The 111,777-nt window shown below is 71.5% G+C and carries 116 protein-coding genes and 1 tRNA gene (2 of these 117 running past the window's edge); 70 read left to right on the forward strand and 47 right to left on the reverse strand.

Annotation, left to right across the window (positions count from 1 at the left end):
- From EDF33_RS04690 to EDF33_RS04710, 5 genes are all read right to left on the reverse strand, one after another.
- On the reverse strand, window positions 1–438 hold the start of the coding sequence (locus EDF33_RS04690; RefSeq protein ID WP_132099410.1) for an FAD-dependent oxidoreductase. The gene continues 756 nt to the left of window position 1, outside the view; the window shows 438 of its 1,194 coding nt (coding positions 1–438); its start codon is at window positions 436–438; the stop codon falls past the left edge of the window.
- A gap of 14 nt (window positions 439–452) precedes the next feature.
- Window positions 453–1,253, reverse strand: a complete 801-nt coding sequence (locus tag EDF33_RS04695; RefSeq protein WP_132099411.1) for an SDR family oxidoreductase — start codon at window positions 1,251–1,253, stop codon at window positions 453–455.
- A gap of 7 nt (window positions 1,254–1,260) precedes the next feature.
- Window positions 1,261–1,767 carry a DNA starvation/stationary phase protection protein gene (locus EDF33_RS04700; RefSeq protein WP_132099412.1) on the reverse strand — a complete coding sequence of 169 codons (507 nt, stop codon included), beginning with the start codon at window positions 1,765–1,767 and terminating at the stop codon, window positions 1,261–1,263.
- Window positions 1,768–1,878: 111 nt separating this feature from the next.
- On the reverse strand, window positions 1,879–2,391 hold the full coding sequence (locus EDF33_RS04705) for a MarR family transcriptional regulator (RefSeq protein WP_123293435.1): 513 nt from the start codon (window positions 2,389–2,391) through the stop codon (window positions 1,879–1,881).
- 152 nt (window positions 2,392–2,543) lie between these two features.
- Complete coding sequence (locus tag EDF33_RS04710) at window positions 2,544–3,101, reverse strand: NAD(P)H-dependent oxidoreductase (protein WP_111086916.1); 558 nt, start codon at window positions 3,099–3,101, stop codon at window positions 2,544–2,546.
- Window positions 3,102–3,222: 121 nt separating this feature from the next.
- Between EDF33_RS04710 and EDF33_RS04715 the strand changes: the two genes are divergently transcribed.
- The 6 genes from EDF33_RS04715 (at window position 3,223) to EDF33_RS04740 (ending at window position 9,450) form a co-directional block, all read left to right on the forward strand.
- Window positions 3,223–4,878, forward strand: a complete 1,656-nt coding sequence (locus EDF33_RS04715) for an alpha-amylase family glycosyl hydrolase (RefSeq protein WP_243692354.1) — start codon at window positions 3,223–3,225, stop codon at window positions 4,876–4,878.
- Between the two features lie 109 nt (window positions 4,879–4,987).
- The gene (locus EDF33_RS04720; RefSeq protein ID WP_132099414.1) at window positions 4,988–6,964 is read left to right on the forward strand and encodes a DUF11 domain-containing protein; all 1,977 of its coding nucleotides are present in this window, start codon (window positions 4,988–4,990) and stop codon (window positions 6,962–6,964) included.
- Between the two features lie 146 nt (window positions 6,965–7,110).
- Complete coding sequence (locus tag EDF33_RS04725) at window positions 7,111–7,770, forward strand: DUF308 domain-containing protein (RefSeq protein WP_123293438.1); 660 nt, start codon at window positions 7,111–7,113, stop codon at window positions 7,768–7,770.
- Window positions 7,767–8,030: a hypothetical protein gene (locus tag EDF33_RS04730; protein ID WP_131881922.1), complete on the forward strand. Its 264-nt coding sequence runs from the start codon at window positions 7,767–7,769 to the stop codon at window positions 8,028–8,030. Before EDF33_RS04725 ends, EDF33_RS04730 begins: the two co-directional genes overlap by 4 nt.
- A 123-nt stretch (window positions 8,031–8,153) precedes the next feature.
- Complete coding sequence (locus EDF33_RS04735) at window positions 8,154–8,693, forward strand: sigma-70 family RNA polymerase sigma factor (RefSeq protein ID WP_131881924.1); 540 nt, start codon at window positions 8,154–8,156, stop codon at window positions 8,691–8,693.
- The gene (locus EDF33_RS04740; RefSeq protein WP_131881926.1) at window positions 8,683–9,450 is read left to right on the forward strand and encodes a hypothetical protein; all 768 of its coding nucleotides are present in this window, start codon (window positions 8,683–8,685) and stop codon (window positions 9,448–9,450) included. Before EDF33_RS04735 ends, EDF33_RS04740 begins: the two co-directional genes overlap by 11 nt.
- 72 nt (window positions 9,451–9,522) lie before the next feature.
- Here EDF33_RS04740 and EDF33_RS04745 read toward each other — a convergent pair whose 3' ends face one another.
- Entirely contained in the window at window positions 9,523–10,401 is an 879-nt protein-coding gene (locus EDF33_RS04745; RefSeq protein ID WP_165918713.1) for a LysR family transcriptional regulator, read from the reverse strand.
- An 81-nt stretch (window positions 10,402–10,482) separates the two neighbouring features.
- Between EDF33_RS04745 and EDF33_RS04750 the strand changes: the two genes are divergently transcribed.
- Together EDF33_RS04750 and EDF33_RS04755 are read left to right on the forward strand one after the other, a co-directional pair.
- Entirely contained in the window at window positions 10,483–11,766 is a 1,284-nt protein-coding gene (locus tag EDF33_RS04750; protein ID WP_131881930.1) for an MFS transporter, read from the forward strand.
- A gap of 131 nt (window positions 11,767–11,897) precedes the next feature.
- Window positions 11,898–12,503, forward strand: coding sequence for a hypothetical protein (locus tag EDF33_RS04755; RefSeq protein WP_131881932.1), 606 nt, complete (start codon window positions 11,898–11,900; stop codon window positions 12,501–12,503).
- 140 nt (window positions 12,504–12,643) lie between these two features.
- Here the strand turns inward: EDF33_RS04755 and EDF33_RS04760 are convergent, their stop codons facing one another.
- Entirely contained in the window at window positions 12,644–13,564 is a 921-nt protein-coding gene (locus EDF33_RS04760; RefSeq protein WP_111086907.1) for a cation diffusion facilitator family transporter, read from the reverse strand.
- Between the two features lie 47 nt (window positions 13,565–13,611).
- On the opposite strand from EDF33_RS04760, the gene EDF33_RS04765 reads away from it, so the two are divergent.
- Together EDF33_RS04765 and EDF33_RS04770 are read left to right on the forward strand one after the other, a co-directional pair.
- Window positions 13,612–14,277: a DUF4166 domain-containing protein gene (locus tag EDF33_RS04765; RefSeq protein ID WP_132099415.1), complete on the forward strand. Its 666-nt coding sequence runs from the start codon at window positions 13,612–13,614 to the stop codon at window positions 14,275–14,277.
- Between the two features lies 1 nt (window position 14,278).
- Window positions 14,279–15,256, forward strand: coding sequence for a DUF1731 domain-containing protein (locus tag EDF33_RS04770; protein ID WP_123937353.1), 978 nt, complete (start codon window positions 14,279–14,281; stop codon window positions 15,254–15,256).
- On the opposite strand, the gene EDF33_RS04775 is transcribed toward EDF33_RS04770, so the two are convergent.
- Window positions 15,225–16,214 carry an EamA family transporter gene (locus tag EDF33_RS04775; RefSeq protein ID WP_132099416.1) on the reverse strand — a complete coding sequence of 330 codons (990 nt, stop codon included), beginning with the start codon at window positions 16,212–16,214 and terminating at the stop codon, window positions 15,225–15,227. The genes EDF33_RS04770 and EDF33_RS04775 overlap by 32 nt on opposite strands.
- 71 nt (window positions 16,215–16,285) lie before the next feature.
- On the opposite strand from EDF33_RS04775, the gene EDF33_RS04780 reads away from it, so the two are divergent.
- A complete protein-coding gene (locus tag EDF33_RS04780) occupies window positions 16,286–17,200 on the forward strand; it encodes a LysR family transcriptional regulator (protein ID WP_123937355.1) in 915 nt (304 codons plus the stop codon).
- A gap of 86 nt (window positions 17,201–17,286) precedes the next feature.
- Here EDF33_RS04780 and EDF33_RS04785 read toward each other — a convergent pair whose 3' ends face one another.
- The 5 genes from EDF33_RS04785 to EDF33_RS04805 all read right to left on the reverse strand — a co-directional run bounded on the left by EDF33_RS04785 (window position 17,287) and on the right by EDF33_RS04805 (window position 21,839).
- Window positions 17,287–18,096, reverse strand: a complete 810-nt coding sequence (locus EDF33_RS04785) for a L,D-transpeptidase family protein (RefSeq protein ID WP_243692355.1) — start codon at window positions 18,094–18,096, stop codon at window positions 17,287–17,289.
- Window positions 18,097–18,098: 2 nt separating this feature from the next.
- A complete protein-coding gene (locus tag EDF33_RS04790) occupies window positions 18,099–19,364 on the reverse strand; it encodes a hypothetical protein (protein ID WP_123937356.1) in 1,266 nt (421 codons plus the stop codon).
- 134 nt (window positions 19,365–19,498) lie between these two features.
- A complete protein-coding gene (gene purB / locus EDF33_RS04795) occupies window positions 19,499–20,884 on the reverse strand; it encodes an adenylosuccinate lyase (RefSeq protein WP_123672158.1) in 1,386 nt (461 codons plus the stop codon).
- Window positions 20,881–21,393, reverse strand: a complete 513-nt coding sequence (locus tag EDF33_RS04800; RefSeq protein WP_123293449.1) for a low molecular weight protein-tyrosine-phosphatase — start codon at window positions 21,391–21,393, stop codon at window positions 20,881–20,883. The genes purB and EDF33_RS04800 overlap by 4 nt, the downstream gene beginning before the upstream one ends.
- Window positions 21,394–21,440: 47 nt before the next feature.
- Complete coding sequence (locus EDF33_RS04805; RefSeq protein ID WP_123293450.1) at window positions 21,441–21,839, reverse strand: phage holin family protein; 399 nt, start codon at window positions 21,837–21,839, stop codon at window positions 21,441–21,443.
- 50 nt (window positions 21,840–21,889) lie between these two features.
- On the opposite strand from EDF33_RS04805, the gene EDF33_RS04810 reads away from it, so the two are divergent.
- The 6 genes from EDF33_RS04810 (at window position 21,890) to EDF33_RS04835 (ending at window position 28,437) form a co-directional block, all read left to right on the forward strand.
- The gene (locus tag EDF33_RS04810) at window positions 21,890–22,969 is read left to right on the forward strand and encodes a histidinol-phosphate transaminase (protein WP_132099417.1); all 1,080 of its coding nucleotides are present in this window, start codon (window positions 21,890–21,892) and stop codon (window positions 22,967–22,969) included.
- Between the two features lie 23 nt (window positions 22,970–22,992).
- Window positions 22,993–24,129, forward strand: coding sequence for a thiamine pyrophosphate-dependent dehydrogenase E1 component subunit alpha (locus EDF33_RS04815; RefSeq protein WP_111087051.1), 1,137 nt, complete (start codon window positions 22,993–22,995; stop codon window positions 24,127–24,129).
- Between the two features lie 86 nt (window positions 24,130–24,215).
- Window positions 24,216–25,175, forward strand: a complete 960-nt coding sequence (locus tag EDF33_RS04820; RefSeq protein WP_111087054.1) for an alpha-ketoacid dehydrogenase subunit beta — start codon at window positions 24,216–24,218, stop codon at window positions 25,173–25,175.
- A gap of 46 nt (window positions 25,176–25,221) precedes the next feature.
- Window positions 25,222–26,832, forward strand: coding sequence for a dihydrolipoamide acetyltransferase family protein (locus tag EDF33_RS04825; protein ID WP_132099418.1), 1,611 nt, complete (start codon window positions 25,222–25,224; stop codon window positions 26,830–26,832).
- Between the two features lie 159 nt (window positions 26,833–26,991).
- Complete coding sequence (locus EDF33_RS04830) at window positions 26,992–27,573, forward strand: GNAT family N-acetyltransferase (RefSeq protein WP_165901144.1); 582 nt, start codon at window positions 26,992–26,994, stop codon at window positions 27,571–27,573.
- Window positions 27,574–27,702: 129 nt separating this feature from the next.
- The gene (locus EDF33_RS04835; RefSeq protein WP_123293453.1) at window positions 27,703–28,437 is read left to right on the forward strand and encodes a GntR family transcriptional regulator; all 735 of its coding nucleotides are present in this window, start codon (window positions 27,703–27,705) and stop codon (window positions 28,435–28,437) included.
- A 98-nt stretch (window positions 28,438–28,535) separates the two neighbouring features.
- Here the strand turns inward: EDF33_RS04835 and EDF33_RS04840 are convergent, their stop codons facing one another.
- Window positions 28,536–28,988: a glucose PTS transporter subunit IIA gene (locus EDF33_RS04840; protein WP_132099419.1), complete on the reverse strand. Its 453-nt coding sequence runs from the start codon at window positions 28,986–28,988 to the stop codon at window positions 28,536–28,538.
- A complete protein-coding gene (locus tag EDF33_RS04845; protein ID WP_071293232.1) occupies window positions 28,985–29,221 on the reverse strand; it encodes a PTS transporter subunit EIIB in 237 nt (78 codons plus the stop codon). Before EDF33_RS04845 ends, EDF33_RS04840 begins: the two co-directional genes overlap by 4 nt.
- 178 nt (window positions 29,222–29,399) lie before the next feature.
- Between EDF33_RS04845 and EDF33_RS04850 the strand changes: the two genes are divergently transcribed.
- The 12 genes from EDF33_RS04850 to EDF33_RS04905 all read left to right on the forward strand — a co-directional run bounded on the left by EDF33_RS04850 (window position 29,400) and on the right by EDF33_RS04905 (window position 39,697).
- Entirely contained in the window at window positions 29,400–30,665 is a 1,266-nt protein-coding gene (locus tag EDF33_RS04850) for a PTS transporter subunit EIIC (RefSeq protein ID WP_123672150.1), read from the forward strand.
- A 127-nt stretch (window positions 30,666–30,792) separates the two neighbouring features.
- Window positions 30,793–31,704, forward strand: coding sequence for a zinc ABC transporter substrate-binding protein (locus EDF33_RS04855; RefSeq protein ID WP_132099420.1), 912 nt, complete (start codon window positions 30,793–30,795; stop codon window positions 31,702–31,704).
- Window positions 31,705–31,751: 47 nt separating this feature from the next.
- Window positions 31,752–32,597 carry an ATP-binding cassette domain-containing protein gene (locus tag EDF33_RS04860; RefSeq protein ID WP_123293829.1) on the forward strand — a complete coding sequence of 282 codons (846 nt, stop codon included), beginning with the start codon at window positions 31,752–31,754 and terminating at the stop codon, window positions 32,595–32,597.
- A complete protein-coding gene (locus EDF33_RS04865; RefSeq protein ID WP_243649777.1) occupies window positions 32,597–33,568 on the forward strand; it encodes a metal ABC transporter permease in 972 nt (323 codons plus the stop codon). Before EDF33_RS04860 ends, EDF33_RS04865 begins: the two co-directional genes overlap by 1 nt.
- Entirely contained in the window at window positions 33,565–34,008 is a 444-nt protein-coding gene (locus tag EDF33_RS04870) for a transcriptional repressor (RefSeq protein WP_132099421.1), read from the forward strand. Before EDF33_RS04865 ends, EDF33_RS04870 begins: the two co-directional genes overlap by 4 nt.
- Before the next feature lie 10 nt (window positions 34,009–34,018).
- Complete coding sequence (locus EDF33_RS04875; RefSeq protein ID WP_132099422.1) at window positions 34,019–34,711, forward strand: alpha/beta hydrolase; 693 nt, start codon at window positions 34,019–34,021, stop codon at window positions 34,709–34,711.
- A 230-nt stretch (window positions 34,712–34,941) separates the two neighbouring features.
- Window positions 34,942–35,178 (forward strand): 50S ribosomal protein L28, encoded by a 237-nt coding sequence (gene rpmB / locus EDF33_RS04880; RefSeq protein ID WP_111085377.1) that lies wholly within the window; start codon window positions 34,942–34,944, stop codon window positions 35,176–35,178.
- The gene (gene rpmG / locus EDF33_RS04885; RefSeq protein WP_017886456.1) at window positions 35,178–35,348 is read left to right on the forward strand and encodes a 50S ribosomal protein L33; all 171 of its coding nucleotides are present in this window, start codon (window positions 35,178–35,180) and stop codon (window positions 35,346–35,348) included. Before rpmB ends, rpmG begins: the two co-directional genes overlap by 1 nt.
- A 2-nt stretch (window positions 35,349–35,350) precedes the next feature.
- Window positions 35,351–35,656: a 30S ribosomal protein S14 gene (gene rpsN, locus EDF33_RS04890; protein ID WP_111085378.1), complete on the forward strand. Its 306-nt coding sequence runs from the start codon at window positions 35,351–35,353 to the stop codon at window positions 35,654–35,656.
- A 278-nt stretch (window positions 35,657–35,934) separates the two neighbouring features.
- Complete coding sequence (locus EDF33_RS04895) at window positions 35,935–36,222, forward strand: HU family DNA-binding protein (RefSeq protein ID WP_111085379.1); 288 nt, start codon at window positions 35,935–35,937, stop codon at window positions 36,220–36,222.
- A 209-nt stretch (window positions 36,223–36,431) separates the two neighbouring features.
- Window positions 36,432–38,369, forward strand: a complete 1,938-nt coding sequence (locus EDF33_RS04900) for a cytochrome c oxidase assembly protein (RefSeq protein WP_132099423.1) — start codon at window positions 36,432–36,434, stop codon at window positions 38,367–38,369.
- Window positions 38,366–39,697, forward strand: coding sequence for an AAA family ATPase (locus EDF33_RS04905; RefSeq protein ID WP_132099424.1), 1,332 nt, complete (start codon window positions 38,366–38,368; stop codon window positions 39,695–39,697). The genes EDF33_RS04900 and EDF33_RS04905 overlap by 4 nt, the downstream gene beginning before the upstream one ends.
- Window positions 39,698–39,760: 63 nt before the next feature.
- Here EDF33_RS04905 and EDF33_RS20065 read toward each other — a convergent pair whose 3' ends face one another.
- Window positions 39,761–40,210, reverse strand: a complete 450-nt coding sequence (locus EDF33_RS20065; RefSeq protein WP_165901145.1) for a DUF4383 domain-containing protein — start codon at window positions 40,208–40,210, stop codon at window positions 39,761–39,763.
- A 238-nt stretch (window positions 40,211–40,448) separates the two neighbouring features.
- Here EDF33_RS20065 and EDF33_RS04915 point away from each other — a divergent pair, with 238 nt between their 5' ends.
- Window positions 40,449–41,348: a phosphatase PAP2 family protein gene (locus EDF33_RS04915; protein WP_131844768.1), complete on the forward strand. Its 900-nt coding sequence runs from the start codon at window positions 40,449–40,451 to the stop codon at window positions 41,346–41,348.
- Between the two features lie 85 nt (window positions 41,349–41,433).
- The gene (locus tag EDF33_RS04920) at window positions 41,434–42,573 is read left to right on the forward strand and encodes a CE1758 family FMN-dependent luciferase-like monooxygenase (protein ID WP_123339972.1); all 1,140 of its coding nucleotides are present in this window, start codon (window positions 41,434–41,436) and stop codon (window positions 42,571–42,573) included.
- A gap of 231 nt (window positions 42,574–42,804) precedes the next feature.
- Here EDF33_RS04920 and EDF33_RS04925 read toward each other — a convergent pair whose 3' ends face one another.
- Entirely contained in the window at window positions 42,805–43,176 is a 372-nt protein-coding gene (locus EDF33_RS04925) for a multidrug efflux SMR transporter (protein ID WP_132099425.1), read from the reverse strand.
- A 1-nt stretch (window position 43,177) separates the two neighbouring features.
- Complete coding sequence (locus EDF33_RS04930; protein WP_123293830.1) at window positions 43,178–43,492, reverse strand: multidrug efflux SMR transporter; 315 nt, start codon at window positions 43,490–43,492, stop codon at window positions 43,178–43,180.
- A gap of 96 nt (window positions 43,493–43,588) precedes the next feature.
- Between EDF33_RS04930 and EDF33_RS04935 the strand changes: the two genes are divergently transcribed.
- The 4 genes from EDF33_RS04935 (at window position 43,589) to EDF33_RS04950 (ending at window position 47,663) form a co-directional block, all read left to right on the forward strand.
- Window positions 43,589–44,167 carry a TetR family transcriptional regulator C-terminal domain-containing protein gene (locus EDF33_RS04935; protein WP_165918714.1) on the forward strand — a complete coding sequence of 193 codons (579 nt, stop codon included), beginning with the start codon at window positions 43,589–43,591 and terminating at the stop codon, window positions 44,165–44,167.
- Window positions 44,168–44,388: 221 nt separating this feature from the next.
- Entirely contained in the window at window positions 44,389–45,408 is a 1,020-nt protein-coding gene (locus EDF33_RS04940) for a permease (protein ID WP_132099426.1), read from the forward strand.
- On the forward strand, window positions 45,395–46,231 hold the full coding sequence (locus tag EDF33_RS04945) for a TIGR03943 family protein (protein ID WP_132099427.1): 837 nt from the start codon (window positions 45,395–45,397) through the stop codon (window positions 46,229–46,231). Before EDF33_RS04940 ends, EDF33_RS04945 begins: the two co-directional genes overlap by 14 nt.
- Window positions 46,221–47,663, forward strand: coding sequence for a hypothetical protein (locus tag EDF33_RS04950; RefSeq protein WP_132099428.1), 1,443 nt, complete (start codon window positions 46,221–46,223; stop codon window positions 47,661–47,663). The genes EDF33_RS04945 and EDF33_RS04950 overlap by 11 nt, the downstream gene beginning before the upstream one ends.
- 88 nt (window positions 47,664–47,751) lie before the next feature.
- Here EDF33_RS04950 and EDF33_RS04955 read toward each other — a convergent pair whose 3' ends face one another.
- Entirely contained in the window at window positions 47,752–48,798 is a 1,047-nt protein-coding gene (locus tag EDF33_RS04955; protein ID WP_111085390.1) for an NAD(P)-dependent alcohol dehydrogenase, read from the reverse strand.
- A gap of 114 nt (window positions 48,799–48,912) precedes the next feature.
- Window positions 48,913–49,950 carry a glycerate kinase gene (locus tag EDF33_RS04960; RefSeq protein WP_132099429.1) on the reverse strand — a complete coding sequence of 346 codons (1,038 nt, stop codon included), beginning with the start codon at window positions 49,948–49,950 and terminating at the stop codon, window positions 48,913–48,915.
- A 118-nt stretch (window positions 49,951–50,068) separates the two neighbouring features.
- Here EDF33_RS04960 and EDF33_RS04965 point away from each other — a divergent pair, with 118 nt between their 5' ends.
- From EDF33_RS04965 to EDF33_RS04990, 6 genes are all read left to right on the forward strand, one after another.
- Window positions 50,069–51,196 (forward strand): ABC transporter substrate-binding protein, encoded by a 1,128-nt coding sequence (locus EDF33_RS04965; protein ID WP_132099430.1) that lies wholly within the window; start codon window positions 50,069–50,071, stop codon window positions 51,194–51,196.
- 80 nt (window positions 51,197–51,276) lie between these two features.
- Entirely contained in the window at window positions 51,277–52,296 is a 1,020-nt protein-coding gene (locus EDF33_RS04970) for an iron ABC transporter permease (protein WP_243692400.1), read from the forward strand.
- A complete protein-coding gene (locus tag EDF33_RS04975) occupies window positions 52,293–53,096 on the forward strand; it encodes a heme ABC transporter ATP-binding protein (protein WP_131844759.1) in 804 nt (267 codons plus the stop codon). Before EDF33_RS04970 ends, EDF33_RS04975 begins: the two co-directional genes overlap by 4 nt.
- On the forward strand, window positions 53,093–54,088 hold the full coding sequence (locus tag EDF33_RS04980) for a hypothetical protein (protein ID WP_132099431.1): 996 nt from the start codon (window positions 53,093–53,095) through the stop codon (window positions 54,086–54,088). The genes EDF33_RS04975 and EDF33_RS04980 overlap by 4 nt, the downstream gene beginning before the upstream one ends.
- Before the next feature lie 56 nt (window positions 54,089–54,144).
- Window positions 54,145–54,720, forward strand: coding sequence for a hypothetical protein (locus tag EDF33_RS04985; protein WP_111085395.1), 576 nt, complete (start codon window positions 54,145–54,147; stop codon window positions 54,718–54,720).
- 70 nt (window positions 54,721–54,790) lie between these two features.
- Window positions 54,791–58,372, forward strand: coding sequence for an HtaA domain-containing protein (locus tag EDF33_RS04990; RefSeq protein ID WP_132099432.1), 3,582 nt, complete (start codon window positions 54,791–54,793; stop codon window positions 58,370–58,372).
- Window positions 58,373–58,390: 18 nt separating this feature from the next.
- On the opposite strand, the gene EDF33_RS04995 is transcribed toward EDF33_RS04990, so the two are convergent.
- The 10 genes from EDF33_RS04995 to EDF33_RS05040 form a co-directional block, all read right to left on the reverse strand.
- Window positions 58,391–59,785 carry a M20/M25/M40 family metallo-hydrolase gene (locus EDF33_RS04995; protein ID WP_243692356.1) on the reverse strand — a complete coding sequence of 465 codons (1,395 nt, stop codon included), beginning with the start codon at window positions 59,783–59,785 and terminating at the stop codon, window positions 58,391–58,393.
- Window positions 59,782–61,341: an ABC transporter substrate-binding protein gene (locus EDF33_RS05000; RefSeq protein ID WP_165918715.1), complete on the reverse strand. Its 1,560-nt coding sequence runs from the start codon at window positions 61,339–61,341 to the stop codon at window positions 59,782–59,784. Before EDF33_RS05000 ends, EDF33_RS04995 begins: the two co-directional genes overlap by 4 nt.
- Window positions 61,338–62,474 carry an FAD-dependent oxidoreductase gene (locus tag EDF33_RS05005; protein WP_243692357.1) on the reverse strand — a complete coding sequence of 379 codons (1,137 nt, stop codon included), beginning with the start codon at window positions 62,472–62,474 and terminating at the stop codon, window positions 61,338–61,340. The genes EDF33_RS05000 and EDF33_RS05005 overlap by 4 nt, the downstream gene beginning before the upstream one ends.
- A complete protein-coding gene (locus tag EDF33_RS05010; RefSeq protein ID WP_132099434.1) occupies window positions 62,471–63,739 on the reverse strand; it encodes an FAD-dependent oxidoreductase in 1,269 nt (422 codons plus the stop codon). The genes EDF33_RS05005 and EDF33_RS05010 overlap by 4 nt, the downstream gene beginning before the upstream one ends.
- A 101-nt stretch (window positions 63,740–63,840) precedes the next feature.
- Window positions 63,841–64,809 carry a class A beta-lactamase gene (gene bla / locus EDF33_RS05015; RefSeq protein WP_132099435.1) on the reverse strand — a complete coding sequence of 323 codons (969 nt, stop codon included), beginning with the start codon at window positions 64,807–64,809 and terminating at the stop codon, window positions 63,841–63,843.
- Between the two features lie 26 nt (window positions 64,810–64,835).
- Complete coding sequence (locus EDF33_RS05020; RefSeq protein WP_131881313.1) at window positions 64,836–65,846, reverse strand: ornithine cyclodeaminase family protein; 1,011 nt, start codon at window positions 65,844–65,846, stop codon at window positions 64,836–64,838.
- Window positions 65,843–66,745 carry an ABC transporter substrate-binding protein gene (locus tag EDF33_RS05025; protein WP_132099436.1) on the reverse strand — a complete coding sequence of 301 codons (903 nt, stop codon included), beginning with the start codon at window positions 66,743–66,745 and terminating at the stop codon, window positions 65,843–65,845. The genes EDF33_RS05020 and EDF33_RS05025 overlap by 4 nt, the downstream gene beginning before the upstream one ends.
- Window positions 66,746–66,825: 80 nt before the next feature.
- Window positions 66,826–68,274, reverse strand: a complete 1,449-nt coding sequence (locus EDF33_RS05030) for an MFS transporter (RefSeq protein WP_243692358.1) — start codon at window positions 68,272–68,274, stop codon at window positions 66,826–66,828.
- 181 nt (window positions 68,275–68,455) lie between these two features.
- Entirely contained in the window at window positions 68,456–69,073 is a 618-nt protein-coding gene (locus EDF33_RS05035) for a GntR family transcriptional regulator (RefSeq protein WP_131881309.1), read from the reverse strand.
- Window positions 69,074–69,087: 14 nt separating this feature from the next.
- Window positions 69,088–69,161: transfer RNA gene (locus EDF33_RS05040), tRNA-Gly, on the reverse strand.
- Between the two features lie 198 nt (window positions 69,162–69,359).
- Between EDF33_RS05040 and EDF33_RS05045 the strand changes: the two genes are divergently transcribed.
- Together EDF33_RS05045 and EDF33_RS05050 are read left to right on the forward strand one after the other, a co-directional pair.
- Window positions 69,360–70,526 (forward strand): DUF6177 family protein, encoded by a 1,167-nt coding sequence (locus EDF33_RS05045; protein WP_132099437.1) that lies wholly within the window; start codon window positions 69,360–69,362, stop codon window positions 70,524–70,526.
- Window positions 70,516–70,863, forward strand: coding sequence for a hypothetical protein (locus EDF33_RS05050; RefSeq protein ID WP_123293483.1), 348 nt, complete (start codon window positions 70,516–70,518; stop codon window positions 70,861–70,863). The genes EDF33_RS05045 and EDF33_RS05050 overlap by 11 nt, the downstream gene beginning before the upstream one ends.
- Before the next feature lie 30 nt (window positions 70,864–70,893).
- Here EDF33_RS05050 and EDF33_RS05055 read toward each other — a convergent pair whose 3' ends face one another.
- The 3 genes from EDF33_RS05055 to EDF33_RS05065 all read right to left on the reverse strand — a co-directional run bounded on the left by EDF33_RS05055 (window position 70,894) and on the right by EDF33_RS05065 (window position 74,864).
- Window positions 70,894–72,954: a cytochrome c oxidase assembly protein gene (locus EDF33_RS05055; RefSeq protein ID WP_131922143.1), complete on the reverse strand. Its 2,061-nt coding sequence runs from the start codon at window positions 72,952–72,954 to the stop codon at window positions 70,894–70,896.
- A 107-nt stretch (window positions 72,955–73,061) separates the two neighbouring features.
- A complete protein-coding gene (locus tag EDF33_RS05060) occupies window positions 73,062–73,760 on the reverse strand; it encodes a DUF6882 domain-containing protein (RefSeq protein WP_132099438.1) in 699 nt (232 codons plus the stop codon).
- A gap of 9 nt (window positions 73,761–73,769) precedes the next feature.
- Complete coding sequence (locus EDF33_RS05065; RefSeq protein WP_165901149.1) at window positions 73,770–74,864, reverse strand: GNAT family N-acetyltransferase; 1,095 nt, start codon at window positions 74,862–74,864, stop codon at window positions 73,770–73,772.
- An 89-nt stretch (window positions 74,865–74,953) separates the two neighbouring features.
- Here EDF33_RS05065 and dcd point away from each other — a divergent pair, with 89 nt between their 5' ends.
- The 3 genes from dcd to EDF33_RS05080 all read left to right on the forward strand — a co-directional run bounded on the left by dcd (window position 74,954) and on the right by EDF33_RS05080 (window position 76,523).
- The gene (gene dcd, locus EDF33_RS05070; RefSeq protein WP_132099439.1) at window positions 74,954–75,541 is read left to right on the forward strand and encodes a dCTP deaminase; all 588 of its coding nucleotides are present in this window, start codon (window positions 74,954–74,956) and stop codon (window positions 75,539–75,541) included.
- Between the two features lie 122 nt (window positions 75,542–75,663).
- Window positions 75,664–76,179 carry a helix-turn-helix domain-containing protein gene (locus tag EDF33_RS05075; protein WP_165918716.1) on the forward strand — a complete coding sequence of 172 codons (516 nt, stop codon included), beginning with the start codon at window positions 75,664–75,666 and terminating at the stop codon, window positions 76,177–76,179.
- Window positions 76,176–76,523: a HepT-like ribonuclease domain-containing protein gene (locus tag EDF33_RS05080; RefSeq protein WP_123293489.1), complete on the forward strand. Its 348-nt coding sequence runs from the start codon at window positions 76,176–76,178 to the stop codon at window positions 76,521–76,523. Before EDF33_RS05075 ends, EDF33_RS05080 begins: the two co-directional genes overlap by 4 nt.
- Window positions 76,524–76,686: 163 nt before the next feature.
- On the opposite strand, the gene EDF33_RS05085 is transcribed toward EDF33_RS05080, so the two are convergent.
- From EDF33_RS05085 to idi, 6 genes are all read right to left on the reverse strand, one after another.
- Window positions 76,687–77,790 (reverse strand): sugar-binding protein, encoded by a 1,104-nt coding sequence (locus EDF33_RS05085; protein ID WP_123937388.1) that lies wholly within the window; start codon window positions 77,788–77,790, stop codon window positions 76,687–76,689.
- A 52-nt stretch (window positions 77,791–77,842) separates the two neighbouring features.
- Window positions 77,843–79,135: a multiple monosaccharide ABC transporter permease gene (mmsB, locus tag EDF33_RS05090; protein ID WP_123293491.1), complete on the reverse strand. Its 1,293-nt coding sequence runs from the start codon at window positions 79,133–79,135 to the stop codon at window positions 77,843–77,845.
- A complete protein-coding gene (gene mmsA, locus EDF33_RS05095; RefSeq protein ID WP_132099750.1) occupies window positions 79,132–80,655 on the reverse strand; it encodes a multiple monosaccharide ABC transporter ATP-binding protein in 1,524 nt (507 codons plus the stop codon). Before mmsA ends, mmsB begins: the two co-directional genes overlap by 4 nt.
- A gap of 367 nt (window positions 80,656–81,022) precedes the next feature.
- Window positions 81,023–82,042 (reverse strand): LacI family DNA-binding transcriptional regulator, encoded by a 1,020-nt coding sequence (locus EDF33_RS05100; protein WP_123293492.1) that lies wholly within the window; start codon window positions 82,040–82,042, stop codon window positions 81,023–81,025.
- A gap of 161 nt (window positions 82,043–82,203) precedes the next feature.
- Window positions 82,204–83,268, reverse strand: coding sequence for a magnesium and cobalt transport protein CorA (locus tag EDF33_RS05105; protein ID WP_132099441.1), 1,065 nt, complete (start codon window positions 83,266–83,268; stop codon window positions 82,204–82,206).
- A gap of 348 nt (window positions 83,269–83,616) precedes the next feature.
- Window positions 83,617–84,159 carry an isopentenyl-diphosphate Delta-isomerase gene (idi, locus tag EDF33_RS05110; protein ID WP_111085474.1) on the reverse strand — a complete coding sequence of 181 codons (543 nt, stop codon included), beginning with the start codon at window positions 84,157–84,159 and terminating at the stop codon, window positions 83,617–83,619.
- A gap of 21 nt (window positions 84,160–84,180) precedes the next feature.
- Here idi and EDF33_RS05115 point away from each other — a divergent pair, with 21 nt between their 5' ends.
- The 11 genes from EDF33_RS05115 to EDF33_RS05160 all read left to right on the forward strand — a co-directional run bounded on the left by EDF33_RS05115 (window position 84,181) and on the right by EDF33_RS05160 (window position 93,731).
- Window positions 84,181–85,239 (forward strand): polyprenyl synthetase family protein, encoded by a 1,059-nt coding sequence (locus EDF33_RS05115; RefSeq protein WP_132099442.1) that lies wholly within the window; start codon window positions 84,181–84,183, stop codon window positions 85,237–85,239.
- Window positions 85,236–86,174, forward strand: a complete 939-nt coding sequence (locus EDF33_RS20070; protein ID WP_243692359.1) for a squalene/phytoene synthase family protein — start codon at window positions 85,236–85,238, stop codon at window positions 86,172–86,174. Before EDF33_RS05115 ends, EDF33_RS20070 begins: the two co-directional genes overlap by 4 nt.
- Window positions 86,171–87,811 (forward strand): phytoene desaturase family protein, encoded by a 1,641-nt coding sequence (gene crtI / locus EDF33_RS20075; protein WP_243692360.1) that lies wholly within the window; start codon window positions 86,171–86,173, stop codon window positions 87,809–87,811. Before EDF33_RS20070 ends, crtI begins: the two co-directional genes overlap by 4 nt.
- Window positions 87,811–88,143 carry a lycopene cyclase domain-containing protein gene (locus tag EDF33_RS05125; RefSeq protein ID WP_111085416.1) on the forward strand — a complete coding sequence of 111 codons (333 nt, stop codon included), beginning with the start codon at window positions 87,811–87,813 and terminating at the stop codon, window positions 88,141–88,143. The genes crtI and EDF33_RS05125 overlap by 1 nt, the downstream gene beginning before the upstream one ends.
- The gene (locus tag EDF33_RS05130) at window positions 88,140–88,556 is read left to right on the forward strand and encodes a lycopene cyclase domain-containing protein (RefSeq protein ID WP_165918718.1); all 417 of its coding nucleotides are present in this window, start codon (window positions 88,140–88,142) and stop codon (window positions 88,554–88,556) included. Before EDF33_RS05125 ends, EDF33_RS05130 begins: the two co-directional genes overlap by 4 nt.
- Entirely contained in the window at window positions 88,553–89,494 is a 942-nt protein-coding gene (locus EDF33_RS05135) for a prenyltransferase (protein ID WP_132099444.1), read from the forward strand. Before EDF33_RS05130 ends, EDF33_RS05135 begins: the two co-directional genes overlap by 4 nt.
- A gap of 232 nt (window positions 89,495–89,726) precedes the next feature.
- The gene (locus EDF33_RS05140) at window positions 89,727–90,770 is read left to right on the forward strand and encodes a Gfo/Idh/MocA family oxidoreductase (protein ID WP_111085419.1); all 1,044 of its coding nucleotides are present in this window, start codon (window positions 89,727–89,729) and stop codon (window positions 90,768–90,770) included.
- A 157-nt stretch (window positions 90,771–90,927) separates the two neighbouring features.
- Complete coding sequence (locus EDF33_RS05145; RefSeq protein ID WP_132099445.1) at window positions 90,928–91,443, forward strand: hypothetical protein; 516 nt, start codon at window positions 90,928–90,930, stop codon at window positions 91,441–91,443.
- A gap of 4 nt (window positions 91,444–91,447) precedes the next feature.
- On the forward strand, window positions 91,448–92,479 hold the full coding sequence (locus tag EDF33_RS05150) for a YihY/virulence factor BrkB family protein (RefSeq protein ID WP_132099446.1): 1,032 nt from the start codon (window positions 91,448–91,450) through the stop codon (window positions 92,477–92,479).
- Window positions 92,480–92,521: 42 nt separating this feature from the next.
- On the forward strand, window positions 92,522–93,025 hold the full coding sequence (locus EDF33_RS05155) for a VTT domain-containing protein (RefSeq protein ID WP_132099447.1): 504 nt from the start codon (window positions 92,522–92,524) through the stop codon (window positions 93,023–93,025).
- A 10-nt stretch (window positions 93,026–93,035) separates the two neighbouring features.
- Window positions 93,036–93,731 (forward strand): SDR family oxidoreductase, encoded by a 696-nt coding sequence (locus tag EDF33_RS05160; RefSeq protein WP_207906628.1) that lies wholly within the window; start codon window positions 93,036–93,038, stop codon window positions 93,729–93,731.
- A 7-nt stretch (window positions 93,732–93,738) separates the two neighbouring features.
- Here the strand turns inward: EDF33_RS05160 and EDF33_RS05165 are convergent, their stop codons facing one another.
- Window positions 93,739–95,310, reverse strand: a complete 1,572-nt coding sequence (locus tag EDF33_RS05165; protein WP_132099449.1) for an ABC-F family ATP-binding cassette domain-containing protein — start codon at window positions 95,308–95,310, stop codon at window positions 93,739–93,741.
- A gap of 272 nt (window positions 95,311–95,582) precedes the next feature.
- Here EDF33_RS05165 and EDF33_RS05170 point away from each other — a divergent pair, with 272 nt between their 5' ends.
- The 8 genes from EDF33_RS05170 (at window position 95,583) to EDF33_RS05205 (ending at window position 102,887) form a co-directional block, all read left to right on the forward strand.
- Window positions 95,583–96,008: a DUF3151 domain-containing protein gene (locus EDF33_RS05170; protein ID WP_132099450.1), complete on the forward strand. Its 426-nt coding sequence runs from the start codon at window positions 95,583–95,585 to the stop codon at window positions 96,006–96,008.
- A 279-nt stretch (window positions 96,009–96,287) separates the two neighbouring features.
- Entirely contained in the window at window positions 96,288–96,533 is a 246-nt protein-coding gene (locus EDF33_RS05175; protein ID WP_132099451.1) for a hypothetical protein, read from the forward strand.
- Between the two features lie 269 nt (window positions 96,534–96,802).
- The gene (locus tag EDF33_RS05180; protein ID WP_131880766.1) at window positions 96,803–97,921 is read left to right on the forward strand and encodes a CPBP family intramembrane glutamic endopeptidase; all 1,119 of its coding nucleotides are present in this window, start codon (window positions 96,803–96,805) and stop codon (window positions 97,919–97,921) included.
- A 9-nt stretch (window positions 97,922–97,930) separates the two neighbouring features.
- Window positions 97,931–99,784, forward strand: coding sequence for a DNA helicase RecQ (gene recQ / locus EDF33_RS05185; RefSeq protein ID WP_131880768.1), 1,854 nt, complete (start codon window positions 97,931–97,933; stop codon window positions 99,782–99,784).
- Window positions 99,785–99,875: 91 nt separating this feature from the next.
- On the forward strand, window positions 99,876–100,622 hold the full coding sequence (locus EDF33_RS05190) for a lysophospholipid acyltransferase family protein (protein ID WP_123340164.1): 747 nt from the start codon (window positions 99,876–99,878) through the stop codon (window positions 100,620–100,622).
- Between the two features lie 133 nt (window positions 100,623–100,755).
- Window positions 100,756–101,112 (forward strand): hypothetical protein, encoded by a 357-nt coding sequence (locus tag EDF33_RS05195; protein WP_123293681.1) that lies wholly within the window; start codon window positions 100,756–100,758, stop codon window positions 101,110–101,112.
- Between the two features lie 256 nt (window positions 101,113–101,368).
- Window positions 101,369–101,968: a M23 family metallopeptidase gene (locus tag EDF33_RS05200; RefSeq protein ID WP_165918719.1), complete on the forward strand. Its 600-nt coding sequence runs from the start codon at window positions 101,369–101,371 to the stop codon at window positions 101,966–101,968.
- An 82-nt stretch (window positions 101,969–102,050) separates the two neighbouring features.
- Window positions 102,051–102,887, forward strand: coding sequence for an NAD(P)-dependent oxidoreductase (locus EDF33_RS05205; protein WP_132099751.1), 837 nt, complete (start codon window positions 102,051–102,053; stop codon window positions 102,885–102,887).
- Between the two features lie 45 nt (window positions 102,888–102,932).
- Here the strand turns inward: EDF33_RS05205 and EDF33_RS05210 are convergent, their stop codons facing one another.
- Both EDF33_RS05210 and EDF33_RS05215 read right to left on the reverse strand, forming a co-directional pair.
- On the reverse strand, window positions 102,933–103,136 hold the full coding sequence (locus tag EDF33_RS05210) for a hypothetical protein (protein ID WP_131846957.1): 204 nt from the start codon (window positions 103,134–103,136) through the stop codon (window positions 102,933–102,935).
- A 10-nt stretch (window positions 103,137–103,146) separates the two neighbouring features.
- Complete coding sequence (locus tag EDF33_RS05215; protein WP_132099453.1) at window positions 103,147–103,665, reverse strand: MarR family transcriptional regulator; 519 nt, start codon at window positions 103,663–103,665, stop codon at window positions 103,147–103,149.
- A gap of 163 nt (window positions 103,666–103,828) precedes the next feature.
- Here EDF33_RS05215 and EDF33_RS05220 point away from each other — a divergent pair, with 163 nt between their 5' ends.
- Window positions 103,829–104,722: an alpha-E domain-containing protein gene (locus tag EDF33_RS05220; RefSeq protein WP_165901043.1), complete on the forward strand. Its 894-nt coding sequence runs from the start codon at window positions 103,829–103,831 to the stop codon at window positions 104,720–104,722.
- 177 nt (window positions 104,723–104,899) lie between these two features.
- Here EDF33_RS05220 and EDF33_RS05225 read toward each other — a convergent pair whose 3' ends face one another.
- Window positions 104,900–106,246, reverse strand: a complete 1,347-nt coding sequence (locus EDF33_RS05225) for an MFS transporter (RefSeq protein WP_347812762.1) — start codon at window positions 106,244–106,246, stop codon at window positions 104,900–104,902.
- On the reverse strand, window positions 106,243–106,653 hold the full coding sequence (locus EDF33_RS05230) for a MarR family transcriptional regulator (RefSeq protein WP_111085532.1): 411 nt from the start codon (window positions 106,651–106,653) through the stop codon (window positions 106,243–106,245). Before EDF33_RS05230 ends, EDF33_RS05225 begins: the two co-directional genes overlap by 4 nt.
- A 94-nt stretch (window positions 106,654–106,747) precedes the next feature.
- Between EDF33_RS05230 and EDF33_RS05235 the strand changes: the two genes are divergently transcribed.
- Window positions 106,748–107,500, forward strand: coding sequence for a glucose 1-dehydrogenase (locus EDF33_RS05235; protein WP_123310199.1), 753 nt, complete (start codon window positions 106,748–106,750; stop codon window positions 107,498–107,500).
- 100 nt (window positions 107,501–107,600) lie between these two features.
- Here EDF33_RS05235 and EDF33_RS05240 read toward each other — a convergent pair whose 3' ends face one another.
- Both EDF33_RS05240 and EDF33_RS05245 read right to left on the reverse strand, forming a co-directional pair.
- A complete protein-coding gene (locus tag EDF33_RS05240; RefSeq protein WP_111085530.1) occupies window positions 107,601–107,870 on the reverse strand; it encodes a hypothetical protein in 270 nt (89 codons plus the stop codon).
- Between the two features lie 11 nt (window positions 107,871–107,881).
- Window positions 107,882–109,042: an inorganic phosphate transporter gene (locus EDF33_RS05245; RefSeq protein ID WP_132099455.1), complete on the reverse strand. Its 1,161-nt coding sequence runs from the start codon at window positions 109,040–109,042 to the stop codon at window positions 107,882–107,884.
- A gap of 105 nt (window positions 109,043–109,147) precedes the next feature.
- On the opposite strand from EDF33_RS05245, the gene EDF33_RS05250 reads away from it, so the two are divergent.
- From EDF33_RS05250 to EDF33_RS05260, 3 genes are all read left to right on the forward strand, one after another.
- Entirely contained in the window at window positions 109,148–110,026 is an 879-nt protein-coding gene (locus EDF33_RS05250; RefSeq protein ID WP_132099456.1) for an alpha/beta hydrolase, read from the forward strand.
- Window positions 110,027–110,111: 85 nt separating this feature from the next.
- Window positions 110,112–111,161 carry a biotin/lipoate A/B protein ligase family protein gene (locus tag EDF33_RS05255; protein ID WP_132099457.1) on the forward strand — a complete coding sequence of 350 codons (1,050 nt, stop codon included), beginning with the start codon at window positions 110,112–110,114 and terminating at the stop codon, window positions 111,159–111,161.
- Window positions 111,162–111,314: 153 nt separating this feature from the next.
- The gene (locus EDF33_RS05260) at window positions 111,315–111,644 is read left to right on the forward strand and encodes a hypothetical protein (RefSeq protein ID WP_123340175.1); all 330 of its coding nucleotides are present in this window, start codon (window positions 111,315–111,317) and stop codon (window positions 111,642–111,644) included.
- A 34-nt stretch (window positions 111,645–111,678) separates the two neighbouring features.
- On the opposite strand, the gene EDF33_RS05265 is transcribed toward EDF33_RS05260, so the two are convergent.
- On the reverse strand, window positions 111,679–111,777 hold the 3' portion of the coding sequence (locus tag EDF33_RS05265) for a GNAT family N-acetyltransferase (protein ID WP_131846964.1). Its footprint extends 186 nt past the window's final position; the window shows 99 of its 285 coding nt (coding positions 187–285); the start codon falls outside the window, past its right edge; the stop codon is at window positions 111,679–111,681.

The raw sequence follows: 111,777 nt of genomic DNA on the forward strand, positions 1-111,777 counted from the left end.
GACCACGTGCGCCCCGGCGTCGGCGAGCTCGCGGAGCTTCCGGTAGTCGTCGGCGCTGCGGTAGTCGAGCACGCGGTCCGAGGGCTCCAGGCCCGGCAACCCGCGGGGCTTGCCGCCGGTCGCGATGAGCAGCCGCTCGTAGCCGTGGGTCTGGCCGTCGGCCGTGGTCACGGTCTTCGATGCACGGTCGATCCCCGTCACCGCGGTGCCGAGGACGAACGACGCCCCGGTCTCCTCGGTGTGCAGGTCGACCTTCTCGTCCCAGCTGAAGTCCGGGTCGGTCCACAGCTTCTTCGACAGGGCCGGGCGGGCGTAGGGGCGGTCGACGTCCTCGCTGAGGATGCCGATCGTGCCGTCGGCGTCGAGCTCGCGGACACCGCGGGCGGCGGCGTCGGCGACCATCCCGCCGCCGATGATGAGGTATCGGTAGTCGGTCACGGTGCCTCCCGGCGTCAGATCGTGGCGACCGAGCCGGAGTCGACCCGGTAGTTGGAGCCGTTGACGAAGCTCGCGAGGTCGGAGCAGAGGAACGCGATGACGTTCGCGACCTCTTCCGGCTCACCGCGGCGCTTCAGCTCCATGTACGGACGTTCCTCGTCGAGGAAGCTCGTGATCGCGTCGTCGAAGCTCTGGTTCGTCTCCTTCGCCCGCTTGTTCATCATCGCGTCCGTCATGGGCGTGTGGATGAACGCGGGGCTGACGGTGTTCACGAGCACGCCCTCCTGCGCGTAGGTGCGCGACAGGCCCTTCGCGAACGACAGGACCCCGGCCTTCGCGGCGCAGTAGGGCAGTTCGTCGTCGTAGGGCTGCGAGGCGTCCTCGGACACGAGGTACACGATCCGGCCCCAACCGCCCTGCCGCAGGTCGCCGATGAACTCGCGCGTGATGCGGACCGGACCCATCAGGTCCACGTCGATGGTGTCGGCCCAACCCTGCTCGTCGATCTCGTGGAACAGTCCCTGGGCGCCGGTGACGCCCGAGGACTGCACCAGGATGTCGATCGCGCCGACGGCGTCCCGCACCTTGCCGTGCAGGTCCGCCAGGCTCGCCGCGCTCGTCACGTCCGCGGCGAACGCGTGCAGTCTGCCGAGCGGCGCCTCGAGCTGGTCGGCGCTGTTGTCGAGCTGCGCCTGGTCGAGGTCACTCACGACCACGGTCGCACCCTCCGCCAGGAGGATGCGAGCCGTGTTCCAGCCGATGCCGGAGTCGGCACCGAAGACGAGCGCGGTCTTGCCCTGGATGCCGAGGTCCACGGGACCCCTAGGCGTGCGCCGAAGCGTCGGCGACCGCGGGCGTCGTGGTGGAGGCCAGCGGCGTGCTCGGTGCGCGGTTCTCGGCCGAGACCATCCACGCGAGCTGCTCGAGGCGCTCGATGAAGCCGTGGAGCAGGTCCGCGGTCGTCGGGTCCTCGTCGTCGACCTCGTCGTGCACGTCGCGCATGGTGCCGGTCGCCTGGTAGAGGCGGAGCGTCACCTGGTCGATGGCATCGTGGGTCGTGATCTCGCCGTCGGGGAACTGGTCGAGGTGGCTCGACGCCGCGACCGTGCTCGAGCGTCCGTCCGGCACGACGTACAGGGCGCGCATGCGCTCTGCCGTGTCGTCGGCGAACTCGCGTGCGGCATCGACGATCTCGTCGAGCTGCAGGTGCAGGTCGCGGAAGTTCGTGCCGAGGATGTTCCAGTGGGCCTGCTTGCCCTGGAGGTGCAGGTCGATGAGGTCCACGAGGACCGCCTGGAGGTTCTTGGCCATCTTGTCCGAAGCGTGCATGGTGGTGGCTCCTTTCGCGTCGGTGACCCTTCCGGTCTACGCGGTGCGGCCGTGACCACTCTCAGTGCGCACGGAACCGCACTGTCCCCCGGGGTGGTGGCGGGGCGGAGCTCAGTGCGCGGGGGCCGGGTCGACCTGGTCGACGGCGCCGCGCATCTGCTCGAGGAACGACGCGACGATGCGTGCCTCGTCCGCTGGCAGTCCCTCGGCGATCGACATCATCCGGCGGTGCATGATGCCGAGGGTCGCGCGGACCTCGTCATCGGTCTCGGTCGTCGGGGTGATCACGAGCGCTCGACGGTCGGTGGGGTGCGGGTCGCGGCGCACGTGGTTCGACTTCACCAGGCGGTCGATCAGGATCGTGGTCGACGCCGACGAGATCTTCAGGTAGGCGGCGAGGTCCTTCGGGCTGACGCTGCGGCCCGAGCGCTGCGACTGCAGCAGGAAGCGCACGGCGAGCAGGTCGGTCTCGCCCATGCCCATCGAGTCGCGGGTGCGGCGGCGCATCGCGGTCTCGGCGGCCCGGTAGCGACGCAGGGCGTTGAGCACGGCGACCCCGCGCTGGGTCGCGTCGTCGTCGGGGAACCAGTACCCGGACGCCTCGGTGATCTCCTGCGTTGCCATTGCCACAGGCTAGTCCGTCTCGTATGGAGGCCGTCTAGCGACTTCCTGTGGGTGTGCCTGCTCCGTTCCCGCATGCAGGACGGGAGGCCCGTGGCGGGGTCGCCACGGGCCTCCCGTCCGTCCTGTGGTGCGGTCGACCGCACCCGGTCGCTCTACGCGGCGGCCTGCTCGGTCGAGGCGTCGGCGAGTGCGTTCAGCGCGCCCTGGACGAGCGAGGTGACCTCGGCGTCCTCGCGCGGGTGGGTCTCCGCGAAGCGGACGACCGACTGCGGGATCGCGACCTTGACGTCCTCGAGGACCTTCGCACCGGCGATGCCGGCGACCTTGCGGGCGTCGTCGTGGGCCCACACGCCGCCGTACTGCCCGAACGCGGAACCGATGGCGGCGAGCGGCTTGCCGGACAGCGGCGAGGCGCCGAACGGACGCGATGCCCAGTCGAGGGCGTTCTTCAGCACGGCCGGGATCGTGCCGTTGTACTCGGGGGTGACGAGCAGGACGGCGTCCGCGGCGGCGATCGCGTCGCGGAAGGCGACGGCGGCGGCCGGCGGGGTGTCGCCGTCGATGTCCTCGTTGTAGAACGGCAGGTCGACGATGCCGTCGAACGTGGTGACCTCGATGCCCTCCGGCGCGTGGTGCGCCGCGGCCTCGGCGAGCTTGCGGTTGATGGAGTCGGCGCGGAGGCTGCCGACGAGTGCGAGGACGTTCGTCATGGTGATCCTTCTGGTTCGAGACGTTGTTCTGGGACGGAAAGGTGTCTGCGACAACCAATCCGAGCCTACGGCGTGCTATTCCCAGACCGCTGGGTACGGTGGCGATGGGTACGGTGGCGACGTGAGCACGCTTCGGACGCCGGCCAGCACGCCCCGCACGACGAACCCGGACTGGTGGCGCGATGCCGTCGTCTACCAGGTCTACCCACGCAGCTTCGCGGACTCGAACGCCGACGGCCTGGGCGACGTCGCGGGCATCACCAGCCGCGTGCCCTACCTGGCCGCGCTCGGCGTCGACGCGATCTGGCTCTCGCCGTTCTTCCCGTCGCCCCTCGCCGACGGCGGGTACGACGTGGCCGACTACCGGGCGGTCGATCCGCGACTCGGCTCGCTCGAGGACCTGGACGCCCTGCTCCGGGCCGCGCACGAGCACGAGCTGCGGGTGATCGTGGACATCGTGCCGAACCACACCTCGGACGAGCACGAGTGGTTCCGGGCGGCGCTCGCATCCGCGCCGGGCTCGCCGGAACGGGCGCGGTACGTGTTCCGCGACGGAAGCGGTCCCGCCGGGGAACTGCCGCCGAGCGACTGGGTCTCGAACTTCGGCGGGAGCGCCTGGACCAGGGTCGCGGACGGTCAGTGGTACCTGCACCTCTTCGCACCCGAGCAGCCCGACCTGGACTGGTCCAACCCTGAGGTCCGTGCGGACTTCGAGGACACGCTGCGCTTCTGGTCGGACCGCGGGGTCGACGGCTTCCGGGTGGACGTCGCACACGGCCTGGCGAAGGACCTGTCGACGCCGTACCGCGCATCGAACGAGCACGCGCTGCCGCTCGACGGCTCCGACCCGCTGTACGACCGCGACGAGGTGCACGAGGTCTTCGCGTCCTGGCGCACCGTGCTCGACGAGTACGACCCGCCCCGGGCCGCCGTCGCCGAGGCCTGGGCACCGGCCCCGCGACGCGTCCTGTACGCCCGGCCCACCGAACTCGGGCAGGCGTTCAACTTCGACCTGCTCGAGGCGCCGTTCGAGGCCGCTGCGTTCCGGAGCATCATCGAGCGGAACCTGGCGGCGTCCGAGCAGTCCGGTGCGTCGAGCACCTGGGTGCTCTCGAACCACGACGTCGTGCGGCACGCCAGCCGGTACGGTCTGCCGGACGACACCGACACCGACGCGTGGTTGCTGACGGACGGGACCACCCCCGAGCTCGACCGCGAGCGGGGCCTGCGCCGAGCCCGCGCCGCGACCCTGCTGATGCTCGCGCTGCCCGGGTCGTCGTACGTCTACCAGGGCGAGGAACTCGGCCTGCACGAAGCCGCCGCGATCCCGCGTGACCAGTTGCAGGACCCGAAGTGGCTCCGCTCCGGACACACCGTCAAGGGCCGTGACGGGTGCCGTGTGCCGATCCCGTGGACGACCTCCGGGCCGTCGTTCGGCTTCGGTGACGTCGCGCCGCTGCTGCCGCAGCCCGCTGACTTCGGGGCGTCGTCGGTGCAGGCGGAGGACGGCGATCCCACGTCCACCCTGACGCTGTACCGGGCAGCGCTCGACGCGCGTCGCCGGTTGCAGCAGGGGGAGGAGCTCACCTGGTTGGACTCCGACGACCGCGTCGTGGCCTTCGCCCGGCACGACGGGTGGCGGTCGGTCACGAACTTCGGCACGACGCCCGTGCCGCTGCCGTCGGGTGACGTCGTGGTCGCGTCCGGGCCGCTCGGTGACGCGGCCGGCGTGCTGCCGGGTGTCCTCCCCGGCGAGACGACGGTCTGGTTGGCCTGAGCGGACCAGCTCCGTCCGTTCTCCTCCACAGCCAGGAGGCCCGTGGCCGCGTTCCACAGATCGGTTCCGGCCCGCCGTCCGGTGACGCCCGGATCGCGACGATCGGGGCATGACAGAACCCACTGCTCCAGCATCCGTCCCACGTCCGGTCCGGTCGCGGGTGGCCCGTCGCCTCGCAGCGGCGTGCACCGCGCTGACCGCGCTCGCCGTGCTCGCGGCACCGACGATCCTGCCCACGGGGTCGAGTGCGGCGACGCTCGACTTCCCCTACGTCAACCAGTTCTCCAGTGCGTCCGGCGGCGCCCTGCACGGTGACGCCGCGGTCTCCGGCGGACGACTCCGGCTGACCGCGGACGTCCGCAACCAGGCCGGCGCCTGGTCGACGAACGACACGTTCCCCTCGGACACCGGGCTCGAGATCGAGTTCACCTACGCGATGCACACCGCGAAGGACGACCCCGGGGCCGACGGCCTGCTGCTGTACCTCGCCGACGGTGCAGCGGCACAGGGCGTGGGATCGTTCGGTGCCGGGCTCGGGTACGCCTGCCGCAAGGAGGCCACCGAGGGCGGCGGGCGGCTGTGCGACCTGCCGGGGGTGCCCGGTGGCTTCGCCGGGATCGCGATCGACCACTACGGCAACTTCTCGTCGCGCATCAACGCCTCCGGGCCGGGAGCCCAGCCGGACCACGTCGTCGTCCGCGGCTCCGGCAACGGGCTCGAGGGCTACCGGTACGTCGCCGGGGCTCCCGCTCCCGGCGGCACGGTGACGAACGGGTCGACGCCGCGGACGGTGCGCATCACCCTGCTGCCCGGGGACGCCGGCGAGCTCTCGATGACCGTCCGGCTGCAGGTCGGCTCGACGATGCGCACCGTGCTCGACGCGGTCCCCCTGCACGGGGACGACCAGGCACCGCTGCCGAGCACCCTCCGCCTCGGGTTCGCCGGCGCCACCGGCAGCCACGTGAACAACCACGAGGTGGACGCCCTCAGGGTGTGGAAGCCCGCCGACCTGTCCGTCGAGCACGACCTGCCCGCCACCGCCGTCGCCGGGGAACCCGTCCGGTACACCGTCACGGCGCGCAACCCCGGACCGAACGCCGCCGACCCCAGCCCGCTGCAGGTGGACGTCCCGGACACGATCGAGGGCGCTTCCTGGACGTGCGAGGCGGCGGAGGGCTCTGGCTGCGCCACCCCGTCCGGGCAGGGCGACGTGGCGACCGACCTCGACCTGCCCCGCGGTGGTTCGGCGGTGGTGACGGTCGAGGGGCGGATCGCCGACGGCGTCGAGGGGCCGGTCGAGAGCGTCGCCACCATCGCACCACCGACGTCGTTGTCCGACACGAACGAGTCCGACAACACCTCGCGGGCGAGCACGACCGTCACCACGCCGCCGGTCGTCGCCCACGTCGAGACGGACAAGACGGTGTCGCCGTCCACCGTCGAACCCGGCGACGAGGTGGAGTACACCGTGACCGCACGGAACCGCGGACCGTCGGTCGCCCAGCAGGTCGGCGCGGTGGACGACCTGCCCGAGGCGATGCGCTTCGTCGGGTCCGACGACGGCTGCACGGCCGAGGGGCAGCGGGTGACCTGCCGGTCGGACGTGGCGCTCGCCGTGGGGGAGACCCACGACTTCCGGCTCCGTGCCGTCCTCGACCCGGAGTACCAGGGGGACGGGTCCGACGTGGTGAACGTGGCCACAGCGACCTCCCCGACGGACCCGGACGGCGGCGACCCGTCGACCGAGGTCGCGATCGTCGTCGAGCAGGACGACGACGGGCCCGCGCCGTCCCCGTCCCCGTCCCCGTCCCCGGCGCCCGGACCCGACGACGACGACGAGGCATCGGTGCCGGATGCTCCCCGCGGTGACGACGGCAACGACGACGGCGACCGGGATCCCCGTGGCCCGGTCGCCGACGCGGGACCGCAGGTCGCACGCGGCGCCCTCGCGTACACCGGCGTCGACGACCTCGGACTGCTCGCCGCGCTCGCAGCGGTGGTGGTCGCGGCCGGTTCGACGTGCTGGTGGCTCGCTCGTCGGCGTGCACGGCGGTCGGTGGTGACGGACGACCAGCCGCGGTCCTGATCCAGCGAACGGGGTGGCGTCGTTCGGGCGACGCCACCCCACCGGGTATTCGAGCATCCTCAGTGCTGCGGGACCCCCGGCGGTCGGTCGGCTGCCACCGCGGCGGTAGGATCGATCTCACGATCCGCATGCCTGAAAGAGGTCCCGTGTCCGACACCGTGGACGACGCCACCACCGTGAACGAGGCGACCCAACGCGCGCGGTACTGGCCGATCCCGATCCTCCGGGCCGTGCCCGCCGCGGTCGTCGCGCTCGTCATCACCTTCTCGACGAACCACGCCGCCGGCTACGGCCTGCTGCTGTTCGCCGGCTTCGCGTTGGTCGAAGGACTCGTGCTCCTGTGGGCGGGCGTCGCGCGGCTCCCGCTCGACGGTCGGTCCCGCCGCACCACGTTGCTGCAGGCCGTCATCACCCTGCTCGCCGCGGTCGCCGGGTTCGCCGGCAACGGTCTCGGGCTGCCGGCGTTCATCTCGGTCATCGTCGCCTTCGCGGTGCTCACCGGGGCCCTCGAGCTGGCACAAGGGCTGCGGGCTCGTCGTCGTTCCCCCTTCGCGCGGGACTGGACCACGATCGGCGCACTCACCCTGCTGCTCGCGATCGCGTTCCTCATCACCCCGCCGGACTACTCGCAGCAGCTCGGTGGGGTGGAGCAGGTCACCGGCACGCTGGACGCCTCGATCGTCCTGGTCGGCCTGCTCGGCGCCTACCTCGCCATCACGGCGGTCTTCCACGTGATCGCCGGCCTCTCGCACAAGTGGGGCACGGCCACGCCGGCCGTCGCCCCGGACGGAGCACCACACGCATGACCACCCCCAGCCGTCGTGACCGTCTGCGCCCGGTCGAGCTCCTCGGGATCTCCGCGATCATCGCGGTGTTCACCGGGCTCGTCGTGCTGTTCTCGACGCGGGAACTGCAGCTGGCCGTGATCTTCCTCGGCGTCGCGTTCATCGTGGTGGTCGTCGTGCTCGCGATGCTCCAGCTCGCGTCGACCAGCGACCAGGACGACAACGACATGCTCGGCGGGCACAAAGCGCCCGGCGACGGCGAGGGCGACGACTTCCACTGATCCGCATCGGGCGCGGTCGATCGCACCGCGGTCCGGACACGCCCGGGATCACGTTTCCGCCACGGTCCTGTCAGGATCGTGGGTCCTGCCGACACCTCTGGGTGAAGGAGGTGGGATGTGGACGTGACGACCGGCACCGACACGGACGAAGGACTCGTCCGTGCGATCGCGCAGGGGGACACCGGTGCGCTCGCACGGGTGTTCGACCGCTACGCCGCCACGCTCACCCGGTACGCCTGGGCACTCGTCGACGACCGGTCCGACGTCGAGGAGATCGTGCAGGACACGTTCCTGACGCTCTGGCAGCGGGCGGCGACGCTCGAGCTCCCGGCGGACACCGTGCTGCCGTGGCTGCTCGTCGTCTGCCGGAACCACGCCTTCAACACCGGCCGGAAGCAGGCGCGTCGGCGCGCTGACGAGCTGCCCGAGCACCTGGCCGCTCCCGCCGACCAGGACGAGGCCCGTGACCTCCTGCGCTGGGTCCGCGACGAGATCGCCGAACTCCCAGCCACCGACCGCCGCATCTGCGAGCTCTGCCTGCTCGAGGGGTACTCGTACGCCGAGGCCGCCGAGATGCTCGGACTCAGTGTCGGAGCGGTCACGCAGCGGGTCTCCCGCAGCCGACGCCGACTCAAGAAGGTGGTGACGCACGATGAACACTGAACCTCCCGAGGGAGACGACCTGCAGCGCATGCTCGTCTCGATGAAGCAGAACGTCCTCGAGCGCGCCACCCCGCGGTCCGCACGGCGGCGGGGCCGATCCGGCATCGTCATCGGTGTCGTGGCGCTCCTGGCCGTGGGCACCGCGACCGGAGCCGTCGCCCTGACGCTCTCCCAGCAGGACACCCCGGTCGCCGCGCCCACCCAGACGCAGGTGCCCGAGCCCTCGCCCACCGCGACGACCCCGTCCTCCGCGCCGATCACCGGTGCACCGACCCCGACGTCCACACCGAGCGCCCCGGTGGACGTGGCGACGATACCGACGGACTGTCGCGCGCTCGTCTCGGCAGCGGACTACGACCGCTTCTTCGGGGACACTCCGTTGACGCAGGCCGATCCGCCGTCGGGAACCGATCGGGTCCCCGACGGCCAGGACCCGGCAGGCGTCGAGTCGAAGGTCTCCTGCACGTGGCGTGACCCGCGCGCGGACGTCTCGGGGATCGAGGTCCGGGTCGGGACCGCCACCGAGGCCGCCATCCAGCAGGAGATCGACGAGTTCCCGGCGCACGACGGCGGGGGGACGTGCACCGAGCGCGACGGCGGGACGTTCTGCCAGTCCCGCGGGATCGTGGAGCCCTACGGCGTGGAAAAGGCGTACACGTACTTCGCCCGAGGTGACACCTGGATCACCATCGAGCAGACCAACGTCCCGACCGACGGGCTCCTGCCCGCTCTCATCGCGACGATCTGGGGGGACTGACGGCCGGGAGGCCCGTGGCGGACCCGCCCCGCGCCTCCCGTCCGTCGGTGGGACCCACCAACCGGCGCCGCGTCACACGACGCGCGCCGCGACGAGGTCGCGTGCGAGCGTCCGGACGGCACGGTTCGGCTCCGGACTCGTGCGGATCGCCAGGCCGATTCGGAGTGGTTCGATCGCGTCCTCGAGCTCGAGGACCGCGCCGTCGTGCCGCACCCCGGAGTCCGGCACGACCCCGACCCCCAGCCCCGCCGAAGCGAACCGGATCACCGCGGGCATGTCGTTCATCTCGGCGACGATCCGCCGCCGGATCCCGAGCCGCTCGAGTGCGCCGTCCAGGATGATCCGGTTGCCGAACCCGTGCGCGGTATCGACGAAGGGCTCGTCCGCGAGCTCGGCGAGCGACACCGAGGCGCGCCCCGCCAACGGGTGGTCCGACGCCGTGAAGACTCGGAACGGCATCTCGCGCAACGGTTCGACCACCACTCCCGCCGGCACCGTCGGCAGCCCCGTGTACGCGAGGTCGAGGCGCCCGGCGACGAGGTCCTGCACGAGCCCGGTCGTGCCGGACGGCGAGGTCATCAGCTCCACGGTGACGAGCGGGTGCCGCCGCCGGAACCGCTGCAGCACGCCGGTCAGGTCGACGATGTCCATGCTCGTGAAGATGCCGAGCCGCACCCGTCCGCGCAGGTCGGCGTCGTCCACGGTCGCCAGGTCGCGCATCCGGTCGAGCGACTCCAGCACGGCGCGGGCGTGGGGGAGCAGGTCCTCGCCGGCGGTCGTGAGCACGAGGTGCCGTCCGGTGCGGTCGAACAGCCGCACGCCGAAGGTCCGCTCGAGCGAGGCGATCCCGGCCGACACCGTGGACTGCGCCGCCCAGAGCCGTTCGGCCGCGCGGGTCACGCTGCCCTCGGCGGCGACGGTCACGAACTGTTCGAGCAGGCGGGTCTCCATCTCCCCATCATCGATCCGATCGATGGGCGGCATCAAGAGCATCCGTTGGACTCGATGCTCGGCGCGCGCGATCATCGGAGCATGTCAACCGTGACCGACACCCCGACGGGCGCTCTCCCCGCCACCCCAAGCGCTCCCGCGAGCGACCGCGTCCCGGCCCCGCGCGGTCGTCGTTCGCACACCCGTCGGCGCCACGGCTTCGGCTTCTGGGCCGTCGCCTTCGCGTTCCTGTCGGTGATGGCCTTCGCGACCGTCCCCGCACCGCTCTACGTCATCTACCAGGCACGGGACGGCTTCCCGACGTTCACCACCACGATCATCTTCGCCGCGTACGGCGTCGGGGTCGTCGGGTCCCTGTACCTGGCCGGGCACCTCAGCGACGTGCACGGGCGGAAGCCGCTCATCCTCGTGTCGATCGCGCTCGAGCTCGTCGCTGCCGTGCTGTTCCTGGTCTGGAACGACGTCACCGGCCTGATCGTCGCTCGCCTGGTGACCGGCCTCGGCGTCGGCACGCTCACCGCCACGGCGACCGCCCACCTCGGTGAGCTGCGGGTCCGTGCGACCGGTTCGTCCGACTCGGCGAAGGGCGCGAGCGTCGCCGCCGGTGCCGTGAACCTCGGCGGGCTGTCGCTCGGCGCCCTCGTCGGCGGGGCGCTCGCCGAGTTCGTCGGAGCGCCGCTCATGGTGCCGTACGTCGTCTTCGTCGTCGCGCTGACCGTGGCCTTCGTGCTCGTCCTCGTGGTGCCGGAGACCGTCGCCCGCCCCGAGACCCGCGTGCCCTACCGCCCGCAGCGCATGCAGGCGCCGGAGGGCAAGGCCGCCGCGTTCTGGGCAGCCGGTGCCGCAGCGTTCGCGGCCCTCGCGGTCCAGGGGCTCTTCACCTCGGTCGCCCCGACGTTCCTCGGCACCACCTTCCACGTCACCGACCGGCTGGCGGCCGGTGCGACGACCTTCGGGGTGTTCGCCGCGAGTGCGGTCTCGCAGATCGTGTTCGCCCGGCTGACGCAGCGCACCCAGATCCGACTCGGCATGGTGCTCCTGGTCGGCGGTCTGGCGGTGCTCGCCGTCGCCGCGGTCCTGCTGCAGGTCGCCGGCTTCATCGGCGGTGGCGTCGTGGCGGGCGCCGGGGTCGGGCTGCTCTTCCGGGCCAGCATCGCGAGTGCCGGAGCCCTGGTCGGTCCCGAGCGTCGGGGCGGGGTGCTCGCGGCCACGTTCCTCATCGCGTACGCCGGGCTGACGGTGCCGGTCGTGGCCGTCGGGGCGGCGCTCCTGGTGATCCCGACCCTGCCCGTCCTGATCGGGTACGTGGTGCTCGTCGCCGTCCTGGCCGTCGTCGCCGGCACCCGACTGGCCGCGCGCGCCTGACGCGGGGCGGGCCTCCCGTCCGCCCGTCGCATCCCGGAACCAGGTTCCGGACACCGCACCACGCGATCGCGCGGTGTCGTGTCCGGAACCTGGTTCCGTCGTCAGGGGCGCACTCCCGGCATACTGGGCGCGTGCCCCAGAACCGCAACCGTCCCGTGATCACGGGGATCGCGGCCGTGGTGGCCGCCGGTCTCCTCGCCGGCGGGCTGTTCCTGACGGCGCGGCAGGGCGCGGACGACCCGACCATCGGCGCCGGATCGAGCTCCGGGGCGCCGAGCGACGCTGCGACCGCCTCCGGCGACGGCACCGTCACGATCACCCGCACCGGGCCGGACCTGCCCGGCGACACCACCCTGGCGCGGTGCGACTCCACGACCCAGGCGGCCGTCGCCCAGTACGACACCGCGGCGCTCGGCCGGGTCACCCTGCAGTGCGGCACCTCGGCACAGGGCTACGAGCACATCCGGCAGCGGCACACCGCCGACTGGCAGGGAGTCGTCGCGGGCCACGGTTCCCGCGACTGGGACGACGCGATGCTCACTGCCGTGCAGACGGCGCTGGTGTCGCCGCGAGCAGGGTTCCCGGTCGACGCCGGCGACGGCAAGGTCTGCTACGCGGCGCCGGTGCGGTTCGACGACGGGTCGCGCCCGGAGGCGGACCCGTTCGTGAAGGTCATCGTCTCCGCCACCACCGACCGCGTCATCACGGCGTACCCGACGCGCACCGACGACTGCTGACGCGGGCGGGGGCGCGGTCGAGGTCGCGGGCGTGAGTGCTTGCGTGCGCATCTTCCGACAGAACATGCGTCGATCGACTCGAGCACCGTCGCAGAACGGGTGTGGCCCGCCGCACCAGCGACGGACCCGCGCCAGCACCCCTACGCGTGCACCTCGTGCTCGTGCCGCCGGTGCGACGCGGGCTCCAGCTGGAAGGTCGAGTGCTCCACGGGCACGTCGAAGTGCTCCGCCACGCACTGCTGCAGCTCGTCGAGGATCCGCGGAGCGTGCGCCGTCGAGAAGCACTCGTCGTCCACCACCACGTGGGCGGTCAGGTTCGGGACCCCCGTCGCCACCAGGGTCGCGTGCAGGTCGTGCACGGCGATGACGTGCTCGAGCTCGAGGATGTGGCCCCGCACGTCGTCGAGGTCGAGCCCCGGCGGCGTGGACTCGAGCAGCACGTTCGCGGTCTCACGCAACAGCCGGATCGCCCGCGGCAGGATGAGCAGGCCGATGAGGATCGCAGCGACCGAGTCGGCACGCTCCCACCCGGTGAGCATGAGCACGACCGCGGCGGCGATGACGGCGACCGAGCCGAGGGTGTCGTTGAGGACCTCGAGCCGGGCGGCGCGCGAGGTGAAGCCCTCGCCCGAGGCCCGCAGCAGCACGCCGTAGGCCACCAGGTTGCCGACGAGTCCGATGATGCCGAACACGAGGAGCGGTCCGGAGTGGATCTCGGCGGGCACGAACAGCCGTTGGATCGCGGAGATGATCACGAAGACGCCGACCGCGAGCAGGATCGCCGCCTGGGCGGTGGCACCGAGCACCTCGGCACGTTGGAAGCCCCACGTGCGCTGCGTCGTCGGGCTGCGGCGGGCGAGCCGCGTCGCGACGAGGCCGATGCCGAGCCCACCGGTGTCGACGACCATGTGCCCGGCATCGACCAGCAGCGCGAGGGAGCCCGTGACGACGGCGCCGACGACCTCGGCCAGCAGGATCGTCGCCGAGATGCAGAACGCGATGAGCAGTGCGCGCTCGGACGCGTGCCCGTGCGAGTGCCCTGCTCCGTGGTCGTGACCCATGTGCCACATCGTAGGGATCGGCACCGACGACATGCCAGGATCGGGACGTGACCCGGTCGCCCTACGAGCTGTCCACACCATCCGACGTGCTGGCCCGGTTGCACCCGCGGCTGTCGGCGTACTTCGGCGCGATCCCGCCCGGTCACGTCGGCTGTGGTGAAGGGGTGTTCGACGTCGTCGGCACACCGCGCCGGTGGCTCTGGCCCCTCCTCGCCTGGTTCGCCCGCGATTCCGTCATGTTCCCGGTCTGGGAACGGGACGTCCCCTTCACGGTCGAGAACCGGCCGGCTCACGTCCGTCGTGGTCGTGCCGGACGGGAGGCCCACCCCGCGGTCCGCGCGCACCGCACCTTCCGGTTCCGCTCCGGCAGCCGCACGATGGTGGACGCCATCACCGCCGAACCGGACGGCCTGGTCGACCACCTCGGTCGCCACGGGCGCGTCAGCGCCCGGCTCCGGGCGGAGGTCGACGCGCACGGGCCGGACGCGGGCGCCCTGCGCCTGGTCTCCACGCGCGTGACGTTCCGTGCGCTGGGACGCGAGGTGCGCCTCCCGGCCGCCCTGTCACCACGTGTGACGCTCACAGAACGATTCGATGACGAAGCGGACCTGCAGCGCGTGTCCCTGGTGCTCTCGGCACCGGTGCTCGGCACGCTGTACCGGTACGAGGGGGCGTTCCGGTACGAGATCGCGCCGGACACAGGACGGGGATGAGATGAGCGACCAGAAGGGCCGCGTCGTGATCGCGGGCGCGAGCGGGTTCGTGGGGCAGTACCTGCGGGACGCCTTCACCGAAGAGGGCTACCAGGTCGTCACGGTCGGCCGGACCGGTGACGCGGTGTGGGGCAACACCCTGCGCATCCGCGAGCTCGTCGACGGTGCGGCCCTCGTCGTGAACATGGCGGGCAAGAGCGTCAACTGCCGGTACGGCCGCCGGAACCGCGCCGAGATCACGCGCTCGCGGGTGGACACCACGCTCGAGCTCGCCGAGGCCATCCGCACCGCCGAGCAGCCGCCACCGCTGTGGCTGAACGCCTCGACCGCGACGATCTACCGGCACGCCGACGACCGCCCACAGGACGAACTGACCGGCGAGCTCGGCGAGGGCTTCTCGGTCTCGGTGGCACGCGCGTGGGAGGACGCCTTCTTCGGCGCGGACCTGCCGTCGACCCGCCGGGTGGCACTCCGGATGGCGATCGTGTTCGGCGACGGCAGCGCACTCGTGCCGCTCCTCCGGCTGGCGCAGACGGGCCTCGGCGGGCCACAGTACGACGGCGCCTGGGTGCCGACCCGGTCCCGGCTGCGGGCGGGGACGTACCACCACCACCGACCGACCCGCGGCCGACAGCGGTTCAGCTGGGTGCACATCGCCGACGTCCTCGGCTCGATCCGGTTCGTCCGCGACCACCCGGAGCTCGAGGGGCCGGTGAACGTGTCGAGCCCGAACCCGTCCGACAACCGGACCGTGATGGCGACGATCCGCGACGCCGTGGGCCGCCGGTTCGGACTGCCGACGCCGCGGTGGATGCTCGAGGTCGGCTCCTTCGCGATCCGCACCGAGACCGAACTGGTGCTCAAGAGCCGGTGGGTGGTGCCGACGCGGTTGACCCAGGCGGGTTACGAGTTCCGCTACCCGCACCTGCGCGGTGCGCTCGCCGGGATCATCGCGGAGCGTCGCCAGCACCGGGGCTGAGCACCGGCACCGGGACTCCGTCGACCGGCGTCGGCACCGGGACCTCGGAAGGCGACGAGTGCGACGGACCCGACGCGCGTGCCGGTCGCGACGCGCGCGCCGGTCGCGACGACCACAGCACCGCCCCGACCACGACGGCACCGGCGAGCACCTCGACCAGGTCGGGCACCTCGCCGAAGGCCGCCCACGACGCGAGCACACCGACGACCGGCACGAGCATCGAGAACGGCGCGACCGTGCTCGACGGGTAGGTCGCCATCAGCCGCGACCAGATCCCGTAGCCGACCAGGGTCGCGACCAGCACGATGTAGAGCAGGCCGAGGTCGGCCGGCAGCGCCTCGGCGGTGAAGGCCGTGCCGAGTGCGGCGCCGATGCGGTCCGGCCCCTCGACCACGAGCGACAGCACGGCCATCGGGATCGGCGGCACGACCGACCACCAGAGCGTCAGGTGCAGCGGGTTCGCGGCTCCTGCTCGTCGGGTCGCCACGTTGCCGATCGCCCACCCGAGCGCGCCGCAGAGCGCCAGCACCACCGGGAGCAACGCCGCCGTCTGCGACCGGTGCAGGGCGATCAGGCCGAGGGCGGCGACCGCGATCGTCACGCCGATGACCTGTCGCCCGGTGAGCCGTTCGTGCAGGAACACCCCGGCGAGCACCACGGTGAACGGCGCCGAGGCCTGCAGCACGAGCGAGGCGAGCCCGGACGGCATCCCCGACGCCATGCTCAGGTACAGGAACGAGAACTGCAGCACCCCGAGCCCGAACCCGACGAGCAGCAGCCGTCCGAACGGGATCTTCGGCCGCGGGACGAACAGCAGCGTGGGGACCGCCAGGATCGTGAACCGCAGGGCCGCGAGCAGGAACGGCGGGAAGTGCTCGAGGGCGAGCGCGGTCGCGGGGAAGTTCAGGCCCCAGACGACGGCGACGACCAGGGCGAGGAGGCGGTCACGGGTGGTCATGCTCCGATCGTCGTGGCTCGGAACGTGTAGGACCAGCGAATTGTTCGCAACCGACGTTGTAGCCTCCCTGCATGGTCGACTTCGACGTGCAGCTGCTCGCCGTCCTCCGCGAACTCGCCGAGCGCGGCAGCGTCACCGCCGTCGCCGAGGCCACCCACCGCACGCCCAGCGCGGTGTCGCAGCAACTGCAGACGCTGCAGCGGCAGGTGGGCGTCCCGCTTGTCGAGCGCATCGGACGCGGCGTCCGGCTCACCGCCCACGGCGAGGTGCTGGCCGGCCTGTCCGCCGGCGTCGCCACGGCGATCGCCCGGGTCGACGCCGCGTGGCAGGAGCACCTGGGCGGTGCGACGGGCCGCGTCGACCTCGCGATCTTCCCGTCGGCGGCTGAACTGCTGCTACCCGGAGTCCTCACCCGGATGCGCGCGCACCCCGGCATCGAGCTGGCCCTCGTCGACGTGGACGTCAGCGAGGGGGAGTTCGCACCCCTGGCCGCCGACCACGACATCGTCGTCGGACACCGGTCGGACGGGGTGCGGCCGGCGGACCAGGGATCGGTCGAGACCGTGCCGCTCCTGCGCGAACCGCTCGACGTCGCGGTGCCACCGGGACACCGGCTCGCCGGTCGTGAGCGGGTCGGGATCGACGAGGTGGTCGGCGAGACCTGGATCGGCGTGCCCGAGGGCTACCCGATCGACCGGGTCCTGCAGGCGATGGCGGCGGCGTCGGACGCCCCGCCGAGCGTCGCCTTCCGGACGATCCACCTGCCCGTCATCGAGAACCTGGTCGCAGCGGGCCACGGGGTCGCGCTCGTGCCGCGGTACACCTCGGGCACCCGGGCGTCCGGCCGGTTCCACCTGGCCGAGCTGGCCGACGTGCGTGCGGGGCGCCGGATCGAGGCGCTGGTCCGCCCCGACCGTGCGGTCCGCCCCGTGGTGCGCACCGTCCTGGAGGCGCTGGTCGCCGAGGCCCTGGACGTCACCACCTGAGACGGCCGCGCCCACTGCCGGGCGCACGCCGTGCCTCCAGTCCGGGTGTGCGCCACGGCAGACCCGTTTCGTGCGCGGAAACGCGCTCAGCGCACCTGGAACGGTGTGCCGAGCGGCAGGAGCTCGGCCAGGGCGCTGATGTCGGCGTTGTGCATGCGGATGCAGCCGTGCGAGGCAGCGGTCCCGATGCTCGAGCTGTCGTCGGTGCCGTGCAGGCCGATCTGGCCCGGGCCGCCGCCGAACGAGTTGAGCACGTCCGAGAACGCCGTCGTGCCGTACGCGTACGGGCCGTAGCCGCTGTTCGTCGGGGCGAGCAGCTCGGTCAGGGCGAAGCGGCCGGTCGGCGACGGGGTGCCGCCGGTGCCGGTCGCGACGGGGTAGCTGTCGACGACCTTGCCGTCCTTGTACAGGTCGAGCGTGTTCTCCGCGCGGGTGACCACGATGGCGTACGGGTCCTCGGTGAGGGTGACCGCGCTCGTCGGGACCCACCCGGTGCTGCCGTTCGGACGCTGTGCGAGCTGTACCTGCGCCCAGCCGTCCCGCTGGTCGACCACACGGAAGACGAGTGGTGCGCCGGACTGCTGCGGGTTCGACAGGGTGGTCGTGGCCGCGCCGCCGGGCGTACGGCTGACCGGCACGCTGTCACCGCGGACGGCCGCGACGGTCGTGCTCGCGGGCGCGTCGACCGCATCGGTGGGGCCTGCGGAGCGCGTCGGGCCCGGTGTCGCCGTGGGGGTCGGCGTCGCGCTCGCGGCGACGGACCGTGTCGGGGTCGGCGCGGGGGCCGCCGACAGGGGGCCGAAGGCGACGAACGCCACCGCCCCGGCGCAGACGACGGCCACGGCGGCGGCGATCAGTGTCGCGCGCCGCCGTGGCTCGGTCGGGAGGATCGGCAAGATCAGCCCGTGAAGGTCGCCGTTCCGGGCACCGGCACGGCGACCGGCGCCGTGGCGGCGTCAGCCGTCACGGTGAGCGTCGTCGCGGCCGTCTGCCCCGACGACAGGCCGACGAGACCGAGCACGTAGGTGCCGGCCGAGTCGACGAGGTCGGCGGGCAGGACGATGGTCCCGGAGACGTTGCCGTCAGCGTCGGCGCGGAACTGGACGCCGGGGATCGCGACGGCGTCGGCTGCGTCGCCGACGGCAGCGGTGACGACCTCGTTCGGGGCGAAGCCCGAGCCCTGCACGCGGACACCGGTGGTGGTGGCCTCGGTCAGCGTGGCGGAGGTGGTGAGCAGACGTGCTGCCGCGGTGGGCTGCGGCGTGAAGTACGTCGTGGTGTCGTCGATGCGCAGGGCCGAGATCGAACCGCTGGCGTCGGCGGCGAGGGCCTGGGCGTCGGACTCGAGCGGCGAGGCGAGGCTCTTCAGCTCGCCGCCGGGGGCGGTGGTCGCGTCAGGAGCCTCGGTGGTCGGCGGCGTCGGGGCGGTCGTCGGCGTCTCGGTGGGTGCGGGCGTCTCGGTCGGGGCCGGCGTCTCGGTCGGGGCGGGCGTCTCGGTCGGGGCGGGCGTCTCGGTCGGCTCGTCGGTCGCGGGCGGTGCGGGGACCTCGGCGGTGATGTCGATGCCGACGTAGACGACGTAGCCGACGACCTCGGCGTCTGCTGCCTTCAGGTCGGTGGCGAGCTTCGAGGTCGACTCGACCTCGCCGGTGGCGGGGTCGATCCACCGGGTGAGGCCGTCGCTGACACCGTCGGTGTTGCGGGCGTCGGTGGCGAAGACGACGGTCTGCGCGCTGGTGTCGCCGCCCTCCTGGATCGCGAGGCCGAAGCTCGTCGCCCCGGTCGTGGTGGTGCTGAGGCCGGAGGCGAGCGCCCCGACCTCGCCGCCGGGCACCGGCTTCGTCAGGCCGCGGACCAGGCCGACGGCCTCGCCGTCGGAGACCGACAGGCCGTCCTCGTCGAGCGTCGCGAAGTCGGTGATCTTCCCGCCGGCGGTCGGGTCGGACAGTGCCGCCCAGTACCACTTGTCGTTCAGCGGGACGGTGCCCTCGGGTGCCGCAGTGAAGTCGGCGGCCGAGTCGGTCCAGGTCACGATCGCCGACGCGGCGGTGGTCGTCTGGTTCGCGGTGGAGACGGTGGGGACGAGCGCAGCGGTGACGCCGAGCACGGTGGCGCCGACGGCGGCCGCGGTGATGCGGGAACGAAGCACGGTGTGGAGATCCATCCGGTCAGAGGACAGGGGTCGTCCTCTGTGACGCCCCCGTGCTGAGACGATGCTCAGCGGAACGAACCTATCGACTTCATGAGGATTCCGCACCCCTTTGGGGCACAGGGTTCACATCGTGCAGGTGAACAGCGTCAGACGTCGAGGTGGTCGACCAGCTCGTCCGCCAGGCCCGTGTACGTCGCCGGCGTCAGGTTCGTCAGCCGGGCCTTCGCGCCGTCCGAGATGTCCAGGCCGTTCACGAACACGATGAGGTCCTGCTGGGTCACCCGCTTGCCGCGGGTGAGGTCCTTGAGCATCGCGTAGGGGTCCTCGATGTTCGACTGCCCGGCGGTGACCTCGGCACGGATGACCGTCTGGATCGCCTCGGCGAGGACCTCCCAGTTGTGGTCGAGGTCGTCGGCGAGCTTGGCCTCGTTCACCGAGATCTCGCCCAGGCCGCGGCGCAGGTTGTCGAGCGCGAGCAGCGAGTGCCCGAACGCGACGCCGATGTTCCGCTGCGTGGTCGAGTCGGTCAGGTCGCGCTGCAGACGGCTCGTCACCAGGGTCTCGGACAGGGTGGAGAACAGCGCCGACGAGATCTCGAGGTTCGCCTCGGCGTTCTCGAACTTGATCGGGTTGATCTTGTGCGGCATCGTCGACGAGCCGGTGGCACCGGCGACCGGGATCTGCGTGAAGTACCCCATCGAGATGTAGGTCCACACGTCGGTCGCCAGGTTGTGCAGGATGCGGTTGGCGTGCCGGATCCGGTCGTACAGCTCGGCCTGCCAGTCGTGCGACTCGATCTGCGTGGTGAGCGGGTTCCAGGTCAGCCCGAGGCCCTCGACGAACTCGCGCGACAGCGTCGGCCAGTCGGCCTCGGGGTCGGCGGCGAGGTGGGCCGAGAAGGTGCCGGTCGCGCCGGAGAACTTGCCGAGGTACTCGCCGCCCTCGATCTGGGCCAGGACGCGCTCGAGCCGGTAGACGACGACCGCGAGCTCCTTGCCGAGCGTCGACGGCGTCGCGGGCTGCCCGTGGGTGTGGGAGAGCATCGGGACGGCGCGCAGCTCGACCGCGAGGGTCCGCAGCTTCTCGAGCACGGCACGGTACGCCGGCAGCCAGACCTGGTCGACGGTGTCGCGCACGGTCAGGGCGTACGACAGGTTGTTGACGTCCTCGCTCGTGGCGGCGAAGTGGGTCAGCTCGGCGATCGCGTCCAGCCCGAGCTCCGAGAGCCGGCGGCGGACGAAGTACTCGACGGCCTTGACGTCGTGGCGGGTCGTCGCCTCGATCTCGGCGAGTTCGGCGATCTGGTCGTGGCCGAAGGTCTCCACGATGCGCCGGAGTGCGGCCTTGTCGTCGACGCTGAGCGGCGAGGTGGTGAACATCGCGTGGTCGGTCAGGAAGACCAGCCACTCGACCTCGACCACGATGCGCGCACGGTTGAGCCCGGCCTCGGAGAGGTGCTCGCCCACCGTGTGCACGATCGGGTAGTAGCGCCCGTCGAGCGGGCTGATCGGCTGCGGGGGAAGGGGGGTCATGGGGCTCCCTGACGGACGGCCGGCTCGAGCTGGTGGAAGAGCGCCCGGCAGGCCCGTTCGACGGTCGAGAGCACTCGGTCGAACTCGTGCCGGTCCGCGTAGTACGGGTCCGGCACGTCGGTCTGCTGGGGCCAGGCGTCGTCGTACCGCAGCAGGAGCGTCACCTTGGCGGAGTCGTCCATGGTCGGTGCCCACGATCGCAGGACGCGTTCGTGGGAGCGGTCGAGTGCGACCACCAGATCGAGGTCCGGGAACCGGTCCGGGTCGAACTGACGGGCGCGATGCCTGCTGCCATCGTATCCGCGTGCCGCGAGGGCTGCGATCGTGCGCTCGTCGGCCGGTTCGCCGACGTGCCAGTCACCGGTGCCGGCCGACTCGACGTGGAAGCGCTCGGCGAGCCCGGCGTCCGCGGCGATCTGCGCGAAGACGACGCCGGCCATCGGGGACCGGCAGATGTTGCCACTGCAGACGAACGAGACGCGGAACGGGGCGTCGACGTCCGGGGCCATGGTCACATCATGACGCAGGGAGGTGTCCTCCGCGAGGTCCGTCCGCGTCACGCCCGCTGGCGGTTCAGCACCGGACGGACGAACAGCCCGATCAGCCAGGCGAAGACGGCGAGCACGAAGGCCCCGACGATGCCCCAGCCGAACGACTCGACCTCGAGCCCGAAGCCGAACGCGTCCGAGATGCCCGCGACGATGAGCAGCAGGACCGCGTTCACGATGAAGGAGATCAGCCCGAGGGTCAGGATGTAGATCGGGAACGCCACGATCCGGATCAGCGTGCCGATCACGGCGTTGACGAGCCCGAACACGAAGGCCACGAGCAGGTAGGTGAGCACGGTCGCCGTGGTCCCGCCGTCGCCGAACGCGGTGACGGAGACGCCGCTGACGATGAGCGTGGTGAGCCAGAGGGCCACGGCGTTGACGACGAGGCGGACGAGGAATCGCATGCACCCATGATGCCCTCCGGTCCCCGCGCACGTGCCGGTAGCCTGAACCGGTGACTGACGAGCGTGTGCACATCCGGCCCGAGATCGCCGTCCTCCCCGCCTACAAGCAGGGACGCCAGGCCGCCGACGACGCCTTCAAGCTGTCCAGCAACGAGAACCCGTTCCCACCGCTCCCCGGGGTGGTCCAGGCCGTGCAGGCGCAGACCGCGTTCAACCGCTACCCGGACGCCACCGCCCTGGCCGTCCGTGCCGCGCTCGCGAACCGCTTCGGACTGACCGCCGACGAGGTGCACGTCGCACCCGGCAGCGTCGCGATCCTGCACGAGCTCGCCCGCGCGACCTCCGGCCCGGGCGACGAGATCGTCTACGCCTGGCGGTCGTTCGAGGCCTACCCCGGCGTCGTCACCGTCGCGGGTGCCACGAGCGTGCAGGTGCCGAACCGGCCGGACGGCGGCCACGACCTCGACGCGATGGCCGCCGCCGTCACCGACCGCACCCGCATGGTGATCGTGTGCACGCCGAACAACCCGACCGGCCCGATCGTGACCGAGTCCGAGTTCGCGTCCTTCATGGCCGCGGTGCCGCAGTCCGTGCTGGTCGTGCTCGACGAGGCATACGCCGAGTTCGCCACCGACGAGGCCGCCGTGCACGGACACCCGTTGCTGGCCCGCTACCCGAACCTGGTCGTCCTCCGGACATTCTCGAAGGCGTACGGTCTCGCCGGGCTGCGCGTCGGCTACGCCCTCGGCCCGGTGTACGTGCTCGAGGCGGTCCGCGCGTGCGCGATCCCCCTCTCCGTCACGGCCCAGGGGCAGGCGGCCGCACTGGCCAGCCTGGAACGCGAGGGCGAACTGCTCGAGCGGGTCTCCGAGATCGCCGCGCTGCGGGACCGCATCGTCACCGAGCTCCGCGAGCAGGGGTGGGCCGTGCCGGACGCCCAGGGCAACTTCGTCTGGCTGCCGACGGGGGACCGCACGGTCGCTGCGGTCGCCGCCTTCGAGGATGCCGGCATCATCGTGCGGGCCTTCCCGCCGGAGGGCATCCGCATCTCGATCGGCGAGCACGAGGCTGTGGAAACGCTCCTCGAAACGGCCCGCTCGCTTGTGGGGGACCTCCAGGTGGCCGACTGATGCCTGCCGCTACGCTGGCCCGCATGTCATTCCGCGCCGCGGCTCCCGCGACGACCACCGTCCGGCTCCTCGACCCCGAGGGTCGGTTCGTGGAGTCCGACGAGAACGCCGAGTTCGCCGCCGCCGCGCGGGCGATCCCCGACGAGACCCTGCTGGCGATGCACCGCCGCATGGTCCTCACCCGACGGTTCGACCACGCCGGCCACAACCTGCAGCGCACCGGCCAGCTCGGCCTCTGGGTGCCGAGTCACGGGCAGGAAGCGGCGCAGACCGGTTCCGCGTTCGCCCTGCGCGCCCAGGACCACGTCTTCCCCTCGTACCGCGAGCACGCCGTCACGATGCAGCGCGGTGTCGAGCCGATGGAGATCATCGCGATGTACCGCGGGCAGACCCACGGTGGATGGGACCCGGACCAGCGCGGCAACACGCACATCTCCACCCTGGTGATCGGCTCGCAGACCCTGCACGCCACGGGCTACGCGCTCGGCCAGAAGCTCGACGGCGACGTCGGCACGGGCGACCCCGACCGTGACGCCTGCTCCATCGTCTACTTCGGCGACGGCGCGACGAGCCAGGGCGACGTGAACGAGGCGTACGTGTTCTCGGCGTCCACCAAGGCCCCCGTCGTCTTCTTCCTGCAGAACAACCACTGGGCGATCTCGGTGCCGGTGTCGGTACAGTCCCCGACGCCGCTCGTCGACCGTCCCCGCGGCTTCGGGATCCCGAGCGTGCTGATCGACGGCAACGACATCCTCGCCTCGTACACGGCCTCCGTCGTCGCCACCGACCACGCCCGCAGCGGTCAGGGTCCGGCCTTCATCGAGGCCGACACCTACCGCATCGGTGCGCACACCAGCTCGGACGACCCGAGCCGGTACCGTGCCGACGGCGAACTCGAGGACTGGGTCCGCCGCGACCCGATCGTCCGCTCCGAGGCGTACCTGCGCTCGAAGGGCGCGACGGACGAGCAGTTCGCCGCGTTCGACGAAGAGGGCGAGGACATCGCCGCCGACGTCCGCCGCCGCACCGTGGCGCTGACCCCGCCGTCCGTCGACGTCATGTTCGACAACGTCTACCGCGAGCCGCACCCGCTGGTCGCCGAGCAGAAGGCCTGGCTCGAACAGTACGAGGCCGGCTTCGAAGGGGGCGCCCACGCATGAGCACCACCGAGCAGCTCTTCGACTACACGCTGCGCTCCCACCCGGGCGCCGGCGAGGTCCCGAGCGACCCCACCCCGACCCTGCCGATGGCGAAGGCCCTCAACGCCGGGCTCGCTGCGGCGATGCAGGCCGACGACAAGGTCCTGCTGATGGGCGAGGACATCGGCCAGCTCGGCGGCGTCTTCCGCATCACCGAGGGCCTGCAGGACCGGTTCGGCCCCGAGCGCGTGCGGGACACCCCGCTCGCCGAGGCCGGCATCATCGGCACCGCGATCGGCCTCGCCCTGCGCGGCTACCGCCCGGTCGTCGAGATCCAGTTCGACGGCTTCGTGTGGCCCGGCTTCGACCAGATCACCTCGCAGCTCGCGAAGATGGCGAACCGGCTGCCGGCGCACATGTCGCTGCCCGTCGTCATCCGCATCCCCTACGGCGGCCACATCGGCGCCGTGGAGCACCACCAGGAGTCGCCCGAGGCGTACTTCGCGCACACCCCCGGTCTGCGCGTGGTCAGCCCGAGCACCCCGAACGACGCCTACTGGATGATCCAAGAGGCCATCGCCTCGAAGGACCCGGTCGTCTTCCTCGAGCCGAAGTCGCGCTACTGGCCCAAGGGCCAGGTCGACCTCGTCGACGGGCACGTCCCGATGCACACCACGCGTGTGGCACGCACCGGCACTGAGGTCACCCTCGTCGGCCACGGTGCGATGGTCGCGACCCTCATGCAGGCCGCCGAGCTCGCCGAGTCCGAGGGCACGAGCTGCGAGGTCATCGACCTCCGCTCGATCTCGCCCATCGACTGGGACCCGATCCTCACCTCGGTCCGCAAGACCGGTCGCCTCGTCATCGCGCAAGAGGCGTCCGGCTTCGTCAGTGTCGGCAGCGAGATCGCCGCCACCGTCGCCGAGAAGGCGTTCTACACGATGCAGGCGCCGCCGCTGCGGGTGTCCGGGTTCGACATCCCGTTCCCGGTCTCGAAGCTGGAGCACCTGCACCTGCCGGACGCCGACCGCGTCCTCGAGGCCGTCGACCGCGCCCTCGCGTACTGATCCAGCTCGACTGACCCAACTCGTCCGAACGCCGAAGGAGCCGTAAGTGGCCGTCGCCGAATTCCCCCTGCCCGACGTGGGCGAAGGCCTCACCGAGGCCGAGATCGTGCAGTGGCGCGTCGCGATCGGGGACGAGATCACCGTCGACCAGGTCCTGGTCGAGATCGAGACCGCGAAGTCGCTCGTCGAGCTGCCGTCGCCGTTCGCCGGCACCGTCACGGGGCTGCTCGTGTCCGAGGGCGACACGGTCGAGGTCGGCAAGCCGATCATCCGTGTCGAGTCCGACGCGTCGGTCGCGTCCGGTGCGCCGGTCGCGGCTCCGGCAGCCCCGGCCGTCCAGTCGGGAGGCCCGGCACCGGTCGCCGACAGCGTCCCGACCTCGCCCGTGGTCGCCCCGACCCCGCCGGCAGCGCCCGCCCCGGTGGCTCCGGTCGCGCAGACCCAGCCCGCCCCCGCGGCGGCCCCGGCACCTGCTGCTGCACCTGCTCCCGTCGTCGCTGCCGCGCCCACAGCTCCACCGGCAGCACCGGTGCAGCCCGTCGCCGACAGCGCCTCCGTCGTCGGGACGGACGAGTCCTCCGGCGCCGTCCTCGTCGGCTACGGCTCGGCGACCTCGTCGCCGTCGCGTCGCAAGCCGGGCGCCCGCCGGGCCGCAGCCCTCGCGGCCGAGGCGAGCCGTGCCTCCAGTGTGGATGCGCAAGCAGCGGCCGAAGCGGCCAGCGATCCCGGTGAGGACACCACCGCCGAGGCGATCGCCGGTCTGGCCTCCGCGCCCGCGCGCAAGCAGACCCTCGCGACCAACGTGCTCGCGAAGCCGCCGATCCGGAAGCTCGCGAAGGACCTCGGTGTCGAGCTGACCGAGATCGTCGCGACCGGGTTCGCCGGCGAGGTCACCCGCGACGACGTCATCCGGCACGCGAAGCAGGCCAGCGTCTTCCGCAACATCGAGACGCCCGAGTGGGGCGAGGTGCGCAGCGAGACGATCCCGGTCAAGGGCGTCCGCAAGGCCATCGCGACCGCGATGACCACCTCGGCGTTCACCGCACCGCACGTGTCGCTGTTCGTCGACGTCGACGCGACCCACACGATGGAGTTCGTCAAGCGGCTCAAGGCGTCGCCGACGTTCGCCGGCGTCAAGGTCTCGCCACTGCTCATCGTGGCGAAGGCCGTCATCTGGGCCGTCCGCCGCAACCGTTCGGTGAACTCCACCTGGACCGATCGCGAGATCATCGTCCACCACTTCGTGAACCTCGGCATCGCCGCAGCGACCCCGCGCGGGCTCATCGTGCCGAACATCAAGGACGCGCAGGACATGTCGTTGCTCGAGCTGGCGCAGGCGCTCGAGGAACTCACCCTCACCGCCCGTGACGGCAAGACGACGCCGAAGCAGATGGCGAACGGCACGGTCTCGATCACGAACATCGGCGTGTTCGGCATGGACACCGGCACCCCGATCCTCAACCCGGGCGAGGTCGCGATCGTCGCCATGGGCACGATCAAGCCGAAACCGTGGGTCGTCGACGGCGAGGTCCGCTTGCGCATGGTGACGACCATCGGCGCCTCGTTCGACCACCGGGTCGTCGACGGTGACGTGGCGTCGCGCTTCGTGCACGACGTGGCCTCGGTGCTCGAGGAGCCGGCGCTCCTGCTCGACTGAGCGGCGTTCAGGGGCCGGCGCGTCGGTCGTTCCGCTTCGTGAGCAGAAATGGTCGGGTGGCTTCGAGCCACTCGACCATTTCTGCTCACCATCTGCGGCCTTCCGCAAACGTCGCGTGGTGTTCACACGGATGTCGGTGGTGCGGGGGATGATCGGGGCATGGTCCACCAGCTCCTGACCCCCTCGCAGGAGATCCGAACGGATCGCCTCCTGCTCACCCCGCTCACGCCGGCCGACATCGACGACGTGCACGCGGTGTTCGCCGACGCCCGCACCTGGCAGCACCTGCCGAGCGGACGGCACGTCGCCCGGAGCTCGAGCGTGGACCTGGTGCAGCGGAAGATCGGTGGTCGGGCCCGACACGGACTCGGTTCGTGGGCCGTCCGCACGGCTGCAGACCACGCGTTCGTCGGGGTCGGCGGGGTCGACATGACCGCCGGTGGGGTGTGGAACCTCGGCTACCGGCTGGCTCCCGCCGCCTGGGGGCAGGGCTTCGCGTCCGAGATCGCCCTCGCTGCCGTGCGCGCTGCTGCCGAGACCGCGCCGGACGTCCCCGTGACGGGTCGCGTGCTCACGAACAACCCGGCGTCGGCTGCGGTGCTCCGTCGGGCCGGGCTGTCACTCGTGTGGCAGGGGGCTCCCGGGGTGCAGACGTCCTCCGCCGCGGGGGTCGAGGGGCAGGTCTGGACCGACCGGCTGCTCTCCGACGAACAGTTCGCCTGGCTCGTCCGCAACGCCTGAACCCTCCCGCCGGTCCACGCGGAACGTCACGCACGTTGGCGTTCCGAGGTCGACTCGCTACTGTGATGGGAACTGGTCATGTCCGCGCATGACCACCACCCAGGACCAGCAACGGAGCACGAGGGACGCATGACGAGCCGCATCACCGAGGGTGCCGAACCGAAGCACCAGCAGTTGCGGCGCATCCTGCTCGACCTCGCCACCGCGCGCCTGGCCCCCGGCGCCGCGATCCCGTCCGAACGCCAGCTCATCGCCGAGTACGGCGTCTCACGGATCACCGTGCGCGAAGCCCTCGGGCAGCTCGTCAACGAGGGCTACCTGGAGCGTGTGCGCGGCAAGGGCACCTTCGTGGCGCACCGCCCCGTGCAGTCGACGCTGCACCTCGCGTCGTTCACCGAGGAGATGCGCGCGATGGGCCACGTCCCGACGACGGTGGTCCTGGTGCGCGAGGAACGTGTGCCGCCGAGTGACACCGTGGCGGCGCTGCGGCTCGACGCCGAGGTGTCGGCCTTCCACGTGAAGCGACTCCGGATGGCGGACGGCGCTCCGGTGTCGATCGACGACGCTTGGCTCGTGGCCGATGCGTTCCCGGGGCTGCTCGACCACGACCTGTCCGGGTCGGTGTACTCGATCATCGCGAACGAGTACGGCACGCCGATCGACCGGGCACAGCAGACGGTGGCCGCGAACCCGGCCGCCGACGACGTCGCGACCCTGCTCGGCACGAAGACCGGGGCCCCGGTGCTCGAGTTCGACCGGGTGTCGTACGCGGGGGAGCGCCCCGTGGAGCACACCCGCAGCTGGTACCGCTCGGACCGCTACCGGGTGCAGATGGAGGTCACCGCGACCCCGGCGGTCGCGTAGTCCGGCACGAACGCGAAAGCGACTGTGTGCCGCGAGCAGTTCGCGGTACACAGTCGCTTCGGCGGGAAGGACCGGGGAAGAACCGGGGTGCGCCCGGGTCAGACCTCGAACAGGGTGTCACCGTCGAGCACCGAGGTGCCCACCGTGCCCTGGTCGACGGTGTCCGGCGCCCAGCCGAGCACCACGACCGGGCAGATCGGCGAGTAGCCGGCGGCCGAGATCACCGAGGGGGTGAACCGGACGACGGGGTCGCCGGCCGTGACCGTCGAGCCCTCGGTGGCGAGGAGCTCGAAGCCCTCGCCCGACAGCTTCACGGTGTCGATGCCGACGTGCACGAGGACGTCCGTGCCCGCCGAGCCCTGCAGGGCGAACGCGTGCGGGTGCAGCTTCACGATGGTGCCGTCGACCGGGGCCACCGCGGTGACCGCGCCCTCGACGCCCGTCGGGTCGACGGCCACACCGGCGCCGACGAGCTGGCCGGCGAACACCGGGTCCGGCACGTCAGCGAGGGCGACGACCGGGCCGGCGAACGGCGTGCGGACCGCCGTCACAGTTCGTCCTGGATGTCCTGCGCGAGGTTGTCGGCGATGGTGCCGACGATGACCTGCCAGCCGGTGCCGCCGCCGACGACGGCCTGGGCGCCCGCAGCCTGCAGCGCGGCCTTGTCGACGAGGTCGCCGTCCTCCACCTCGACACGGAGGCGCGTGATGCAGCCCTCGACCTCTTCGATGTTGTCGGCACCGCCGAGCGCGGCGATGATGTCGGCTGCCTTGATGTCGGCCATCGTTTCCTCCTCGTTAAGGGTTTTCGTACCAGGTTGACACGGGACCGGTCTCGGTTCAGACTACGGAACTGGTCATGACCGGACAGGACCGGACCTGGCGACACCGCCGAGGTTACCTGCGCTGGCTGCACGACTCAACTCACCCCGACAGCTCCACCCAATGACGAGAGGACCTCCGATGAGCGCCACCACTGCCACGGACGTGCCGGAGAAGAAGAAGCCGAAGAAGCAGTCCCGGCTGTTCGCGCAAGCCCAGCGCCTCGGACGGAGCCTGCTCCTGCCGATCGCGGTCATGCCCGCCGCGGGCATCCTGCTGCGCCTCGGCCAGTCCGACATGCTCGGCGCGATCCCCGGCTTCGAGCAGGGCGCGACGATCATCGCCGCCGCGGGCAACGGTGTGTTCACCTGGCTGCCGCTGCTCTTCGCGGTCGGCATCGCGATCGGGTGGGCGAAGAAGTCGGACGGCACGACCGCGCTCGCGGCCGTCGTCGGCTACATGGTCATGTACCAGGTGTTCGCGGCGATGTCGCCGATCGTCCTGGCCGGGGTGAAGGACGCCAACGGCGACCAGGCCACCATCAACTTCGGTGTCCTCGGCGGCATCGTGATGGGCCTCGTCTCGGCGGTCATGTGGGAGAAGTTCCACCGCACGAAGATGCCCGACTTCCTCGGGTTCTTCTCCGGCCGTCGCCTCGTCCCGATCCTGACCGCGGTCGCTGGTCTGGTCATCGCCGTCCTGATGTCCTTCGTGTACCGCTACTTCGACATCGCGCTGACCGCCGCCGGCCAGGCCGTGGCCGACAACGCCGTCATCGGTGGCGGCATCTTCGGGTTCGTCAACCGCATGCTCATCCCGATCGGGCTGCACCAGCTGCTCAACTTCTTCCCGTGGTTCCAGCTCGGCAGTTTCACTTCGGGCGGGGTCACCTACCACGGCGACATCGCGCGCTTCCTCGCCGGTGACCCGACCGCCGGCATCTTCCAGGCCGGCTTCTTCCCGATCATGATGTTCGCGCTGCCGGCCGGTGCGCTCGCCATCTGGCGCAACGCCAAGCCGCAGAACCGCAAGCTCGTCGGCGGCATCATGCTCTCGGCCGCCCTCACCTCGTTCGTGACCGGTATCACCGAGCCGCTCGAGTACTCGTTCATGTTCGTGGCGTTCCCGCTGTACATCATCCACGCGGTGCTCACCGGGACGTCGCTGGCGCTGGTCAACGCACTCGGGATCCACGACGGGTTCTCGTTCTCGGCCGGTGCGATCGACTACGTGCTGAACTTCGGCAAGGCGGACGGAGCGATCTGGCTCATCCCGATCGGCCTCGGCTACGCGGTCGTGTACTACTTCCTGTTCAGTTTCGTGATCAAGAAGTGGAACCTCCGCACGCCCGGGCGTGAAGAGGACACGATCGCCGAGAACACGATCGACGCGGCCACCAAGCCGTAGACGTCACCACGTGACGGACAGGAGGCGCGGTGCCAGCTGGCTCCGCGCCTCCTGTCCGTCTGTCGTCACCACCAGAGCGCTGATACCGGTTTTGACAATCGTTATCAGCAAGCGCTACCGTCGGAGCATGCACAACCGCCTCCTCGCCCTCCCGCTCGTCGCCGGCGCCGCCGCGCTCGCCCTGACGGGCTGCGCGACCTCCTCGGCCTCGGGCAACGCCAGCAGCGACGGGAAGATCGCCGTCGTCGCCTCGACCAACGTCTACGGCTCGATCGTCCAGTCGATCGGCGGCGACCAGGTGTCGGTCACGAGCATCCTGAACGACCCCTCGCAGGACCCGCACTCGTTCGAGTCGAGCGCCCGCACCCAGCTCGCGGTGTCGAAGGCCGACCTGCTCATCGAGAACGGCGGCGGGTACGACGACTTCATGACCACGCTCGCCGACGCCTCGGACACCAAGGCCGACACCATCAACGTCGTGAAGCTCTCGGGCTTGGACAAGGGTGGCGACGCCGAGTTCAACGAGCACGTGTTCTACAGCTACCCGACGATGGTGAAGCTGGTCGACGACGTCACGAAGCGCCTGTCCGCGCTCGACGCGGGCGACAAGACCACGTTCGAGAAGAACGCCGACGCGCTCACGACGAAACTCGAGGGCCTCGAGTCCCAGACCGCCGACTTGAAGAAGACGTACGACGGCGAGGAGGTGGCGTACACCGAGCCGGTGCCGGGCTACCTCTTCGACGCGATCGGTCTCGACAACGTCACCCCCGAAGCGTTCTCCGAGGCGATCGAGGAGGGCGACGACGTCCCGCCGGCAGCCCTCAAGGACACCCTCGCGCTGTTCAGTGGCAAGAGCGTGGAGCTGCTCGCCTACAACGACCAGACCTCGAGTGCCGAGACCGAACAGGTCAAGAAGGCCGCCGACCAGAACGACGTCCCGGTGGTCGGTGTCACGGAGACGCTCCCCAAGGGGCAGGATTACGTCTCGTGGCAGCAGGCGAACATCGACGCGGTGCAGGCGGCGCTCCAGAAGTGACGACCTCGACCGCAGCAGCGACGACCGACAGCCCGGCGACCACCTCGGTGGACGACCGGGCTGCGGCCCGTCCGGTCCTGGCCCTGCGCGACGCCGGGCTGTCCTTCGGCGAACGGAAGCTCTGGGGACACCTGGACCTGGACATCGCGCCGGGGGAGTTCGTCGCGGTCCTCGGCCCGAACGGCGCCGGGAAGACCTCGCTCCTGCGCACGGTGCTCGGGCAGCAGCGCCTGACGAGCGGCACGATGTCGTTCCTCGGCCAGCCCGTCCGTCGTGGGCACCGGAAGATCGGCTACATCCCGCAGCAGCGACTCATGGAGGCCGGCACCCCCCTGCGCGCGCGGGACATGATCGCGCAGGGTGTGACGGGCCACCGGTGGGGCGTCCTGCCGACGTCGAAGGCCGACCGCGCCCGCATCGACCGCATCCTCGACGAGGTCGGCGCCACCGCGTTCGCGGACGCCCCGGTGGCCGAGCTGTCCGGCGGCGAGCAGCAGCGCACCCGCGTCGGTCAGGCCATCGCCGCCGACCCGGCACTGCTGCTGTGCGACGAACCCCTCATCTCACTCGATCTGCGGCACCAGCGGGGCGTCACCGAGCTCATCGACCGGCAGCGTCGGCAGCAGGGTGCCGCGGTGCTCTTCGTGACGCACGACGTGAACCCGATCCTCGACGTCGTCGACCGGGTTCTCTACATTGCCGGCGGCCGGTTCCGGATCGGTTCCCCCGACGAGGTCCTGCGCGCCGACGTGCTGAGCGACCTGTACGGCACCCCCGTCGACGTCGTCCGCACGATGGGCCGCATCGTCATCGTCGGCGCGAACGACGCGCACGACCACCACCACGGCGAGGTCGACCCGCACGCCCCGGCGTCGGACGAAGGGCGGATCTGATGGACGTCCTGTCGACGGTCTTCTCGTTCCAGGACTACGGCGAGCTCGTGGCCCTGGTGCAGAACTCGATCTGGGCCGGCGCGGTGCTCGGCATCGTCGGCGGGCTCATCGGCCCGTTCGTCGTCGCCCGGAACATGCCCTTCGCGGTGCACGGCATCTCGGAGCTGTCCTTCGCCGGCGCGAGCGCGTCCCTGCTGCTCGGTGTCAACGTCGTCACGGGCTCGCTCGTCGGGTCGGTGATCGCGGCGCTGCTCATCGGGGTGCTCGGCTCGAGGGCGCGTGACCGCAACTCGATCATCGCCGTGCTCATGCCGTTCGGTCTCGGGCTCGGCATTCTCTGCCTGGCGCTCTACAAGGGACGTGCGGCCAACAAGTTCGGGCTGCTCACCGGCCAGATCGTGTCGGTGGACAACCCGCAGCTGACGTTCCTCATCGTCATCGCCGCCATCGTGGTCGCGACCCTGCTCGTCATCTGGCGGCCGCTGATGTTCGCGTCCGTCGACCCCGACGTCGCCGCGGCCGCCGGTGTCCCGGTGCGGACGCTCGCGATCGTGTTCATGCTCGTCCTCGGCCTGGCCACCGCGGTGTCGGTGCAGATCGTCGGCGCCCTGCTCGTGCTGTCGCTGCTCGTCACCCCGGCCGCTGCGGCACTGCGGCTCAGCTCGCACCCGGTCGTGGTGCCGGTGCTGTCCACGGTGTTCGCCGTGGTGTCGGTCGTCGGTGGCATCCTGCTGGCACTCGGCGGCGGACTGCCGATCAGCCCCTACGTGACGACCATCTCGTTCGCGATCTGGGTGGTCTGTCGGATCGTCGGGGCCCGGCGCGACCGCCGTGGACGCGACCGGGTCGTCCGCCGCGACCAGCGTGGCGGGGGCACACCGGGCCTCCCGTCCGGAACGAACGGAACCGGAACCGGAGCCGGAACCGGTTCCGGAACGTCAGCCGAAACGAAGGTGGGTGCACCAGCATGAACGCCGTGCAGAAGGTCAAGCGGAACACGTGGCAGCGCGAAGCGGTGCGCGGTGCCCTCGACTCCACCGAGGGGTTCGTCAGCGCGCAGGCGCTGCACCAGCACCTGCGGGACGAGGGCACGACCATCGGCCTCGCCACCGTCTACCGGGCGCTCGCCGACCTGGCGACCGAGGGTGACGCCGACTCGTTGCAGCAGGACGGCGAATCGCTGTACCGGGCGTGCACGACGGACGCGCACCACCACCACCTGATCTGCCGGAACTGCGGCCGGACCGTCGAGATCGAGGCGGACCCCGTCGAGCAGTGGGCGCAGGACGTCGCCGCCGCCAACGGGTTCACGAACGCCAGCCACGTCGTCGACATCTTCGGCGAGTGCGCGGTGTGCACGGCATCTGCCGCTGCAGCCGGACCGCGGACCGGCGACGCCGACGGCGAGTAGCGTCCGCGCCATGCACGTCATCCTGGTCCCCGGGTTCTGGCTCGATGCGAGCGCGTGGGACGACGTCGCCCCGGTGCTGCTGCAGGCGGGCCACACGGTCGAGGCGATCACCCGCGACGGCGACACGCTCGACGAGCAGGTCGCGGCGCTCGTGGAGCGCCTGGACGACGTCGCCAGCCCGGACGAGCCCGTCGTGCTCGCCGGACACTCGGGCGCCGGACCGATCGCGTACATGGCCGCCGACCAGCGGCCCTCGCTCGTCGCACACCTGCTCTACGTCGACACGTTCCCCGGTCCCGCCGGCGGCTGCGTGAACGACGAGCTGCCCGTGGTCGACGGTGTGGTGCCGCTGCCGTCGTGGGACGTCTGGGAGCCGGCCACGGTGCGCGGGATGACGCCGGCGTTGCGGGAGTCCTTCGAGCACCGCGCGATCCCGGAGCCGGCCGCCGTGCCGTCCGACCGGTTCCACTACGCCGACGCCGCCCGGCACACGATCCCCGCGACGGTGATCACCTGCGAGATCCCGGCGACCGAGCTCGCGACGATGGTGGCCGACCACCAGACCTGGGCCGCGGAACTCGTCGCGACCGAGGAACTCAGCATCGTCGGACTCGAGACCGGACACTGGCCGATGTTCACGGCGCCGCTCGAACTCGGGGAGCTCATGGTGCGTGCGCTTGCGACACGCCCGGAGCTCGCGTAAGCTCTTCCCTTGGTCCTCCACGTCCGCGTGGTGGACCCGTTGTTCCAAGCCCTCCGACCGTCGCGAACGCCGCGGTCGCGTGGTGTCCGTTCCCCCTTCGACAGGGGCTGCGGGCCTGGGCGGTGTGCACAACCCCCTCGCATGCACCACTCCGGTGGTCCTGCGCGTGCGCACCAGGCAAGTGAACTTGGGTGCGGCCGTCCGGTCGCACGGTACCTCAGGAGGAAACCATGGCAGCAGTGTGCCAGGTGACCGGCGCCGTTCCCGGCTTCGGTCACAACATCTCGCACTCGCACCGCCGGACGAAGCGCCGCTTCGACCCGAACGTGCAGAAGAAGACGTACTACGTGCCGTCGCTGCGTCGCAACGTGACGCTCAACGTCAGCGCTAAGGGCATCAAGGTCATCGACGCGCGGGGCATCGAGTCCGTCGTCAAGGACGTCCTCGCCCGTGGGGAGAAGATCTGATGGCGAAAAAGGGTCAGGACATCCGTCCGATCATCAAGCTCCGCTCGACGGCGGGCACCGGGTTCACGTACGTGACCAAGAAGAACCGTCGGAACAACCCCGACCGTCTCGTGCTGAAGAAGTACGACCCGGTGATCCGCAAGCACGTCGACTTCCGTGAGGAGCGCTAAGCATGGCGAAGAAGAGCAAGATCGCGAAGAACAACCAGCGTGCCGTCATCATCGCGCGCTACGCCGAGCGTCGTCTCGAGCTGAAGAAGGCCCTCGTGGACCCGAACGGCTCCGACGAGTCGCGTGAGGCCGCTCGCGTGGGCCTGCAGAAGCTGCCCCGCGACGCATCCCCGATCCGCTACCGCAACCGCGACGCGATCGACGGCCGCCCCCGTGGCCACCTGGGTGAGTTCGGCATCAGCCGTGTCCGCTTCCGCGACATGGCCCACCGTGGAGAGCTCCCCGGCATCACGAAGAGCTCCTGGTAAGCACTCGCAGTACCCGACGCCCCGTCACCTCCTGGTGGCGGGGCGTTCGCTGTGTCCGGGGTACAAGGGCGCCTCAGGGGTCACATCTGCCCCGTTGGACCCGCGACAAGCCCGGAAATCCGGGCGAGTCGGCTGAAAACGTCCGATGTGGCTGGTAGGTTCAACTCCGGTTCCGCCGGGCCCTCGGCCCACTGGCACCGTGGCACGGGGCAACCGCTCCGGGCGCCGGACGGCACGTCCGTCCGACCGATACTGCAAGAAGTCCGAGGAGGACATCCATGGCTGACAAGTCACTGAACCGCACCGAGCTCGTCGCTGCCGTCGCCGCCGAGTCCGGCCAGAGCCAGGCCACCGTCAACGGCGTCGTCGACGCGCTCTTCAGCGTCGTCTCGTCGTCCGTCGCGGACGGCACGAAGGTCACGATCCCCGGTTGGATCGCCTTCGAGAAGACGCACCGCGCCGCCCGCACCGGCCGCAACCCGCAGACGGGTGAGGCCATCGAGATCGCCGCGAGCGACTCGGTCAAGGTCAGCGCCGGCTCGAAGCTCAAGGCTGCGGTCAAGTAAGACTGTTCCGCGCATCGGGAGGGACGGCTTCGGCCGTCCCTTTCGTCGTTTCCAGGGTGCGTTCGGTGCGTCGGGTCGCGTTCGTCGGGTCGCGTCGCGTCGTGTCGGGTCGCGTTCGTCGCGCTGCGTCGACCGGGAGGCCCGTGCCGGTTCCCACAGGTCGGCCCGGCCGGTTCGGTGGCCGGGTGGGCACCGCCTAGGCTTGACGGGTGAATCGGATCGCGCGCATCGCCGGTCCCGCCGTGCTCCTGCTCGTCGGGTTCGTGGCGCTGCTCACGGCACTCGTCATCGGCGGTGGTGCGAACGCAGCGCTGATCGCCGACCCCGGTGCCCTGGTCCGTTTCGGTCTGCCGATCTCCCGGTTGGTCGTGGACCTGTCCGCCGCCGCGACGATCGGCGGCCTCGCGCTGGCCACCGTCGGACTCTCGCGCTCCGGGCCGGAGTGGAACCGCGCCATCGACGTCGCGGCCGCCGCCAGCGGGCTCTGGACGGTGTCGTCCGCGGTCACCACCTTCTTCACGTTCCTGAGCGTCGCCGGCTCGAAGATCAGCATCGATGAGCAGTTCGGCCAGTCGATGGGCGTGTTCCTCACCGGCACGGACCTCGGGCTCGCCTGGCTCGTGACGGTGCTCGTCGCCGCCGCCGTCACGGTGCTCTGCTTCGCCGTCCGTTCCCGGGGCATGGTCGCCCTGACCGCCGGTGTCTCGATGATCGGCCTCATCCCGCTCGCACAGCAGGGCCACGCCGCCGGCACCGCGAGCCACGACGCCGCCGTGACCGCGCTCGGGCTGCACCTGGTCGGCGCCGCGCTCTGGGTCGGTGGCCTGACCATGCTCGTGCTCCTGCGCGGCGTGCTGCCCGGTGACCGCCTGGCCGTGGTCGTCGCGCGGTACTCGAGCATCGCGCTCGGGTGCTTCGTGCTCGTGGCGGTGTCGGGTGTCGCCTCGGCGCAGATCCGCGTGGGCGCCCTCTCGAACCTGTTCACGCCGTACGGAACCCTGGTGCTGGTCAAGATCGGCGCGATCGTCGCCATCGGGCTCCTGGGTGTCGTGCAGCGTCGGCGTGCGATCCGCTCCCTGACCGAGGCGCCGGCACGGCACCGCCCGTTCTGGACCCTGATCGTGGTCGAGCTCGCCGTGATGGGCGTCGCATCGGGCTTCGCCGCGGCGCTCGGACGCACGGCCACCCCGGTCGACCAGATCGCGCTGAGCAAGACGACCGACCCGAGCCCCGCCGAGCTGCTCACCGACGACCTGCTGCCGCACGCGCCCGGGGCCTGGGGCTGGCTGACGCAGTGGAACATCGACCTGTTCTGGCTGATGGCCGCCGTGCTGCTCGCTGCGACCTACGCGGCCGGTGTCGTGCGCCTGCGCCGCGCCGGGGTCCACTGGCCGGTGCGCCGTTCGGTGGCGGCGGCCCTCGCGATCATCTCGCTCGTGGTCGCGACGTCCGGTTCGCTGCACCAGTACGACCGGTTCCTGGTGTCGGCGAACGTCGGCGCGCACGTGCTGCTCGGCCTGGTGGTGCCGGCGCTGGTGTGGGCGGCGGCTCCCGTCGTGCTCATCCGGGCCGCGGTGCACCCGCGCGACGACGACAGCACCGGGGTGCGCGAGTGGACCGGTGTGCTGGTCGACAACGCCGCGGTCCGCTACCTGGTGCAGCCCTTCCCGGCGTTCCTGCTCGCCGCAGCGGTGTGGTGGGCGTACTTCGCCACCGATGCCGTCCGGTGGTCGGTGAGCGACTCCACGGGGCGCACGGTCATCGACGTGGGCTTCCTGCTCGTCGGGCTCCTGGCGATGCCGACGCTCTTCACACCGGTCGCGGCCGGCCAGCAGTACCCGACCCGCGCAGCAGCGATCGTCCGGATCGTCGGGGCCGCGGTCGTCGCCGCCGGAGCGGTGTCGCTCGGCGTCGCGATGCGCGGGCCGCTCGGACTGCTGCAGGCGTCGTGGTTCGGGGCGATGGGGCGGACGTGGGGCCCCGATCCGCTCGTCGACCAGGCCCGTGGCGGGCTCGTGCTCGTGGTCGCCGGGGTGCTGCTCCTGGTGGCCGTCGTCGTGGTGGTGCTCGTGCAGCTGCGGCGCGCTGGATCGGCGGCGCGCACGCTCGGAGTGGACGCGCAGACCCTCGAGCAGGACGCACGATGAGCGTCGAGCTCAGCGACGAGCAGCGGGCCGTCTTCGAGTACATCGAGCACACCCGCGACCACGTCTTCATCACCGGTCGTGCCGGCACGGGCAAGTCGACCCTGCTCAACCACCTGTCGTGGAACACCGAGAAGCAGGTCGTGATCTGCGCACCGACCGGGGTTGCAGCCCTGAACGTCGGTGGCCAGACGATCCACTCGTTGTTCCGCCTGCCGATCGGCCTCATCGCCGATGCCGAGCTGCGCCAGGGACCGGACACCCGCAAGCTCCTGAACACCATCGACACCCTGGTCATCGACGAGGTCTCGATGGTGAACGCCGACCTGCTCGACGGGATGGACCGCTCGCTCCGCAAGGCCCGCGGGCGGCAGTTCGAGGCGTTCGGCGGTGTCCAGGTGGTCATGTTCGGCGACCCGTACCAGTTGCCGCCGGTCCCGGGTGGTGCCGACGAACGCGCCTACTTCACCGACCACTACCGGTCGATGTGGTTCTTCGATGCCAAGGTCTGGCTCGAGGCGGAGCTGAACATCATCGAGCTCGCCACCGTGCACCGCCAGCGCGACGACGCCTTCGCCGCCATGCTCACGGCGGTGCGGCACGGCCGGGTGACCGCCGAGATCGCCGACCAGCTGAACACCGCGGGCGCACGGCCCTCGCCCGACGACGCCATCACCCTCGCCACCCGGAACGACACGGTCGCGCGCATCAACAAGGCGGCGCTCGAACGGTTGCCCGGCAAGGTGAAGACCGCGAAGGCCGACGTCAACGGCGACTTCGGCGGGCGGAACTTCCCGGCCGACGAAGCCCTCGAGCTCAAGCCCGGCGCGCACGTGATGTTCCTGCGCAACGACGCCGACCAGCGGTGGGTGAACGGGACGCTCGGCATCGTCACGGCGATCCGCGACACGGTGTGGGTCGACGTCGACGGAGAGTCGTTCGAGGTCCAGCCGTCGGTGTGGGAGAAGTTCAAGTACTCCTACGACGCCGACAAGAAGGAACTCAAGAAGGACACCGTCGGTGAGTTCCAGCAGTTCCCGTTGCGGCTCGCCTGGGCGGTGACGATCCACAAGTCCCAGGGCAGCACCTACGACCGCGCGGTGGTCGACCTGGGCAACCGGGTGTTCAGCGCCGGACAGACGTACGTCGCGCTGTCACGCCTGACGTCGCTCGAGGGGCTGTACCTGACCCGGCCGCTGCGGCCGCAGGACATCATCGTCGACACGGACGTCCGGCGCTTCATGTCCGAGGCGCCACGCATCGTCGCGACGGCACTCGAGGCCCGGAAGTCGGAGCCTGCGCCGGACCCCGACTCCGACGACGACGCCTGACGCACACACGACGACGCCCGCCTGCCGGAGCGGCAGACGGGCGTCGGGGAGCGTGTCGGTGAGTCAGGCGCGAGCCGCCGCACGCAGCGCGCGGAGGTTCTCCTTGTCGGCACCGAGCGCCGTCAGCAGCAAGATGACCCCGACGATCGCGTGGAACACGTTGTCGGTGGTGTTCAGCGCGAAGATGTTCGCCGAGGTGTTGACGAAGACGAAGCCGTAGACCGCCAGCACCACGAGCACGGCGCCGACGACCAGGTTGCCGTTCCGCGAACCGATGGTGGTGCCGAGCCCGGTGATGAGCAGGACCGCGGCGAGCAGCACCCAGATGAGGGCGAGCGGCGGGTTGACCCCGAAGGCGTTCCAGAGCATCCCGCCCTGGCGGCTGAAGAAGCCGGGGTCGCCGTCCGCGGCGAAGAAGAAGCCCAGGATGCCCCAGAGTGCGAGGACGCCACCGACCGTGAGCGCGAGCCCGCGGTTCGGTGAGGCGGTGATGCCCGGTTCCTTGATGGCCACTTCGGTCTCCTCCTCGTACACTGCCGACGCGACGTGCGTCAGTCCGGCGGTGCCCGCCGGACTGAGCGGCGCGGCACTGAGCGGCACAGCGCGGGATCCGCGGGTGACGGCCGCGCGGTTCCCAGCCTCCGGCCGGTGAGCCAACGGTATCGTGTCCGACCCCGACCGTCCGAATCGCAGCGCCGTCACCAGGCGTGCGACGAGACCGACGACGACCACTCCGAGGAGGACCAGCCCGGTGACCTTGACACCCGAGCGCAATGCACCGGAGTCGCGTGGACCGAGCGTCTCGCGGCGGTTGCGGTGGGGTGTGCTGGCGGCTCTGGGGTTCGTGATCGTGCCTTCCGTCTACGCGGCCGCGGTGCTGACGCCGGTGGGGCAGCGCATGGAGGACGCCGCGCTCGGCGGGGTCCGTGAGTCCGACCTGTTCAGCTCGGACACTGCGCTCAACGTCATCTCGGTGCCGGTGATCCTGTTGCTCGTTGTCGTGATCGTCGCGGTGGCGTTCGCCAGGCGACGGCTCTCGGTGGGGCTCGGCGCGGGTGCAGTGGTGCTCGCGTCGGCGGCCACCTCGACGCTCGTCAAGCGTATCGCCGAGCGCCCGGAGATCGCCCAGTCGACGACGCCGAACTCGTTCCCCTCGGGCCACGCGACCATCGCTCTGGCCGCACTGTTCGCCGTCCTGATGGTCACGCCCCGTCGCTTCCGGCCGATCGTCACGCTGCTCGGTGCCGCCTACGCGGTCTTCGTCGCCAACCAGACGGTCGTCTACGGCTGGCACCGGGTGAGCGACATCATCGGGGCGTGCGCGATCGCGATGTTCTGGCTCGGCGTCGTCCGGGCGTTCGGTCCGAGGGTCGACCGGGGCCTCCGAGGTGACCGGGACGGCCGACGGGGACCGCGCCGGGTGGTCAGCGTCGTCCTGCTCGTCGCCACCGGGGTCACGCTTGCCGTCGGCGTCGCCGCGCTCGTCGTCGGCTTGACGGGGGACGGCGCTCACGACCACGCCGCGATACTGATGGCCGGACGACTGGCCTCGAGCGCGAGCGTCCTGGCGGTGGTGACCGCGGTGTGGTTCCTCGACGGCATGCACCACGCGGCCCGGACCGACCCCGCAGCACTGCCCGCAGCGCGCTGACGCCTGGTGGGAATGCACCGGCGTACGCTACGTTGTACCCAGCAAGTCGATGCAAACGCATCGATATCGCGAAAGGCGGCGCATCATGCAGTTCGGCATCTTCACGGTCAGTGACGTCACGACCGACCCCACGACCGGCACCACGCCGGACGACACGCAGCGCGTCCGTGACATCCTCACGATCGCGCAGCACGCCGACCAGGCCGGACTCGACGTCTTCGCCACCGGCGAGCACCACAACCCGCCGTTCGTCGCCTCGTCGCCGACCACGTTGCTGGCCTACCTCGCGGCGAAGACGAAGGACATCACGCTCTCGACGAGCACCACGCTCATCACCACGAACGACCCGGTGCGCATCGCCGAGGAGTACGCGATGCTCCAGGTGATCTCCGACGGCCGCATGGACCTCATGATGGGTCGCGGCAACACCGGCCCGGTCTACCCGTGGTTCGGGCAGGACATCCGCCAGGGCGTCAACCTGGCGATCGAGAACTACGCGCTCGTCCGCCAGCTCTGGGAGAACGACGTCGTCAACTGGCAGGGCAAGTTCCGCACGCCGCTGCAGGGCTTCACCTCGACGCCGCGCCCCCTCGACGGCGTGCCCCCGTTCGTCTGGCACGGCTCGATCCGCACGCCCGAGATCGCGGAACAGGCCGCGTACTACGGCGACGGCTTCTTCCACAACAACATCTTCTGGCCGATCCAGCACACCGAGCAGATGGTCGGGCTGTACCGCCAGCGCTTCGAGCACTACGGTCACGGCCGTGCGGACCAGGCGATCGTCGGTCTGGGCGGGCAGTTCTTCGCCCGCAAGAACTCGCAGGACGCGGTCAACGAGTTCCGGCCCTACTTCGACAACGCCCCGGTCTACGGGCACGGCCCCTCGATGGAGGACTTCGCTGCCCAGACCCCGCTCACGGTCGGTTCGCCGCAGCAGGTCATCGACCGGTACGCGGCCATGAAGGACCACGTCGGCCACTACCAGCGCCAGCTGTTCCTGGTCGACCACGCCGGGCTGCCGCTCAAGACCGTGCTCGAGCAGATCGACATCCTGGCCACGGACATCGTCCCCGAGCTGCGCAAGCTGAACGACGAGGGCCGTCCGTCCGACGTGCCGTCGAACCCGCCGAGTCACACGGAGCGCGCCGCCGCGGCGCTCGCCGCCGGCACGGTCGGCAGCGACCACGTCGCCGCCGAGGACGAGTGGACGGGCGCCTCCGTCTGACGCTCCCAGCGCTCGGTTCGTGAGCAGGAATGGTCGGGTCCCGCGAGGTGACCCGACCTTTTCTGCTCACCATGCGGGGTGGGCGCGACCACAGGCGGACGGGAGGCACGGCGCCGGCTGGCACCGCGCCTCCCGTCCGCCCCGGCGCACGTCCACGGCGCGAGTCGCGAAAGCGACAGTCCTGCGGATGGCACTGCCGTCACCTTCGCGAAAGCGACAGTTGCCCGCCGATCATCGGCGGAGATCTGTCGCTTTCGCGAGAGGGGCGGCGGGCTCGGTGACCGGACGGGCCGGCACGAGCTTCAGGCCGACGACGCAGCCGACGATCCCGGCGATGAACAGCACGCGCAGCACGGTGACGGGCTCGGCGCCGGTGGCCATGCCCCACAGCACCGTCAGGGCTGCACCCGTGCCGGTCCACACGGCGTACGCGGTGCTGATCGGGATGTGCTCGAGGACGTAGCCGAAGGCGACGAGGCTGATCACGATCGTGATCGCGAACACGACGGTCGGGCCGGGTCGGGTGAAGCCGTCGCTCTCGCCGAGGGCGGTCGCCCACACGGTCTCGAGCGTGGCGCTGAGGAACAGGACGATCCAGGCCACCTCAGCTCACCACCTTGAGGCCGACGACGCAGGCGACCAGGCCGAACACGAGGCCGAGGCGTGCGAGCGACGCGGCTTCCTGCCGGCGCAGGATCGACACGACGACCGTCAGCGAGGCGCCGATGCCGACCCAGACGGCGTAGGCGGTGCCCACCGGGATCGACTTCATCGCGAACGCGAGCCCGACCATGCTCAGCGCCATCCCGGCGATGAACACGATCGTCGGCACGACCTTCTTGAAGCCGTTCGAGGCGCTCAGGGCGGTGGCCCAGACGGCCTCGAGCACGCCGCTCAGCACGAGGATGACCCAGGCCATGACGATGTTCCCTTCCTTCGGTGGCATAGTCGCACGACTGTGCGACAACGACCTCGACGGTAGCACGAGTTCGTACGACTGTGCGAGTATGGCGTCGTGGCCAGGAGCATGGACGTCGAGCAGCGGCGCCGCACCGTGTCCGAGGCGGCGTGCCGGGTGCTCGCCCGCGACGGACTCGGGGCGCTCAGCGTCCGGAACGTCGCGGCGGAGGCCGGACTGCCGCCGAGCACCGTCCGCTACACCTTCCCGACCCAGGCGAGCGTCCGGTCGCACGCGCTCGAGCTCGTGTTCGACGCGACCGCGGCCCGGATCGACGCCGTGCCCGCGGACCTGCGGGGCACGGCGTACGCGCACGCGGTCCTGCTCGAGCTCCTGCCCCTCGACGAGGAGCGACGCATCGAGCTCGACGTCTACCTGGGCCTCGGCACGGCGGCGCTGACCGACACCGAGCTGCGGCCGTTCCACGACCGGGTCGTCGACGAGATGCGGGAGTGGTGCGGGCGGATCCTGCGGGCGCTCGGGGTGCCGGACGCCGACGTGCCCTACGAGACCCGGCGGCTGCACGCCCTGGTGGACGGGCTCGCGATGCACATCGTGCGGGTCGATCCCGGGGGTGACGCCTCGTGGGCGATCGACACGCTCGACCGGCACGTGGCGGGCATCGCCCGGGTCTGACTGCGGCACGGTGCCGGGTTCGCGGGCCGGTGCGGCGTTGTGGCTGGCGGTGGAGCACGTGCACGGTGCTGGGTTCGCGAACCCGTGCGTCGTTGGTGGCTCCGTGCGGCGCTCCAGGCCTGCACCGAGCGAGCAACCCTGCACGGGGTGAACGAACTCGCACGGTGCGCAGGCGGCCGCGCGCGGACCGCCACGCAGCACGCGTCGCCTATCCTTTCCGGGTGACGACGACCACGCCGCCGCAGCAGCGCTCCCGCTCCCGTTCCCTGACGGGCCCGGGCCTCGTGCTGCTCACCGTCGTCGTGCTCCTGGGGATCCGGCTGCTTTCCCCGAGCATCGGGACCGCCGGCCTGCCGGACGTCGTGCAGGACTTCCTGACGCTGGCGATCAGCGTGGTGGTCGAGTCGCTGCCGTTCGTGGTGCTCGGCATCGTGCTGTCGATCGTCGTCGAGGTGTGGGTGCCCGTCGGTGCGCTCGAGAAGGTCCTGCCGCAGAACGCCTTCGGCCGCCGCGCCGTGATCTCGCTGATCGGCATGCTGTTCCCGGTGTGCGAGTGCGGGAACGTGCCCCTCGCCCGCGGCCTGATGATGCGCGGGTTCACCCCTGCCGAGGCCGTCACGTTCCTGGTCGCCGCGCCGATCCTCAACCCGCTCGTCATCATCAGCACCGCGCAGGCGTTCGGCTGGTCCGGCTGGATCCTGCCGGTCCGGATCGTCGGCGGCTTCGTGATCGCGAACCTCGTCGGCTGGATCGTCGCCGCGCACCGCCGCCCGGCCGACCTGCTGCTGCCCGCGTTCGAGGCCCGGTGCCGAGCCGCGATCGGCGCACCACGGAGCCGGAACCGTTGGCGGGAGAGCGCCGCGCAGTTCGGCGGCGAGACCGCGACGATGATGCCGGCCCTGTTCGTCGGCGCCGGCCTGGCTGCGGCGATCCAGGTCGCCGTGCCCCGTTCCACGCTCGTCGCGATCGGCTCGAACCCGGTGCTGTCCGTCGCGGCGATGATGCTGCTCGCCATGACGGTGTCGCTCTGCTCGAACGTCGACGCGTTCTTCGCGCTGTCGTTCGCCTCGACGTTCCTGCCCGGGTCGATCACGGCCTTCCTGATCATCGGGCCGATCATCGACGTGAAGATGATCGCCCTGCTCCGCACGACGTTCCGGGTCCGGTTCCTGGTGCTGCTCGCCGTCGTGTGCGTGCTGTTCGCCGGCACCGTGGGATTGGTGATGAATGTCCTCGTCTGACGCACGCAGCAGCAATGCTCCGGCCTACCTCGGGCTCGGGTCCGTGCTGGCGGTCGCCCTGTGCACGCTCTGGCTCGCGCTGGTGGGCCACCTCGACCTGTACATCAACCCGCGGTACTCGGTGTTCACGATCGTGCTCGCCGCCGTCGCGGTACCCGCCTCGATCGCGGGCCTGGTGGTCATCGCACGCGGCCACGGCCACACGCACGGTGACGACGCGGACGAGCACGAGCACGAGCCGGACCACGACCACGGGCGGCGCGGGCCCGGCCGTGGTCGCGCCGTCCGCCTTGCCCTCGGCGGAGCGGCCGCGATCGTCACGGTCGGGGTCACCGTGTCGATGCTGGTCCTGCCCCCGACGACGCTGTCCGCCCGCACCGCGCAGCAGCGGAGCGTGGACTCGGCGACCCTGTCGAACGCGACGGGCTCCGAGGCGGCGGTCTCCCTGCTCGGCAGCGAGGGCGTCGACACCTCGGAGTACGGCGTCAAGGACTGGGCGGCGCTGATCCGGCAGACCACCGACACCACGGCCCTGGTCGGCAAGCAGGTACGGCTGTCCGGCTTCGTCGTGCCCGGCCAGGACGGCTCGTTCACCCTGACCCGGTTCGTGATCAGCTGCTGCGCCGTGGACGCCCAGCCAGTCGGCCTCGGCGTGGTGACCGAGGGCGGCGACCGTACCGAGGCGGAGCCCGACGAGGGGCAGTGGGTCACGGTGACCGGCGCACTCGCGGCGAACCCGGACCAGTCCGGCGACGCCCGCATCGTCATCAAGGCCGCGAAGGTCACCGAGATCGCGCAGCCGAAGGACCCGTATGAGTACTGAGACGGGCACGAGTACTGAGACGGGCACGAGTACTGAGCGCACCGACCGCCGCCCGGTCACGCGCCGGTTCCACCGCCGGTACCTCGCCGTCGTGCTCGTCCTGGCGGTCGTCGCCGCGCTCGCCGCCGTCGTCGGGTCGCAGCAGGGCCCACGCCTGCGCGACGTGTCGTACGACGCCACCGGTCTGGTGTCGCGCCCGGCGCAGCGGGTGATCCTGACGGCGAACCAGGCGCTGCAGCAGGTGTCCGCCGCCGACGTCCGGGTCAGCCCCGCGGCCGCGCACACCGTGACCTCGAGCGGCAACACGATCGCGGTCGAGTTCGCCGGACCCCTGGCCTACGACCGCGACTACACGGTGACGGTCGCGAACGTCCGGGCTCCGGGGCAGCGTGCCACCGCGGACCTGACCGCCGCGATCCGCACCGGCAGTACCGACGTCCTCGCCCTCGTGCCGGGAGCCGACGGTGCGAAGGACCGCATCGTGCGCCGCTCCCTCGACGCCGGCGGTGCGACGACGGTGTACCAGGGCACGGACATCTCGGAGTACGCCCGGCTCGGACGGTCCCTGGTGGTGGTCAGCGGCAGCGACGCGAGCTCCTCGGTCGACGTGGTCGCGTTGTCCGGCGGGGTGCAGGACCCGGACGCCCCCGTCGAGCACCTCACCCTGCCGTCCTCGCAGGGGCGGGTCACCGCGCTGCACGTCGCCGACGACGCGGCCTCGTTCGGGTTCGAGTACGCCGACACGTCCACCGGGCAGTCGCGGAACACTGGTCTGTACGTGGTCGACATGACGGGCACGCACCTGCCCACCGCGATCGCCGAGGACGGGAAGCCGCAGACGGGCGCCGTACCGATGACGGTCGGGCAGTGGGCCTACGTGCCCCGGACCGAGAGCGCCCTGGTGCGGACGGGCAGCGACGACCTGGTGCTCGTCGACATGAGCGGCCGTGCCGACCCCGTCCGGCTCGGCAGCGCCACGTACCTGCACGGGTTCGTCGGCTCGGGCACCACGGCCGTCGTCGAGACCGGCACGGGCATCGAGCGCCTCGACCTGACCGACGGCGCGAAGACGGCGCTGCGGGCGCCGGCCGCGAGCACCGACGCGGCGGTGCTCGGCAGGATCGCCCCGCTGACGGACGACACGTACCTGCGCGTGCTGGGGGACGTGCGGTCGGACGGGACCGTCTCGGCACGGATCGTGCGCGTGGACGGTGGGCGGGCCTCCCGGCTGCCGGTGACCATCCCGGACGACGCGAGCGTCACGGCGGTCTGCCCGTCCCCGAACGGACAGTTCGTGGCGGTCGCGACGAAGTCGGCGACCGACGAGCTGGTGAGCATCGTCGACGCGACCTCCGGTGCGCTCGAGGCGAGCATCGACGCGGGTTCCGTCGACTGGTGCGGCGCGCTGCCGTCCGGCGACGAGGTCGGCTGACGGCCCGACGGACAGGGCGGACAGGGCGGACAGACGGGAGGCCCGTTGCCGGCTGGCAACGGGCCTCCCGTCTCGCAAGTGGTGACGACTACGCCAGCGTGGCCGCGTCGATCACGAAGCGGTAGCGGACGTCCGAGGACAGGACGCGCTCGTAGGCCTCGTTGATCTGGTCGGCGCTGATGAGCTCGGTCTCCGGCAGGATGTCGTGCTCGGCGCAGAAGTCCAGCATCTCCTGGGTCTCCCGGATGCCGCCGATGGCGGACCCGGCCCAGCTGAGCCGGCGCGGGATCAGGGCGAACGCCGGGACCTCGAGCGGCTCGGACGGAGCGCCGACGTTGACGAGCGTGCCGTCGACCTTGAGCAGGCCGAGGTACGAGCCCATCGGGATCTTCGCCGACACGGTGTTGATGATGAGCTCGAAGGAGTTCGCGAGCTTCTCGAACGTCTCCGGGTCCTTCGTCGCGTAGTGGGCCTTCGCGCCGTAGCGGAGCGAGTCGGCTTCCTTCGACGTGGTCTGCGACAGGACGGTGACCTCGGCGCCCAGGGCGACGGCGATCTTGACGGCCATGTGGCCGAGGCCGCCCATGCCGATGACAGCGACCTTCGTGCCGGGGCCGGCCTTCCAGTGGTGCAGCGGCGAGTAGGTGGTGATGCCGGCGCAGAGCAGCGGCGCGACCTTCTCGATGTCGAGCGACTCGGGGACGCGGAGGACGAAGTCCTCGTTCACGACGATCGCCTGCGAGTAGCCGCCCTGGGTGATCGAGCCGTCGGCCGGGTCGACGCTCGTGTACGTGCCGATGTTGCCCTTGAGGCAGTACTGCTCCTCGCCGGCGACGCAGTTCTCGCACTCGCCGCACGAGTTCACCATGCAGCCGACGCCGACGCGGTCGCCGACCTGGTGCTTGGTGACGTTCTCGCCGACGGCGGAGACGTGGCCGACGATCTCGTGGCCGACGACCTGCGGGTACTGGATCTGGCCCCACTCACCGCGGACGGTGTGGATGTCCGAGTGGCAGATGCCGGCGTAGGCGATGTCGATCTCGACGTCGTTCGCTCCGACGTCACGACGGGTGATGGTGGTCTTGACGAGCGGCTCGGTCGCTGACGGTGCCGCGTACGCGTTGACGGTGCGCAATGATCTCCTCGTGGGGGTGCGTTGCGGGCCGGTTCCGGCCCGGAACCAGTCTGATGGAGCGCGCCACAGCGTGGGAGGTTCCAATGGGGCTCCCCAGTGCGGGAATCGGAGTGGTCAGGCCAGCCGTGCGAGGCGCTGGCCCGCGATCGTGGCGAAGCGCAGCGGGTCGGCCAGGGCGTCGTCCGGTTCCCCGGTGGTCTGCGTGGCGAGGACGGTGAGCGAGGCAGCGGCGGCGTAGTCGTCGAGCGAGGCCTCGATCGCGCCGGCGACGAGCATCGACCGGGCGCCGGGGGCGTGCGTCGCTGTGAGCGACCGCACCACCGAGGGGACCTTGCCGGCGGCGGACTGCCCGTCGTACCGGCCCTCGCCGCTGATCACGACGTCGGCGCCGTCGAGGCGATCGGCCAGCCCGAGCACCTCGGCGACACCGTCCGCGCCGCGGGCCAGGGTCGCACCCCAGGCGAGCAGGCCGAAGCCGACGCCACCCGCGGCGCCGGCGCCGGGGGTCACGGGGTCCACCGAAGGGAAGCGGGCGGCCCAGGCGGCCAGCAGCTCGTCGAAGAATGCGACCCGCGAGGGCTCGATCCCCTTCTGCAGCCCGAAGACCGCGGCGGCGCCGGTCGGGCCGAGCAGGGGAGAGGTCACGTCGGTCAGGACGGTGACGCCGAGCGACGGCAGAGCACGCAGCGTGCCGCGGTCACCGTAGTAGCCGAGCGCCTCGAGCACGGGACGGCCGCCGTCGGTCGAGGCGCTGCCGCCGATGCCGAGCACGAGCCCCGTGGCGCCGGAGTCGAGCGCGGCGGCGATCGCCTCGCCGAACCCCCGGCTCGTCGCGGTGTCCGGCAGGAGTTCGTCGAGCAGTGGCAGGCCGCTCGTCGCCGCGAGCTCCACCACCGCACGGCCGTCGGGCAGCATGAGCCAGAACGTCTCGACGGGGGTGCCGGCGGGCCCGGTCACGGTGACGGGGACCCGGACTGCGCCGGGGACCGCGGTCTCGAACGCCTCGAGGGTGCCCTCGCCGCCGTCGGCCATCGGCACGAGCACCACGTCGTCGTGGGGGCGTTCGGTCAGCCAGCCGTCGCGGACCGCCTGGGCGACGGACGCCGCGGTCGCGGTGCCCTTGAACGAGTCCGGAGCCACCACGATGCGCACGGGACCACCGTAGTGGGGAGACGGCGACACGTGCTGGACAAGGTAGGCAAGGCTCACCTAAGTTAACGGTTAGGTGAGGCTCACCTAACTTCACGAACCAGCACTCGGGATCATCTCCATGTCGTCACTCCGTCGCGCCCTCACGGCCGCAGCGTCCGCCCTCGTCGTCCTCGCCGTGGCGACCGGCTGCACCGGCGGCGGCACCGGCACCGCGGGTGCGACGCACGCGGCGGGTCGCGGGACGAGCGCGACGGACCCGGCCGCGAGCCTCCAGGCCATCGCCCCGGTGACCGACGCGAAGGACGTGACCGGCGAGCGCACCGCGACCCTGGCGACGGACCTGCCGCCGACAGCGAGCACGGTGGACGAGCCCGAGCTGCCCGTCACCGTCACCGACAACCAGGACACCGAGGTGACCGTCACGAGCGCGGACCGGATCCTCGCGCTCGACATCTCCGGCACGCTGTCCTCCACCGTGTACGGCCTCGGCCTGGGGGACCACCTGGTCGGACGGGACGTCTCGACCGGCTTCGCGGGCACCGAGGACCTGCCGCTCGTCACCCAGAACGGCCACGAACTCTCCGCCGAGGCGATCCTCGCGCTCCGCCCGACCGTGCTGCTGACCGACACCTCACTCGGACCGTGGGACGTCGTCCTGCAGATCCGGAAGGCCGGCGTCCCCGTCGTCGTCCTGGACCCGCACCGGGACACCACGAACACCGACGCGATCATCGAGCAGGTCGCGACCGCGCTCGGCGTCCCGGCGACCGGCGACCGCCTGGCCGCCGAGGTGCACGCGCAGGAGCAGGCCGTCGCCGCGCAGGTCGCCCGGATCGCGCCGTCGGCTCGGGCCGACAAGCTGAAGATGGTGTTCCTGTACGTGCGGGGGAACGCCGGGATCTACTACCTGTTCGGCAGCGAGTCCGGCGCCGACTCGCTCATCGACGCCGTCGGCGGGCGGGACGTCGCGACGGAACAGGACTGGACGGGCATGCGCCCCGTCAACGCCGAGGCGCTCGTCGCGATGCAGCCGGACCTGGTCATCATGATGACCAAGGGGCTCGAGTCCGTCGACGGTGTCGACGGACTGCTCCAGCGGGTCCCCGCGATCGCGAAGACGCCCGCGGGCGAGCACCGCCGCATCGTGGACATGGCCGACACGACGGTGATGAGCTTCGGGCCGCGCACGCCCGAGATCGTGGCCGCGTTGGCCGCGGCGATCTACGGTCCGGCGGACGCCTCGTGACCGTCCGGGAGGAACGGATCGCGCCCGCCACGCACGTCCCCGCCGCACCGGCGGTCACGTCCAGGTCGCGGGTCGGCCGCATCGCGCTCCTCACCATCGGGCTCGTGGTGGCGCTCGTCGTCGCGACGCTGGTGTCGGCGAGCGTCGGGCAGCTCGGGATCTCGCCCGCCGAGGTGCTCCGGACCGTCGGCCGGTCGCTCGGGCTGCCCGTGGACGGTCCCGCCGACGACCTCGTCACCCAGGCGCTGTGGACGATCCGGTTCCCGCGGGTGGTGATGGCGCTGCTGATCGGTGCCGCGCTCGCCGCAGCCGGTGTGCTCATGCAGGCCGTGTTCGCGAACCCCCTGGCTGACCCCGGCGTCGTCGGGGTGTCCGGCGGCGCGGCGTTCGGGGCCTGCGCCTCGATCGTGTTCGGGCTGCAGTTCGCCGGGTACTGGACGACGCCGCTGATGGCCTTCGCCGCTGGGCTGGTCGCGACGCTGCTCGTCTACGGGCTGTCCCGTGCCGGCGGCCGGACCGAGGTCGTCACGCTCCTGCTCACCGGCATCGCGGTGAACGCGTTCACCGGCGCGGGGCTCGCCTTCCTGACGTTCCTCGGCGACCAGCAGGCGCGCGAGCAGATCGTGTTCTGGCAGCTCGGGTCCCTGAACGGCTCGATGTGGGACCAGGCAGCAGCGATCGCTCCCGTCATCGGTGCGGGCCTCGTCGGCGCCGTCGTGCTGACGCGCTCGCTCGACCTGCTCGCCCTCGGTGACCGGGCCGCGCGGCACGTCGGGGTGCGGGTCGAGGTCGTCCGGGTCGTCGCGATCGTGGTGGTCGCCCTGCTCGTCGGCGCAGCGGTCGCGTTCGCCGGCATCATCGCGTTCGTCGGGCTCGTCGTCCCGCACCTGATGCGGATGGTCATCGGCCCGGCGCACGGCCCGCTGCTGCTCGTCTCGACGCTCGGCGGCGCCCTGCTCCTGACGATCGCCGACCTGCTCGCGCGCACCCTGGTGCCGTACGCGGACCTGCCGATCGGCATGCTGACCTCGCTCGTCGGCGGACCCTTCTTCTTCTGGCTCCTGCGCCGTGCCCGCCGACGGTCGGGAGGCTGGGCATGATCGAGACGAGCGCTGTCGGCGCCGTGGTCGCCTCCGGGATCGGCGTCGTCATCGACGGACGACCGCTGCTCGCCGACGTCGACCTGACCGTGCGCGCGGGCGAGGTCCTGGCGCTCGTCGGTCCGAACGGCGCCGGCAAGTCGACCCTGCTCCGGGCGATCGCCGGTGACCTCGCGCACAGCGGCACGGTCGCGATCGACGGCGTGCGCACCGGCGGCGAAGCACCGCTCGCGACCGCTCGTCGGCGTGCCGTGCTCGAGCAGGACACCGCCGTGGCCTTCGGGTTCCGGGTCGGTGAGGTCGTCCGGATGGGCCGTGCTCCGTGGCGGGGGACCCCGCGAGCGGTCGACGACGACACCGTGGTCGCGCGGGTGCTCGACCAGGTCGAACTCGCCGACCGGATCGACCAGGCGTTCCCCTCGTTGTCGGGCGGGGAACGCGCCCGGGCCTCGTTCGCCCGGGTCCTGGCGCAGTCGACCCCGGTGCTCTTGCTCGACGAACCGACCGCCGCCCTCGACCTGCGGCACCAGGAGGCCGTGCTGGCCGTCGCCCGCGCACACGCCCGGGCCGGTGGCGCCGTCGTCGTGGTGCTCCACGACCTGAGCCTCGCCGGGGCGTACGCCGATCGCGTCGCCATGCTCGCCGGCGGCCGGATCGTCGCCGACGGCACCCCGACCGACGTCCTGACCGCCGACCGCATCGGCACCGTCTACCGGCACCCGGTCACCGTCGTGCCCGACCCGAACACCGGCACGCCCGTCGTCGTGCCGTCCCGAACTCTCCAGGAGGCCTCCTCGTGACCACCCGCACCCGCCCGCTGCGGCTCGCGCTCGCCGGACTGCTCGTCGCGCTCAGTGCCGGGGGAGCCGCCCTGGTGGGCGTCGCCCCCGCATCGGCAGCCGGCCGTGTCAGCGTCGCGATCGATGGGCACCCCGAGGTCACGAACCAGGTCGACTCGACGTACCTGACGACGCTGCGCCTGAGCGGTTCCGGGTTCCAGGGCATCAAGAACGGGTACGGCGGCATCTACGTGGCGTTCGGCACCGTGAACGGCACCTGGCAGCCGAGCAAGGGCGGGGCGACGGGCGCGGACTACAGCTACGTGCCCGACGACGAGTCGAACCCCACCGGGTACCTCGACTTCGTGGCCTTCGAGGGCAGCACCACCGCGTCGGCGGCGAACGGCGGCACGGTCGACTCCGCCACGGGCACCTGGTCCGCGACCCTCAAGGTCCCCGGTTCGACGTTCCAGGCGCTCGACCGGAACGGTGCCGCGAAGACCGTCGACTGCACGGTCGTGCAGTGCGGGATCATCACGATCGGTGCGCACGGCGTCGCGAACGCGAACAACGAGTCGTTCACACCCGTCTCCGTGCAGAACCTGTACGGCAGCGGCGGCACGCTGGCCGGTGGCGGCACCAGGGCGACCACCGGGCAGGCGCCGGCCGACACGACGGACGCGGGCAGTGCCTCCCGTCCGTCCGCCGAGCCGACGTCCGAGGCGAGCGCCGACACCCGCGCGACCACGAAGCCGTCCGCGCGATCGGCGAAGCCGACTGCCACCGCGGAGCCGACCGCGTCGGCGACCCCCACCACGCCGACCGGGGCGACCCCCTCGGCGGTGGCGGCCGCGGCTGCCGACGGCTCCTCGGGCGGGATCGACCCGGGCGTGCTGCGGATCGTCCTCGGCGGCCTGTCCGCGCTCGTCGTGGCCGTCGCGGCGCTCGTCGTCTTCGCGATCGTGCACTCCCGTCGCACCGCACGACGCACCGCGACCGACGTCGCGCCGTAGGACCACCGGACCCGGGTGCTCACAGGGGGCGCCCACATCGAGAGGGAAACACGAACATGACACGAATCGCACGCTCGTTCGGGATCACGCTGGCGGCAGGGGTCGCCGCGGTCGGGATCGCCGTCCTGCCCGCGGTCAGCGCGTCCGCGGCCACCGCGGTCACGAACGACTACGGTGCCAGCCTGTCCGTCAGCGGTCCGGCCTCGGTCGTCACCGACGGCCCGGGGGCGCTCCACGGCGTCTCGGACGGCAGCGTCACGGTCACCGGCAGCGGCTTCGACGGAGACGCGCAGGGGCGCGGCTTCGGCGTCTACGTCGTCTACGGGCCCAAGCAGGCGGACTACGCCACCAACTCCGGCTGGTTCGGCTCCGCCCAGTGGGTGTCGAAGAGCGCGTTCACGGCCGGCGGCGGCTTCACCACGACGATCGACGTCGCGAAGTCCTACACCGCGGACCCGCACCACACCGGCGACGCGGCCGCGACCGTCAGCTGCGACTACGACGCCACGAAGACCGCGACCGCCAACGCTGCCCTCGGGCAGTACGAGTGCTTCGTCCAGACGTTCTCGGCGCACGGCGTCGCGAACGACCCGGTCGACCTCGACGAGGTCCAGGTCCCCGTCACCTGGTGACCCACGCGGTGCCCCGGGTCCGCCCGGGGCACCGCCTCCCCACACGCGCACCACCCGACCCGAGGAACCGATGCACACCCAGACCAGACCGGCCCGTCGCCTCCGCGCGCTCAGCGCCACCGTCGCCGCGATCATCGGCCTGACCGCGGCCGTCGCCGGCACCGTGCCCACCGCGGCGACCGCCGCCACCGCGGCCTCGGGTCCGAGCACGTCCGTCACGGGCGGCACGCTCGACTGGGGGTTCAAGCAGTCGTTCCGGAACTACGTGCCGGCCGCAGGGCAGTCGGTGTCCGGCGGTGCGTCGAAGAACGCCGACGGCACGTTCCGGTTCGCCGCGTCGGGCGGCAGCTACGACCCCGGCACGCGGAAGCTCACCGTCACGGGTTCCGGCGCCGCGGTGTTCGACTACCGGGCGCACACGTTCGTCATCTCGCTGCGCGACCCTGCGATCGAGCTCACGCCGACCACCGGCACCCTGACCGCCGGGGTCGACGTGCGGCTGGTGGACCCGACGACCGGTGCCACGACGTCCGACCCGGGGACGAAGCGCATCGCGTTCGCGACGATCGACGTCACCAAGGGCACCCGATCGGTCACCGACGGGGAGTACTCGTGGACCGGTCTGCCCACCACGATCACCGCGGCGGGTGCAGCGGCCTTCGCAGCCGACGTCACCGGCGGCGGCAACCCGACCCAGTTCTACGCCGCGGGCACCGCGCTGGACCCGCTCTCGGTCGCCGTGACGGGCGACTGGGCCGCCGAGGGCACGGACGGTGACGGCGGCGCCGACGGTGACCAGGGGTTCAGCGACCCCGGCGTCCAGGGACTCGTGAGCACCGGTGTGCAGACCACGGTCGGTGACAGCACGATCGGCCGGGTCACCACGGTGGTGCGGGACGCCGCGCGCGCCCTGAACGTCGTGCAGGTACCGGCTGCCGGAACCGCCAAGGCGAGTTACTTGGTCGTGGACGACGACGGCAAGCGCGTCGCCGGGCCGATCGACCCCGGTGTCGCGACCTCGAAGCCGAGCGTCGACCCGTCCACCGGGAACATCGTCGCGACCGCGTCGTTGCCCGCCGCGGAGTTCGGCGGCACCGGCGCGAACGTCCAGGGCTGGGTCGTCGTCGTGCGCGGCACGGACGCCGCCTACCGGGACGTCGTGCACGTGAAGCCGTCCGTCGCGGTGCCCGCCGCGAAGGCGTTCACGATCGACCCCGCCGACGGCTCGATCGTCGCGCAGGTCGCCCCGGCCGCGAACGGCGGATCCGCGGGGCTGCTGCGGGTGGCCGCGGTCGGTGCGGGAGCCCGATCCGGGTCGGGTGCGGTGACCGAGGTCGGCACCAGCCCCGCTGGCGGGACCGTCCGCGCCGTCACCCGCACGGCAACCCTGATCGGCTCGGTCACCGGGACGATCTCGTCGGTCGGCGTCGACTGGACCGGCGAGCGCGCCGTCGTCTTCGACCAGGCCGCCGCCCTCGCCCGCGTCGTCGCCCTCGACACCGGAGCCTTGGTCGCCGACGTGTCGATCGGCGCCACCGCGACGTCCGGGGCCACCGGCGGGACCGTCGTCGACTCCCGAGGCCGGGCGTGGTGGAGCAACGACGGCGACGCCACGCTCCGAGCCGTCTCGTTGCGCGGGACCCCGGCCGTGACGATCTCGATCGACCGGGTCGGCGGTGCCGCGTACCTGGCCGTCGACGAGTCCGCGAAGCGCCTCTGGGTGTCGGCCGCCGGCAGCACCGACACCGGCAACGTCGTCCGCGCCTACGCGATCGACGGCAGCACCGCGCCCACGCTCGGTGCCGAGTACCAGCCCGGCACCACCTACACCGGCGACCCGATCGTGGTCGCCGCCGACGGCCGCGCGGTGGTCGGCGTCGTGAACGCCGCGACCGACGCCGCCGACCAGGGGCTCCGCACGTTCACGGTCGTGACCACCCCGACCATCACGGCGCAGCCGGCCGACGTCGCCGTGACGCTGACCGGCGCGACCACCGGAACCGACGGCAGCACGACCCCTGCCACGCCGCAGCAGGTGTCCTTCGCGGTCACCACGACCGGGACCCCGACGCCCACCGTGCAGTGGCAGCAGCACACCCCGTCCGGTTGGGCCGACTTGCAGGACGGCCCCTCGGTCGCCGGCGCGACGACCAGCACACTCCGCATCACGGCCACCGAGGGGCTGGACGGCGACCGGTACCGCGCGGTCGCCACGAACGTCCTCGGTGCGACCGTCGTCGGTCGGGTCGCCTCGGACACCGCGACCCTGCGCGTCACCGTGCAGGCGCCGACGAACCCGGGCGGCGGGAACGGCGGCGGGGGAACGGGCGGCGGCGGCACCGGCGGCGGGTCGACCGTGGTCGGTGCGGACGGGTCGATCACCGGGGCGGAGAACGCCCGGGGTGCCTCGACGAACGTGCGGCCGGCCACCGGCCTCTCGACCGCCGCGGCGGGCACGAAGCTCACCGTGACCGGCTCCGGCTTCACGAAGAACACCAACGGCTCAGGGTTGTACGTGCTGTTCGGGTACGTCACGAAGCACCCGAGCGCCGGGGGAGCGGCCGGCGCGGGCTACGACTACGTCCCCGGGTCCGGCGGCACCGGGCAGGACGGCCAGGGCTTCGTCGCCTGGCCCGACAACACCGGCACCGGCGCCGCAGCGACCGCGAAGCTCAGCGGCACGAAGAACGCCGGCTTCACGCAGGGCGGCGTCATCGCGCGCTCGACGTTCACCGGCCAGTCGACGAAGCGTGTCGACTGCCTGTCCGGGGCCGTGCAGTGCGGGGTCCTGACCATCGGTGCGCACGGCGCCGCCGACGCCGCGCTCGAGACCTTCACGCCGGTGTACTTCGCCGGACAGACGGTCCCCGGCACCCTGCCGACCGGTCCGACCACGGGTGGTGGTACCGGCGGCAACGGCGGCACGGTGATCCAGCCGCCCGTCGTGCAGCTACCGCCGGCCGCCACAGCACCGACCATCACGAACGCCTCGGACACGGCGCCGACGGCCGCGCCGACCGCTGCGCCGACCGCAGCGCCGCGGAACACCGCCGCCCAGCCCCGGAACAGCGCGAAGGCCCCCTCGGCCGCCGAGCCACCCACGGCCCCCGCCGCGGACTCCGACGAGCTGGCACGCAAGATCGACGCCGGCGACATCACGACCGTCGCGGCCGCCGACGCCGGGATCCCCGACGAGGTCACCGCCGGTGACCAGCTCGAGCTCCGCCTGCCGTGGACGGGCGACGACGAGGGCGGGAGCGTGTGGACCTACTCCGAACCGGTGCAGGGCGACGATTTCACCGTCGAGGACCGCACGGCCACCGCCACGGTCGACACCACGGGCCTGGAGGTCGGCGACCACCACGTCGTGCTCGTCGGTGACCAGGGAACGGTCGTCGCGGTGCCGTTCTTGGTGACCGACGGGGTCGAGGCGGTCACGCAGCCGGCCGATGGGTCGGCCGCCGCCGCGGCCGCGTCCGACGGGAGCAGCGGCGGGGGGATGTCCACCGAGACGCTGCTGCTCGTCGTGATCGGGTTCCTCGCCGGGCTCGTCGTGCTGGCGATCGGGCTCGTGGTGCTGCTGCTGACCGGGGTGCTGCAGGTGCGGACCCGTCGCACGCCGCGGGTGGCATCGGCTGCGGCGCGCGTCTGACGCCGGCGTCGTGCGACGTCAGGCGCGGACGCACCCGAGCCCGTCGAGGAACAGCGCCTCGGCCAGGGCCATGTGCTCGATCTCGGACGGATCGACGCTCTCGTCCGGCGCGTGCACGTTCGCAGCCGGCTCGGACACCCCCGCCAGGACGACCTCGACCCCCGGGATCGCCCGTTCGAGTGTCGCGCAGAGCGGGATCGATCCGCCGCCGCCGAGGGAGCCCACCGAGGACACCCGGTACGACGACGCCAGTGCGCTCCGGAACGCCGACGAGTACTGCCCCGCCGTCGCCCGGAACCCGTCGCCGGTGCCCGTGACCCGCGCGGTGACCTCGACCCCGGAGGGCGCTCGCCGCAGCAGGTGCGCCACGAGCAGTTCGCCGGCGGCAGCGGGGTCGACCCCCGGCGGGACCCGGAGGTTCAGCGCGGCACCGGCTGTCGCCTGCACGGACGGCGACGACCCGGCGACCGCCGGCGCATCGATGCCGACGACGGTCAGCGCCGGCCGTGCCCAGACCTGGGATGCCGGGTCCCCGGACCCGATCGGCACCGCGCTGTCGAGCAGCCCGGCGTCGGCGGCGAACCGGTCGGCGTCGTAGGGCAGACCGTCCCAGGTCTGCGAGGCCTCGAGCCCGTCGACGGTGGTGTCCCCGGCGTCGTCGCGCAGCGTGGCGAGCAGGGCCACCAGGGTCGCGATGGCATCGGGCGCCGCACCGCCGAACATCCCCGAGTGCACGTTGCCGTGCAGCGCTCGGACGCGCAGCTCGACGAACGCCGTGCCGCGCAGGGTGGTCACGAGCGCGGGGACCCCGACGGCGGCGTTGCCGGCGTCCATCACGACGGCTGTGTCGACGGCGGCGAAGTCCGCTGCGTGGGTGGACACGTACTGCTCGAGACCGTCGGTGCCCTGCTCCTCGGACCCCTCGACGACCACGACGAGTCCGACCGGGAACGAGCCGTGCACGTCGAGCAGGGCCCGCAGCGCCACGAGGTGGGTGACGACCCCGCCCTTGCAGTCAGCAGCGCCGCGACCGTACAGGCGACCCTGTCGCTCGGTCAGGGTCCACGGGTCGCTCGTCCACGCTGCGAGGTCGCCCGCGGGCTGGACGTCGTGGTGGGCGTAGAGCAGGACCGTCGGGGCGCCGGGCGGCGCGGGGTGGGTCGCGAGGACCGCCTGCGAGCCGTCCGACGTCGTGACGAGGCGCGAGGTCAGGCCGAGGCCGTCGAACGCACCCCGCACGCGCTCGGCGACGCGGCGGCAGTCGTCGAGCGACTGCACGGCCGGGTCGTGGACCGACGGGATGGCGACGAGCGCCGCGAGCTCGTCGAGCCCCGCGGGCATCCCGGCGCGGACGGCGTCGCGGAGCGGGTCAGCGGGCTCGGTCGCCTGCAGCGCTGCGTCGCCGGTGCTCACGAGCGCCCGATCTCCCAGATGCGGAACTCACCAGAGGCGTCGACCGACTTCGTCAGCCCGGTGAGCGACTTCTGCCCGATGACGTTCTCCTGCCCGGCGAGCAACGGGATGAGCGGCACGGACTCGGCGGTGTCCTGCTGGATCTCCTCGATCTGCTTCGTCCGCTCGGTCGCGTCGGCCTCGACCGCCTGCGCGGCGACCAGTTGCTGCACGGCCCGGTCGTCGAAGTGGTTCGCGAGCAGGTTGACGTCCTCGGAACCGTAGGCCGGCGTCAGGTACGACGAGGCGTCGGGGTAGTCCTGGAAGAACCCGAGCTGGAAGACCGGGTACTCGCCCTTGCCGACGTTCCCGACGTAGGTGTCCCAGCTCGCCGACTGCAGGTCGACCGTGAACAGGCCGGTGTCCTCGAGCTGCTGCTTTATCAGTGCGTACTCGTCGTCCGACCCGGAGCCGTAGTGGTCGGTCGTGTACTCGATCGGCAGCGTGACGGGCGTGCGCACGCCGGCCTTCTCGAGGATGGCCGCGGGGTCGGCGCCGTCGTACTCCGTCTGGAACGCATCGGTCGCGCCGGTGAAGTCGGACGGCACGATCGAGTACGCCGGAGCGTAGGTGCCCTGGTAGACGTCCTTCGCGATCGCCGCGCGGTCGACCGTCGCGGCGACGGCCTGGCGGATCGCGGTCTTCTGCGCGGTGTCGTCACCGGGCATCGTGTCGAGGTTGAAGCCGAGGAACCGGACCTCGCCCGACGAGCCCTGGACCCGCTGCAGGCCGTCGTCCTCGGACAACGAGGTGACCTCGGTCGGCGTGAGCTGGCGGTACGCCACGTCGGCGTCGCCCTCTTGCACCGCGAGCTTGAGGTCGGCGGACTTCGTGTACTGCTTGATCGTCACGCTCGACGACTCCGGCGCGGTGCCGTCGTACTCCTTGTTCGCCGTCAACGCGATGGTCGCCCCGCCGTCGGCGGACTGCTGCAGCGCGTACGGACCGGACCCGACGACCCCGTCGTCCGCGTGGACCTTCGTCCCCGAGAACACACTGCTGTCGACGATCGCCCCGGCCATGCTCGCCAGGACGTACGGGAACGTCTGGTCGTTCGCCTGCTTCAGGGTGAACGTGACCTCGTCGCCGTCGGCCGCCACGGACGCCATGTTGGCGAGCAGCGACCCCGGACCGTTCTCGGAGCCGATGCCGACCTGGCGCTCGAACGAGAACACGACGTCCTTCGCCGTCAGGGCGTCACCGTTCGAGAACGTGAGCCCGTCACGGATCCGGCACACGTAGTGGGTGCCGTCGGTGAAGTCGCACGACTCGGCGACCTCGGGACTCGTCGTGGTCTCACCGGCCGGGTAGGTGAGCAGGTGCTGGTACAGCTGCGTCTGCACCGTGTAGCTGCCGCGGTCCCAGGCGCCGGCCGGGTCGAGGGACGTGACGGGATCGGTCGTCCCGATCACCAGGCCGTCGGAGACGTCGGTCGACGCCCCGGTCGAGGCGCAGCCGGTGAGCACGGCGGCGACGGCAGCGGAGAGCGCGAGCGCGGAGAGGAGTCGGGTCGTCACGGGGTTCCTGAGGGGGATGGTTTCGAGAGGGAGAAACGGGGATGTGCGGCCCCGCCGGTCGCGAGGTCGGCGATCATGTCGCCGAGCAGCGGTGCGAACTTGAAGCCGTGGCCGGAGAACCCGGTCGCGACGGTGACGGGACCACGTCGGTCGATCACGAAGTCCTCGTCGGGGGAGTTGTCGTACAGGCAGCTGATGAAGGTCGGCTTCGTCGCGTCGACACCGGGCACGTACCGCGCGACGTAGGCCTGCAACCGCTCGGCCTCGGCCGGCACGGGCGTGAAGTCGCGGTGGTCCGGATCGACGACGGGGCCGGTGCCGTGGAACCCGACCTTGACGCCCTCGCCCGGGGTGAGCAGGCCGTACACGTCGTCGTCGGCAGCCCAGTGCACGAAGCTCGGCCACGCCTGGTCCGGCAGACGGCTGGGGAAGTGCGCGGGCTGCTCCTGGGTGACGCGGATGGCCGGGAGGCCCGCCCCGCGTCCGGCGAGCAGGTCGCCGACCAGCGCGGGTGCCCACGACCCCACGGCCGCCACCACGGACGAGCTGCGGTGGGTGGACCCGTCGGACAGCGTCACGGTCACGTCGCCGCCGTGGTCGTCGAGCCCCGTCACCCCCGTGTCGAAGCGCAGCTCGGCGAGCCCCGTCCGTTCCGCCAGGGTGAGGAACACCTCGATGGCGCGGTCGGACCGGATGCGACCGGCCGTGGCGTGTGCGAGCACGTGGCCCTCGAACGCGATCCCCGGCCAGCGTGCGGCCGCGGCGTCCGGGCTGAGGGTCTCGTGCGGGATGCCGGCGTCCGTCAGTGCGGCGGCGATGGCGTCGACGACCTCGGCGCGGCCGTGGTCGACGGCCCCGGTGCGGACGATGAGCTCCTCGTCCGCAGCGCCCTCGAGCGCTTCCCACAGCAGCAGGGCGCGGGAGGTCAGGGCGACGTACTCGGGGTCGGCGTAGCCCTGCCGGAAGATCCGGGTCGCGCCGTGGGACGAGCCGTTGTGGTGCCCGCGCGCGTGCTGCTCGACGAGCAGGACGCGCTCGCCGCGGAGTGTGAGGGCGTACGCGGTGGCGGCGCCGACGACCCCGCCGCCGATCACGACGTGCGTCGGGGCCCGGTCGCTCAGCACGTCGCTCATGCCACGGCTCCGGCTCGTCGGGCGTCGGCCTCGCGCCGCGCCGGCATCATCGCCACCACCTCGGCCTCGGTCGGGGCCGCCGCCGGGAACCGTGCCGGGGCGTAGCGGCTCGCGTCGCCGAGGGTGGTCGTGCCCGTGACGCTCAGTTCCGCCGCGATCCGCCCGAGACCCGGGCCGTGCGTGACGCCGGACTCGTTGTCGCCACCGGCCACCACGAGCCCGTCCAGCTCGGGGACCGCGCCGACGATGAAGTTCCGGTCGGCGGTCATCGAGACGACGCCCTGCGTGGGGGTCTCGTCGACCCCGAGCACGCTCGCGGCGGCGGGGAGCAGCCGGGCGACGATCGGGTGCAGGTACGTCCGCATGGCGTCGAGCAGGTCCGTGCGAACCGGTCGGCGGTCGGGTTCGTCGCTCCGGTCCGCACCGCCGACGTGCAGCGGCTCGTACCCGGGCCCGGCACCGTACGTCAGGCCGCCGCGGTGCTCACGGATCCACAGGCCGTGCAGCTCCGGCAGCATCAGGGTCGGCAGGGTGCCCGGCAGACCGAACGGCGTCGTCACGAGCCGGCTGGCGACGACCCGGACCGTCGGCAGCTCGCGCCCGAAGGGGGCGAGGAGGGCGTTCGTCCAGCTGCCGGCGGCGAGCACGACCTTCGCGGCGTCGATGACCTCGCCGTTCGCGGCCCGGACGCCCGTGACGGAGCCCCCACGGGCCTCCAGACCGGCGACCGCCGTGTGCTCGCGGATCTCGACGCCCCGCGCACGGACCGCGTGCACCAGCGCTGCGGCCGTGTCCGGCGCACTGATCTGGATGCCGTCCGGATGGAGGAAGCCCGCGGTGACGGCGGTCGGGTCGAGTCCGGGCACGAGATCGGCCGCTTCGGCCGGGGTGAGCGTGCGCGCACCGGCCGGCCGGAGCGGGTGCTGCTCGAACGGCGGCAGGTGGTCGGCCCGGCCCTGCTCGGTGACGGTCAGCCAGACGTTGCCGTTCTGCCGGTACCCGGTCGGGCCGTGGCCGGCGCCGGCGAGGTCGCGGTAGAAGTCGATGCCGTACTGCTCGACGTCGCGTTCGGACTCGTTCCAGTACCAGGCGTACCCGGCTGCCCACTGGCCGACGAACCCGGCGCCCGCGGTGGTGGTGCCCCCGGCGACCGTGCCGCTGTCGAGGAGCAGGACCCGCTGCCCGAGCCCGGCGAGGTGCCACGCGGCGCTCAGTCCGATGATGCCGGCGCCGACGACGACCACGGGGGATCCGGAGGAGGACATGGAGCGAGCGTAGTGTCCCGGGGTCCCCGACAGGTGTCGTTCATGACGCCGTGTGACGCGGTGCAGAACGGCGATCGCCGCCCCGGTCGATCAGCGGTCGGTCAGCGGTCGAACGCGTCGAGCACCGCCGATGCCGACCGGGCCACCAGGGCGTCGTCGTAGGCGGCGTCGGGGTCGTTCCGCGTGGTCAGGACCGAGAGCACGATCGGGTCGCCGCCGGGCGGGGTCACCCGCGCCACGTCGTTCCGGATCGGCCCGGCGCCCCCGGACTTGTCGACCACGACCCAGCCGTCGGGTGCGCCGGCCCGGATGAGTGCGTCGCCGGTCGCGTTGCCGCCCATCCAGTCGACCAGCAGCGCGGTGTCGGCGCGGTCCAGGGTGCTGCCGTCGAGCACGGTCGCCAGGGCTGCGGTGAACGCCGCCGGGGTCGTGGTGTCCTCGGTGCTGCCCGGCTCGATGGTGTTGAGGTCCGGCTCGCCGTGGACCACCTCGGTGGTGGTGTCGCCGAGCTCGGTCAACGCGGCGTCCAGGCCGCTCGGACCGCCGATGCGCGTGAGTACGAGGTTCAGGGCCGTGTTGTCGCTCATCCGGACGGCTGCCTCGGCCAGCTGCTCGTACGACAGCCCGTCGGCCACGTGCTGTTCCGTCACGGGGGAGTACCCGGCAGCGGCGACGTCCGCGGCCGTCCAGTGCACGACCTCGTTCCGGGCGTCCGCGGGCACCGAGCGCAGGAACTGTGCCGCGGCGAACGCCTTGATGGTCGAGGCGTAGCCGAAGCGTCGGTCACCGTTGTACGCGACCGTCTCACCCGTGACGGTGTCGGTCGCGACGACGCCGACCGTCGCGTCGTACTCGCGTTCGAGGCCCGCGATTGCTCGGCGGACCGGGGCGGTGGTCGCGGCGTCCGTCCTCGGCGGCGGCGTCGTCGCAGGGGTGCTCGTCGGTGTGCTCGTGGACCGTGCGGACGACGTGGCCGACGCGGTCGGTGCACCGGAGCCGCCACCGGAGCACCCGGCGAGGACGAGCACGGCGACGGTGCTGCCGACGACCAGGGGGAGAGCACGGTGCATGGGAGCACCCTGCCGCTCGACCCTGGTCACACGCCGGGAACCGGCACCCCGACCCGGGCGACGGAGACCTGCGTCCCGACGCCCCGCTCGCGGGCGAGGTCGATCAGCCGGGCAGCGACGGCGAGGTCCTGCGCGCCGAGCCCGACCGAGTCGAACACGGTGATCTCGTCGTCCCCGTTCCGGCCTGGTGCGCGTCCGGCGACGACCTCGCCGAGTTCCGCCGGGTGGAGGTCCTGCGGGACCGCCCCCTCGACCACGGCCTCGAGCAGGTCACCCGACTTCGTCCAGGCGGTGGCCCGGCTGTCGACGAAGAGCGTGCCGCGTGCCATCGCCGCGCCGTCGAGCTCCCGGTGCGTCGGGCGGGGACGGGCCCCGACCGCGTTCACGTGCTGGCCGGCGTGCAACCAGGCGCCGCGGACGATCGGGTCGACCGAGGGCGTCAGGGTGCAGAGCACATCGGCCTCCTCGACCACGCGACGGACCTCCGGCGCGACCACGCACCGCCGGGCCACGTCCGGTCCGACGGCCTCGAGGAACCGGGTGACCGTCCCCGACGACCGTGACCACAGGACGATCCGCTCGAACGGTCGCGTCGCTTCGAAGGCACGGACGTGCTCGACGGCGAGGTTGCCCGCGCCGAGGATCCCGAGGGTCCGGCTGCCCGAGCGGGCGAGGTGCTTCGTCGCGACCACGGTGGTCGCCGCGGTCCGCGCCCGGGTGATCGTCATGCCGTCGAGCACGGCGACGCACTCGCCGGTGACCGAGGAGGACACCAGGATCGTGGAGCGCTGCGACGGCAGCCCTCGCGCACCGTTGTCGGGGATGTCGGCCATCAGCTTGACGGCGACGAGCCCGAGCCGGTCGGAGCGCACGGCCATCGGCAGGAAGAGAGCGTCGTCGGCGCCGGTCAGGGCGACCGGGGCCGGCTGCTGCATCGCGCCGGTCCCGAGGTCGGCGTGGACGGCCTCCACGGCCCCGACGACGTCGACGGCGTCGATGAGACCGGCGACGTCGGCGGCGCCGAGGACGACGGTCACGACGCGGTGACGGCGGTCGAGGCGCCGAGCAGCTCCTCGAGCGACGGGGTGTGGGTCGTGAGGCCACCGTCGAACAGGATGCGCATCCAGCGGTCGGAGGCATCGCGGTCGACGACCGCGGAGTCCCAGACGCCCCCGGCAGCCATCTCGTCGGCGGCCCGTCGCAGCAGGGCGGCGTCCTTCTCCGGCCACCGGGCGGCGAGCACGGCCGCGATCTCGGTGTCGGCGTCGCCCGCGGTGATCTTGGCCATCGCGGCGGCGATGCCGTCCATGAACCGGTCGACCCGGTCGCCGAGTTCGTCGATGCGGTCCGTGCGCGTGTAGTAGACGCTGTTCGGCATCACGCCACCGGCGTCGAGGTGCCGGAAGACGATCGTGCCCCCACCGGCGGCGACCAGTTCCTGGGCGGAGACGAGGTCGAGGATGATCGCGTCACCGAGCCCGCCCTGGTACAGCTCGATGAGCATCGCGGTCGACAGGTCGCGGACGAAGCGGGTCGCCGCGACGTCGAACCCGGCCTCGCGGACGAGTCCGGCCGTGAACTCGTACGGGGCGCTCCCGCCGGCGCCGGGCGCCAGGACGACCTTGCCGGCGAGCCAGTCCAGCGTGATCGGGGTCGTCTCGTCGCGGGCGACGATGGTCATCGGGAACCCGTGGTTGAGCTGGCCCACGACCGACAGCTTGCGCGGGGTCCCGGCGTACATCGCGGGGACCCAGAGACCGCCGAGGGCGAGGTCGGCCTCGTGCGAGTCGATGTCGTCGAGGACGCCGGTCCACGGGTCGCAGGCCTTCGCGGTGACGGACAGGCCGCGCTCGGCGAACAGACCGCCGACGTCGGCGACGTACTCGGGCAGGTAGTTGAGGCCGTTCGCGGTCGCCGAGATGTTGAGGGTGTCCATGGTGTTCTCCGATCGTGGGGTGGTGGGCCGGGGTGTCCGGCCCACCGGGGTGGTGCGGTTGGTGCGGGTGGTCAGGTGGGTCAGGCGGTGGTGGTCGAGAGGGCGTTCTCGTTGACGTCCTCGAGCGACCGGCCGCGGGTCTCCGGGGCGAAGCGTGACGCGACCACGAGGACCGCGTACATGACGGCGGCGAGTCCGAAGACGCCGGCGAAGGCCCACGAGCCGTACAGCGCGATCGCGGCGAACGGCATGACCGCTCCGGCGATGTTGCCGATGCCGTTGACGATCGAGGCACCGGAGGCGCGGATCGCGGTCGGGTAGACCTCGGCGGTCCACGCCGCGAGGGTGGTGTTCGTCAACATCGTGAAGAACTGGAACAGGGCGCCGAGCACCAGGATCGCGGCGGTGTCGTTGCCGAAGGCCGCGAACGCCAGGGCGGTGAGGCAGCCGAGGATGCCCGCGACGGCGATGAGGGGCCGTCGTCCGACGCGGTTGGCGAGGAGCGCCGCTGCCGTGCACCCGAGGAGCGATCCGATGTTCATGATCATCGTGTAGATCAGGCTCTGCGACACCGTGTAGCCACGCTCGACGAGCAGGGTCGGCATCAGGAAGTTCAGCGTGACCTGCACACCGAAGGCCATCCACGAGGCGACGCCGATGGCGATCGTCCGACGGAGCACCAGCTTGTGGAACACCGCTGCGGGCGATGAGTGCAGAGCGACCGGGGGCAGGTCGGCCGGCGTCAGGCGCACCGGGGGAGCGGCGTCGGCGGGCGGGGTGAGCGTGTTCGAGGCGAGGACCGCGAGCGAACGGTTCGCTTCGTCAACCCGCCCCTTCGACAGCAGCCAGCGAGGCGTCTCGGGCAGCTTGCGGCGGTACAGGACGACGAACAGGGCGGGGATCGCGAGGATCACGAACGTCCAGCGCCAGACGTGGTCGTCACCACCGAGCGGGGCGGCCAGCGGGCCGAGCAGCAGCAGGAAGAGGCCGTAGGAGATGAAGTTGCCGATGCCGCCGGCGCCGACGTTGATGGTCGCGATGAGGCCGCCGCGGTACTTGGTGGCCACCATCTCGGACAGCATCGCGATGCCGATCATGAACTCGCCGCCGACGCCGATCCCGACGATGAACCGGCTGACGAGCAGCATGTCGAAGTTGAAGGAGACGGCGCTGAGGAGGCCGCCGAGCGTGTAGACGAGCAGGTTGAGTCCGAGCGAGAACCGCCGACCGTACTTGTCGGCGAGCCAGCCGGCCAGGAACCGGCCGACCAGGCCACCCAGGACGGTGGCGGTGTTGATCGTGGAGAGCTGGACGTCGCCGATGGCGAGCGAGGCCTTGATGTTGGTGGCCATCGCGCCGATGGAGTTCTGTTCGAGCGTGTCGAAGAACTCCCCGGCGAGGATGAGCATGAGGACCCAGAACTGGGCCCGGGTGAAGCCGATCGAGTCGAGGGCGGATCCGACGCCGCCGGAGGACGGGGTGGCGGAGGCGGTTCGGGTTGGTGCGGTGGAGCGGGTTACAGCAGTCATTCGTAACTCCAGCGGGGGAAGAGTGAGGTGGGTGCACCGTGCGGTCACTCTTTTGTATACGAAAAGCTGTTTCGGGCTGGTTTCGAACACGAGACGGTTCGTTACGGCTGCCTGAATCACCTGCATATTCAAGCATCCAGGCAGAGCGTCGCCAAGCTCGCGGGCCGTTTTGTATACGTTCTTACGGGTTCAGGGCCCGGTAGATCGCTTCGTCGCGGCGCAGGTGCTCGTCCATCAGCAGCCCTGCCTGTACCGAGGCGCCGCGCAGGATCGCGCCGGCGACGGCGGTGTGGTCATCGCTGCTCGACGCCACCTCGTCCTGCGTCACGCGCTCGAACGCCCACGCCGTCTGGTGGATCAGGTGGTCGATCATCGTCTCGAGCCGGCTGTTCCCCGAGGCTCGTGCCACCAGCCCGTGGAACGCGAACCGCGGTGAATGCGCGGCCTCGACCTCTTGGTCGGACCGGTGTTCGCGACCGACGGCACGGAGCAGGTCGGCGCAGTCGCCACCCTGGCGACGGGCGGCGAGCTCGGCGGCGAGGACCTCGAGTCCTCGGCGGATCTGCATGAGCTCGATGACCACCTCGGTCGAGGAGTCGGCGACCCGGACGCCCTTGAACTTCTCGGACTCGACGAACCCCTCGGTCTCGAGCTGCCGGAGTGCTTCGCGCACGGGGACCCGCGAGACGCCGAAGCGTTCGGCGAGGGCGTCTTCCTTCAGCCGGGAGCCACGTGCGAGCGTGCCGGCGATGATCTCGGCCCTGATCGCCTTGAGGACAGATGCCGGCTTGGACTCCACAGCACGATGCTAGTTGGAGCGAGTGACGGGAATCGAACCCGCGCTACCAGCTTGGGAAGCTGGAGTTCTACCATTGAACTACACTCGCGCGCCCCGCAGAACGGGACTCGGCAAGCCTAGCGGATTCTCGCCTGGAAGCCAGCCGACCGCGCACCGTACGCCTCCTGTCGGGCGTGTGTCGGGCCTCCCGAGTCTCCGCTGTGAGCACGCCAGCCTGACGGACAGGTGTCGTCCTCGTGTGTACCGTCCAGGGAGTTCCAGCGCCGAAGAACCCGAGGAGGACCGGATGGTCAGGCATCCCCTCATCGACGACGTGGTCGGTCCCGCCATCGTGGTCGAGTCCGCCTCGCCGGTCGTGTGGCTGACGGACGCGCTCGCCTCACTGCTCCGCCGGTCGGCGGACGCCGGCCGCATGGTCGTGCTGCGGACCGGGCGCGAATCCGCGATCACCCCCGCCCTGCGGCACGCGCTCGGTGCCTACGGTGCCGCGTGGGCAGTCGCCGACTTCGACGGGACACTGCGCGACGGCCGGACCGGTGCGGCAGCCTCGGGCATCGAGGACTTCGTGCACCGCGGCCCCGAACTCGTCGGTACACCGTCGCCCGAGCACCCCGTCGCAGCCGACTCCGTCCGCCAGATCAGCATCGACCTGACGCTCCGCCACCACGCCGAGCGTGCCGTGGACATGGGGTCCGCGATCGAGGCCCTGTGCCACACCGTCGGCACCTGCCCCACCCGCTGGGGCACCGCCGAGCCGCTCACCGTGCCGTGGGACCGATGGGTCGTCACGCAGTACGCCAAGCACGAGGCACCCGGGGTCTCGACCTCGTACGCCGTCGGCGAGGGCTTCTCTGCCACGATGACCGCCCACCTGGTCGGTGGCGTCGTCGTCGAGACGATGTCCGCCGTCTTGACCGTGCCCGAGGAGAACACCGACCCGGAGCTCGCGAACCGCCTGTTCGACGCCGTGCAGCAGGTCGCCGACCAGGTCGTGCCCGTCTTCGGTGTGGTGATGCAGCGCCGGGGGGACGCCGACCACCTGATCCGCGCGGTGTCGCACGGCGAGCCGTCGCCGCTCGCCGTCGTCGTCGGACCCGAAGCCTCCGAGTTCCTGGACCGCGACGGGGTCTGGCCGCCACCGCGCACCACGACGGCGACGTTCGGCACCCGGTCCGGGGCAGGCACCCGGTCCGGGGCAGGCACCCGGTCCGGGGCAGGCGACCGGTCCGGGGCGGGCGACACCGGTGCCGCTGACAGCGACATCGTCGACGGCGGCATGATCGTCCGCTTCGAGGACGGCTGGGAAGCCCTCGAGTCCTTCCTCGACCGCATCGACGAGGACCGCTTCCTGCAGCTCGTCGGCGGAGCGCCCCTCGACCCGGCCCACGACGAGGGCACGCTCGACGGACACGTGCGGGACGCCCGGGTGGCAGGCGGTCACGGTGCCGCGTGACGTCACCATCCTCTGCCGCCAGCCGGTCGAGCCGCGGGAGGTCGCCGAGGCGCTGCTCCTGCACGACGAGTCCTGGGGTGTCCGAGCCCTCGACGACGGCCCGATGCTGCAGGTCTGCCGCGACGCCACGCACCCGGTGATCACCGTGCTCGGGGTGCGGCGGGTGGACTCGTTCGACGAGGTCGAGCGGATCCTGCCGGACGCTCCCACGATCGCGACGCCGCTGTGGTGGGTCGACACCGTCACCCCCGCCGGGGCCGACGGCGAGTCCGGGATCTCGGCGGCGCTCGAGGCCGCGCTCGACCTCGACGCGGTCTGCATCGTCCACGGCGACTGACGGAGCCGACGCGGACGCCGGACGCGCGCGTCAGTCGCGGCGCGCGGTGTCGGTCGCGTTGATCGCCGCCAGGCGTTCGTTGTACGCCTTCAGGTCGGCGTCACCGTCGCGTTCGGCCTTGCGGTCGAGCCGCTTCGCGTCGCGCTTGTCCGTGCGGATCCAGTTCCGCACCACGAGCAGCGCGACGAAGACCATCGGCAGCTCGGAGGCGCCCCAGGCGATGCCGCCGCCGGTGTGCTGGTCGTCGAGCAGCGCGGCGTCGTTCGTCTGGCCGAGTGCGTGGAACCAGTCGATCGCGAACACCGACTGCGAGGTCATCACGGCGACGCCGAAGAACGCGTGGAAGGCCAGCGTCGCGAGCAGCGCGATGATCAGGATCGGGTACGGCGGACGCTTCGGCCCCGGGTCGACGCCGACGAACACCCAGAAGAACAGGTAGCCGCTCAGCACGAAGTGGACGACCATCGCGACGTGCCACTCGTGCGACTGCATCGCCGCCTGGTACGCCGGCGTGAAGTAGAACACCACGAGCGACCCGGCGAAGATCACACCCGCGACGGCGGGCTTCCCCATGAACTGCATGTACCGCGAGTGCACGAAGAGCATGAGCCACTCGCGGGCCCCGCGGGAACCGTCGTTGCGGACCGGCAGGGTGCGCATGGCGAGCAGCACCGGCCCGCCGAGCACGAGCGGCAGCGGCACGAACATCATGAGCAGCATGTGCTGGACCATGTGCGACGAGAAGTGGATCATGCCGTACACGGCCGGTCCGGCCGACGTGGTCCAGATGAACAGGGCGCAGCCGATGACCCAGGCGATGGTGCGCCCGACGGGCCACTTGTCGCCGCGCTTCCGGAGCTTCCGCACGGCGAGCAGGTACCAGACGGCACCGACGACGGCGAGCCCGAGCCACACCCAGTCGATGTGCCACTGCGTCAGGTACGTGTGCATCGTCTGGGCCGGCGGGAACGGGAACCCGATCAGGCCGGAGCGGGTGTCCTCACCGGTCTCGGGTGTCTGCGGGATCGGCGGCTGCGAGCGGGACACGGCCACCGAGACGCCGATCGCGACGGCCATGAACACGATCTCGGCGAGCGCGAACCGGGTGAACCGACGGCGGTCGAGCGGCGCGCGGAGCAGCCCGGGCACCAGCTTGCGGCGCTGCACGACGCCGGCGATCCCGAGCAGCACCAGGATGACGGCCTTGACCGTGATGAGTGCGCCGTACGGGGTGGTGACGAGGTCGAGCGGACCGGTCAGCCGCAGCGAGGCGTTGACGATGCCGGAGAACGCGACGGCGCCGAACGACCACCCGGCCAGCGTGGAGTAGCGGGAGACCACCCGACCGGTAGCGCCCTTCGTGCGGGTGCGCAGCAGCACGACGGCGACGAGCCCGCCGGCCCAGACGCACACCCCGATCAGGTGGATCGCGAGGGAGTTCACGGCGTTGGCGTGCTCGAGCGAGCCGGCGGCGTGGCCGGACAGTGCCAGGGGGAGCAGGGCGAAGAGGCCGAACACGGTGGCGACGGCGAGCGTCGTGACCCGGGTGGCGAACGCGGCGAGCACGGTCGCGATGAGGATCGCCGCCGCGGAGACCACGAGCGCCTGACCGATCTCGACCTGGAACGCGAACAGCATGAAGTTGCGGGCGAACACCGGACTGGTGAGCGGGACGCCGAGGGTGTTGGCGCCGGTCAGCACGACGGTGACGGCCGCGGCGAGGAACCAGATCGATCCGGTCGCCGCCGCCCAGCGCGTGGCGCGGTGCTGCACGCTCGACAGTGCCCGGTGGTCCTTCTTCTGTGCCGGCAGCGCGAACGCGGCGACGATGAGCAGGCCGACGGTCAGCGCCGCCATGGTGTCGTGCACCACGCGGGCGATCGGCAGGCCGTACTCGACCACGTCGCCGGCGGACACCAGCTGCTGGTTCGCGGTGAACGCCCCGGTGATCGTCAGGCCGAGGATCGAGCACGCGACCGCGAGCGGGATGGCGACGACCAGCACGGTCGCGACGGTGGACGTGCGCGCGGTGACGGGCGCGGATTCCGGCGCCGGGCCTCCGGGCTGGGTTGCGGGGGACGTGACGGTCATCAACCTTGTTCCAGGGACGCGTGCGTCCGCGAGACCGCGGACCCTCCATGGTAGGCGGGTCGGTCTGGAGGCGCGGTGTCAGTCCGCAGCGCGCGCTGCGGCCCGCCTCAGGCTCGCGCCGACGACCCCTGCAGGTCGCGGATCCGGCCCAGCTCGTCGAAGTCGACCGTGATGGTCCCGTCCGCCAACGTCAGCGTGCGCCCGTCCCAGGGGACACCGCGGAGCGACGCCCAGCTCCCCACAGCGCGGCGGTGGTCGTGCACCTCGGTCGTCTGCAGGCCCTCACCGAAGACCCGGACCATCCGGGGGACCGTCGGTGGCGCGAACAGCAGGCCCTCGAACAGCACCCAGAGTCGGGAACCTCCACCGACGTGCCCGCCGAAGCCGAACCACGAACCGGTCGCCAGCCGTGCCGCGATCGACATGTCCCACGCGAACTCGTACCCGGCGTCGGCGGCGTCGGCCTGCCGGTGCTCGCCGAACGGGACCTCGCCCTGCACGAGTTCCGGGATGCCGAGCCGTTCGCCCAGCGCGCGGGTGGCGTTCGCGGCCGCGAGCACCGACGCGGGGTACTGCGACGGGTTCGCCCAGCCCCAGAGCCAGCTGCGCGGCCCCGGTGCGGCCGATCCCAGCAGCTGGATCCGGAACTCGCCCGGGTGCGGCCCGACGAACTGCAGGGTGCCGGCGGCGAGGTCGACGTTCCAGCGTTCGTGGTCGTCGTACAGGTCGGCGAGCTGCAGCTGCGCTTCCCAGGCCAGGAAGACCCCGTCGCTGACCAGATCGTCCATCCCCCGTGAGCGCGTCATGGGGGAACCCTACGCCGGGCGGTGTTCCCAGATCCCCTCGCTGCCGACGCCCACGAACCCGACGGCCTCGTTCACGTCGAGCATCGGGCGGTTCTCCTCGGCGTTGAACGTGATGATCGAGGGGTGCCCCGGGTGGTCGCGCTCGATCGTCTCGATCCCGACCACCTTGAGCAGCCACCCGAGCCGGTGGCCGCGGTGCTCACGCAGCACCAGGGTGTCGCCCTGCATCACCGGCTGGACCACGGGCCCGGGGACGGCGAGCTGGGTGAAGCCGACGAGTCCGCCGGACGACACGTCCTCCACGGCGACGGTGCGCATGGTGCGCGGGCCGTCGTCGAGGTGCTGCTCGTGCGTCCGGAGCCGATCGACCGTCCAGGCGTCCTCGGGCTCGGCCATGTCGCCGGCCGGGGCATCGGTGCTCATCCGGGTCAGGAGGAGTGCGACGTCCGTCTGCCACCGGGACGGAGTCGGTCCGGCCCATGTGTGCACGCGGTACCGGTCGGCCGCCGCCCGCGTCGCCGCCGCGCGGACGCCGGAGAGCGCATCGGGGTCGGCCGGGAGCTCCAGACGGCTGATCCGGTTCACCTGCCCGAACCGCCACCCCCGGCTCGTCAGGAACCGGGCTCCGGGTTCGTCCTCGGGCACGACGCCGAACCCGGTCGGTGCACGGAGGTACCCGGGGCCTGCTGCCGGGCCGACCTGCCGTGACACGGCGTACGTCTTCCACTGCGTGCGGCCCTGCTGCCTCGCGACCGCTTCGACGTGCTCGGCCAGGAGCGTGCCGATGCCACGGCGCCGGTGCTCGGGCGCCACGCTGACCGCCATCCAGCAGTTCGGGGCGTCCGCGACCGCCTTCGACTCGTACGAGCCGGCCCCCACCGCGGTCCCGTCGTCGTCACGGACCAGGAACAGTCGGCTGGGCGCGTCGGGGTCGATCAGGTACGGCAGTTGTTCCTCGGGCGTCCAGAGCAGTTCCGGCAGTCCGGTGATCGACACCTCGGCACGGTTCTGCACGTCGACCCACTCGCGGAACGCCTGCACGGTCCCCGGGTCGTCGTCCATCGTGGCGGGGACCACGAGTTCGTGGACGGTGTACGCGGTCATGTCGGTTCCTCCCAGCGGTGCGAAGCCGCCCGGCCCCGGACAGCCTCGCAGCATATCGGCGGGGGTCCGCTGCCGCTAGGCTGCACGGCGTGCTGCTCTCCGATCGCGACATCACCGCCCAGCTCGCCGAGGGCCGGATCGGTCTCGACCCCCACGACGCCTCGCTCGTCCAGCCGTCGAGCATCGACGTCCGGCTCGACAAGTTCTTCCGGCTGTTCGACAACCACAAGTACCCGCACATCGACCCGGCGGTCGACCAGCCCGACCTGACCCGGCTGGTCGAGACCGACCCGGACGAGGCGTTCGTGCTGCACCCCGGCGAGTTCGTGCTCGGCTCGACGTACGAGGTCGTCACGTTGCCGGACAACATCGCCGCGCGGCTGGAGGGCAAGAGCTCGCTCGGACGCCTCGGCCTGCTGACCCACTCGACCGCGGGGTTCATCGACCCCGGGTTCTCCGGCCACGTGACGCTCGAGCTGTCGAACGTCGCGACGCTGCCGATCAAGCTCTGGCCCGGCATGAAGATCGGGCAGCTGTGCTTCTTCCAGCTGTCCAGCCCTGCCGAGAAGCCGTACGGCTCGGCCGAGTACCAGTCGCGCTACCAGGGCCAGCGCGGGCCGACCCCGTCCCGCTCGGCGCAGAACTTCCACCGCGCGGACGTCTCAGCACGCCCCTGACCGCGGTTCACCCGACCCGGAACGACGTCAACGACGTCGTGCGACATCGATGACGTCGTTCCGAGTCGACACCGCCATGTCTCCCGGCGGACGAAATGTCGCATTCTGTGTATCGTTGCAGCATGTCCGCAGTCCCTCCACGTCCGGCGCCCACGGTGTCGGCGGCCGCGCTCATCCGTGACGCCCGTGACCGCGCCGAACTGACGCAGGTGCAGCTCGCCCGTCGGGCCGGCGTCACGCAGAGCGTCATCAGCACGTACGAGAACGGTCGCCGCGAACCCTCGCTCGCCGCCCTCCAGCGCATGCTCCGGGCCGCGGGCTTCACCACGTCGATCGACCTGCTCCCGGTCGAGGACCCACCGCCCCTGCGCGAACGCGTCGCCGCAGCACGGCACGACCTCGTCGCCGTCGTGGAGCGGTTCGGCGGCCGCAACCCACGGTTGTTCGGCAGCGTCGCCCGTGGGGACGACGGCCCGGGCAGCGACGTCGACCTGATGATCGACGTCGACGCCGGGCTCGGCATCTTCGCGCTCATGCGCATCCAGGACGGCGCCGAGCGACTGCTCGGCGTGCGCGTCGACGTCGTGGACGCCGCCGGCATGAGTCCCGAGGTCGTCCGACGCGCGGTGCCGCTGTGAGCCAGGAACCGGTGACGCCCCGGCTGGTCGGCGACCGACTCGACGACGTCATCGGCGCGTGCGAGGCCATCGGCCGGTACGTCGGCGACGAGCGGCTGCCCGAGGACCTGGTGCACGACGCCGTCCGGATGCGGCTGGTCGAGATCGGCGAGGCGGTCCGTGTCCTGCCGAGCACCGTCACCGCGAGCGAGCCGGACATCCCGTGGTCGCGGGTGTCCGACCTCGGCGACCGGCTGACCCGGCGCTACTTCGACACCACTCGCGCGGTGGTGTTCGGCACGGCCCACACGGACGTGCCGCACCTGGCCGACGCAGCGCGGCGGTTGCGCGCGACCCGGCCCTGACCCGGCGGGTCGCGCGGGCACCGGACGTGCGTGCACGGCGGACGGGAGGCACGGATCACGACGTGCCCCGGGCCTCCCATCCGACCGTGGCCGGCCCCACGACGACGCAGGACGGCCCCGTCTCGCCGAGGCGAGACGGGGCCGTCCGTGTGAGCGGGGGAGATCAGCCCTTCTTGGCGAGCTCCTCGAGGGTGTCGTTGCCCTTGTAGGCCTCGACCGCGTTGTCCTTCGTGACCAGGATCGGCGTCAGCTCGACGGCCGGGACGACCTTCGAACCGTTGTCGTTGTTCTTGTCCTTGGTCGTCTTCGGGGTCTTGCCGTCGGCGAGGTCGGACACCAGGTCGATGGCCGCCTGGGCCTCTTCCGTGGTGTTCTTGTAGATCGTCGAGTACTGCGTGCCCTTCATGATGAGCGGGATCGAAGCGGTCTCCGAGTCCTGCCCGGTCACGACGGGGTTGTCCTTGCCGGCGGCCTTGGTCGCGGTGAGGATCGCACGGGCGAGGGTGTCGTTCGGCGACAGGACGCCGTCGAGCTTGGTGTCACCCGTGTAGTACTGGGCCAGCAGGTCGGTCATGCGCGACTGGGCCTTCTGCGCGAGCCAGCCCTGCGTGTTCACCTTGGCGAACGTGGTCTGACCCGAGACGACCTTGAGCGTGCCGTCGTCGATCTTCGGCTGCAGGACGTCCATCGCACCGTTGAAGAACACGGTGGCGTTGGCGTCGTCCGGCGAACCGGCGAAGAGCTCGACGTTGTACGGTCCGTCGCCCTTCTTCTCCTCGAGGCCCTTGAGCAGTGCCTGGGCCTGCAGCTGGCCGACCTTGAAGTTGTTGAACGCGACGTAGTAGTCGACGTTCTTCGTGTTCAGGATGTTGCGGTCCCAGGCGATGACGGTCGTGCCCTGGGCTTTGGCGGCCTTGACCTGCGAGCCGAGCTGCGAACCGTCGGCAGCACCGATGATGATCGCCTTCGCACCCTTGGTGACCATGCCCGAGATCTGCGACTGCTGGTCGGGGACCGGGTTGCCGGCGTTGGCGTACTGGATGTCGGCCTTGAAGCCGGCGTCCTCGATCGACTTCTTGAACGCGGCGCCCGCGAGCACCCAGTTCTGCGAGGTCTTGGCCGGCAGGGCGACGCCGATGAGGTCGCCCTTCTTGATGGACGAGCCGGAGCCGTCGCCCGAGTCGGAGGTGCCACGAGCCGAGCAGCCGCTGAGGGCCAGGCCCGCGACGAGTGCCAGACCGATGCCGGCGATGAGCTTCTTGCGCATGAGAGTGCTTTCTCTTCGTTGAGGTGGTGGTGCTGTGAGGGGAAGGGTTGGACTAGGGGAGGGTGATCTTGTCGGGCTGGTCCTCGATCGAGCGCGGCTGCTGCTGGGCCGCGGGGACCTCGGCTGCGTCCTTGCGCTGGAACTGCCGCATCATGCCGCCGATGAGCGACGGGCGGCCCTGCGACTTCGAGTAGACGTCGAAGGCGACGGCGATGAGGAGCACGAGACCACGGATGATCTGGACCTTGTTGGACTCGATGCCCATCAGCTGCAGACCGTTCGACAGCAGCGCCATCACGAGGCCACCGATGATGGAGCCGGAGATGGTGCCGATGCCACCGGCGACCGCTGCACCACCGACGAACACGGCGGCGATCGCGTCGAGCTCCCAGCCGGTGCCGTCCGCGGGGCCCGAGGCGTTCGAGTAACCGACGAACACCATGCCGGCGATCGCGGCGAGGACCGACATGTTCGCCATGACGAAGAAGTTGACCTTGCGGGCGCTGACGCCGGACAGGACGGCGGCGCTGGAGTTGCCACCGACCGCGTAGACCTGGCGACCGAAGATCGTGTTCTTCGTGATGAAGCCGTAGACGATGGTCAGGACACCGAGGATGATCGCGACGATCGGGATCGACGTGCCGACCGGGCCGGCGCCGAACAGGTACGTGGCGACGAGGGTGACGGCGACCAGGATGCCGGTGCGGACGACGGAGACCCACAGCGGCGGGACCTCGGCCTGCATCTTGCGGCGACGGGCACGACCGCGGACCTCGACGATGATCAGGACGGCGATGGTCACGGCGCCGATCAGCAGCGTGCCGTTCGAGAATCCGAAGTCGGGGCCGAAGTCACCGAGGAAGCCGGAGCCGATGGTGTTGTAGCCGTCCGGCGTCGGGACCGAGGTGGACGCACCGATGATCTGGTTCGCACCGCGGAAGATGAGCTGGCCGGCCAGGGTCACGATGAAGGCCGGGACCTTCACGAACGCCACCCAGAAGCCCTGCCAGGCACCGACGAGCGCACCGACGACCAGGCCGAGCACGATCGCCAGCCAGACCGGGAAGTGCCAGACCGACATCGACTGGGCGACGATGATGCCGACGAACGCCGCCACCGATCCGACGGACAAGTCGATGTGGCCCGCGATGATCACCATGACCATCCCCAGCGCGAGGATGAGGATGTAGGAGTACTGCAGGAACAGGTTGATCACGTTGGTGGGCTCGAGGATGAGCCCGTCCGTGGTGAACCAGAAGAAGATGACGATCGCGACGAGGGCGATGATCATGCCGTACTGGCCGATCGAGTTGCCCTTGCCGAAGAGCAGTTTCAGGTTGTTCATGAGACGGGAGCGCCCTTCCGCGCGGAGGTCATGCTGCGCATGAGCGTTTCTGGATCGGCCTGGTCCGCGGGGACGTCGGCCGTGATCTGGCCCTCGAAGATCGTGTAGATGCGATCGGAGAGTCCGAGGAGTTCGGGGAGCTCGGAGGAGATCAGGATGATGCCCTTCCCCTGTGCTGCGAGCTGCTGGATGATGCCGTAGATCTCGAACTTCGCGCCCACGTCGATGCCGCGGGTCGGTTCGTCGAGGATCAGGATGTCCGGGTCGGTGAACATCCACTTGGACAGGACGACCTTCTGCTGGTTCCCGCCGGAGAGCTTCCCGACGTTCTCCTCGACGCTCGGCACCTTGGTGCGGAGCATCTTCCGGTACTTCTCGGCGACGTCGTACTCCTCGATGGAGTCGACGACGCCGGCCTTCGAGATCTTCTGCAGGTCCGCGGAGACGGTGGACCGCTTGACGGTGTCGAGCAGGTTGAGGCCGAGGGCCTTGCGGTCCTCGGAGACGTAGCCCATGCCGTTCTGGATCGCCTGCTGGACGTTCGTGACCTTGATCTCGTGGCCGTCCTTGATGATCTCGCCACCGAGCCAGGTGCCGTAGGAGCGACCGAACAGGCTCATCGCGAGCTCGGTGCGGCCGGCGCCCATCAGACCCGCGAAGCCGACGATCTCGCCACGCTTGACGTGGAAGTTCGAGCCCTTGCAGACCAGGCGGCTGGCGTCGAGCGGGTGCTGCACGGTCCAGTCGCGGACCTCGAAGAAGGTCTCGCCGATCTTCGGGGTGCGGTCCGGGAACCGGCTCTCGAGCGACCGGCCGACCATGCCGCGGATGATGCGGTCCTCGTTGACGCCGTCGCCCTTGACGTTCAGCGTCTCGATGGTCTTGCCGTCACGGATGATCGTGATCTCGTCGGCGATCTGCTCGATCTCGTTGAGCTTGTGGCTGATGATGATGCTCGAGATGCCCTTGGCCTTCAGCCCGACGATCAGGTCGAGCAGGTGCTGCGAGTCGTTCTCGTTCAGGGCCGCGGTCGGCTCGTCGAGGATGAGGAGCTTGACGTCCTTGTGCAGGGCCTTCGCGATCTCGACCAGCTGCTGCTTGCCGACACCGATGTTCTTGATCTGGGTGTCCGGGTCGTCGGCCAGGCCGACGCGGGCGAGCAGGTCCTGTGCACGGAGCTGGGCGCTCGTCCAGTCGATCACGCCGAACTTGCCGGGCTCGTTGCCGAGGAACAGGTTCTCGGTGATCGAGAGCTCCGGGATCAGCGCGAGCTCCTGGTGGATGATCACGATGCCGGCCTGCTCGGACTGCTTGATGTCCTTGAAGCGGACCTCTTCGCCCTCGTAGACGATCTCGCCGTCGTAGGTGCCGTAGGGGTAGACGCCCGACAGGACCTTCATCAGGGTCGACTTGCCGGCGCCGTTCTCGCCGCAGATCGCGTGGATCTCGCCGGCACGGACGTTGAGGGAGACCTCGGACAGCGCCTTGACACCAGGGAACTCCTTGGTGATCGAGCGCATCTCGAGGATGGTCTCGGGTGCGGTGATCGACCGGGTCTCGAGGCCGGTGTCGATCGGGGTTGACGCCACAGTGCATCTCCTTCTGCCGCTGCGATGCGGCAGTTGTTCGGGTGGTTCTGCTGCGGCAGCGAAAGGGCGCAGGTGGCCTGCGTGGACTTCGTTGTCGCGTCCGGTGCCCCGCTGGTGTGACGCTCATGTGAACGGTCACATCGGCTGGACGGAGGTAATTTACGCACAGCCCCGGTGCGGCTGTCAATTCGGATTGGTCGCGTTTTCGTAACGGCCTGCGTGATCCCGCACGAACGTCCCCCGGACGGGAGGCACGGTGCCGGCCCGCCCCGCGTCCTGCGGATCGACGGTGGGCGCGTCACCGACCGCGCGGGGCCCCCGTGGACGCGCGCACGACGAGCTGCGGGACGATGTCGATCGGCCGCAGGAGCTCGTCGTCGCCGGGCAGGAGCAGGTCGACGCAGCGGCGGCCGAGCTCGGCGAAGTCGACCTGCACCGTGGTGAGCGGTGGCCAGAAGTGCTTCGCCTCGGGGATGTCGTCGTAGCCGACCACCGACAGGTCGCCCGGCACGTCCAGCCCGTAGGAGCGCGCTGCGTGCATGACGCCCAGGGCCATCTGGTCGTTCGAGCAGAACACCGCAGTGCAGTCCCGCCACCGCAGGAGTTCGCGGCCGGCGTGGTAACCGAAGTCCGCCGTCCAGTCGCCCAGGATCGGCGGGACGACGGACATGTCGCGGTCCGACATGGCGCGCAGGAAGCCCTGCATGCGGGCGTCCGCCTCGATCCAGTCCTGCGGGCCGGCGATGTGCCGGATGTACTCGTGGCCCAGGTCGAGCAGGTGCTCGGTCGCGAGTCTCGCGCCCTCCATCTGGTCGACCCACAGGGCCGTCGGGTCCTCGCCGACGCTGGCCCGCATCGTCACGTACGGCGTGCGGATGCCGAGTTCCTCGATCAGGTCGAACACCCGCTGCTGGGGTGCGATGACGACGATGCCCTCGACGTCCAGGTCGAGCAGGTGCCCGAGCCCCTCGCGCACGGCGGTGTCGGTCGCCTCGGCGATGTTCGCCGTCGTCACCGAGTACCCGCGCAGCATCGCCGCGTCCTCGATCGCCTGCAGTGCGACCGCCGGGCCGTAGTGGGCGCGCCGGGCGGTCAGGACGCCGATCGTGTGGGTCCTGCTCGTGACGAGGGCCCGCGCCGCACGGTTCGGCCGGTACTGCAGCTGCTCCATCGCCGCCAGCACCTTGTCGCGTGTGGCGTCGCGGATGGCGTCGGAGTTGTTCAGCACCCGCGACACGGTCTGGTGGGAGACGCCCGCGATCCGTGCGACGTCACGGATGCTGGGCGAACGCGGTTGCTGTGCCCGCGATGACGCCATTGCTGCTCGTTTCCGCCCGGGGCCGTGGCACGTCGATGTGCACGTTCACATTCCGGGCCAGATCATTATGCACGTCCGGCGGATCGACGCCACCTGAACGTCCTCGAGGCTGCGGCCCGGCGGCGTGCCGGGCCGCAGCCTCGCTGCGCTCTCGCGGTGCGTCAGAGCCAGTTGCGCTTGCGGAAGATCGCCCACAACACACCCATCAGGGCGAGCATGCCGAGGATCGCGACCGGGTAGCCGTACCGCCAGTGCAGCTCGGGCATGTGGTCGAAGTTCATCCCGTAGACACCGGCGATCAGACCGGGGGCGAACAGGATCGCCGCCCACGACGAGATCTTCTTGACCTCCTCGCCCTGTCGGTGCGCGGCGCGGGCGAGCTGCCGGCTCTCCTCGCCCTGCGCCAGGCTCGCGCTGGTCATCCGCCGCATCGCCTCGTTCTGCTCCTGCGACACCAGGGTCGCGTGCAGTGTCAGGGCGTTCTCGAGCAGGGACCGGAACGAGTCCACCCGCTCCGTCACGCGCAGGGCGTGGTCGAGCACGTTGCGCAGTCGGTGCTGCACCTCGTCGTCGACGCCGTACTTGTCGGCCCCGCGCAGCAGACCCTTCACCATCGCGGGCACCGGCTTCGTGGCGCGCTGGAAGGACAGCACCTCGCTGAGCAGCTGGTAGATGCGCTTCGAGACACCGGGGTCGACCTGCCCGGCGAAGAGTTGGTCCTCGATGGCGTCGATGCCGTCCTGCAGCACCTCGACCACCGGGGCGTAGCCGTCCACGACCTCGTCGAGCACCGCGGCGGTCACGGCCTCGGAGCCCAGCGCCAGGAACTCGGGGTCGGCCTCGACCTGGGCGCGGAGTGCCGCGAGGTCGGGGCGCTCGGCGTGCCGGACGCTCACCACGAACCGGTCGCCGACGAACAGGTGCACCTCGCCGAACTCGACCGTGCCCGCGGCGCGGTCGAACCAGGCCGGACGGAGCACCAGGAAGAGCGTGTCGCCGTACCGCTCGAGCTTCGCGCGCTGGTGCCCCTTGCGGGCGTCCTCCACCGCGTTCTCGTGCAGGTCGAACTCGGTCGCGACGGCGTCGAGTTCCTTCGGGTCCGGGCGGAGGAGTCCGATCCACGCCAGGTCGCACCGTGCGACCTCGTGGCGTGCGCCGAGCGACAGGGTCGACGGAGAATCGATGCGACGTCCTTCGACGTAGATCGCGTTGTCGATCATTGCCATGCGCGTGCTCCTCGTGGTCGGGAGCAGGCAGGCGCGATGCCGCGGGCGGGCCGCAGCGGGCGGAGGAGATCTAGGACACGGGCGCGGCGGCGAGGGGGAGGGGCTGCCGGCCCGCGCGAGGATGGTCACCCGACATCGCGCCTCACCTGCCCTTCTCCTGGTCGTGCGGCCGCGGTGCGCAGCCTCGTGGCCACAACCGTGGCCGACGTCCGACCCTACTCCGGACGCACGAGGGAGCCAAGCGCTCGGCCGCGCTCGACCGAGGCTCGGCCTGGACGACGGTTCTCGTGCTCGCGGGCACGAGGAGTGTCGCTGAGCCCGAGTCTCGGCCCAGGCGGCCGCCCGGGGTCAGCGGGTGATGTGCAGGCCCGCGGCCTCGAGCTCGGTCAGCTGCCAGCCCAGCCAGGGGCTCCAGCCGAACGGCGCACCGGCGACGGCGGCCCGCAGCGAGTCCTCGGAGACCCAGGCGTACTCGGCGACCTCGTCGTCCGCGGGGGCGGGCAGGTCGTCGGTGACGGCGCGGAACACCGGGCAGACCTCGTTCTCGACGATGCCCGAGGCGTCGACCGCGCGGTACCGGAAGTCCGGCAGCACGAGCTCGACGTCGCGCACGGTGATGCCGAGTTCGCGCGATGCCCGGCGGGCGATGGCGTCCTCGAACGACTCGTCGGGGCCGGGGTGCCCGCAGAACGTGTTGGTCCAGACACCGGGCCACGTCTTCTTCGACAGGGCGCGACGGGTCACCAGGACGTCCCCGTCGGTGTTGCGGACGTGGCACGAGAAGGCCAGGTGGAGGGGCGTGTGGTCTGTGTGCACCGTGAACTTGTCCGCTGTGCCGATCGGGGTACGGTCGTCGGCCAGCAGGACCACGGTTTCCGGGAAAGCGCTCATCTGCACCGATAGGTTAGGCCAATGAGCGAGGAAGCGGCCACCGTGGCGCACATCGACCTCGCGCTCGTCGACGACTGTCTCGAGCGCTTCTTCGTCGTGTCCTCGGCTCGTGCCGCGCGCTACGGCCGTCCGTCCGAGGAACTCTGGCGGGTGCTCCGCAAGGCGAGCCTGGGCGGCAAGCGCTTCCGACCGCGCATGGTCCTGACCGCGTACCTCGGCCTCGGCGGGGACGACGTGCACGCTGCCGCGCACGTCGCCGCGGCCTACGAACTCCTGCACACCGCGCTGGTGGTGCACGACGACGTCATCGACCGTGACTGGGCGCGCCGCGGCCAGCCGAACGTCGCGGGCTCCTACCGCGACGCCGGCACCACCGGTGGGCTGCCGCTGCCGACCGCCGAGCACCGCGGGATGAGCGCCGCCGTGATCGCAGGCGACCTCGCACTCTCCGGCGCCCCTCGGTTCATCGAGTCCTCCGGTGTGACGGGCGAGCGTCGTGGGCGTCTGCTCGAACTGCTCGACGAAGCCGTGTTCGCCAGCGCCGCCGGTGAGATGACCGACGTCGACCTGGCCCTGGGCGTGATGCCGACGGTGGACGAGGTCCTGGCGATGGAACGGGCGAAGACGAGCGTGTACTCGTTCGAGGCGCCGCTGCAGTCCGGTGCCGTGCTCGCCGGCGCGCCCGAGACCGTCGTCACCGCGCTCGGCGCCTTCGGCCGCGAGATCGGCATCGCGTACCAGATCGTCGACGACCTGCTCGGGGTGTTCGGCGACGAGACGACCACCGGCAAGAGCGTGCTGGGGGACCTGCGCGAGGGCAAGCGGACCATGCTCATCGCCTACGCGGCCACGACGGACTGCTGGCCGGACATCGCTCCCTACCTGGGTGACCCGGACCTGACCGAGGAACGCGCGGCCGAACTCCGTGCGACCCTGGTCACCTGCGGCGCCCGTGCCGCAGCCGAGTCCCGGATCGCCGACCACGTCGCACTCGCCTGTGCCGAGCTCTCCGGACTGCCGTACGACCTCGCCGACCGCCTGGAGGGCCTCGTGACCGAACTCGTGGAGCGCGCCCGGTGACGACCGACACCACCCGGACCGGCAGTGCGCCGTCCGGTCGGCTCCCCCTGTACGACGCCACGGCCGAGGCAGCGTCGAGCGTCGTCATCGACCGCTACTCGACGTCGTTCGGCCTGGCGAGCCGGTTGCTCGCCAAGGACACCCGCGAGCACATCCGCAACGTCTACGCGCTGGTGCGCGTCGCCGACGAGGTCGTCGACGGGCCCGCGACCGAGGCGGGGCTCGACCCCGACCTGGCACGGACGGTCCTCGACGAGCTCGAGGCCGACACCGAGCGCGCGATCGCCCTCGGTTTCTCGGTGAACCCGGTCGTGCACGCGTTCGCCCGGAGTGCACGGGTCACGGGCTTCGGCGCGGAGCTCACCAAGCCGTTCTTCGCGTCGATGCGGATGGACCTGGAGCGCACCGAGCACGACGACGCCTCGTTCGCTGCGTACGTGTACGGCTCGGCCGAGGTCGTGGGGCTGATGTGCCTGCGTGCGTTCGTGTACCGCGCCGGCCGCCCGACCTTCGACCAGGCTGAGCTCGTCGCGGGAGCCCGTGCGCTCGGCGCCGCGTTCCAGAAGGTGAACTTCCTGCGCGACCTGCACGCCGACTTCGAGGTGCTCGGCCGCTCGTACTTCCCGGGGGTCGACATCCGCTCGTTCGACGAGGCCACGAAGGAGCGCCTGGTCGCCGACGTGCAGGCCGACCTCGACCACGCGGCCCGGACGATCCGGCTGCTGCCGGCCGACGCCCGGAACGCCGTCGGGCTCGCGCACGCCCTGTTCCAGGAACTCAACGACCGCATCGCCCGCACACCGGCGACGCGCCTGGTGACGACGCGCGTGCGCGTCCCGAACCCGGTGAAGGCGCGCCTGGCCGCACAGGTGCTCGCCGGACGCGCCCCCGTGCGGTCGAAGGTGGCCACCCGTCGGCCAGGAGGCACGTCATGACCCCGCCCCGCGCCTCCCGTCCGACGGCCGTCGCCGCCACCACCCGGCGCAAGGTGCCCGCCCGACGCGCCGTCGTGATCGGCGGCGGCATCAGCGGACTTGCGTCCGCGGCGCTGCTCGCGCGGGACGGCTTCGCCGTGACCGTGCTCGAGCAGCGGTCGCAGCTCGGCGGCCGTGCCGGTTCGTGGGAGCGCGACGGCTTCCGGTTCGACACCGGGCCGTCGTGGTACCTCATGCCCGAGGTGTTCGACCACTTCTTCCAGCTGCTCGGCACCTCGGCCGACGCCGAACTCGACCTCGTGAAGCTCGACCCCGGGTACCGCGTCTACAGCGAGGGCAACGACGAGCCGATCGACCTGCGCGCCGACGCCGAGGCGAACATCGCGCTGTTCGAGTCCGTCGAGCCCGGAGCCGGCAAGCGGATCCGGAAGTACCTCGCCTCGGCCGAGGACACCTACGCGATGGCGATCCGCCGGTTCCTGTACACGACGTTCCAGGACCTCACGAAGCTCGCCGCCCCCGACGTGCTCCGTCGCCTGCCGAAGCTCGCCCGGCTCCTGCTGCAGCCGCTGTCGTCCCGCGCCGCCTCGGCGGTCAAGGACCGGCGGCTCTGGCAGATCCTGGGCTACCCGGCCGTCTTCCTGGGCACGAGCCCGTACGCCGCACCGAGCATGTACCACCTGATGAGCCACCTCGACCTCGCCGACGGGGTGCTCTACCCGAAGGGCGGCATCACCGAGGTGATCGCCGCGGTCGAGCGGGTTGCCCGTGCCGAGGGCGCGAAGATCATCGCCGGTGCGAAGGTCGAACGGATCGTCGTCGAGGACGGCGTCGCCACCGGGGTCGTGCACCGCGACCGCGACGGCGTGCAGCACACCGCGCCGGCCGACCTGGTCGTGAGCGCCGCCGACCTGCAGCACACCGAGATGCAGCTGCTCGACCGCGAGCACCGCACCCACGGCGCCGAGCACTGGAAGACCCGCGACCCCGGGCCGAGCGCCGTGCTCGTCTACCTCGGCATCGACGGACCGACGCCCGGCCTGCTGCACCACACCCTGGTGTTCACCGAGGACTGGAAGGCGAACTTCGGCGCGATCTTCGGCAAGGACCGGCACGTCCCGGACCCCGCGTCGATCTACGTCTGCGCGCCGTCGGAGACCGACCCGTCCGTCGCGCCCCGCGGCTCGAGCAACCTCTTCATCCTGGTGCCCCTGCCCGCCGACCTGTCCATCGGCAAGGGCGGGATCGACGGTGCCGGCGACTACGAGGTCGAGCAGATCGCCGACCGCGCCATCGACGTCGTCGCCGAGCGCTCGGGCGTCCCCGACCTGCGGGACCGCATCCGGGTCCGTCGGACGATCGGCCCGCGCGACTTCGCCGACGACCTCAACGCGTGGAACGGGTCGATGCTCGGTCCCGCGCACACGCTCAAGCAGAGTGCGTTCTTCCGCGAGAAGAACGCGTCGGCCAAGGTCGAGGGCCTGTACTACGCCGGGGCGTCCACGATCCCGGGCATCGGTCTGCCGATGTGCCTGATCAGCGCCGAGGTCCTGCTCAAGCGGATCCACGGCGACACGAGCACCGAACCGCTGCCGACGCCGCTCGGCACCCCGCGGAACCAGGCCGGCACCGTCTGATGCCCGGGCTGTACCTCGCCGGCCTGGTCGTGTCGCTGATCGGCATGACCGTGCTCGACGCCCGCTTCCGGCTGTTCTTCTGGCGAGCTCCCTGGCGTGCGGCTGCGGTGATGGTCGTCGGTGTCGCGTTCTTCATGGTGTGGGACGTCGCCGGGGTCGCGTACGGCATCTTCTTCATCGGCCCGCAGCACCTGCTGACCGGGGTGCTCCTCGCCCCCGAGGTCCCGCTCGAGGAGCTCTTCTTCCTGCTGCTGCTCTGCTACTCGACGATGGACCTGGTCGGCTTCGTCCGACCCGTCGTGCAGCGGTCGCTCGGACGGCGGCGCCCGTGACCGGCTCCGGCGCCTACGCCCTCCTGGCCCTGCCGTTCTTCGCCGTCGTGGCGGTGGTGGCGGTCGTCGCCGGCATCGTGGCCGCGCGCCGTGCCCGATCGGCGGGACGCGCACCGGGGCCCGGCCGCCGGGTCGCACTGGTCACGTCGCTCGTCGCCGGGATCGCGCTGCTCGTGATGACGATCGTGTTCGACAACGTCATCGTGACCCTGCGCATCGTCGCCTACGACCCCTCGCTCATCAGCGGGGCGAAGATCGGGGCGATCCCGGTCGAGGACCTCGCCTACGCGATGGCGGCGATCGTGCTGCTGCCGAGCCTGTGGGTCCTGTTCGACCGGACGGGCCCGCGCGACCCGGCCGCCGCGCGCCCCGCGCCCGACCCGACCACCGCACCACCGGAGGACACCCCGTGAACGCCAGCACCGCCTCCAGGCCGTCGACCCTGCGAGCACTGTTCGTCTCGTCGCGCCCGATCAGCTGGGTGAACACCGCCTACCCGTTCGGTGCCGCGTACCTGCTCGGCAGCGGGGTCGGCGTCAGCGTTGACGACAGCGGCGGCGGCGGCGGGTTCTCGCTCGTCGCGTTCCTGGTCGGCGTCGTGTACTTCCTGGTGCCCTACAACCTGGCGATGTACGGCATCAACGACGTCTTCGACTACGAGTCCGACCTGCGCAACCCGCGCAAGGGCGGCGTCGAGGGGGCGCTGCTCGACAAGAGCGTCCACCGCACCACGCTCTGGGCCGTCGTCGTCACCAACGTGCCGTTCCTGGTCGCGCTCGTCGTGCTCGGGGCGGTGAGCGGGAACGGGCCGTGGTCGTGGCTCGTCCTGGCGATCAGCGTGTTCGCCGTCATCGCGTACTCGGCCCCGGGGCTGCGGTTCAAGGAGAAGCCCTTCCTCGACTCCCTGACCTCGTCGACCCACTTCGTCTCGCCCGCGATCTACGGCCTGGCGCTCGCCGGACCGCACTGGACCGGCCAGCTCGTCGCCGTCTGCATCGCGTTCTTCTTGTGGGGGGTCGCCTCGCACGCGTTCGGCGCGGTGCAGGACGTCCTGGCCGACCGGGCCGGCGGCATCGGCTCCGTCGCGACCGTCATCGGTGCGCGGGCGACCGTGCGACTCGCGTTCGTCGCGTACCTGGTCGCCGGCGTCGCGCTGCTGTTCTCGGCGTTCCCGGGGCCGATCGCCGCCGTCGTCGTGATCCCGTACGCGCTCAACGTGCTGCCGTGGTGGAACATCACGGACCAGGGCGCCGAGGCCGCGAACGCCGGGTGGAAGCGGTTCCTCTGGATCAACTACTTGGCGGGGTTCATCGTGACGATGGCGCTCATCGCCTACGCCTTCACGCACTGAGCGCCCGGCGTCGGTCGCGGTCGGGCTCCGTCGGGCTCCGGCGTCCCGTCGAGGTTCCGAAATCTCGGCATCTCGACGTCGCCCGGCGCGATCCGTGGAACCTCGGCGCCGCGCACGCGGCATGTCGTGGAACCTCGGCGCCCGAACCTCGGCGCCCACCGCCCGCAGCACTGACAGACTGGACGGACGCGTCACGGGAGTCGTGACGCGGCAGCCACGAAGGAGTGCACGCATGACGGTCCGGATCATCCACGTCGGTCTCGGAGGGTGGGGCGGCAACTGGGCCCGCACCGCCATCCCAGAGGTCTCCGAAGTGGAGGTGGTCGGGATCGTCGACCCGGTGCCGGCGACGCTGACCGCCGTGCAGCAGGACCTCGGGCTGCCCGCGTCCGCCGCGTTCGCGTCCCTCACCGAGGCGCTCGCCGGGGTCGAGGCCGACGCCGTCGTCATCACCGCCCCCGCCGTCACCCACGTGCCGCTCGCCCTCGAGGCCCTGGACGCCGGCAAGCACGTCCTGGTCGAGAAGCCGTTCGCCAACACCACGGACGAGGCCGTCACCGCCGTGCGCCGTGCCGAGGAGCTCGGCCTCGTGCTGCAGGTCAGCCAGAACTACCGCTGGTACCCGGCACCGCGCGCCGTGCAGGACCTGCTCGCTGCGAACACCGTGGGCGAGCTCTCCGCGATCAACGTCGACTTCCGGCAGTGGGACAACGACCTGGCATTCGAGGAACACCCGCACTACAAGTTCCCCCACGCCATGATCAACGACATGGCCATCCACCACTTCGACCTGCTCCGGATGGTCACCGGACAGGAGGCCGTCCGGGTCTTCGCCAAGGCGACCTTCCCGTCGTACAGCAAGTACCAGGACGAAGCCATCGCCTCGATGCTCATCGAGCTCGACGGTGGCCTGGTCGTCAGCTACCGCGGCAGCTGGCTGAGCCGCGGCCCCCGCACGGCGTGGGCCGGCGAGTGGAGCATCCAGGGCGAGGACGGCGAACTCTGGTTCACCAGCCGCGACGGAGCCCCGAACGCGGTCGACGGCGACGTGGTCACCCTCCGCCGCACCCAGGACGACGAGGCCGAGCCCGTCGAGCTGCCCGTGCTCGAGCACACCGACCGCCAGGGCGGGCTGCAGGCCTTCGCCCGTTCGGTCGAGGGCGGTCCGGCACCGGCGACGAGCGGCCGCGACAACCTGCGCAGCCTCGCACTCATGGAGGCAGCCGGTCGTTCGGCTGCCAGCGGCCAGCCCGAGGACGTCGTCGTCCCGTCCTGAACGCCGTGACCGGCGAACGGGAGGCCCGTGGCGGGCCTGCCACGGGCCTCCCGTCCGCCCTTGGGTCGCGTCCACTGCCGCAGGAGCGACACGGACCGGGCGGCCGCGCCGCGGCCATCTGGGCGCGCCCCCGGCCCCACCGTGTAGAAACTGGGGAATGGCCAAGGACAGTCTCCCCGAGCTCGAACTCGCGAACGTCCGCACGCGTGAGCGCATGACCGACACCGTCATCGAGCTCAAGCGCCGTGCGAACCTCCCGGCGCGGGCACGGCTCGCAGCCGCGAAGACCCGCCAGCGCTGGCACCGTGACCCGACCCCGCTCGTCGCGATGGGCATCACCGGGCTGACCGGTGTCGCGGCGATCGTCCTCGGCGTCGCGCTGCGCAACCGCCCCGCCGGACACCTGGCGACGCCACCGGCGAGTTCCGCGTTCACCGCGCTGCTGCCCTTCGGCGCGCGCGGCGACGGCCCCTCGGCGAAGGAGCAGGCACAGTCCGGCCGCAAGGGTCGCAAGGCCCGGGCGAAGGCCGCCGAGCAACCGCTGGACCGTGACCCGGCCCACAAGGCCCGCGTGAAGCAGCAGACCGGCATCGCCGCGGTCCAGCGACGGGCGAACAAGAACCGCAAGGCCGCCGTGAAGCGGTCGAAGCAGGCCCTGAAGGCGCGGGGGTAGTCCGATGGCGCAGGAGCAGCAGAAGCCGGACCCGGACGACTCCCGGAAGCCGGACAGCCCCACCGACCTCACGAAGCCCACGCTCGTCTACACGCTGAAGAAGACGCTGCGCGAGTTCACCGGCGACCAGTGCACCGACCTCGCGGCGAGCCTGACCTACTACACGGTGCTCGCGCTCTTCCCCGGGCTGCTGGCGATCGTCTCGATCCTGGGCCTCGTGTCCGACCCGCAGCAGACCATCGACTCCCTGCTGACGATCATCGGCAACGTCGGGTCGCAGAGCGTCGTCAACCTGCTGAAGGAGCCGATCGAGGGCCTCGTCCGGTCGCCCGCCGCCGGCATCACGTTCGTGGTCGGCATCGTCGGCGCGATCTGGTCGGCTTCCGGGTACGTCGGCGCCTTCGGCCGGGCGATGAACCGGATCTACAACGTCCGCGAGGGTCGACCGATCTGGAAGCTCCGCCCGACCATGCTCGGCGTGACGGTGTTCACCGTCGTCATGCTCGTCATCGGCCTGCTCGTGCTCGTCTCCGGCCCGCTCGCCCGGAGCTTCGGCGACGTCATCGGACTCGGCGACGCCGCCGCGACGGTGCTGCTGATCGTGCAGTGGCCGATCCTGCTCGTCGTCGCGATCATCGTCGTCGCAGTGCTCTACTACTGGGCGCCGAACGTCAAGCAGCCGAAGTTCCGGTGGGTGAGCGGTGGGTCGATCCTGGCGATCCTCATCCTGATCATCGCGAGCGTCGGCTTCGGTTTCTACGTCGCCAACTTCTCGAACTACAACGCCACGTACGGCTCCCTCGGTGGGGTCATCGTGTTCCTGCTGTGGCTCTGGATCACGAACAACGCGCTGCTCTTCGGTGCCGAGTTCGACGCCGAGCTCGAGCGCGGCCGGCAGCTGCAGGCGGGCATCCGGGCGGAGGAGGACATCCAGCTCCCCGAGCGCGACACCCGCCAGATCGAGAAGCAGGACGAGAAGCGGGCGCAGGACGTGCTCGAGGGGATCAGGATCCGGCAGGGCGCCGACGGCGACTGACACCCGCGGCGTTCCTCCGGACGGAGGCGCTACGGTGCGACCGTGCCCGACTTCCTCGAGGGGCTGCCGTTCTGGCAGCTCGTCCTCGCGCTCTTCGTGATCGTGTTCTGCCGTGCGCAGGCCACGTACTGGGTCGCGCGTCTCGCAGTGACGGGTGCCTCGCGCTCCCGCTGGGGCGGCTGGCTGCAGTCGCCGGCAGTCCGCCGCGGCTCAGTGCTCCTCGAACGCTGGGGCCTGCCGGTGGTGACGGTGAGCTTCGTGGTGGTCGGGCTGCAGACGGTGATGAACGCGGCCGCGGGGCTCGCCCGCGTGGCGTGGTGGCGGTACACGATCGCGATGGTGCCGGGGTGCGTCGCGTGGGCCTTCCTCTACGCCACCGTCGGGCTCGCGGTGTTCTGGGCGGTCGTCGCCGCGCTGGCCGGCTCGCCGTGGGGCATCGCGGCGGTGGCCGTCCTGGTGGTCGTCCTGGTGGTCGCGATGGTCGTCGCGGTGACGGTTCTCCACAGATCACGGAGCCGGACGGGAGGCCCGGCCCGGCTTCCGTAGGCTGGCCCACGTGACGTCAGAACAGCTCCAGAACCGTCCGGTCGCCCTGGTGACCGGTGCCACCCGCGGCATCGGCCGCGCGATCGCGACCGACCTCGGTCGCACCCACCACGTGTTCGTCGGCGGGCGGAACGCCGAGGCAGTGGACGCCCTCGTCGCCGAGCTGCCGAGCGCCGTGCCGTTCGTCGGCGACCTCGGCGCGGGGGACCTGCCGCCGCTGCCCGACCGGCTCGACGTGCTCGTGCACTCCGCCGGTGTCGAGCAGGGCACGACCATCGCCGACACCCCGCGTGCCGTGTGGGAGCAGGTCTTCGCCACGAACCTGTTCGCGGTCGCCGAGCTCACCCGGGTGGCGCTGCCGGCACTCCGGGCGGCTCGGGGCATCGTCGTGCCGATCAACAGCGGTTCCGGGTTCCACTCCGGCCCCGGCGGTGGCGTGTACGCGGCGTCCAAGTTCGCACTGCGGGCCTTCGCCGACGCCCTGCGCGAAGAAGAGCGGGCGAACGGCGTCCGGGTCTCGAGCGTGCACCCGGGCCGGACGGACTCGGACATGCAGCGGGCGCTGACCGAGAAGCTCGGCGAGGACTACGACACCGCGTACTACCTGGCGCCGGAGGACGTGGCCGCCGCTGTCCGGACGGTCGTCGACCTGCCGGAGCGCGGCACCGTCGAGTCGCTCGCGATCCGACCGACCCGACGGCGCTGACAGCGGGCTACGACAGCTCGATGCGCGCGTCGAGCTCGAGTCGGTCGAGGAACGTCTCGTCGTGGCTGACCACGACGAGCGCGCCGCGGTAGGCCCGCAACGCGTCGACGAGCTGGTCGACACTCGTCAGGTCGAGGTCGTTCGTCGGTTCGTCGAGCACCAGGAGCTGCGGCGGCGGGTCGGCCAGCACCAGGCTCGCCAACGCCACCCGGAAGCGCTCCCCGCCGGACAGCGCCCCCGCGAGCCGGTCGACGGTGTCGCCGCGCACCAGGAACTTCGCGAGGCGGTTCCGGACCTCGGCGACGGCGACGTGCGGGGCGTCCCGTCGCACGTTGTCGAGCACCGTGGCGGAGTCGTCGAGGGTGTCCTTCCGCTGCGGCAGGTAGGCGATCCGCTCGACGTGGGCGACGGCACCGGTGTCGGGGAGCGGGTGCTCCCGGGCCTCCGGCGCACCGACGAGCTGTTCGAGCAGGGTGGACTTGCCGACGCCGTTGTCCCCGATGACGGCGATCCGCTCCGGCCCCTGCACGATCACGTCCCGCCCGCGAACCGTGACGGTCGCGATCTGTCGTGACGCCGGGACGTCCGGGTCGGGCAGGGTCACGTGGATGGACTCGTCGTCGCGGAGCCGGAGCTGTGCCTCCCGCTTCGTCTCGAGGGCAGCGGCCTCGTCGTCCGCGTACCCGACGCGCAGCCGGCCGGCGGTCTGCTCGCCCTTCTTCCGCAGCTCGTTCGCGTAGCCCTTCGGCATGTTCTCGACGGCCTTCACCCCGGCGCGCGCTCGCCGGGCGATCTTCGTCTCGGCCTCGATGCGCTGCCGCTTCTCGGTGCGGTGTCGCTGTTCGGCGACCCGGACCTCCCGTTCGACGGCCGCCTGCTGCACGGCCACGTGCTCCTCGAACGCACTGAACGTCCCGCCGAACACGGTCATCGCACCGGCGCGGAGCTCGCACGTCTCGTCGACGTGCTCGAGGAGCTCCCGGTCGTGACTGACCACCACGAGGGTGCCGCGCCAGTCGTCGACCAGGTCGAGCAGGAGCCCTCGTGCCCGACGGTCGAGGTTGTTCGTCGGCTCGTCGAGGAACGCGATCGGACGGCCGCGCAACCGCACCCCGGCGACGGCGACGAGCACGGACTGCCCGCCGGACAGCGTCGACACCGGGCGTTCCAGGTCGGCGCCGTCGAGTCCGACGCTCGCGATCGCTGCGGCGGCCCGTTCCTCGAGGTCCCAGTCGTCGCCGACCGCCTCGAAGTGCTCGGGCGACGCGTCACCGGACAGCACGGCCCGGAGCGCGGTGAGCGTCGACCGGATGCCGAGCAGGTCGGCGACGGCGTCGTCGGTCCCGGTTGCCAGGCGCTGCGGCAGGTGGTCGACGGGGCCGGACGTCGAGATGGTGCCCGACGTGGGGTGGAGCCGACCGGTCGCGAGCCGGACCAGCGTGGACTTGCCGGCCCCGTTCCTCCCGACCAGGCCGGTCCGGCCACGCCCGAAGGCGGCGGTGAGGTGGTCGAGCGCGACGGTGCCGTCGGGCCAGGCGAAGGTGACGTCGTGCAGGACGACGGATGGACTGCTGGGCATGGGGATGCCTCCCGGTGTCGATGCTGGGCGCACGACACCGAACCCACCGCTGTGCGGTGGAGCGCCCGACGGGGCGCGCGATCACGGTGTCAGCGCGTGGGCTGAGCAGAACCGGTGATCGACAGCAATCCGTCTTCTTCCGTCGGGGACCCCCGTGTCCGCCATCCGTGCCGCCGGTCGGTCTCCCGCCCCGGGGGCCTCGTGATGACGACGAGGTGTCTCCCACGGTAATCCCGGCCACGGGGACGCGCAAGGGATGACAGGCTGGGGGCATGCCGGAGAACCTGTTGCCGAACCCGTCGACGAACCCCGAGACCCTGCTGCCCGCTGAACCCGAGGTGACCGCGGCGCTCGCCGCCGACGCCCCCGTCGCCAGCGTGGTGGTGTCGCACCCGTCGTCGAGCCTGGCGTGGGCCCTGCTCGCCGACGAGGCCTGGGAGCGGGGCGCGGCGCTCGAGTCGTACGCCTACGCCCGTGTCGGGTACCACCGCGGGCTCGACGCCCTGCGCAAGGCCGGGTGGCGCGGTGCCGGTCCGGTGCCGTGGTCGCACGAGCCGAACCGGGGCGTGCTCCGTGCCCTGTTCGCGCTGCGCCGTGCGGCCGAGGCGATCGACGAGCCCGGCGAGCCCGAGCGCCTGACCGACTTCCTGAACGCGAGCGACCCCGAGGCCCTGCGCGCCCTGACCGCCGACGCGTAGGCAGCGCGGTCGCGGCGCAGTCGACAGATCGCGCCCCGTGGCGGTCGTGGGGGCCCCCCCCGCCCGGGGGGGGCGCCCCCCCCCGGGGGGGGGGGGGCCCCCCCCCCCCCCCCCCCCCCCGCGGGGGGGGGGCCCCCCGCGCCTCCAGACCGCGCCCCGCGCCCGGCACGCACCGTCACCACGAGCGCCGCCGCACCCAGCAGCACCGTCTGCAGCACCCGCGCGACCACGAGCGGGTGGAGGCCCGCGCCGGGCGGTGTCGCGTCGTACGCCAGCACGATGCCGCCGAACCCGCACCCGGCGACCGCGGCCGCGACGACCCCACGCACGGTGAGTCGTGCACCCGAGGTGTCCCGCACGGCCGCCACCAGCACCACCGCGACGACGGCCACGACCACCGCGGCGACGGCCAGCGGTGACAGGACGGTCCCGCGGGCCACGGCCACCAGGACCGGGACGACGGCGGCGAACACCGCGGTCAGGGGTGACAGCACGCTCATCGGGCCGATCGCCAACGCGGCGTAGAGCAGCAGGACCCCGACCGCGCCGGACAGTCCGGCGACGGCGCCCCAGAGGGTGCCCGCCCACGACGGCGTGCCCCCGAGCACGGCCAGACCGATCAGCAGCGGCACGATCCCGATCGCCGCGGCGACGGCGGTGACCGCCACCGGACGGATGCGCCGCGACGCGAGCCCGCCGAGGAAGTCGGCGAAACCGTAGACGACGGCTCCGGTCAGGCCGAACAGCACGGTGAGCACGGGTCCCATCCTGCCCGGCCCGGTAGCCTGCGGGGCGTGAGTGTTCCCTACCACCGCCTGACCCGTGTCGACGCACGATGGAGGTGGTGGCGCCCGCTGGTCGCCCTCGCGTTCCTGGCGGGCTGGTACCTCGCCTCGCAGGTGCTCCTCACCGTCGCGTACTTCGTCCCGGTCGCGGCGGTCGGGGGCGAGTCCGGCCTGTACGACCTGCTCGACGACCTGCAGCGCGGAGCCCTGGACCCGACCGATCCGCTGATCCTGTCGCTGACCCTGGTGTCGCTGGTCGTCCTGCTGCCCGGCATCCTGCTGGCGGTAAAGGTCGCACGGCTCGGGCCCGGCGCGATCCTGACGTCGACGCGCTTCCGGGTGCGGTGGGCGTGGACGGCGTGGTGCGTGCTGCCGACCCTCGTCATCGCCGTGGTGATGTTCCTCGTGCAGACCAGCGGGATGTTCACGTTCGACGGCGGCTTCGGCTGGGACCACGCCGCGATCGGGCAGTCGTCGGTCTCCCTCGGCACCCTCACGCTCACGCTCGTCCTCGTCGTGCTGCTCGTCCCGTTCCAGGGCGCGGCCGAGGAGTTCATCTTCCGCGGTTTCCTCATGCAGACGATCGCCTCGTGGATCCCGCGACGCACCGGCACGATCATCGCCGTCGCGGTGTCGACCGTCGTCTTCGCGGTGCTGCACATCCCGAACGGCTACAACGTCTGGGGCATCCTCGACGTCGGTTCGTTCGGCCTGATCGCGGCGATCATCGTGCTCCGCACCGGCGGTCTCGAGGCCACCGTGCTGCAGCACGCCTTCAACAACATCATGATCTTCGTGCTGCAGGCGCCGGGCTGGTCGGGGATCGACCTGGCGTCTTCGGACGCCAACGGCACGCTCGGTGGCTGGCTCGTCACCCTCGGCACCTCGCTCGCGTTCTGGGGCATGGTCGAGGTCCTGGCGTGGTGGCGGAAGCTCGACCGGACGTTCGCCGGGCACCAGGCGCCGCGGTTCCGCGGGACGCCGCCGGTGTGGGCGGGTGGCAAGCGCTGGCTCGGCCCGGCGGGCACGGGCTGGGCCGTCGCGCCGGCTAACGCCAACGATGTCGACGCAGCTGCTGTGGACCGTGCCGCTGTGGACAGTGCCGTGGGTGTCGCCGGTCGCCCGTAGGCTCGTGGCATGAGCACCACGCCCGCGCCCGCCGCCGTGTCTGCTTCGCGAGCCGCCGCGCTCGACGTCCTGCACCGCGTGTGGGGCTACGACGACTTCCGTGGCGAGCAGGCGGCGATCATCGACCAGGTGGTCGCCGGCGGTGACGCCCTGGTGCTCATGCCCACCGGCGGTGGCAAGTCGCTCTGCTACCAGGTGCCCGCGCTCGTACGCGACGGCGTCGGGGTCGTGGTGTCGCCGCTCATCGCGCTCATGCAGGACCAGGTCGACGCCCTCGCGGCGAACGGGGTGCGTGCCGCCTTCCTCAACTCGACGCAGGGGCCCGACGAGCGTGCCCGGGTCGAGCGCGCGGTCGTCCAGGGCGAGGTCGACATGCTCTACCTCGCGCCCGAGCGGCTCCGGCTCGAGTCCACGCGCGCGCTCCTCGACCGGGCGCGGGTGTCGCTGTTCGCCATCGACGAAGCGCACTGCGTCGCCCAGTGGGGCCACGACTTCCGGCCGGACTACCTCGAGCTGAGCGTCCTGCACGAGCGCTGGCCGACCGTGCCCCGGATCGCCCTCACGGCCACGGCGACCCCGCAGACCCACCAGGAGATCTCGGCGCGGCTCGGCCTCGACGACGCCGCACACTTCGTCGCCGACTTCGACCGCCCGAACGTCCAGTACCGCATCGAACCGAAGACCGGCGCGCTGCAGCAGCTCCTCACCTTCATCCGCACCGAGCACAGCGGCGACTCGGGCATCGTCTACTGCCTGTCGCGCAAGTCGGTCGAGCGGACCGCCACCGCACTGGCCGAACAGGGCATCCAGGCGCTGCCGTACCACGCAGGGCTCGACGCCCGGGTGCGTGCGCGCAACCAGTCGACCTTCCTGCGCGAGGACGGCATCGTCATGGTCGCGACGATCGCCTTCGGCATGGGCATCGACAAGCCCGACGTCCGGTTCGTGGCGCACCTCGACCTGCCGAAGTCGGTCGAGGGGTACTACCAGGAGACCGGTCGTGCCGGGCGCGACGGCCTGCCCTCGACCGCGTGGCTGGCGTACGGCCTGAACGACGTCGTGCAGCAGCGACGGATGATCGACCAGTCCGAGGGCGACGCCGCACACCGTCGGCAGCTCAGCGCCCACCTCGACGCCATGCTGAGCCTGTGCGAGACGATCGAGTGCCGCCGGGTGCGGCTCCTGGCGTACTTCGGGCAGCCGTCCACGGCCTGCGGCAACTGCGACACGTGCATCGCCCCGCCCGAGTCGTGGGACGGCACCGTGCCCGCGCAGAAGCTGCTGTCCACGGTCGTCCGGCTCGAGCGTGAGCGCGGTCAGCGGTACGGCGTCGCCCATCTCGTCGACATCCTGGTCGGCAAGCAGTCACCGCGGGTGCAGGAACTGCAGCACGAGTCCCTGGCGACCTTCGGCATCGGTTCCGACCTGTCCGACGGTGAGTGGCGCGCGGTGGCCAGGCAGTTGCTCGCGCAGGGCTACGCCGCGGTCTCGGGCGACGGGTTCGGCACGGTCGTCCTCAGCCCGACGAGCGCCGAGGTCCTGACCGGCAAGGTCCAGGTGCGGATGCGTCGCGATCCGGTGAAGGCGCCGCGGGCGAGCCGGTCGTCCCGCCGGACCGTCGTCACCGACATGCCCCAGCAGGCGGTCGGCCTGTTCGAGGCCCTCCGGGTCTGGCGTGCAGCCCAGGCGCGCGAGCAGGGTGTGCCGGCGTACGTGGTGTTCAACGACGCGACGCTCCGCGGCATCGCGGCGGTGCGTCCGTCCGACGTCGACCAGCTCGCCGAGATCTCCGGGGTCGGTGCCGCGAAGCTCGAGCGGTACGGCCGCGCGGTGCTCGACGTCGTTGCGTCCGAGGCCGACTGACCCCACGGTCGGACGTGCATGCCGCCGTGGGCATGTACTGCTCGCAGGCGTGATTACACTCGGGAGTTCGCCGTCACGACGAGGAGGCCCGGTGTCCGGTTCGACCAAGTTCGCCACCGTGCTGAGCCGCGCAGTGGTGACACCGCTCGCGCGGATGCTCTGGCGACCGAAGATCATCGGGCGCCGCAACGTCCCCAAGCGCGGGCCGGTGATCCTCGCGAGCAACCACCGCTCCTTCATCGACTCCCCGGCGATCACGTTGATGGCACCGCGGAAGGTCGCCTTCCTCGCGAAGCAGGAGTACTTCACCGGCACCGGGTTCCGCGGCGCGGTGTCGCGGGCGTTCTTCGGCGGCATCGGTGCGATCGGCGTCGAACGTGGTGCGGGGGCGGCGGCGCAGCAGGCGCTCGACCTGGGGCTCGCGCGGTTGAACGAGGGCGAGGCCTTCGCGATCTACCCGGAGGGCACCCGCTCCCTGGACGGCCGGATCTACAAGGGCCGCACGGGCGTGGCCTGGCTGGCCCTGACGAGCGGCGCGCCCGTGGTGCCCGTGGCCCTGACGGGGACCCAGGACGTGCAGCCCGTCGGCTCGAAGCTGCCGAAGCTCGCGAAGGTGACGATCGAGTTCGGGAAGCCGATCGACCTGTCCGCGTTCGGCGAGGCCTCGTCCGGACGTGCACGCCGACACGCGACCGATGCGGTGATGGCGGCGATCCAGGAGCTCAGCGGCCAGGAGCCGGCGAACACCTACAACAACCCGCCGGCGACGATCGTCGAACGGGTCAAGCGGGCGCTGCAGCCAGACGACCCGACCGCGGCGGCCGTCGACCCCGACTGACCGGGATCTGTCGGGCACTATTGCACATCTGAAATATCGATGGTTGAATGAGGGACGTGCCGCACGGCAGACATCCCCGACGGGTCGCCCGACAACGGCCCGCAACCACGACTCAGATCGGACGGTCAGCAGCATGTCCTCCACCCCGCTCTTCGACTCCATCGCCCAGCGACGCGACCAGCCCGAGCCGCCGGCCACGAGCACGACCCCGATCCCGACCCCGGCTCGAGCAGCCGCGGCGCCTGCCCCGACCTCACCGATGACCGCTCCCGTCCGAGCCGGTGACTCGACCCTCGTACCCGCGGCCCTCGTCGCCGCGATCGACGACATCACGGTCCGCGTCACCCCGTCGGTGGTCACCGAGCTCCGCGTGCAGCCCGAGCAGCTCGTCCTGGTCGAGACCGTCGCCGACGCCATCACCCGAGCGGTCGTCGACGCCGTCGCGACCGAACTCGACCGGATCGCCCGCGACGGCGTCGTCCGCGTCTGAGCCCGGCGGTCCCCGAGCGATGACGACGCCCACCGACGGCCTCCCGCTGCGCCCGCGCGGTGCCGAACGGCGGGCCGCGAACCGCCTCCGCACCCGCCGTCCCGAAGCGTCCGAGCGGCGCCGTGCTGGGCACGGCACGCGTCCGGACGCCCCCAGAGCCGCCGGGGTGGTGGCTCCCCCTTCCGCCACCCCGGCTTCCCCCTCCTCCTTCCGCAGTTCCGTCCGGCGCGCCCTGCCCGCGACGGCGACCGCCGCGGTGACCTGTCTCTTCGTCGCCGTCGGCTCCCCGCAGACCGCGATGGCATCGACCCCGTCGCCGAGCAGTCCCGTGCCCGGCGTGCAGCAGTTCGTCGCCGACGGTTCCGCCCGGCTCTCCGTCGACCGCGACGGCTTCTCGATCGGCAGAGCCGCTGCCGCCCAGGCACGTGCGACCGCCGTCGGCTCGTCGGACGCGGCGGCCCGCCCCACCGCGGGGAACGTGCCGGCCGCCGGTGGGTTCGGCTCGCGCTGGGTGACCGGGTGCTCCGCCTGCTCGACGAACCACCAGGGCATCGACTTCGCGGCTCCGATCGGCACCACCGTCGTCGCCGCGATGCCCGGCAGTGTCGTCTCCGCCGGGGTCCTGGGCGGGTACGGCAACCAGGTCCTGCTCCAGCACGCCGACGGCACCCAGACCCGGTACGGCCACCTGTCGGCGATCGGGGTGCGACCCGGTCAGGTCCTGTCGGCCGGCGAACGCCTCGGCGCGGTCGGCAACACCGGCGTCTCGACCGGGGCGCACCTGCACTTCGAGGTCATCGTCGGCGGGGTCCCGGTCGATCCGGCCACCTGGCTGCAGGCCCGCGGGCTCCTCTGACAGCGACGACGGTCGAGCGCGTAGCGTCGGGAACGCCGGGGCACCGCGCCGTGGCAGGACGGAGACGCACGTGCGAGTGACGGTGTTGGGGACCGGGGCGATGGGTGCCGGCGTGGCGGGATCACTGCTGCGCGGGGGGCACCAGGTCACGGTCTGGAACCGGAGTGCCGACAAGGCCGCACCGTTCGGTGAGCACGGTGCGGCGGTCGCAACGGACCCGGGTGCCGCCGTCGAGCACGCCGAGGTGGTCCTCCTGACCCTCTTCGACTCCGACGCCGTGGTCGACGTGCTCGAACAGGCCGCCGGAGACGCTCCGACCGACGCCGTGTGGGTGCAGGCGTCCACGATCGGCGTCGACGGCACCGAGACCGTCGTGCAGCTCGCCGCGAAGTACGGCATCACCCTGGTCGAGGCGATGATGCTCGGCACGAAGGCCCCGGCGGAGCAGGGGAAGCTCACCATGCTGGCGGCCGGCCCCGCCGACCAGGTCGACCGGGTCGTCCCCGTGCTCCACGCGATCGGCGCGAAGACCATCCGCGCCGGCGAGCGGGTCGGGGACGGGACCGCGCTCAAGCTCGCGGCCAACGCCTGGATCGCCTCGATCACCGCGGCCACGGGGCAGTCGCTCGCCCTCGCCGCGGCGCTCGGGCTCGATCCGCAGCTGTTCCTCGACGCGATCGACGGCAGCGCGAGCGACTCGGCCTACGCGCACACCAAGGGCGCGGCGATCATCGCGGGGGACTTCCCGGCACAGTTCGCGCTCGACGGGCTGCGGAAGGACATCGGCCTCATCGCCGAGGCTGCGCGGGCAAACGACGTGTCCACCACGCTCCTCGACGCCCTCGGTCGCGTCTACGCCGACGCGAGCGCAGCCGGGCACGGCGGCGACGACATCGCGGCGGTCGGCACCGCCTTCTGAGTCGGCGCGCGAGTCGGCGCGCGAGTCGACGCGTCAGTCGACGCGTCAGTCGCGGCGGAGGAACCGTCGCAGCCGTGCCGTGAGCCGCCCCACGGCCTCGTCGTTCATGGTGTTCGCCAGGTCGAAGGCCTCGCGCGCCGGATCGGCCCCGCCCTGGATCCGTCGGAGTGCGGCGTCGGCGCGGGCCCGGGAGTCGAGTTCGGCGAACGGCATGTCGTCCTCGGGGTCGTGCGTGCCGCGAGGGTCCATGGACAGCAGGTTACGCGCGGCGGAGCGTGCGGGCGCCTGCGTCGACGTCGTCGACCACGCGGACCATCTCGTCGAGGAAGTCCACGACGACGGCCATTTCGTCGGTCGGCACGTGCTCGGTGACCTCGAGGGCACGGGCGTCGAGTTCTTCGATCACGCGCAGGGCGTGACCCATCGACGACCCCGTCGCGGTGAGGATCACGCCGCGGCGGTCGATCGGGTCCTGGTGCCGCTCGACGTGGCCGCTGCGGACCAGTCGGTCGACGAGTGCCGAGGTCGACGCCGCCGTGATCTCGAGGCGCTCGGCCAGGTCCTTCGCGTTGACGGTCCGGCCGTCGTGCTCGGCGTCGATGAGGACCCGCAGTGCGAGAAGCGCGTTCTCGCCGATGCCCAGGGCTTCACGAGCCCGACGCTGCGCGGCGCTCTCGGCGGTGCGGTACCGGCGCAGGGCGTTCAGGACGTCGACGGCGGTGACCGGGGAGTCCTCGTACCAGAACCCCGCGGTGCTGGTCAGGACCTCGGACGTCATCCTGCAATGCTAGACGCTCTAGTTAGATTGTCTAGCGAGGGACCGGTATCGCGGCGGAGACCCAGGCCCGTGCGCGGACATCGGACACTGCAACACCCGTGACGCGGCTCCGAAACACTCCCGCAACGCCCGCTGGTTAGGTTCTGGGGATGCAGGAGCAGCCGTGCTGAGCCGACTCGCGGGGAACGTCTTCCACGTGGGGAGCGCGGTCGAGCGCACCGACGTGGTCGCACGCCTGCTCGACGTCTACGTCGCCCGACGCGAACCCGGCACCGTCGAGGACGACCGGGCCGTCGCTGCGGAGCTCCGTTCGGTGGTGGGGACCGCCGGACCGGCGAACGACGCCGACCGGTCCGCGACCATCGACGCCCTGGCGCTGGACCGCCACGAGCCGGCGTCCATCGCCGCTGCGGTCGCCGTCGCTCGGGACCACGCCCGTCGAGCCCGCGAGGTCGTCTCGAGCGAACTCTGGGACTGCCTCGACGTCACCCGTTCGCGCATGCCGCGCAAGATCGCCCCGGGCCGCGCGCACGAGTTCCTCGGCTGGGCGCGGGAACGCAGCGCCCTCGCGATCGGCGTGGTCGAAGGGGACGCCAGTCGCGACGAGGTCTGGGAGTTCTTCACCCTGGGCCGCTCCCTGACCCGGGTCGCCTCGACCGCCCGGCTGCTCGCATCGGGGTTGCTCGAACCGGACTCGGTCACCTCGTGGACGGCGGCGCTCCGGGCCTGCGGTGCGGGCGAGGCCTTCCTCCGTGGCCGGGACCACCATCCGGTGCCGGACGACGCCGCGGCGTTCCTGCTCCTGGACGAGCACAGTCCGCGGTCGCTGCGCTTCACCGTCCGACGGGCCGCCGAGTGCCTGGCCGACGTGGCACCGTCCTGCGTCGCGGAGGAGGTCGCGGCGTTCTCCGCCGCCCGCGACCGGCTCGAGGCCGTCCCGACGGACGCGGCCCTCGGCGTCGTCGGCGATGCCGGCGACCGGCTCGCGGCCGCAGCGGACCGTGTCACCGCGGCGCTCGACGAGCGCGTCTTCGCGGTGACCGAACCCGCGCACTGATCGCGGCCCTGGACCGGACCGGCGACGGCCAGGAGGCCCGTGGCAGGCCCGACCCGTGCCTCCCGTCCGCCACGCGAAAGCGTCAGAGCCCCGCCAACGGTTCGCGGAGATCTGTCGCTTTCGCGAGGTGGACGCTGCCGCGTCGCGGAGATCTGTCGCGTTCGCGGAGTGGCCGGGTCAGACGGCGCTGGAGCGGTCGGCGACTGCCTCTTCCCGCTCGAGCTCCTGGCGGAGCGCAGCGCGCGAGGCGCGAGTGCCGACCACCGGCATCGCGTGCGTGACCGCGAGGTGCAGGCGGGTGTCCGCGTCGTACCGGAGCCGGAGGCGCTGGAAGCGGACGAGCCAGACGATCGCGATGGCGAGCGCCACGAAGCCCGACGCTGCGCCGACCGCGATGGCCCAGCGGGGACCCCACGCGTCCGCGATGGCACCGACGATCGGGGCGCCGATCGGGGTGCCGCCGGCGAAGATCGCCATGTAGAGCGCCATCACGCGGCCGCGCATCGCGGGCTTGGTGGTGGTCTGGACCAGGGCGTTCGCGGTGGTCATGAAGGTCAGCGCCGCGAGTCCGACGAACACCAGGACGAACGCGAACGTCCAGTACGTGGGTGCGAGGGCGGCAGCCGTGCACGCCAGGCCGAAGCCTCCGGCTGCGAGCACCAGCGTGCGCATCCGCGGCTTGTCCCGGCGGGCGGACATCAGGGCGCCGAACACCGATCCGATCGCCATCACCGAGTTGAGCAGGCCGAACTCGCCGGCGCCCTGGTGGAACTCGACCCGGGCCATCGTCGAGGTGAAGATCGGGAAGTTCACGCCGAACGTGCCGACGACGAAGATCATGCAGAGCACGACGATGATGTCCGGCCGGGTGCGCACGTACCCGAAGCCGGCGACGATCTGCCCCTTGCCGCGGCCGGCGTGCACCCGCTCGGCGAGCTGCGCGGGGTCGACGAACCGCAGGGCGATGAGAACCGCCAGGAACGAGCCGGCGTTGATGACGAACACCCAGCCGGAGCCGATGGCGGCGATGAGCACGCCGGCGACCGCGGGACCGATCAGTCGGGCGGCGTTGAACGAGGCGGAGTTCAGCGCGACGGCGTTCGCGACGTTCTCGCCCTGCACCACGTCGGAGACGAACGCCTGGCGGATCGGGGTGTCGAACGCGGCGACGATGCCGAGCGCGAGGGCGAAGCCGTACAGCGCGAGCAGCGTCGCGGTGTGCGTGAGGACCATGACGCCGAGGCCCAGCCCGAGCAGGCCCATCAGCGCCTGGGTGAGCATGAGCATCTTGCGACGGTCGAAGCGGTCGGCGGCGAGCCCGGTCAGGGGGAGGAGCAGCAGCTGCGGGCCGAACTGCAGCGCCATCGTGATCCCCACCGCGACGGCGTCGTTGTCGGAGAGCTGGGTCAGGACGATCCAGTCCTGGGCGGTGCGCTGCATCCAGGTACCGACGTTCGACACCAGGGCACCGGCGAACCAGATGCGGTAGTTGCGTCCGGCGAGGGAGCGGAACATGGCGGTCACTGCTGGGCCAGCCTCCTCATGATCTCGGTGGCGTCGGCGAGGGTGGCGCGCTCGACGGGGGTGAGTGCGGCGAGCCGCGGGGTGAGCCAGCCGTCACGGCGGCGACGGGTCTCCTCGACGAACGCGGCCCCGGCCGGGGTGGCGCAGAGGACGACCTTGCGCCGGTCGTCGTCGTGGCCGCCCTTGGACACCAGGCCACGCTCGACCAGCACCGCGATGGTCTTCGTCATCGAGGGCGGGGTGACGCCGTCCTGGCGGCTCAGGTCGGCGAGGGTCATCGCGCCGTCGCGGTGGAGCCGGGCGAGCGCCGCGAACTGGGCGTCGGTGACGGTCGTGTCGGCCTTCTGCGCGCGGAGCGTCCGGGACAGCCGGTTCACGGCGATGCGGAGGTCGGTGGCGTCGGTCACAGGTCGTTAGCTTAGCTCATTAGTTCAGTGAACGAACTGGTTTTCGGGTGTACCGTTGTCCTGGACAACAGGTGTTGTTCAGAGAGAAGGAATCATGTCCGAGTTCGAGGGCAAGGTCGCCATCGTCACCGGTGGTGGCAGCGGCATCGGCGAGTCCGTCGCGAAGGAGCTCGCCGCGGCGGGTGCCACGGTCGTCGTCACCGACATCAAGCTCGACGCTGCCCAGCGGGTCGCGTCCGAGATCACGGAGGCCGGCGGCACCGCCAGCGCCTTCGAGGCCAACTCCGCCGTCGCCGCCGACAACGAGCGCATGGTCCAGTACGCCGTCGACACCTACGGCGCGCTGCACCTCGCCGTGAACAACGCTGGCATCGGCGCCGCCCCGCAGAAGATCGGCGAGTACGACATCGCCGCCTGGGACCGCGTCCGTGCGGTCGACCTCGACGGCGTCTTCTACGGCCTCCGCTACGAGCTGCCCGCGATGGTCGCCGCCGGCGGTGGCTCGATCGTGAACATGGCGTCGGTGCTCGGCACGGTCGGCATCGCGCAGAACGCCGCGTACGTCGCGTCGAAGCACGCCCTGGCCGGCCTGACCAAGGTCGCCGCGCTCGAGTACTCGGCGCAGGGCGTCCGCACGAACGCCGTGGGCCCCGGGTTCATCGACACCCCGCTGCTCCGCAACGCCATGACGCCGGAAGCCATCTCGGCGCTGGAGGAGGAGCACGCCACGAAGCGTCTCGGCACCGACAAGGAGGTCGCCGCGCTCGTCCTGTTCCTGCTGAGCGACAAGGCCTCGTTCATCACGGGCAGCTACCACCTGGTCGACGGCGGGTACAGCGCGCACTGACATCGGGCGTACTTGGTCGAAACGGGCGTACCTGGTCGGAAGTTTCGACCAGGTACGCCCGTTTCCGCTTCCCACCGCGGGGGCGATGGGAAGGAACGTGCTAGTGGAACTGGGGGATCGTGAGCCAGATGCCGGCGAGCACGGCGGCGACGCAGACCGCGAAGCACAGGACGGCACCCGCCAGTGCTGCCGGCGGCGTGTGCCCGGACCGCGGGGTCTCCTCGGAGTACTGGGTGCGTTCACCCCCGGTGTCGAGCGGCTGCCCGGTGCCGAGCAGCCGCAGGCCGAGCGTGTAGACGAGCACGATGCCCACCGCGGCCACGAAGCCGACGCCCGCGACCAGGCCGATGCTCGTGAAGTCGATCTCCATCGTCGTTCCCCTCAGTTCTGCGCGCCGGCCGGCTGCGGCTCGGCCTGGTCGGTGGGTTCGGTCGATCCGGCTGCGACGTCGTCGTGCGAGATCGGCTTGCGCTTGGCGAGGACGTAGAACGTGAGCCCGCCGGCCAGGGCGAGCACCGCCACCAGCACGAGGCCGACCGTCGAGGTCGAGGCGAGCCAGGTCGCCAACCCGCCGACCACCGCGGCTGCCGGCAGCGTGATCACCCACGCGACGACGATGCGGCCGACGACCGACCAGTGCACGTCGGCGAGCTTCTTGCCGAGCCCGGACCCGATCACCGAACCGCTGGTGACGTGCGTCGTCGACAGGGCGAAGCCGAGGTGCGACGAGATGAGGATCGTCGCGGCGGAACTCGTCTCGGCCGCGAAGCCCTGCGGCGACTGCACGTCGGAGATCTTCTTGCCGACCGTCTGCATGATCCGCCAGCCGCCCGTGTAGGTACCGAGGCCGATCGCGAGTCCACAGGCCAGGATCACCCAGAGCGCCGGGCCGGTCCCGCTGTCCTGGTAGTTCGCGGCGATGAGCGTGAGCGTGATGACACCCATCGTCTTCTGCGCGTCGTTGGTGCCGTGCGCGAGCGACACCAGCGATGCCGAGACGGTCTGGCCGTGCCGGAAGCCCGTCGCCGCACCGTGCGTCGTGGCGTTCTTCGTGAGCACGTACGCCAGGTAAGTGGCCACCAGGGCGATGACCCCGGCGATGACCGGGGAGAGCAGCGCCGGCAGCACGACCTTCGACACCACCGTCGCCCAGTCCACCGAGTTCAGCCCGGCGCCGATGATCGATGCGCCGATCAGCCCGCCGAACAGCGCGTGCGTCGACGACGAGGGCAGCCCGAGGTACCACGTGGCGAGGTTCCAGAGGACCGCGCCCACCAGCCCGGCGAAGATCATCGTGGGGGAGATGTGGACGCCGTCCTGGCCCTCGCGGATGATGCCCTGCGAGACGGTCTTGGCAACCTCGGTGGAGAGGAACGCGCCGACCACGTTGAGGACGGCGGAGATGAGCACGGCGGTCCGGGGCTTGAGCGCCCCGGTGGCGACCGACGTGGCCATGGCGTTGGCGGTGTCGTGGAACCCGTTCGTGAAGTCGAACACGAGGGCCACCACGATCACGAGCACGACGATGACGAGGACGTCCATGCCGGGGACGGTAGGCCCGCCCCGAAGCCCCTGCGTGAACGCCGGATGAACAGGTTCGTGGGGGCGCCTGTCTGCGAGGACGGCAGCGTCTGCGAAACTGCGGGTGTGCCCACCTTCTCCGCAGCGCGAGGCGACGCCTCGTTCACCGACGCCCACGGCGTCGAGATCGTCTACTCGACCTGGCGAGCGGCGCGCCCCAAGGGCATCGTGCAGATCGCGCACGGCGTCGGCGAGCACGGGCTGCGGTACGAGCCGTTGGCACAGGACCTCGTGCGTGCCGGGTACACCGTGCACGCGAACGACCACCGCGGGCACGGGCGCACCGGCCTCGGGCAGTGGGACGGCGACCACGCCAAGCTCGGTCGGCTCGGCCCCGGCGGACTGCGCGCCGCGATCGCCGCCGTCGAGCAGATGGGGGAGGTCGCCCGAGCGGACACCCCCGGCGTGCCACTGGTGCTGCTCGGGCACTCGTGGGGCTCGCTCATGGCGCAGCGGATCGTGAACAGCTCGTCGGAGTCGTGGGACGGGGTCGTGCTCTCCGCCACCGCCTACCGGCTGCCCGGCTGGATGAACAGCGGCGACCTCAACGCACGGCACGCGGGCTCCGGTCCGACCAAGTTCGAGTGGCTCACCCGCGACCGGAAGATCATCGACGCGATGTCCGTCGACCCGCTCGCCGTCGAGGCCGACGTCATCGGCCTGTTCGGGCTGCCCGACACACTCCGGCTGCTCGGGGTCCCGCGGCGGGGGATCCCGCACGACCTGCCGATGCTGCTGCAGGTCGGGTCCGACGACGCCCTCGGTGGGCCGCGGTCGGTCGAGCGGCTGGCGCAGGCCTACCGGCGGCGCGGACGACTGTCCGACGTCACGGTACGGGTCTACGAGGGAGCGCGGCACGAGGTCTACAACGAGACGAACCGCGACGAGGTCGTGGCCGACCTGGTCGCGTGGCTGGACCGGGTGAAGGCGCGCGCCGCGTCCTGAGACGGTACCGGCTGGCGGACGGGAGGCCCGTGGCGGCGCCGACCCGCGCCTCCAGTCCGACAGGTGGCGGGCGTAGGCTCGACGCGTGCACGGTGAGTACAAGGTCCCAGGTGGAAAACTGGTCGTCGTCGACCTCGACGTGGTGGACGGGGACATCCAGGAGTTCCGGCTCGCCGGCGACTTCTTCCTCGAACCCGACGACGCGCTGCCGCTCATCGACGCGGCCGTCAACGGGCTGCCGTCCACGACCGACGCCGCCGGCATCGCCGCGGCCGTCCGAGCGGCGCTCCCGGCCGACGCCGTGCTACTCGGGTTCACACCCGAGTCCGTCGGGGTCGCCGTCCGCCGCGCGCTGTCCCGTGCATCGTCGTGGCAGGACTACGACTGGCAGATCATCCACGAGGGCCCGATCAGCCCGAACGAGCACCTCGCACTCGACCAGGTGCTGACCGAAGAAGTCGGCGCCGGACGCCGCGGTCCGACCCTGCGCATCTGGGAGTGGGACCAGCCCGCCGTCGTCATCGGGTCGTTCCAGTCGCTGAAGAACGAGGTCGACCCGGCCGGTGCCGAGAAGTTCGGCGTGCAGGTCGTCCGGCGGATCTCCGGCGGCGGCGCGATGTTCATGGACGCCGGCGCCATCATCTCGTACTCGCTCTACGTCCCCGCCGACCTGGTGCAGGGCATGACGTTCGCGGACTCCTACGCCTACCTGGACGAGTGGGTGATCGAGGCGCTGAAGTCCCTCGGCATCGACGCGTACTACCAGCCGCTCAACGACATCACCTCAGCCAAGGGCAAGATCGGCGGCGCTGCGCAGAAGCGTCTCGGCACCGGATCCCTGCTCCACCACGCCACCATGAGCTACGACATGGACGGCGAGAAGATGGTCCAGGTGCTGCGGATCGGGCGCGAGAAGATGAGCGACAAGGGGACGACGTCGGCCGCGAAGCGCGTGGACCCGCTGCGCTCGCAGACCGGGCTGTCCCGCGCCGAGATCATCGACCGGCTGATCGGCACGTTCACGAAGCTGTACGGGGCGACTCCCGGCGCGGTGACCGATGCCGAGCGCGAGAAGGCGCAGGAGCTGGTGCGGACGAAGTTCGCGACGAAGGAGTGGCTCGAGCGGGTGCCCTGAGCGAGCTCGTGGTGGGCGGCCGGAGCAGAGGGGGGACGCTCCGGCCGCCGCTCGACCAGTGTGACGACCGACTCCATGAACCACACGTGCGGATCATGAGAATCCCCCGCGCGGCTGATGTCGTGGCCGGATCGTCCACGTAGCGTCGCTCGCGTGAACTGGTTGATCTTCCTGGGGGCGGTGGCCGCCGTGGCCGTCGTGGTGTGGATCGCCGATCGCGTGGGGTGGATCGACCTGTCGAACAAGTCCACGCGCAGCGGCGGATCCGGAGGCATCGGCGGGATGCTGGACGAGGTGTTCGCGCCGACCCGCCACGAGACGCAAGCCGAGTACGAACGGCAGTCGCGCCTCCCGAAGGAGGCACCGTCACCGGCGGACGACGACCACGACCTGCTCAGCGGCAGCGTGCTCATCAAGGTGCCGACGGTGCGGAGCGCCGGTCGGCACGAAGCGCGCGTCGGGACGCACGACCGGTCGTACTGAACCGCCGGCGGTCGCTCGCCGCTCGCCGCTCGCGTTAGCGCGTCGTGAGTTCCTGGTAGTCCGGGTGCCGCTCGATCCACGCGTGGACGTAGCTGCACTGCGGCACGACCCGGAGGCTGCCGTCGCGCACGTC

Source organism: Curtobacterium sp. PhB146 (genome assembly GCF_004342995.1).
Classification (GTDB): Bacteria; Actinomycetota; Actinomycetes; order Actinomycetales; family Microbacteriaceae; genus Curtobacterium.

What these genes read in the sequence shown, in the direction of transcription:
- EDF33_RS05100 (WP_123293492.1), bottom strand. Translation starts at nt 82,042, where the DNA reads ATGGCGTCATCGCGGGCACAGCAACCGCGTTCGCCCAGCATCCGTGAC.
- EDF33_RS04830 (WP_165901144.1), top strand. Translation starts at nt 26,992, where the DNA reads ATGGTCCACCAGCTCCTGACCCCCTCGCAGGAGATCCGAACGGATCGC.
- EDF33_RS04850 (WP_123672150.1), top strand. Translation starts at nt 29,400, where the DNA reads ATGAGCGCCACCACTGCCACGGACGTGCCGGAGAAGAAGAAGCCGAAG.
- EDF33_RS04805 (WP_123293450.1), bottom strand. Translation starts at nt 21,839, where the DNA reads ATGCGATTCCTCGTCCGCCTCGTCGTCAACGCCGTGGCCCTCTGGCTC.
- EDF33_RS05215 (WP_132099453.1), bottom strand. Translation starts at nt 103,665, where the DNA reads ATGACGTCCGAGGTCCTGACCAGCACCGCGGGGTTCTGGTACGAGGAC.
- EDF33_RS04710 (WP_111086916.1), bottom strand. Translation starts at nt 3,101, where the DNA reads ATGACGAACGTCCTCGCACTCGTCGGCAGCCTCCGCGCCGACTCCATC.
- EDF33_RS05025 (WP_132099436.1), bottom strand. Translation starts at nt 66,745, where the DNA reads ATGGACACCCTCAACATCTCGGCGACCGCGAACGGCCTCAACTACCTG.
- EDF33_RS05140 (WP_111085419.1), top strand. Translation starts at nt 89,727, where the DNA reads ATGACGGTCCGGATCATCCACGTCGGTCTCGGAGGGTGGGGCGGCAAC.
- EDF33_RS05210 (WP_131846957.1), bottom strand. Translation starts at nt 103,136, where the DNA reads ATGGACCCTCGCGGCACGCACGACCCCGAGGACGACATGCCGTTCGCC.
- EDF33_RS04835 (WP_123293453.1), top strand. Translation starts at nt 27,703, where the DNA reads ATGACGAGCCGCATCACCGAGGGTGCCGAACCGAAGCACCAGCAGTTG.
- EDF33_RS05125 (WP_111085416.1), top strand. Translation starts at nt 87,811, where the DNA reads ATGCCCGGGCTGTACCTCGCCGGCCTGGTCGTGTCGCTGATCGGCATG.
- EDF33_RS05175 (WP_132099451.1), top strand. Translation starts at nt 96,288, where the DNA reads ATGCCGCCGAACCCGCACCCGGCGACCGCGGCCGCGACGACCCCACGC.
- EDF33_RS04870 (WP_132099421.1), top strand. Translation starts at nt 33,565, where the DNA reads ATGAACGCCGTGCAGAAGGTCAAGCGGAACACGTGGCAGCGCGAAGCG.
- EDF33_RS04855 (WP_132099420.1), top strand. Translation starts at nt 30,793, where the DNA reads ATGCACAACCGCCTCCTCGCCCTCCCGCTCGTCGCCGGCGCCGCCGCG.
- EDF33_RS04745 (WP_165918713.1), bottom strand. Translation starts at nt 10,401, where the DNA reads ATGGAGACCCGCCTGCTCGAACAGTTCGTGACCGTCGCCGCCGAGGGC.
- EDF33_RS04920 (WP_123339972.1), top strand. Translation starts at nt 41,434, where the DNA reads ATGCAGTTCGGCATCTTCACGGTCAGTGACGTCACGACCGACCCCACG.
- EDF33_RS04800 (WP_123293449.1), bottom strand. Translation starts at nt 21,393, where the DNA reads ATGGCCCCGGACGTCGACGCCCCGTTCCGCGTCTCGTTCGTCTGCAGT.
- EDF33_RS04875 (WP_132099422.1), top strand. Translation starts at nt 34,019, where the DNA reads ATGCACGTCATCCTGGTCCCCGGGTTCTGGCTCGATGCGAGCGCGTGG.
- EDF33_RS04760 (WP_111086907.1), bottom strand. Translation starts at nt 13,564, where the DNA reads ATGGGTCACGACCACGGAGCAGGGCACTCGCACGGGCACGCGTCCGAG.
- crtI (WP_243692360.1), top strand. Translation starts at nt 86,171, where the DNA reads ATGACCCCGCCCCGCGCCTCCCGTCCGACGGCCGTCGCCGCCACCACC.
- EDF33_RS05195 (WP_123293681.1), top strand. Translation starts at nt 100,756, where the DNA reads ATGTCCTCCACCCCGCTCTTCGACTCCATCGCCCAGCGACGCGACCAG.
- EDF33_RS05010 (WP_132099434.1), bottom strand. Translation starts at nt 63,739, where the DNA reads ATGTCCTCCTCCGGATCCCCCGTGGTCGTCGTCGGCGCCGGCATCATC.
- EDF33_RS04895 (WP_111085379.1), top strand. Translation starts at nt 35,935, where the DNA reads ATGGCTGACAAGTCACTGAACCGCACCGAGCTCGTCGCTGCCGTCGCC.
- bla (WP_132099435.1), bottom strand. Translation starts at nt 64,809, where the DNA reads ATGCACCGTGCTCTCCCCCTGGTCGTCGGCAGCACCGTCGCCGTGCTC.
- EDF33_RS04865 (WP_243649777.1), top strand. Translation starts at nt 32,597, where the DNA reads ATGGACGTCCTGTCGACGGTCTTCTCGTTCCAGGACTACGGCGAGCTC.
- mmsA (WP_132099750.1), bottom strand. Translation starts at nt 80,655, where the DNA reads ATGCGCTCGATCACCAAGGAGTTCCCTGGTGTCAAGGCGCTGTCCGAG.
- EDF33_RS04750 (WP_131881930.1), top strand. Translation starts at nt 10,483, where the DNA reads ATGTCAACCGTGACCGACACCCCGACGGGCGCTCTCCCCGCCACCCCA.
- rpsN (WP_111085378.1), top strand. Translation starts at nt 35,351, where the DNA reads ATGGCGAAGAAGAGCAAGATCGCGAAGAACAACCAGCGTGCCGTCATC.
- EDF33_RS04740 (WP_131881926.1), top strand. Translation starts at nt 8,683, where the DNA reads ATGAACACTGAACCTCCCGAGGGAGACGACCTGCAGCGCATGCTCGTC.
- EDF33_RS05045 (WP_132099437.1), top strand. Translation starts at nt 69,360, where the DNA reads ATGGTCAGGCATCCCCTCATCGACGACGTGGTCGGTCCCGCCATCGTG.
- EDF33_RS04780 (WP_123937355.1), top strand. Translation starts at nt 16,286, where the DNA reads ATGGTCGACTTCGACGTGCAGCTGCTCGCCGTCCTCCGCGAACTCGCC.
- EDF33_RS04975 (WP_131844759.1), top strand. Translation starts at nt 52,293, where the DNA reads ATGATCGAGACGAGCGCTGTCGGCGCCGTGGTCGCCTCCGGGATCGGC.
- purB (WP_123672158.1), bottom strand. Translation starts at nt 20,884, where the DNA reads ATGACCCCCCTTCCCCCGCAGCCGATCAGCCCGCTCGACGGGCGCTAC.
- EDF33_RS05105 (WP_132099441.1), bottom strand. Translation starts at nt 83,268, where the DNA reads ATGGCAATGATCGACAACGCGATCTACGTCGAAGGACGTCGCATCGAT.
- EDF33_RS05150 (WP_132099446.1), top strand. Translation starts at nt 91,448, where the DNA reads ATGGCGCAGGAGCAGCAGAAGCCGGACCCGGACGACTCCCGGAAGCCG.
- EDF33_RS04700 (WP_132099412.1), bottom strand. Translation starts at nt 1,767, where the DNA reads ATGCACGCTTCGGACAAGATGGCCAAGAACCTCCAGGCGGTCCTCGTG.
- EDF33_RS04930 (WP_123293830.1), bottom strand. Translation starts at nt 43,492, where the DNA reads ATGGCCTGGGTCATCCTCGTGCTGAGCGGCGTGCTCGAGGCCGTCTGG.
- mmsB (WP_123293491.1), bottom strand. Translation starts at nt 79,135, where the DNA reads ATGAACAACCTGAAACTGCTCTTCGGCAAGGGCAACTCGATCGGCCAG.
- EDF33_RS04985 (WP_111085395.1), top strand. Translation starts at nt 54,145, where the DNA reads ATGACACGAATCGCACGCTCGTTCGGGATCACGCTGGCGGCAGGGGTC.
- EDF33_RS04815 (WP_111087051.1), top strand. Translation starts at nt 22,993, where the DNA reads ATGTCATTCCGCGCCGCGGCTCCCGCGACGACCACCGTCCGGCTCCTC.
- EDF33_RS05170 (WP_132099450.1), top strand. Translation starts at nt 95,583, where the DNA reads ATGCCGGAGAACCTGTTGCCGAACCCGTCGACGAACCCCGAGACCCTG.
- EDF33_RS04965 (WP_132099430.1), top strand. Translation starts at nt 50,069, where the DNA reads ATGTCGTCACTCCGTCGCGCCCTCACGGCCGCAGCGTCCGCCCTCGTC.
- EDF33_RS05075 (WP_165918716.1), top strand. Translation starts at nt 75,664, where the DNA reads ATGTCCGCAGTCCCTCCACGTCCGGCGCCCACGGTGTCGGCGGCCGCG.
- EDF33_RS04720 (WP_132099414.1), top strand. Translation starts at nt 4,988, where the DNA reads ATGACAGAACCCACTGCTCCAGCATCCGTCCCACGTCCGGTCCGGTCG.
- EDF33_RS04945 (WP_132099427.1), top strand. Translation starts at nt 45,395, where the DNA reads ATGTCCTCGTCTGACGCACGCAGCAGCAATGCTCCGGCCTACCTCGGG.
- EDF33_RS05085 (WP_123937388.1), bottom strand. Translation starts at nt 77,790, where the DNA reads ATGCGCAAGAAGCTCATCGCCGGCATCGGTCTGGCACTCGTCGCGGGC.
- rpmG (WP_017886456.1), top strand. Translation starts at nt 35,178, where the DNA reads ATGGCGAAAAAGGGTCAGGACATCCGTCCGATCATCAAGCTCCGCTCG.
- EDF33_RS04770 (WP_123937353.1), top strand. Translation starts at nt 14,279, where the DNA reads ATGAGCGACCAGAAGGGCCGCGTCGTGATCGCGGGCGCGAGCGGGTTC.
- EDF33_RS04790 (WP_123937356.1), bottom strand. Translation starts at nt 19,364, where the DNA reads ATGGATCTCCACACCGTGCTTCGTTCCCGCATCACCGCGGCCGCCGTC.
- idi (WP_111085474.1), bottom strand. Translation starts at nt 84,159, where the DNA reads ATGAGCGCTTTCCCGGAAACCGTGGTCCTGCTGGCCGACGACCGTACC.
- EDF33_RS05165 (WP_132099449.1), bottom strand. Translation starts at nt 95,310, where the DNA reads ATGCCCAGCAGTCCATCCGTCGTCCTGCACGACGTCACCTTCGCCTGG.
- EDF33_RS05235 (WP_123310199.1), top strand. Translation starts at nt 106,748, where the DNA reads ATGTCCGAGTTCGAGGGCAAGGTCGCCATCGTCACCGGTGGTGGCAGC.
- EDF33_RS05065 (WP_165901149.1), bottom strand. Translation starts at nt 74,864, where the DNA reads ATGACCGCGTACACCGTCCACGAACTCGTGGTCCCCGCCACGATGGAC.
- EDF33_RS04845 (WP_071293232.1), bottom strand. Translation starts at nt 29,221, where the DNA reads ATGGCCGACATCAAGGCAGCCGACATCATCGCCGCGCTCGGCGGTGCC.
- EDF33_RS04820 (WP_111087054.1), top strand. Translation starts at nt 24,216, where the DNA reads ATGGCGAAGGCCCTCAACGCCGGGCTCGCTGCGGCGATGCAGGCCGAC.
- EDF33_RS05055 (WP_131922143.1), bottom strand. Translation starts at nt 72,954, where the DNA reads ATGACCGTCACGTCCCCCGCAACCCAGCCCGGAGGCCCGGCGCCGGAA.
- EDF33_RS04990 (WP_132099432.1), top strand. Translation starts at nt 54,791, where the DNA reads ATGCACACCCAGACCAGACCGGCCCGTCGCCTCCGCGCGCTCAGCGCC.
- EDF33_RS04775 (WP_132099416.1), bottom strand. Translation starts at nt 16,214, where the DNA reads ATGACCACCCGTGACCGCCTCCTCGCCCTGGTCGTCGCCGTCGTCTGG.
- EDF33_RS04705 (WP_123293435.1), bottom strand. Translation starts at nt 2,391, where the DNA reads ATGGCAACGCAGGAGATCACCGAGGCGTCCGGGTACTGGTTCCCCGAC.
- EDF33_RS05240 (WP_111085530.1), bottom strand. Translation starts at nt 107,870, where the DNA reads ATGGAGATCGACTTCACGAGCATCGGCCTGGTCGCGGGCGTCGGCTTC.
- rpmB (WP_111085377.1), top strand. Translation starts at nt 34,942, where the DNA reads ATGGCAGCAGTGTGCCAGGTGACCGGCGCCGTTCCCGGCTTCGGTCAC.
- recQ (WP_131880768.1), top strand. Translation starts at nt 97,931, where the DNA reads ATGAGCACCACGCCCGCGCCCGCCGCCGTGTCTGCTTCGCGAGCCGCC.
- EDF33_RS05115 (WP_132099442.1), top strand. Translation starts at nt 84,181, where the DNA reads ATGAGCGAGGAAGCGGCCACCGTGGCGCACATCGACCTCGCGCTCGTC.
- EDF33_RS04950 (WP_132099428.1), top strand. Translation starts at nt 46,221, where the DNA reads ATGAGTACTGAGACGGGCACGAGTACTGAGACGGGCACGAGTACTGAG.
- EDF33_RS04730 (WP_131881922.1), top strand. Translation starts at nt 7,767, where the DNA reads ATGACCACCCCCAGCCGTCGTGACCGTCTGCGCCCGGTCGAGCTCCTC.
- EDF33_RS04905 (WP_132099424.1), top strand. Translation starts at nt 38,366, where the DNA reads ATGAGCGTCGAGCTCAGCGACGAGCAGCGGGCCGTCTTCGAGTACATC.
- EDF33_RS05005 (WP_243692357.1), bottom strand. Translation starts at nt 62,474, where the DNA reads ATGAGCGACGTGCTGAGCGACCGGGCCCCGACGCACGTCGTGATCGGC.
- EDF33_RS05145 (WP_132099445.1), top strand. Translation starts at nt 90,928, where the DNA reads ATGGCCAAGGACAGTCTCCCCGAGCTCGAACTCGCGAACGTCCGCACG.
- EDF33_RS05060 (WP_132099438.1), bottom strand. Translation starts at nt 73,760, where the DNA reads ATGACGCGCTCACGGGGGATGGACGATCTGGTCAGCGACGGGGTCTTC.
- EDF33_RS05245 (WP_132099455.1), bottom strand. Translation starts at nt 109,042, where the DNA reads ATGGACGTCCTCGTCATCGTCGTGCTCGTGATCGTGGTGGCCCTCGTG.
- EDF33_RS05030 (WP_243692358.1), bottom strand. Translation starts at nt 68,274, where the DNA reads ATGACTGCTGTAACCCGCTCCACCGCACCAACCCGAACCGCCTCCGCC.